The sequence below is a fragment of the Pseudomonas sp. AKS31 genome, from assembly GCF_023634765.1.
GTDB lineage: Bacteria > Pseudomonadota > Gammaproteobacteria > Pseudomonadales > Pseudomonadaceae > Aquipseudomonas.
The window spans coordinates 202544-292224 of the sequence record NZ_JAMLFX010000002.1 but is presented as its reverse complement, the minus strand read 5'-3'; the positions used below and the strand labels follow the sequence as shown (position 1 = coordinate 292224).

The following is an 89681-nucleotide window of genomic DNA, read 5'->3' as shown; positions in this document are numbered from 1 at the left end:
CTCGCGCAGCGGTGGTCTGGCGCTGATGCAAGCGGCGCAAGCGCGGCCCGAGCCGATTCCAGTGTACGCGGAAATGAGTTCGATCAATCCGGTGCTGCTGTTTCCTGCGGCGCTGAGCAATCGCACCCAGGCGTTGGCTGAAGGATTCGTCGCGTCACTGACACTGGGCGCAGGTCAGTTCTGCACCAATCCGGGTTTGGTCATTGCCTTGAAAGGACCGGCGCTGGACAAGTTTATCGCCGCCACTGCCGAGATCATTCAACGAAGCCCGGCGCAGACGATGCTGACACCGGGCATCTTCAGTGCTTACGAATCGGCCGTGAACGCGCTGGCCGAGAATGCCGCTGCGCGCATCACTGGTATCGGCCAGGCCAGCAACGGCCCGAACCAATGTCAGGCCCATGTATTCCTGACCGAGGCCGCCGACTTTCTCGCCGATCAGCACCTGCAAGCCGAAGCGTTCGGTGCGGCAGCGCTGATCGTGCAATGCGGCAGTGAAGCTGAAATTCGCCAGGTGACCGAACATCTGGAGGGCCAATTGACCACGACATTGCATCTGGATGACCAAGACCTGGAACAGGCGCGTACATTGCTGCCGACGCTGGAGCGCAAGGCCGGTCGCTTGCTGGTGAACGGCTGGCCTACCGGGGTCGAGGTGTGTGATGCGATGGTGCATGGCGGGCCTTTCCCGGCCACGTCCGACGCGCGCACAACCTCCGTCGGGACCGCGGCGATCCTGCGTTTCCTGCGCCCGGTGTGCTATCAGGACTTCCCCGACAGCTTGTTGCCTGCCGCGCTGAAACAGGCCAATCCGCTGCAATTGCGGCGTCTGCTCGATGGGCAACGGGAAGCGCAGCGCCATGGCGAATAACGGCTCCCACGACATCGCCGTGGTCGGCGCCGGCATCATCGGTGTCGCCTGCGCACTGCGTCTGGCTCGCCAAGGGTTGCGCGTGGTCGTGATTGATCAGCAGCAACCCGGCCACGGCGCCTCATTCGGCAACGCCGGGCATCTGGCGACCGAGCAGGTGTTTCCAATCGCCGACGCGTCCATCCTCAAGCGTCTGCCGGCCATGTTGATGGACCCGATGGGACCGTTGCGACTGGACTGGAAGTACCTGCTGCGCGCGCTGCCATGGTTCACCCGGTTGTTGCTGAATCTGCGCCCGACGCCTTTTCAGAACACCGTGGCAGGCTTGCGCGCGCTGAATGAAAGCAGTCTGGACGCCTGGCAGCGCTTGCTCGCCGATATCCAGCGGCCGGACTTGCTCAAGATCGATGGCTCGCTACTGGTGTTCGAACGCCCCGAATCGCGTCAGGCCATTCAGGCGTTACAGGCTCGACTGCATCAGCAACAGGTGCCGGTCGATTACTGGCAGGCCGGCGTCATCCGCGAAACCGCGCCGCAACTCAATGAACAGATTCAGGGCGGCCTGTTCTTCCCGCGCACCGGGCACTTCATTGATCCCTATCGCGTGGTGTGTGAACTGGTCGAAGCGGCCAAAGCCAGCGGTGTGAATTTCGTCCAGCAACAGGTCCAGGGTGGCTACGTGCAGGAGCACGGCGTTACGCTGACCACCGGCAATGGCCGTCTGACTGCAAGCCGCGTGCTGATTGCCTGCGGCGCACATTCGGCAAAACTCACCGCCGCCCTCACCGGCAAAAAAGTACCGCTGGACACCGAGCGCGGTTATCACCTGATGCTGCCGCAGGAACACGACCGCCTGCCCTTCCCCGTGACCTCGCTGGAGCGCAAATTCATCATGACGCCGATGTCCGAAGGCTTGCGCCTGGCCGGCACGGTTGAATTCGCCGGACTGGAAAAACCACCGAGCATGCAGCGCGCGTGGCAATTGCACCGGTTGAGTCAGGGCTTGTTTCGCAAGGATCTGAATGCTGAAGCGGCGACGCCGTGGATGGGTTTTCGACCGTCGTTGCCGGATTCGCTGCCGGTGATTGATCAGGTCTGTGAAGGCAAGGTGTTGCTTGCGTTTGGGCATCAGCATCTGGGGCTGACGCAGGCGGCGGTGACGGCGGAGATGGTGGTGCGGATGGCTTGGCCGGCAACGACGAATCAGGCGACTGATTTGACGGCAGATGAACTCTTCAGACTCGATCGTTTCTGAACGGCGGGTGCCGATGCGATTGCGCGTCTGCACTCAAGTGATCGGTTGCAATGCTTCTTTCAGCGCTCCTGACGACATTGCAACTATCCGCTCCGCCGGGGACATCAACCCCTTTTTCATACAACGCAAATATCATCGACCGGAGATTGTTCCCACGGGGGGCAAGGCGACCACGCGTCTAAGAGCTTGTCGATGAACAGGCGGATCTTGGGAGAAAGGTGTCGTTTGCTGGGATAGATGATCCGGATGGGTTCTGCTGCCTCAGCGTATTCTTCGAGCAGTTGAACAAGCTTGCCGCTGCGTAGTTGGTGGCTCACTACATACGACGGCAGTGTCGCAATACCCAAGCCCGCCATCGCGCACTCATGCAGTGCTTCCGCGCTGTCCATCTGTAGCCGCCCACCTTGAGTGAAGGCAACCGCCTGGCCGTCTACTCGAAAATTCCATGGAAGTAATCGTCCCCCGCTGACGAAATGCAGACATTCGTGCGCGGACAACTCTTCGGGAGTTTTTGGCCGTGGATGCTCCGCCAGATAGTGGGGTGAAGCACAGGTGATCATCTGCTGGTACGCCACCGTGCGCGTCAGCAATCGAGAATCCTCTTTGGGCGGGCCAATACGCATTGCCAGGTCAAACCCCTCATCAATGAGGTCTACAAGTCGGTCGGAAAACGTTACGTCGACACTTAGCGAAGGCCATTCCTTCAGACAGCATTCGATGTGAGGGAGAACGTGAAGCCTACCCAGCGCGACCGGCAGACTCATACGCAATCGCCCACTGGGTGTCGAGCGACGAAACGCCAGTGCATCCTCGACATCGTCTAGATCTTGAAGGATGCCAACACAGCGCTCGTAGAGAACCTGACCGTCGTCCGTCAGGCTCAGACTGCGGGTTGTGCGGTTGAGTAACCGCACTTGCAATCGAGCTTCCAGCCTGACAATCGATTTACCCACTGCCGAACGAGTCAGACCTAATTGCTTGGCAGCTGCGGTAAAGCTTCCGGCATTTACAGAACTCACAAAAGCCGCGATGTCGTTCAGGTTATGAATTTCCATACTTCCTCACTCGCTCAACGTTCGGGCGCCACGGCACCCGCTATGGGGAAACCTATTCCCCAATCAAGAGAATAGTATCTCGATTAGCTAATCCAATGCCCTCCTTCAATCGAGATCACTATGAATACGAAAGTAAAAGCAGCCGTTCAAACCTGGGCCAACAGCCTGAGCGATTTGGTACCTGTCCTCAAAGGCATTGATACCACCACGAAAATGAGCGATATCCGCGACTCCTACGCAGGAATGCTCGCGCAAAATCCAGCGCCCACCGGCGTCAGGTTCGAAGCAGTCGACATGGGCGGTGTTCCAGGGACCCTGGTGACACCCGATGAAGTCAGGACCGACGCAGTTGTGATGTACATCCATGGCGGGGCGTACATTGTCGGCCGTCCAGATGGCTACCACGGCATTGGTGGCAACTACGCAAAAATGCTGGGTGCTCGTGTATACATGCCTGACTACCGCCTGGCCCCGGAGCACAAATTCCCCGCATCCATCGACGACACACTGCGCGCCTACGAGTGGTTGCTCGAGCAGAAAATCCCGGCTGAAAAAATCGCGTTTTCCGGCGAGTCGGCTGGCGGCGCAATGGTTGTAAGCGTGATGGTGGCTGCCAAATCCAAAGGGCTCGCGTTACCTGCGGTGGGTTCTTCGATCTCGCCTTGGGCAAACCTCGAACACACCGGCGCCTCTATGAGCAACCGTGAGGGCCTGGATCCGCTGAATTCCAAGCCTGTTCTGGATATTCTTGCCAGAACATTCCTTGGCGAGACACTCGCCAACCATCCTCTGGCATCGCCAGTTTTCGCGGACGTCACTGGACTCCCACCCATTCTGGTACAGATTGGCGAGAACGAGCTGATGCTGAGTGACGCGATGCGGCTTGCCACCCATCTGGCGGACAACCGTGTCAGAGTCAATCTCGAGGTATGGCCTGCCATGTTCCACGCCTGGCACTTCTACTCTGCCATGCTGCCAGAAGGTCAGCAGGCAATGGAGAGCTCAGTACGTTTCATTGAGGCGGGTCTGGCCGAAGCCAATCGCTGAGTAGAAATTCAGACCGCGGGAGCTTTTCAGTTCCCGCAGATCTGCTTTCAACAGAGCACCGACAAGGAAAAACAAGTAAAGAGCGATTGACCGGATATGTTGCCTACCGTACTAGTCGTAAAACGCCTCAACCAACACCCGACTCCCAACAAAGAAACTGTCCGCCACCAAGCGCAACGGCTGCACATCCAGATCACTGGCCTTGTCGCCAATCAGCTGCTGAAAATGTCGATACACCGCCGCGTACTCACCCTCCTCCGACACAGCCTGGCGCACACCGTCAATACTCAACAGCGCACCACCGTTATCCAGGCGCAACACGCCTTCAGCGCAACGAATCTCGATACTCCACAGCTCATCATGCCCATGGTCAAAATCAAACTCCGCGCGTACATCGAGGCGGCGCGGGTCGGACATTTTGATCGACGCGGCAATCGGTGACTGGCAGTTGCTCGGCACGCGCAGTTCCGCGGATTCGACAAACAACGGCAGCGCCAGCAGATGAGTGACGATCGACAAGGCATTGATGCCCGGATCGAACACGCCGAGGCCGCCGGGCTGCCAGATCCAGGTCTGACCGGGGTGCCATTTGCGCACGTCTTCTTTCCAGTCGATCTGCACGCTTTGCAGGGTGCGCGTGGCGAGCCAGTCGCGGGCGGCTTCGATACCGGGTGCGTAGCGGGAGTGCCAGGCAAACAAGGCGCTGACGCCCTGCCCGGCGGCCTGATCGACCAAGGCCAGCGCCTCGCCCAACGTGGCGCACGGCGGCTTTTCCACCAACACGTGTTTGCCGGCGGCCAGCGCTTGCTGCACCAGCGCAAAGCGCCCTTGCGGTGGCGTGCAGAAGGCAATCGCATCCACCGGCGGACCGTTTTCCAGCAATTCATTCAAGGACTGGAAATTCTCCACGCCCGCGCAGGGTTTGCCTTGGGTGGCGACGGAGACCAGGTGAAAAGCGGGATTGGCGAGGATTGCCGGAACGTGTTGATCCTGGGCGATCTTGCCGTAGCCCACCAGACCGAGACGGATTGGTTGCATCAATGACTCCTGTTTTGATTTTGTTGTCGTCAGTGAACCGGGAGATTACCTGCAAAAATCACGAGCGTCTGTCCGCGCAATGTCACAACAACGCACAGAATCAGGCAAGGATTGCACAGGAATGCACTACTGCCCGCAGCGCTGAAACAGAAAGAATGTCACTACGACAAACCGATCGAGGATGTTCCCATGCTTGTACAAGCCTACGGTGCCCACGCGGGTGACAAACCCCTTGAGCCGATGCAGATCAACCGCCGCGCGCCGGCCGCCCATGATGTGCAGATCGATATCGCGTTCTGTGGCATTTGCCATTCAGACCTGCACCAGGTGCGCGCGGAATGGGCCGGCACGCAATTCCCGTGCGTACCTGGGCACGAAATCGTCGGTCGCGTTTCAGCGGTCGGCGCACATGTTGCGGACTACAAGGTCGGTGATCTGGTCGGCGTCGGTTGCATCGTCGACAGTTGCAAACACTGCGCTGACTGCGAAAGCGGCCTGGAAAACTACTGCGACGGCATGATCGGCACCTACAACTTCCCGACCCCGGATGCACCGGGCTGGACGCTGGGCGGCTACTCGCAAAACATCGTTGTGCATGAACGCTACGTCCTGCGCATCCGACATCCCGAAGCGCAACTGGCCGCCGTCGCACCGCTGCTGTGTGCCGGCATCACCACTTACTCGCCGCTGCGCCACTGGAACGCCGGCCCCGGCAAGAAAGTCGGCGTGGTCGGCATCGGTGGCCTTGGCCACATGGGCATCAAACTGGCCCACGCCCTGGGCGCCCATGTTGTTGCGTTCACCACCTCCGAATCCAAACGCGAAGCGGCCAAAGCCTTGGGCGCCGATGAAGTGGTGGTGTCGCGCAATGCCGAAGAAATGGCCGCCCACGCCAAGAGCTTCGACCTGATCCTCAACACCGTCGCCGCGCCGCACGATCTCGATGCGTTCCTCGTACTGCTCAAGCGCGATGGTGCGTTGACCCTGGTCGGTGCGCCGGCCACCTCGCATCCGTCGCCGAACGTATTCAACCTGATCATGAAGCGCCGCACGATTGCCGGTTCGATGATCGGCGGCATCCCTGAAACCCAGGAGATGCTCGACTTCTGCGCCAAGCACGGCATCGTCTCCGACATCGAACTGATCCGCGCCGACCAGATCAACGACGCCTACGAGCGCATGCTCAAGGGTGACGTGAAGTATCGTTTCGTGATCGATAACGCAACGTTGGCCGGCTAAACCTCAGCGCCCATTGGCCATTAAGCGCGGCCAATGGGCCATTGAATTCTGTCGCCGGGATTTGACAGGCCCGGCGTTGCTCGCCAGAGTCGCACCCCTTTGCCTGCCATCAAGGGGTTGCCGTTGAACGAACAGACATTGTCCATGCGCCTCGAGCGCGTGGCTGGCCACGTACCTGCCGGTGCGCGACTGGCCGATATCGGCTCGGATCACGGCTATCTGCCGGTGGCGCTGATGCGCCGTGGCCTGATCACCTCAGCTGTGGCGGGTGAAGTGGCGTCGACGCCGTTCCACGCGGCCTCGCGCACTGTGCGCGAAAATGATCTGCAACAGCACATCAGCGTGCGCCTGGCTGATGGCCTGGCGGCAATCAAAGCCTGCGACCGCATCACCGCCGTCAGCGTCTGCGGCATGGGCGGCGAAACCATCCGCGACATCCTTGACAGCGGCAAGGCTCACCTTAGCGGCCAGGAACGTTTGATCCTGCAACCCAATGGCGGCGAACAGCCGTTGCGCCAGTGGTTGATGGAAAACGGCTACCGCATCCTCAGTGAAGAAGTGCTGCGGGAAAACCGCTTCGACTACGAAATCATCGTCGCCGAACGCGCCGAAGCGGTGAGTTATTCCGATCAGGAACTGTACTTCGGCCCTTTGCATCTGCAGACCCGCAGCCCCGCGTTCCTGACCAAGTGGCAGCACAGACTTCGCCACAAGCAAAACACGCTGAACCATCTCGCCCGCACGCAGCACAACCTGCCCGAGCAAAAACTTCACGACCTTACTCGACAGACCCGCTGGATTAGCGAGCTGCTGGCCTGAGCGCCAGCGTTTGGCGCCGAGATCAGGTGAATCTCTACGCCGCCATTTGATACATCACATCACAAATGATGTACCTCAAGCCCCATTTATCAATTCCTGCCTGCCTCTTAGAGTTCTCTCCAACAGCCGCCCATCATTCCGACGGGCCAGCGCCTGGAGAGTCCTCACATGCCTTTCATCAGCGTACGCATCACCCGTGACGGCGTGACCCGTGAGCAAAAAGCTCAGGTCATCAAGGAAATCACCGAAACGATGGAGCGGGTTCTGCACAAGGATCCGAAACTCACCCACATCGTGATCGAGGAAGTCGACACCGATAACTGGGGTTATGCCGGCATCACCACCACCGAATATCGCCAACAATTGGCGGACTCGCAGTCATGAGCCGGGCCGTGAAAATCGATTTCGTCTCGGACGTCGTTTGCCCTTGGTGTGCTTTGGGCGTCACCGCGCTGGAGCAGGCAATCGAGAATCTGGTGGGCGAAGTCAACGTGGAGCTGACCTACAAACCGTTCGAGCTGAATCCGGACATGCCCGCCGCTGGTGAACACGCCATCGAGCACATGATGCGCAAATACGGACGCACTGCCGAGCAAGTGGCGGACCGCAACGCGATGATCATCGAGCGCGGCGAGCAGATCGGTTTTCACTTCGACCTGGAAAAACGCAGCCATTTCCACAACACCTTCGACGCCCATCGACTGCTGTTCTGGGCCGCCACCCAAGGACGTCAGCGTGAGTTGAAGCAGGCGTTGCTCAAGGCCTACTTCACTGACGGCAAGAACCCGAATGACCACGCCACGCTGGTGACACTGGCAGGCGCAGTCGGGCTCGACAGTCAGCGTGCGCGAGAGGTTCTGGCCAACGCTGAGTTCAGCCAGGCCGTGCGCGAACTGGAACGGTTTTACCAGCAGCGCGGCATCGACTCGGTTCCGGCCATGGTGATCGATGACAAACAAGTCATCCCCGGTTCCCAGTCCATTGCTTATTACGAGCAAGCATTACGTCAGGCAGCGCAGCTTCCGGCTCACGCCTGACCAGCAAAATCCTTTTATTCAACCATTCAGATTGCATGAGGAAACATCATGAGCACGTCCAAAAAAGTTGTTGTGATTACCGGCGCCTCGCAAGGCATTGGCGCAGGCCTGGTCAAAGGTTTCCGCGAGCGCGGCTATCAGGTTGTGGCGACCTCGCGTTCGATCAAACCGTCCACTGACCCGGACATTCTCGCCGTCGCCGGTGACATCGCCGACCCGCAGACCGCCGAGCGCGTGATTCGCGAAGCCGTCGCACGCTTCGGCCGTATCGATACGCTGGTGAACAATGCCGGGATATTCGTCGCCAAGCCTTTCACCGAATACAGCAACGAAGACTACGCACAAGTGGTGGCGACCAACATGAGCGGCTTCTTCCACATCTCGCAACTGGCGATTGCCGAAATGGAAAAAAACGCCAGCGGCCATATCGTCAGCGTCACCACCAGTCTGGTTGATCACGCGATTGACGGCGTTCCATCGGTGCTCGCATCGCTGACCAAGGGTGGCATCAACGCGGCGACCAAATCCCTCGCCATCGAGTACGCCAAGCGCGGCATTCGGGTCAATGCGGTATCGCCCGGCATCATCAAAACGCCGATGCACGGCGAAGAGACGCACGCCGCCCTCGGCAGCCTGCACCCGGTGGGCCACATGGGTGAAATCGACGACATCGTGCAAGCGATCCTTTACCTGGACAGCGCGAACTTCGTCACCGGCGAAATCCTCCATGTCGACGGTGGTCAGAGCGCTGGCCATTGATAAAGCCCTGCTGCGCCGCCGGTGTGTACCGGCGGTGTCGCTTCATGAGATAACCCTGAGCATGGACCGTCAGTCGATTCCCGGTGTACTCACATGAAGCGCCACTTTGATGATTTGCAATTAGGCAGTATCGAACTGTTTTGCCTCGCCGCTGAAGCCGGCAGTTTCACCGCTGCCGCCCAGCTCGCTGGGGTTACACCGGCCGCCGTGAGCCGGTCGATTCTGCGTCTGGAAAAGCGTTTGGGTTCACGCCTGTTTGCCCGCACCACCCGCAGCATTCGCTTGACCGAAGCCGGTAGAAACTTTTTCCTGCAGTGCAGCCAGGCCCTGACCCAACTGGTCGAAGCGCAACAGGAAGTCATGGGCGCACAGACCTCACCGTCCGGTCAGTTGCGCATCAGCCTCCCCACCACTTACGGCCATCACCGCATCCTGCCGCTGCTGCCAAAGTTCCGTGCGCTCTATCCTGACGTGACTGTCGACATCCACTTGGGCAACCGCAATATCGACTTCGTCGGCGAAGGCTACGATCTGGCAATCCGCGTCCGCGCCCAACCGGATTCGACCATGGTTGCGCGCCTGCTGGAAGATGCAAAACTGGTGGTGGTTGCGTCTCCCGAGTACCTGAAAAAGGCTGGCACACCGAAGACGCTGGAAGATCTGCTGCAACACGAATGCATTCAGTTCGAACTGCCCAGCAGCGGGCGGCGGATCTCCTGGCTATTTCAGGAAAACGGCGAGAACCGTGAAGTGATTTCCGACGGCGGCTACTCCTGCTCCGACGATGTTCTGGGTGGCGTCACACTGGCCAAACATGGTGCCGGGGTCTTTCAGACCTATAAATTCATTGTCGAAAAAGAACTGGCCGACGGCAGCCTCGTCGAAGTGCTCCAGCCGTACGCCGGGCGCTCGCGACCTTACACCTTGCTGTACCCGCACGGCCGCTATGTGCCGCAACGGGTGCGGGCGTTTGTCGATTTTCTGCTGCAGTTTCGTGATGAGTGGGCGCAGGCGTAACGCGGCACAAGGGTTAAATCGGTTGAAAGGCGTTCGCCATCAACCGGAAAAGGAGTTGTTCGCGCTGACAGCCGGGCGCTGCTGGAAAATCTACAGGGCCGGCGCCATGCTATGCTTCGAAAGAGAAAACGAGGGGTTCATATGACGGGTTCAGCCCCTGGCGGCGTTGCGAGCGAAGTCCGCAAACTCGCCCAAAAGCATAAGGTTACCGCTGAGCGTGACAGCATGAGCTGCATGGCAGCGACCATTACTCGCCTGGCAGGTGATGCTGTCGAGCTGGATGGCATTGAGCAATTGCTCGTCAATCTCAAGCGTAAAGGTGTACTGAACAAAGCAGAAATCATGGCCCTGCAAGGACGCTACCTTCAAGAAAAAAGGCGTTGCAAGAGGCAGCTTAGCGCATGACTTTCGACCCCTTCGGCGATTTCTAGACTGAAGGTTATCTTCAAAACTCGCTCAAACTGAAAGACCCTCTTGAAGTCAAAGAGTCCGAACACCTCTCCTTCGAAGCCAGTATCGAAGATGCCCTTGCTTATCTCGCCAAGAAAAAAACCATCGACTACAAAGCTGTCCTCAAGACTCACGAAATCCTGTTTTCCGGTTTTTATCCGTGGGCGGGAAAAGACAGAAATGCACTGGTCCCCCACCTCGCAGTTTTCAAAGGCTCGAAAGATGATCCGCATCACACGATATTCGAACGTCCTGACCTGATCAAAAGATCCGTCGAATACGCCTTTGAACTCGCAGCAAATAAAAAACGCTTTCGTCAGCGTCCCGGCGAAGTAATGGGCCAGTTGGCGTCCGCCCACCCGTTTCTGGATGGCAATGGCCGCACAATCCTGCTCATCTACATGGAATTGAGCTATCGGACCCGGTTCGCCATTGACTGGTCAAAAACCAATAAAGACGATTACTTGCGAGCACTTGCCGACGAGATTCGAGATCCTTTCAAAGGCCATCTGGACGATTATCTGACCCCCTTCGTCATCGACATCTCCAGTCGCGATGAATGGCCGGCAATGATTAGCGGGATAAAGGGTCTGGACGGACTCGACAAGGAAGGGATTACGTATAAGAGCCTGGATGATCCTGAGGTCCAGCGACTTTATAAAGCGTATCGAGCAATGCCCCTTGAATGATCAACGCGCTCCTTGGCGTAGCTGTTGAAATCCGGGTTCTGGCTTCACAACAAACAAAAGCCTGCTTTTCAGGGCAGGCTTTTGTCCGGATCGCGCAGGCTTACTTCTGCTGAGCGGTCAGCGCCGAGTAGCTGTTCATCAGGTTGCGGTAGTTGGGGATGCGCTGCGACAACAGATTGCCCAAGCCTTCAATATCGTTGCGCCAGTCGCGGTGCAGTTCACAGGCCACCGAGAACCAGTTCATCATCTGCGCACCGGCCTGGGTCATGCGGCTCCACGCGGCTTGCTGCACGGTGGTGTTGAAGGTGCCGGAAGCGTCGGTTACCACAAACACGTCAAACCCTTCTGCCAGCGCCGACAAGGTCGGGAACGCTACGCACACATCCGTTACCACACCGGCAATGATGATCTGCTTGCGGCCGGTGGCTTTGATCGCCTTCACAAAATCTTCGTTGTCCCAGGCGTTGATCTGGCCTGGACGAGCGATGTACGGCGCGTCCGGGAACATCTCTTTCAGCTCTGGCACCAGCGGGCCGTTCGGGCCTTGTTCGAAACTGGTGGTGAGGATGGTCGGCAGTTCGAAGAACTTGGCCAGATCCGCCAGGGCCAGCACGTTGTTCTTGAACTCGTTTGGCGAGAAGTCCTGCACCAGTGAGATCAGACCGGTCTGGTGGTCAACCAGCAGCACGATGGCGTCGTCTTTGTTGAGGCGGTTGTAGGTTGGAGTGGTCATGATTTGCTTCCCTTTTGAGTTTTTGAAGTTGTTGTTGCGTTCAAGTTGGGTACAGATTACTGACGCACAGGAACGGGATAAATCGGCTGAAAAGCGTTTATCCGTCAACTCAAAAAGGACAATCTCTATCGACCAGAATCGCGCCACCTCGTCCACCGAGCGCGCGCTGTTGAGCAGGAAACTGCGTGCCTCGTGCATCCTGCGTTCGAGCACCAGCTCACTAAGGAGCATGTGCCGAAGCAGCTGCCCTCACCCTAGCCCTCTCCCTCAGGAAAGGGGACCGATTGGGGGATATTGGCGATGAACGCCGAAATGCAATAGCGCCGGTGAATCCAATACCGCCAAGCACTACGAGGTGAACCCGTAATCGACGCGATCTGTCAGGTCAATGCATAACACAAGACACCTCGGTCGGCTCCCTCTCCCTCCGGGCGGTCCGACGTTTCGGGAGGGCCGGGGTGAGGGGCCGCCGTTGCAGCGTCGAACTTGCCCTACAACGTGTAGGAAATGCCGACCTGCACGGTTCTTGGTGCGCCCGGATAGGCGTAAACGTTACCGAACGCGCCCTCCTCATAATCGCGATCAAACAGGTTTCTCAGGTCAAGGTTGAGCCGCACCTTCTCGTTGACCTTATAGAAGCCGAGCAGGTCGACCACGGTGTAGCTGTCCATCGAGAACGCGGTATTGGCGGTTTGCCCGGCACGCTCGTCGACGTACTTGAGTCCAGTGCCCAGGCCCAGGCCTTTCAGTGCACCGTCCTGAAACTCGTAGACGTTGAGCAGGCTGAAGCTGTTTTGCGGAATGTTCATCAGGCGCGTGCCAGAGCGGATCACATTGTCCTTGGTCACCTCAGCATCGACGTAGGCGTAGCCGCCGATCACCCGCCACTCGGGTGTCAGGTTGCCGGCGACGTTCAGGTCGAAACCACGGCTGCGCACTTCTCCGGCGGCGACGTTGAAGGTCGAGTCAACCGGGTCGGTGGTCAGCACATTGCGCTTTTCGATCTGATAGATCGCGGCATCCACGCTCAACTGATGGTCCAGCGCTTCCCACTTGATGCCCATTTCGTAAGACTTGCCTTTCTCCGGTGCGAAGCCTCCGCCCGTGCGGCTCGCGCCGGTGTTGGGCTTGAACGAGCGCGCGGTGTCGGCGTAGATCGCCAGGGTCTCGGTCAGGTCGTAGGTCACGCCGATGCGCGGGGTCACCGCGTTGTCACTGGCCTGCCAGTTTTTGCCGCCCGGCACATAGGTTTCATAGTCGTGCTCGAAGCGCTCGAAACGTGCGCCGGCCAGGACCTTCAAACGCTCGGTCAACGCGACCTGATCCTGTACAAACGCGGCGTAAGTCTTGAGGTTTTCCTTGTCGTGGGTTGGCGTGCGCGTCAGTGCCGGACGCGGCTGACCGTACACCGGATCGAAGATGTCGATCGGGTAGGCGCCGACCGCGCCGCTGGAGCGTTGAATGATCGACTTGTAGTCATAATCTTCATACTCAATACCGGTCAACAAGGTGTGCTGCAAACCACCAGTGCTGAAATGCCCGGTCAGATTGAGCTGCGTGTCCTTGTCGGTCCATTCCAGTTTGCGGTAGTTGAAGTTGCGTCCCAGGGTGCGACCGTCAGCGGCAATGCCGTTGGCCTCGATCGCATTGCCCTGCAGCGAGCCGTCGAGCCACTGGAACCCGCCGCCCAGCGTCCAGTCATCATTGAGCAAATGTTCGAAGCGCAGTTGCGCCATGTTGTTGTCGTTGTGCAATTTGCCGGCGTCTTTCTCGCCGAAGAAGGTATCCCTCGAGGCGGTGCCAATCTGCTTGGCGTAACGCGTCACGCCGCGATCCAGCGGATGATTGTTGCGCATGAAATCACCTTCGAAGATCACCCGGGTGGCATCGCTGGCCTGCCAGGTCAGCACTGGCGTGATGCCGTAGCGCTCGGTCTCGACGTGATCGCGGAAGGTATCACCGCCCTCACCCACCACGTTCAATCGATAGGCCAGGCGTCCCTCTTCATCCAGCGGTCCGGAAGCGTCCAGAGTGCCGCGCTTCATGCCTTGATCGTTCAACTGGCTGCCCAACGTGACCGTACGCTCGGCCAACGGCTGCTTGGACACGACATTGAAGGTACCGCCGGGATCGCCACGGCCATAGAGCATGGTTGCCGGCCCGCGCAACACTTCCAGACGCTCGATGGTGTTGGCGTCGGGCATGTTCGGGTAGCCGCGATTGATCGGGAAACCGTTACGGTAGAACTCGCCGGTGGTGAATCCCCGCACAGTGAACGTCGTCAGTCCCTGGCCGCCGAAGTTGTTCGCCCGGCCCACACCGCCGGCGTAGTCGAGTGCATCTTGCAGGCGCGTGGCGCCGAGGTCTTCGACAGCATCCTTGGTGACGACGCTGATCGATTGCGGTGTTTCATGAATCGAGGTGTCGGTACGGGTAGCACTGGCGGAACGTGTGGCGCGGTAACCCTGCACCGGGCCATCGGCCCGTTCGTAATCCGCTGTACCGACCACGTCGGTCGCCTCCAGCTCTAGCGCTGAAGATGTCGAATCGGCCTGTTCGGCCCATGAGGAAGAAGACAACGCCTGCAGCACGCAAATTGAAAGCAGAGTACGACGCATGAAATGAAAACCTTACGAATAGGCCAGAACGAAGGGTAAAACCGCCAGCAAAACGCGGCGATGGTATACCAAGCGTTTCGTTATTGAAACTTATTCCCATTCGTATATTTGAGCGCTAGGCTCCTGGTGATCATTTCATCCTAAGTGCCGCACAAAGAAACAGTTTCAAACGCGCAAGAGCCTCCGGGTCATCGCCATCGATGTCTGCAGCGATTGCCCGGTACGCTGCAACTTGTTCAGCAAGCTGGCGCCAAGCCACAACTGATACAGGGTTTCCGCCAGATGCCGGGCATCGCCCTCGGGCAGGCTTTTTTCAGCCTGGCCCTGCTCGATGCACAGGGCAATGCGCGCCACCACTTGCTCGGCGCCATCGCGCAAGGTGAGGCGCATCGACTCCGACAAGTCGGCGACTTCGGCGCTGAGTTTCACCACCAGACACTCATCGCCATGGCCCTCGAGGGTGCAGCGGTTCTGCCAGCCCTGCCAGTAATCCATCAACCGCTCGTAGGCGCTCAGGCCTGGTAGCGTCAGGCGCCGCTCCATGTCGGCGAGGTAGTCAACGAAGTAATCCGCCAGCAATGCCTGGCCGTAAAGTTCTTTGGATTTGAAGTAGTGATAGAACGAACCCTTGGGCACACCGGCGGTTTGCAGGATCTCGTTGAGGCCGACACTGGTGAAGCCCTTCTCGGCCATCATCCGGTGGCCGGTGTCGAGCAAATGTTGGCGGGTGTCGTCATAGGTCGGTTTCATGGGGCGCGAATTACCAGGCAATAGACCAGTCGTATTTTCGGAGGAACGGAAGTTTGCCATACCTGTCGATGAAAAACCCCAGGATAAAAAATTACTAGACGACTGGTCTAATTGGAATCTATGCTGCGCCCCGACAACCGTTTTCCGACCGGTGTGGCCGATGCGCGAATGTTTCGCCCAATCGAAGACACCCGACCTAAGCAAGGTGCTCTATGAAAATCTTGATGGTTCTGACTTCCCACGATCAACTCGGCAACACCGGCAAGAAAACCGGCTTCTGGCTGGAAGAGTTCGCCGCGCCCTACTACGCCTTCAAAGACGCCGGCGCCGAGATCACCCTGGTTTCGCCGGCCGGTGGCCAGCCGCCGCTGGACCCGAAAAGCGATGAACCCGATGCCCAGACCGCCGAGACCGATCGCTTCCGCAAGGACCCGGCGGCACAACAGGCACTGGCCAACACCGGTCGTTTGGCCGACGTCAGCGCCGAGGATTTCGATGCCGTGTTTTATCCGGGTGGCCACGGCCCACTGTGGGATCTGGCCGAGGACAAGCACTCGATCGCGCTGATCGAAGCGTTCGACCGCGCCAACAAGCCTCACGGTTTTGTCTGCCATGCGCCGGGTGTGTTGCGTCACGCCCTCACCGCTGACGGCAAACCGCTGGTGCAGCATCGCCAAGTCACCGGTTTCACCAACGCCGAAGAAGCGGCAGTTGGCTTGACGGACGTGGTGCCGTTCCTGATCGAAGACGAGTTCCAGCGCCTCGGCGGTCATTACTCGAAAGTCGCTGACTGGCAGGTTCATGTGGTCGCCGACGGGCAACTGGTCACCGGCCAGAATCCGGCCAGCTCCGCCGCCGTCGCCGAGAAACTGCTGAAGATGCTCGGCTAAACCCTCGCACAACCTCAGAAACGCCGGGTGCGTCCTGCCCGGCGTTATTTTTTCGCTCAACAAATAGACGACTGGTCTAATAAGCCACGAACAAGGTCATCCATGAACCACAGCAGTTTCTTCACCCCCGTCAAACTGGGTCACCACACCCTGAAAAACCGTATCGTCCTGCCGCCCCTGACCCGCCAGCGCAGCACACAACCGGGCAACATCGCCAATGAGTTGATGGCCGAGTATTACCAACAGCGCGCCGGTGCCGGTCTGCTGGTCACCGAAGGCACGCAGATCGAACCGCGTGGCCAGGGTTATGCGTGGACGCCGGGCATTCATACGCCGGAACAAATCGCCGGATGGCGCAAAGTCACTGAGGCCGTGCATGCCGTGGACGGGGTGATTTTCGCCCAGTTGTGGCATGTCGGCCGTGTCTCGCATACCGCTTTGCAGCCCGACGGCGCAGCTCCGGTTTCAGCCTCCGCGGTGGCCACCGACCGCGTCAGCGTGTTTATCGAAACCGCGCCCGGCGCCGGTGAACTGGTCACCCCGTCGGCACCGCGCGCACTGAGCACCGATGAAGTGCAGGAACTGGTGCAGCTGTATATCCAGGCCGCGCGCAACGCCATGGACGCCGGCTTCGACGGCATCGAATTGCATTGCGCCAACGGTTATCTGGTCAACCAGTTCATCTCCGCCCACAGCAACCTGCGCGACGATCAGTACGGCGGCTCGCTGGACAATCGCCTGCGTTTTCTGCGCGAAGTGGTCGCCGGTGTTGCCGAATGCATCGGCAAGGAAAAAGTCGGTGTGCGTTTCGCCCCGCTGTTCACCACTACCGACGAAGCGCGCACGTACTTGGGCATGGTCGAGGAAGACCCGCATACCACTTATATCGAAGCGATCAAAGTACTGCAGGACGTGGGCATCGCCTATCTGTCGATCGCCGAAGCCGATTGGGACAACGCCCCGGCGATGCCGTTGACGTTTCGTCAGGCCGTGCGCGAGACCTTCAGTGGCGCGATCATTTACGCCGGGCGCTACACCGCGGAATCCGGGGCGCAATTGCTCGATTCCGGGCTGGCCGATCTGGTCGCTTTCGGCCGTCCGTTCATGGCCAACCCGGATCTGCCGGCGCGCATTGCCAATGACTGGCCGTTGAATGCACTGAACCCGGCGACGGTGTATGGCGGCAACGCCGAAGGCTATACCGACTACCCCGTTTATCCCGGCTAAATCCTTCCTGACAGCGTAAGGCGCTCCCGCAACAGCGGGAGCGTTCATCAAGCGCGCCTCGCAATCGCTCTGAACTGCGCAATCCCTCCTACAAAAAACCTATACACAGACTACAATCTGTACAACTATCTGGACTTGATACTTAAACGTCCACTCAGCAGCCTGCTGCTCATTACGTTGAATTCGTGAAATGAACAAAACCCGTCGACTGTGCCTGGTGCTGGGTGACCAGCTGTCTTTTGATCTGGCGTCATTGGCCGGTCTGGATAGGGAACACGACTGTGTGCTGATGGTCGAGGTCATGGAAGAAGCCACCCATGTCGCCCATCATCCGCAGAAGATCGCGCTGATTTTCAGCGCCATGCGTCACTTCGCTCAGGCGCTGGAAAGCCAGGGCATCCACGTGCATTACGTGGCCCTCGACGACCCGCAGAACAGCGGCTCGGTGCCCGGCGAGTTGAAGCGCTGGCAAGCTTTGTTGCAGGCCAGCGAGTTGCATGTGACGGAGTGCGGAGACTGGCGCCTGGAGCAATCGCTCAAGGACTGTGGTGTGCCGATCCACTGGCACGCCGACGGCCGCTTCCTGTGCAGCCGCGATGAGTTTCGCGCCTGGGCCGCAGGCAAAAAGCAGTTGCGCATGGAGTTCTTCTACCGCGAGATGCGCCGCAAAAGTCGCCTGTTGCTCAACGGTGACGGCACGCCCGTCGGCGGCGCGTGGAACTTTGACGCCGACAATCGCAAAGCCTTGCCGAAAACCGTCAAAGCGCCCTACCCGGCCGGTTTTACCAACGATGCAATCACCCTCGAAGTCCTCGCCCTGGTCAAACAACGCTTCGCCAGTCACTACGGCAGTCTGGATGATTTCAACTATCCGGTGACACACGCCGATGCCCAGGCGCTCTGGGCGTACTTTCTCGATTACGCCCTGGCCGGGTTCGGCGATTATCAGGACGCCATGGCCAGCGGCGAGCCGTTTCTGTTCCATGCGCGCATCAGCGCGGCGCTGAACATCGGCCTGCTCGACCTGCGCCAGCTCTGCGCTGATGTGGAGTCGGCCTACTGGTCCGGCAGCATCGCGCTGAATGCGGCCGAAGGTTTCATCCGCCAACTGATCGGCTGGCGCGAATATGTCCGTGGCGTTTACTGGCTGCACATGCCCGAGTACGGCGAGGGCAATGCATTTGCCAACCAGCGGCCGCTGCCGGAGTTCTACTGGACCGGCGCAACCAACATGAATTGCATGCGCCAGGCCATCGGCCAAAGCCTCAAACACGCCTACGCGCATCACATCCAGCGCCTGATGGTGACCGGCAATTTCGCCCTGCTCGCTGGCATCGCACCGAAGCAGATCTGTGAGTGGTATCTGGCGATTTACATGGACGCGTTCGATTGGGTCGAGCTGCCCAACACCCTCGGTATGGTCATGCACGCCGATGGCGGTTACCTCGGGTCCAAGCCTTATTGCGCCAGCGGCCAGTACATCAACCGGATGTCCGACTATTGTCGCGACTGTGCTTACTCGGTGCGCGAAACCACGGCTGACAACGCCTGCCCGTTCAACGCCTTGTACTGGCATTTCCTCATGCGCCACGGCGAGCTTTTAAGGAGTAATCAGCGCATGGCCATGATGTACAAAAACCTTGATCGCATGTCGCCAGACAAGCAACAGGCACTGTGGCAACGCGGCCAACACTTGCTCGATGCGCTGGATAACGGCCAATCGTTATGAAAACGCCTGCGCCGCTGGTCCGCGTGCAACTTAAACCGGCCGTCCCGGGTCAATGCCTCACAACGCTTACGAAGCAACCTGGGTGTTCGCTTGAAACACGCCTATTGAACGCAGACCAATAATCCAAGGCATGAGGGGTGGATATCCTGAAACAGCTTACTCGCGAGGAGCTTGAGTCCGAGGTCACGCGCCTGCGCCTGGCCGTCAAGGCGACCTGCGACGCCGTCTGGGACTGGGACCTGACGACCAATCAGATTGCCTGGAACGACGCGCTGCAAGACGCGTACGGCTATGCCCCGGCGGCCATCGACCCGACGATTGACTGGCGCTTTGCGCAGATCCACCAGCAGGATCGCGCACGGGTAGAGACTTCGATTCGCTCGGCAATCGACGGCGCAGGCACGACCTGGAGTGCCGAGTACCGCTTCCGCTGTCAGGATGGTTCCTGGGCCGAAGTGCTTGATCGCGGCCACCTGATTCGCAATGCCGATGGCCAGGCCGAACGCATGATCGGGGCCATGCTCGACCTGACCCGTTCGCGCAGTGCCGAAACCGCACTGCGCCAAAGTGAAGAGCGCTTCAGCACCATTCTGGAAACCATCGAAGCCGCGTTCGCCATCGTCAAAGTCAAATTCGACGCCGACGACCACCCCATCGATTACTACTTTGTCGAGGCCAACCCGGCGTTCGAACGGCAGGCCGGGGTCAACCTGCGGGGCAAATGGGTCACCGAGTTTGCGCCCAACCTGGAAAAATTCTGGTTCGAGACCTACGGCCACGTCGCCAAAACCGGCGAGCCGGCCAACTTCGAAAACTACGCCAACACCTTCGAACGCTGGTTCGATGTGCGCGCCGTTCGCGTCGGCGACCCGGCCGATCGGCAGATCGCGATTTTCTTCAGCGACGTCACCGAGCGCCGCGACGCACAAGAGCGCTTGCGCAACAGCGAGGCGATCGCTCGGGAAAACATCGAACGGGTCCAACTGGCCCTCGCCGCCGGCGCCATTATCGGCACCTGGCACTGGCACTTGCCCACCGATCGCTTCTACGTCGATGAAGCCTTCGCGCGGGTCTTCAACCTCGACCCTGCGCTGGGCCGTGACGGTCTGAGCCTGGAGCAAGTGGTGATGAGCGTGCATCCCGATGACCGCGACGGGCTCACAGCGGCAATCAATGAAGCCATTGCCCGTGGCGGGGCGTATTCGCACCAATATCGAGTGCGCGGCGCGGATGGCAAATTCACCTGGATCGAAGCCAACGGACGCGTCGAATGCGCCGGAGACGGCACGCCTTTGCGCTTTCCCGGTGTGCTGATCGATGTCGAAGAGCGGCGCAATGTCGAAGACGAACGCGACCGGGTCACCGCCGCTTTAAAAGCGCTCAACGACACCTTGGAACAGCGGGTCTCGGCGCGTACCGCAGAACTGATGCAGGCCGAAGAAAAGTTGCGCCAATCGCAGAAAATGGAAGCGGTCGGGCAACTCACTGGCGGTCTGGCCCATGACTTCAACAATCTGCTGGCAGGGATTTGCGCCTCCCTGGAGCTGATGGAAAAACGCATCGCCCAAGGTCGTTTGAAGGACATCGACAAATACATGCTGATCGCCCAGGACGCGGCCAAACGCGCCACCGCCCTGACCCATCGCCTGCTGGCGTTCTCCCGCCGGCAGACCCTCGATCCACGGCCGACCGAAATCAACGCGCTCATTGCCGGCATGACCGAACTGATCCAGCGCACCGTCGGCCCGAGCATTCGCCTGAAGACGGTCGCCGCCGCCGATCTGTGGCCGACGCTGGTCGATGCCAGTCAACTGGAAAACGCCCTGCTCAACCTGTGCATCAACGCCCGCGATGCGATGCCCGATGGCGGCACCATCACCGTCGAAACCGCCAATCGAACCCTCGATGCTGAATCGGCGCGCATCAGGGAGATGCCCGAAGGGCAATACCTGTGCCTGTCGGTCGCCGACACCGGTACCGGCATGAGTGCGGAAGTCATGGCCAAGGCCTTCGACCCGTTTTTCACCACCAAACCGCTGGGCCAGGGCACAGGGCTGGGGCTGTCGATGATCTACGGCTTCACCAAGCAATCCGGCGGGCAGGTGCGGGTGCAATCGACTGTGGGGCAAGGCACCATCATCTGCATTTACCTGCCGCGCTACCGCGGCGAAACGCAGCGCAATCACGACGACGCGCAACGCTCGGCCCCGCTGCAGGCAAAGGCCGGCGAGACCATACTGATTGTCGACGACGAACCCACCGTTCGCACGCTGCTCAAAGACGTGCTGAACGACCTCGGCTACAACCTGCTCGAAGCGAGCGACAGCGTTGAGGGACTGGAAGTGTTGCGCTCCAGCGCGCACATCGATCTGCTGATCACCGATGTCGGCTTGCCGGGCGGCATGAACGGCCGGCAGATGGCCGACGCGGGCCGGGAAATCAGGCCGAAGCTCAAGACCTTGTTCATCACCGGGTACGCGGAAAACTCAGTGCTCGGCAACGGTCAGCTCGGCCCCGGCATGCAGGTGCTGACCAAACCGTTTGCCGTCGACACCCTGGTGTCAAGGGTCGGTGGCCTGCTGTCCATCGACATCGAATGAGGGTCACGCAGCGGATTTCATCAACCGGTTGCGCCCGGCTGTCTTCGCTTGATACAGCGCCTGATCGGCGCACTTGATCAGCGCCTGCACCGGCTCCAACTGCGGGCCACGCGCAGCGGCAATACCGATGCTCAGGCTCACCCGGGCCAACGGACTGCTCGGGTGAGCGATGTTGGCTTGCTGCAAGCGCTCAATCATCAGCTGCGCCACCACGGCCGCCCCATCAATATCGGTGTCGGGCATGATCACCGCGAACTCTTCGCCGCCGTAGCGCGCCACCAGGTCCGACGGTCGCCGCACACACTCATCCAGCACGTGACCGACGGTTTGCAGGCAGGCGTCACCGGCAACGTGCCCGAACGCATCATTGAACCGTTTGAAATAGTCGATATCGATCATCAGCAACGCCAGCGAAGAGCCGTCGCGCTGTGCCCGCCGCGCCTCTGTCGCCAGGGTTTCATCGAAGCAGCGCCGATTAGCCAGCCCCGTCAGCGCATCCTTCATGGCCAACAGTTCCAGTTGCCTATTGGAGCCGAGCAACTGTTGCTGAGCGATGCGCAGTTCTCCTTCCACCTGGGTTCGGCGCCGGATGTCGAGGATCAGGAACCAGCCGATCAGCCCGGTTAGCCCCAGCAGCCCCGCCACCACCACCGCCGACAGCAAAGCCTCGGTTCGCCACGCCGTCAGCGCTTCATGCTTGCCGATGGCGACCGTGGTGATCAGCGGCAACTTTTCACTTTTGCGGAAGGCGTAGAGGCGTTCGACGCCATCCAGGCTGGAGGTATAAGACGCGGTACCCACCGATTGCTCGACCAGGTACTTGGCGTAGAGCAGCGACTTGGAAAAATTGCGGCCCATGTCCTGCTCGCGGAACGGGTAGCGCACCAGCAACGTGCCGTCGGTATAGGACAAGCCGATGGCGCCCTCCTGACCGATGTCGAGTTTGCCGAACAGGCGCAGAAAGTTTTCCACACCCAGGGTCACGGCCACGACCCCGGCGAACTCGCCGCGGTCATCATTGAAACGGCGGCTGACGGTGATCACCCATTCCTGATTGGAACGGCTGCGGATGGGCGGCCCGATAAAGGGGTCGCGGCTCGGATCATCGCGATGATGAATGAAATAGGCCCGATCAATGCTGCTGGCACCCACCGGAATCGGCCGGTTCGACGACATCAGCCAATGACCTTCGCGGTCATAGATGGTGATACCGCTCAGTTGTGGCATCAACGGTTGCTGGCGGTCAATCAGCGCACTCAGGCGCTGGATCTGCGCGGGGCCACTGCCTTCGGTTTCCAGGCGTTCGACCAGCCCGAGCAACAGCAGCGAACTTTGCCGGACAATGCCTTCGGAATAGGTCTCCAGTGCCTGAGTCAGGTTCAACCCGTGCACGTTGACTTCCTCCAGCGCGCGCTCGCGCGAAGACAGCACTTTCCAGATGGTCAGCGACGCCAGAGAGCAGCCGATGACCAGCAGCAAGAGAATGACGAGGTGGGTATCACGCTTCACGAAAGCACCTTATGGAAAGTCCGGTTTCCCGTTCCGGCCGTTACTGATTCAAGGCAATAACAGCAGTCGTATGTCCTCGACCGGCGCAAGGATACAAGCAGTGCGTTGAACGCGCAGCAACCGCGTGACGGAACGTCGTTTTCAGGACTTTGGCGTTGTTTCGCAACGTCGCGGCAGTGGCCTGCAACTTATATTCACGGCCGCAGGTCATTAGGCTTGCTGAGGTTGAATCCATCCGCAGACCTCCAATATTGAAGACACCGCCGTGGCCGCTGACCTCGATCGCCGCAATAACCTGTCCCTGGACAGCCTGAACTTTTTCCTCGCCGACGTGCGCGACGGCCTCGGCCCCTATCTGGCCATCTATCTGTTGGCGGTGCATCACTGGGAACCGGCGAGCATTGGTCTGGTAATGACCATCGCCGGGGTCGCCGCGCTGATCACCCAGACACCCGCCGGCGCCTGGGTCGACAACAGCCGGCGCAAACGTGCGTTGATTGCGATCGCCGCGCTGGTGGTGACCGGAAGCTGCCTGGTGCTGCCGTTCGTGACGTCGTTCACGTGGGTGGCTCTGACCCAAACCTTGAGCGCAATGGCGGCGTCGATATTCGCCCCGGCCATTTGTGCGATTACCCTGGGTATGACCGGGCCACGGGCGTTCACTCGGCGAACCGGGCGCAACGAAACCTTCAATCATGCCGGCAATGCCTGCGCCGCACTGCTGGCCGGTGTGTTCGCCTATCTGTTCGGCCCGGTGGCGGTGTTCTATTTGATGGCGGCCATGGCGTTGGCCAGTGTCATTGCCATCGCTTGCGTTTCTCCAGCAGCCATCGATCATGATCTGGCGCGCGGACTGGACCCCGCCGACGCCAGCCACCGCCAGCCTTCCGGTTTATCGGTGCTGCTGGGCAACCGGTCGCTGTTGCTGTTCGCCATTTGCTGTGCGCTGTTCCACCTCGCCAACGCGGCGATGTTGCCGCTGGTGAGCCAAAAACTCGCGCAAGCCAATTTGCAGATGGCCACTCCGCTGACCTCGGCCTGCATCGTCGCGGCGCAACTGGTGATGGTGCCGGCGGCATTACTGGTCGGGGCGAAAGCCGATTTGTGGGGACGCAAACCGCTGCTGCTGGCCGGATTCCTGATCCTGCCCTTGCGCGGCGTGCTCTACACGCTGTCGGACGATGCCTATTGGCTGGTCGCGGTGCAATTGCTCGACGGCGTCGGCGCGGGTCTGTTCGGCGCGTTGTTTCCGATCATGGTTAAAGACCTCACCCAAGGCACCGGCCACTTCAACATCAGCCTCGGCGCACTGACGACAGCCTTCGGACTCGGCGCGGCACTGAGCAACGGCCTCGCCGGACTCGTTGTGCAGGAGGCCGGTTACAGCGCGGCGTTTCTGACGCTGGCGGGTATTGCGGCGGTGGCGGTTGTGTTGCTTGCGATCGGGGTTCCGGAAACCCAGCGCAGTGGCCGCCAGGTTGAGACCGGGGCGGTCGACGCCAGAACTGAACCCTCAGCGTAATCCATATCCCGTCCCTGACCTCTCATCGCCCTATCGTGTTTGCGCGGCGTTAACAATCCAGATTCAGTGGATCAGGCAAGCAATCCAGAGGAATGCACTTCGGCGCCGAGGCGCTGATCGAGAGAATGTTCGTGCACAGGCTCAGACGAATAAACCCTCAATCGCAAGGACATTCCAGTGAAAGGTTTTTGCTTGGCCTTCGGGCTGCTCTTCAGTACTTTTTCAGCCATGGGAGCCGATATGTCGAACGGCGCAGACAACTTCTACACCAGCGATAAAGTGACCGTGGAAAAGGTCACCTTCAAGAACCAGTACGGAATGAAGGTCGCAGGCAATCTGTTCAGCCTGAAGAACCTTGACCCGCAGTCAAAAAATGCCGCGATCATCGTCGGCCACCCGATGGGCGCAGTGAAAGAGCAAAGCGCCAATCTCTACGCGACCAAAATGGCGGAACAGGGTTTCGTCACGCTGTCGTTCGACTTGTCCTTCTGGGGCGAAAGCGAAGGCCTGCCACGCCAGTCGGTTGCGCCGGACATTTATGCCGAGGACTTCAGCGCGGCGGTGGACTTTCTCGGCACTCGCCCACTGGTCGATCGCGAGCGAATCGGCGTTATCGGTATTTGCGGCAGCGGCAGCTTCGCCATCAGTGCCGCCAAGATCGACCCACGTTTGAAGGCGATTGCCACCGTCAGCATGTACGACATGGGCGCCGCCAACCGTAACGGCCTCAAGCATTCGCTCACGCCCGCGCAACGCCAATCGATCATTGAACAGGCGGCGCAGCAGCGTGACGCGCAGTCCTGGGGCGGCCCGGTCCGCTACACCGGCGGCACACCGCTCAAACTCACCGGTAATGCCGTGGGGGACGAGTTCTACGATTTCTACCGCACCCCGCGTGGCCAGGTCACTCCGGCCGGTGCTTCGCCGCAGACCACCACCATGCCGACGCTGATCAGCAATGTGAAGTTCATGAACTTCTACCCGTTCAATGACATCGAGAGCATCTCCCCGCGCCCGCTGCTGTTCATCGCCGGTGCTCAGGCGCACTCCCGCGAGTTCAGTGAAGACGCGTACCAGCGCGCGGCCGAACCCAAAGAGCTGCTGATCATTCCAGGGGCCGGCCATGTCGACTTGTACGACCGGGTCAACCTGATTCCCTTCGCCAAATTGACCGAGTTCTTCAGCCATAACCTGAAGTAACGCCATCGCAACGCTGCCAGCGCTTTAAAGTGCAGACACGCCAAAAGCCTGCTTTTCAGGGCAGGCTTTTCGTTTGCAGCACGTCGGCTTACTTCTGCTGAGCGGTCAGCGCCGAGTAGCTGTTCATCAGGTTGCGGTAGTTGGGGATGCGCTGCGACAGCAGATTGCCCAAGCCTTCAATATCGTTGCGCCAGTCGCGGTGCAGCTCACAGGCTACCGAGAACCAGTTCATCATCTGCGCACCGGCCTGGGTCATGCGACTCCATGCGGCCTGTTGCACTGTGGTGTTGAAAGTGCCCGAAGCGTCGGTCACCACAAACACCTCAAACCCTTCTGCCAGCGCCGACAAGGTCGGGAACGCTACGCACACATCCGTTACCACACCGGCAATGATGATCTGCTTGCGGCCGGTGGCTTTGATCGCCTTCACAAAATCTTCGTTGTCCCAGGCGTTGATCTGGCCTGGACGAGCGATGTACGGCGCGTCCGGGAACATCTCTTTCAGCTCTGGCACCAGCGGGCCGTTCGGGCCTTGTTCGAAACTGGTGGTGAGGATGGTCGGCAGTTCGAAGAACTTGGCCAGATCCGCCAGGGCCAGCACGTTGTTCTTGAACTCGTTTGGCGAGAAGTCCTGCACCAGAGAGATCAGACCGGTCTGGTGGTCTACCAGCAGCACGATAGCGTCGTCTTTGTTGAGGCGGTTGTAGGTTGGAGTGGTCATGGTGGGCGTCCCTTTTCAATGTTGGAAGTTGTTGTTGCGTTCAAGTTGTGTACAGGTTACTGACGCATCGAAAAGGGATAAATCGGTTGAAACGCGTTTCACCGTCAACCTCAACAGGACAATCGGCGAAGGAGTTTTCCGCGCGGTGACCTTTAAGCCAGTAAAATCAGGGTTATTAGCTAATAACACCTTCATTAAACAGTCGCTCAAACGTTGTACTAGGATAGGATCCAAGTCTGCGGTATTTCGTCGACCAAGGAGATCGTCGACAGTGCGGCAGATGTTTTTGAATTAACGCCTCTCAGGGATGACACGCACATGAATTCACACTTGTTCCCCCACATCGGCAAGGTCATCGCCAGCACCGGCAGCCGGCACTTTCCGCGCATGCTGCATGACCTGATCCTGACGCAACTGGCGGTAGACGCCACGCACATCCGGCAGATGCGTGTCGAACCGGTGAGCCGCGCGTCGAGCCGCAGTGAGCCGGAGCCGCTGAAAGAGCCGGCCCTGCTCGCCGAAACGGTGTTTTCCGAACACAGTGCGGCGGCTCACCATTTACAGAATCCGCCGGCCGCGACCAGCGCGGACGCCTCGCAACTGCACCTGACCCGGCGCAAGGACGGCTACCGCTACGTGATTTCGGTGTACCGCAACGGCGAGTCGCAGCGCTTCTCCGCGCAGGAACGCAGCCTGTTGCAGGACATCTCCCCGGTGCTGCTGCCGATGGTGGAAAAACACATCAACGCCCTGCAACCGGCCACCCTTGAACCGCAAACCCCGTCCGAAGCAGCCGAAGGCAGCGGCCTGGAAACCTTGCGCCTGCGCTTTGACGAGCGCCTGGAGCAACTGGGGCTAAGCCTGTCCAACCGCGAAACCGAAGTCTGCGTCGGCCTGCTCGCCGGCCGCACGGCGCCGGAACTGGCGGAGCAATTGGCGTTGAAGGTCAACACCGTAGAGAGTTATCTGAAACGCGCGGCGATCAAGTTGGGCATCAGCGGGCGGCATTCGTTGATGCGCTGGATGTATTCGCCGTTGGAGGCGTCGGCGTCGAGTGCGGCGTGACAGAGGTGGTTTTTGTGCACGGCTCTGGATCGCTACCCCCTCACCCCAGCCCTCTCCCCCAAGGGGGCGAGGGAGAAAGGGAGCCGATTTTGGTTGAGTTCGAAACCGAGCTCGGCTTGGGAGCCAATCTTCGTGCTGTTCAAAACCTGAGTTCGACTCGGTATCCCACGTCGGCGTATCTCCAGCAAACACTGCAGTCAGTCCCCTCTCCCTCTGGGAGAGGGTTAGGGTGAGGGCAATCCCGCGACGCGCACCAAAGCCTGATTCACCGCCAATTCCCCCAACATCACGACCTGAGCAATGCCCCAACAGATTTGATGAGGGCCGCTTTTAATCCCGCGCCAACGCCTCAATCGGATCAAGCCGCGAAGCATTGCGCGCCGGCACAAAGCCAAACACCACCCCGATCAACGTCGAGCACACCACCGCCGTCAACACCGACGCCAGCGAGAACACCATCTCCCACTCCTTGATAAACACCGAAAACAAATGCCCGATCGCATACGACAGGGAAATGCCGATCGCCCCGCCTAACAGACAGACCATCACCGCCTCCACCAGAAACTGCTGACGAATGTCCGACTGCCGTGCCCCGACCGCCATGCGAATACCGATCTCGCGGGTACGCTCGGTCACCGAAACCAGCATGATGTTCATCACCCCGATACCGCCGACCACCAAAGAAATCACCGCAATCAGCGACAGCAGCAACGCCAGCGAGCGGCTGGTTTTCTGCACGGTCTGCAAGACGCTGTCGAGATTGTTGGTGAAGAAGTCCTTGGTGCCGTGGCGTTGCAGCAGCAGTTGGGTGACGTGCTGTTCCACCACTTTGCTCGGCTGGCCATCCTTCATGCGCACGCTGATGCTGTCCAGATAACGCTGGCCCAACACCCGCCCGGCGGCGGTTTCGTAGGGCACCCAGACGTTAAGGGTCTTGCCCGAGGCAAACAGGCTTTTATCTTCGGCAGCCACGCCGATCACTGTGCACGGCAGGTTGCCGATCAGGATCACCTGACCCAACGGATCGACATCCTGGCCGAACAGACGCTGCCGAGTGTTGTGATCGATAACCACCACCTGCGCCTGCCGCCGCGCATCGCTTTCACTGAACGCAATACCGGCGGCCATTTTGATCCCGCGCACCTTGAAGTACTGATCGCTGACGCCGTTGACCTGGGCGTCGAGGTCGATATTGCGATAACGCAACAACAGGCTGCGGCCGATCATCGGCGTGGCGCTGTCGACGTAATACAGCTGATTCAGCGCAGTGACGTCGGCCGGTGTCAGGGTTTCGATGGCGGCGGCACGTTTGTCACCATAACTGCTGCCCGGATAGACATCGATGGTGTTGCTGCCAATGGCGGCGATGTCCTTGAGCACGTAATTCTTCGCGCCCTCCCCGACCGCCGAAATCGACACCACCGAGGTGATGCCAATGACGATGCCGAGCATGGTCAGCAAGGTGCGCATGCGATGGGAAATCAACGCCAACCACGCCATGGCAAACGCCTCTTTGAACAGCCCGAGACTGGCGACCAGGCGCCGTGAGGCGGTGGCTTTCGGGGCCACTGGTTCTTCGCTGAGCAGGTGCGTGGTGTCGCGTTCGTTGGCACGGTCGCTGAGGATTTCGCCGTCGCTGACTTCGATGATGCGCTCGGCGTTGGCCGCCACTTTCGGATCGTGGGTGACCAGAATCACCGTGTGCCCCGCTGCGTGCAGCTCCAGCAGGATGCGCATCACCTCTTTGCCGCTGGCCGTGTCGAGGGCGCCGGTCGGTTCGTCGGCGAGGATCACTTCGCCGCCGTTCATCAAGGCCCGGGCGATACTTACGCGCTGCTGCTGACCGCCAGAGAGCTGGCTCGGCCGATGCGTTAAATGGCCTTCCAGACCCAGTCGCGCCAACAACTCGCGGGCGCGGGCATGGCGCTGAAGCTGCGGCGTCCCGGCGTAAATCGCCGGCATCTCGACGTTGTGCATCGCGCTCAGATGCGGCAGCAAGTGGTAACGCTGGAAGATGAAACCAAAGTAATCACGACGCAGCTCGGCCAGGGCCTGATTGTCCAGATCGCGGGTTTCCTGGCCGTTGATCCTGTAGCTGCCGGCGGTGGCGTAATCGAGGCAACCGAGGATGTTCATCAAGGTAGATTTGCCGGAGCCGGAAGCGCCGATAATCGCGACCATTTCTCCGGCATTGATCGTCAGGTTGATGTTTTTCAGCGCGAGAAATTCGCGGTCGCCGGCGGTGAAACTGCGGGTGATGCCGGTCAGTTGGAGCAGTGGCTCAGTCATGCTCAGGCCCCCGCCACATTGTTCACCGGATCACCGATCACCACGCGGTCGCCTTCTGCCAGACCGGCGTTGATCTGCACTTTGACGTTGTTGTTGATCCCGGTCTGCACGTTGCGCGACTGCGCGTGGCCCTTGGCGTCGAGTACGCGTACCGGAAAACTGCCATCGGCATTGCGCGGGCCGAGCGCCGCCACCGGCACGGTCAGCACCGACTTGGCGGTGTCGAGGATAATGCGTACCTGCGCGGTCATGGAAATGCGCAAACGATGGTCAGGATTGGGCACCTCGAACAACGCGTTGTAGAACACCGCGCTGCTTTGCTTCGGCGTGCCGGCGGGCGGTGTTTCAAGAAAGTTCTGTGGCGCCGGGTCGGTGCCGCGCAGTTTCGCGTAGTAGCGTTTGTCCTCGCCGAGAATGGTGAAATACACCTCTTGCCCCGGCGCAATGTGAATCACGTCGGCTTCGGACACCTGTGCCTTGACCGTCATGGTGTCCAGATCCGCCAGTTTCAGCAGGACCGGCGCCAGTTGGCTGGCGATCACCGTTTGCCCTTCCTGGGTCACCACGCCCACCACATCACCATCGATCGGCGCGACGATGCGCGTGTACGCCAGATTGACCTTGGCCGTGTCGATCTGGATGTGCGCGCTTTTGATCTGCGCATCCAGCGACATCAGATTGGCCTGCTGCACCTGATAGTTCGACTCAGCGGTTTCGAAGTCCTGCCGCGAGATCGACGCGTCGTCCTGCAAGTTCTTGTAGCGCTCGTAAATTGCTTTGGTCTGCCTGAGCTGGGCCTGGGTGGCGCGTTTTTGCGCTTGCAGGTTTTCCTCGTCGACCTGGGCCTGACGCAGGGTGTTCTGCAACACCAGCGGATCGATTTCCGCCAGCCATTGGCCCTTTTTGACTTTGTCGCCGACCTTGACCTTGAGCGACTTCAATTGCCCCGACACTTGCGCACCGACGTCCACTTGCTTGACGCCTTCGAGCAACCCGGTGGCGAGCACCGCGTTTTCTATATCACTGCGTTCCACCGGGGCGGTCAGGTACTGCGGCGCTTCGGCCGGTGCCTGCACCGCGTAGAACGCCAATCCCGCCACTGCCACCAACGCCAAACCCATACCGACTTTGCGCAACTTCGACTTTTCCATAAATAACCACAAGTCCGTTCAGGGGTGAGCCCGGCCAGCGGCCGGGCTCTGATAGATAAACAACAATCAGGACAGCACTTGGCCGGCCGGCACTTGCAGGCCGTCATGCCACCACGCCGCGAGACTGAAGACGTTGGGCGCCTTGAGAATCGTGAAGTGGTTGCCCGGCCCGTACCACACCGCCAGATCCGTCACCTGGCGCTGCCAGCCTGCGACCATCGCCGCTTGCTCGCGCTGATTGCCCCACGCATCCAGCGTCGGGTCATCGACCAGCGCCAGCCGCACCGGCCCGGTGTAGGCCAGTTGCGGTTGATAGACCGTGCGCAAGGCTGTGGCGAAGGTGCGTACCGGGCCGTGCATGGCCTGCGCTGACGAACGCGCCGACAACACACCGGCGCGCACCATGCCCTCGTGCAACAGGCGCATTTGCGTGCTGTCGTCAGCCTCGGCGAACGCCAGTGGATCGATGCCCAACGACTTGCCGCTGGACAGTTGCAGCGTCTCGATCAAGCGTTCCAGCGCGGCAGTCGTCGTGTAAGGCTTGCCCGCCGTACCGTTGCCACCGGGAGACTCGCTGTCGATCAGGGTCAACGACGCCACCTCACGCCCGGCCGCCTGCAATTGCGCGGCCATGGCATGCGCGACCCATCCCCCGAAAGAGTGGCCGATCAAATGCACCGGACCATGCGGGTAGACCTGCGCGATCGCCTGCAGATAGAACGCGGCAGCGGCCTCGACCTGACTGTGCGGCACACTGCTGCCGTCCAGCCCGCGCGGTTGCAGGCCGATGATCGGCCACTCCGGGCCCAAGGCTTCGGTCAGGTGAATGAACCCGGTGACACTGTCGCCCGCCCCCGGCACGCAGAAGATCGGCGCATGCCCGGCGTGCCCGCTCTGAATGGTCAACAGCGGTTGATAGGCCTCTGGCTCCGGAGCCTGCGCAGCGGCCATGGCCTGACTCAAGGCCTGACCGAGCGCCTGAATATCCGGGGCTTTCATCATGCTGCGGTGATCCCCCGGGACATCGATGCAGCGCAGCAAACCGGTACTGATCGTGTTTTCCCAACCTCGGGTCGGACTCGGCTGCGCCTGCCCCGGCATCAGTGCCTGAGCGCGGAACAAGTGCACCAGCTGACTGGCCGGGCTGACCCGGTAATGCGCCAGCGCCAGGCCATGAGCGGCCTCACGGTCGAAGTAGCTCCAGGCCTGCTCCGCTGTCAGCGCGGCCAGCTCCGGGTCGGGCAATTGCTGTTCGCAGCAGCGCTGGAACAGTTCATCGAACCCGATGAGTTCGACTTCAGCCTCCAGCCTGGCGACGTCAGCCAATGCTGCCTGCCCTTCTGCACCACGCAGCTGCGAACGCGCGCGGCAGTGCTCAAGCAACTGACGCTTGTCGCGATGCTCGCCGCTCCATCGGGTTTTATCCTGACTGGCCGGATGCGGCGCGTAGGTATCGAGCAGGCCGACAAACGCCACCGCCTCATCGAGGCCGAGCAACTGCTGAGCGATTTCATACGCCAGCAAGCCGCCAAACGACCACCCGGCCAGACGATACGGGCCATGCGGTTGTACCGCGCGGATAATCCCGACCATCCGCGTGGCCATGCATTCAAGGGTGCGCAGTTGCGGTTGTCCCAACGGCACACCGGGCAAACCGTAAATCGGAAACTGACCGCCGATGTGCATCGCCAATGCCGGAAAATACACATCCCGGCCGCTGAACTCATGGATCAGGAACAGCGCATCGCCACCCTCGCCCGGTCGCACCACGACCAGTCCTTCCGGCTGTTCGGGCACTGCGCTGCGCTGACTGAGCAGCGCCGCCAGCGACTCGACACTCGGCCGCTGGAACAGCTCGGCCAGCGTCACTGGCTGCCCCGCACGTTGCAGCAGGTTGACCAGACGAATTGCCAACAGCGAATGCCCGCCCAATTCGAAGAAGTTGTCGTGGCGTCCGACCTGCTCGACATTCAGCACTTCAGCCCAGACCCGCGCCAACACGGTTTCGACCTCGCCTTGCGGCGCTTCGTAGTGTCGGCTGAGCACCGCATCGATGCCCGGTGCCGGCAGCGCCTGACGGTCGATCTTGCCGTTGGGACTCAGCGGCAAAACGTCGAGCGCAACAAACGCACCCGGCACCATGTACTCGGGCAATTGTTCGAGGATGAACGCGCGCAGCGTGTCGATAGCCGGTGCAGCGCTGCCCTCGCGCAAAGTGAAATACGCGACCAGACGCTCGTCGCGCATCAGCACCACCACCTCGCGCACCTGCGGGTGCTGGATCAACCGTGCTTCAATTTCACCGAGTTCCAGGCGCAAGCCGTGCAGCTTGACCTGGAAGTCGTTGCGCCCGAGGAATTCGAGGTTGCCGTCAGCGCGGTACCGCACCAGATCGCCGGTACGGTACAAGCGATCACCGGCAACAAACGGACTGTCGATAAAGCGCTCGGCCTGCATCTGCGGCAGTCCCATGTAACCGCGCGCCACGCCGATGCCGCCGATGTGCAACTGGCCAATGACGCCCAGCGGCACCGCTTGGTCGTGCGCATCGAGCACATACAGGCGCGTATTGCAGATCGCTTTGCCGATCGGCAATTCCGACGTTGGCACCGGCATGTGCGGTTCCAGTGTCCACGCCGTGCTGTCGACCGTGGCTTCGGTCGGGCCATACACGTTATGCAGGCGCACCCACGGCAGATGCTGGCGCACAGCAGCGGCCAGCGCCGCCGTGAGTTCGCCGCCACCACAGAAAATATCGGTGAGGCTGGTGCATTCACTGACCTGCTGCAGTTCAACAAACTGCTGCAACAGCGCCGGCACAAACTTGACCACCGTAACCCTTTGCTGACGAATCACCTGCGCCAGATACGCCGGCTCACGGTGACCGCCGGGCCGTGCCAGCACCAGACGCACACCGGCGGTCAGCGGCCAGAAGAATTCCCACACCGAACCATCGAAACTGAACGGTGCTTTTTGCAATAACGCGCCGTCCCGGGTCGGCGGGCAAATCTGCGAACCCCAATGCACCAGATTGCACAGGCCACGGTGTTCGAGCATTACGCCCTTCGGTGTACCGGTCGAGCCCGAGGTGTAGATCATGTACGCCAGATTCGAAGGACTCAGGCCAGACACCTGCGGATCGTTTTCTGACTGGTCGTGCCAGTTGCATTGGTCGAAGTCGATCACTGCCACGTCGCTACCGGCAAACAGCGATCGAGTCGCCGTCTGCACCAGCACCGCCACCGGCGCGCAATCCCTGAGCATAAAGTCCAGGCGCTCCACCGGATAAGCCGGATCCAGCGGCACGTAAGCACCACCGGCCTTGAGAATGCCGAGCAGCCCCACCACCAGATCGAGTCCACGCTCGACGCACAGCGCCACCCGCGCATCCGGCCCCACGCCCTGCTCGCGCAGGTGATGCGCGAGGCGGTTGGCACGGGCATTCAGTTCACGATAGGTCAGGCTGTGTTCGCCCGACTGCACTGCGATGGCGTCCGGCTGACGCTGCACCTGCGCTTCGAACAGGCTCTGGATAGGTTGCTCGACCGGGCAATCAAGCGCCGTCGCGTTGAAATCGTCAAGCACACGCTGCTGCTCATCCGCCGCCAGCAGATTGACCTGCGCCAACACCGCTTGATCATCAATGACCAGCGCCACCAGCAAGCGCTGCAAGTAACCGACAAAACGCCGCACGGTTGATTCGTCGAACAGCGCAGTGGCGTAGCGCAGCGAGCCGCGAACCCCGTGCTCGCTTTCGCCCAGACTCAGCGACAGGTCGAACTTCACAAAATGATTTTCCCCGGCCACGCCTTCCAGCGTGAGACCGTCCAGTGCCAGGGCCGGCGCCACGCTGCTGTCCCAACTCACCAGGGTCTGGAACAACGGTGTGTGGGAAAGGCTGCGCAGCGGCCGGGTGATTTCCACCACGTGTTCAAACGGCAGATCCTGATGCGCCTGCGCGGCCAGCGTCTGCGCTTTGACCCGCGCCAACAACGCTGCCCCCGTCAGATCGCCCGAGGTATCGATGCGCAGCGCCAGGGTGTTGACGAACATGCCGATCAGCCCTTCGATCTCCGCGCGGGTACGGTTGGCCACTGGCGAGCCGATGATCACATCGGACTGTCCGGACAGGCGAGTCAGCAACATCGCCCAGGCGCTCATGATCACCATGTACGGCGTCACGGCGTGACGCTGACACAGCGTCTTGAGACCGGCGCTGGTCTGCTCGTCCAGCACGATCTCGACACTGCCGCCGTGGTGATCCTGTTGCGCCGGACGCGGACGGTCGGTCGGCAGACTCAACAAGGCCGGCGCGCCCGCCAGCGTCTGCTGCCAGTAATCACTCTGGCGCTGCAACACCTCGCCGCTCAGCCAGCGCCGTTGCCATACCGCGTAGTCGGTGTATTGCAAGGCCAGCGGTGGCAGCGGATCGTCCTCGCCACGGCTGAACGCCTGATACAGCGCCATCAGTTCGCGGGTCAGCACGCCCATCGACCAGCCGTCGGAGATGATGTGGTGCATCGTCAGCAACAGCACATGGTGCTCATCGGCCAGTTGCACCAGTCGTCCGCGAATCAACGGACCGTACTGCAGATTGAACGGTCCGCGCGCTTCAGTTTCGATCAGCGCGCGCAAGGTCTCATCGGTCTGCGGCTGTTGCCGCCAGTCTTCCGCAATCAGCGGCAGGCCACTGTCGACAGGGGCAATCAGCACCTGCGCTTGATCGTTCAATTGCGCGAAACGGCTGCGCAGGGTTTCGTGCCGCTCGACGATCCGCGCCAATGCCCGTTGCAGGGCCACGGCGTCAAGTCGACCCCGCAGGTGCAGGCCCAAAGGAATGTTGTAGGCAGTATTGCCGCCGTCCATCTGCGCCAGGAACCACAAGCGCTGCTGGGCGAACGACAACGGCAGCGCCTGATCGCGCGGCGCCGGCAGAATCGCCGGCAAGCTGCTGCGTTCGGCCTGACTTAACACCTCGGCGACCGCCGCCAGTTCCGGGTTGGCAAACAGATCGGCCAGCGCCAGCTCCACGTCCAATTGCTCTCGCACCTGGGACAGCATGCGCATGGCCAGCAATGAATGGCCGCCGAGTTCGAAGAAATTGTCGTGGCGGCCGACCTGTTCGACCTGCAACACCTCGGCCCAGACCTGTGCGAGGCTGATTTCCAGTGAATTGGCCGGCGCCTCGTAGACCCGACTGAGCAGCGTTTCCTGCGTCGGTGCCGGCAGCGCCTTGCGGTCGACCTTGCCGTTGTTGTTCAGTGGTAATACATCGAGTTGCACCCACGCAGAGGGCAGCATGTATTCCGGCAGTCGTGCGTGCAACTGAGCGTGCAGTTCAGCGCTGTCCAAGACGCCATCGTGCGCCGTGTAATACGCCACCAGACGCGTAGCGTCCTGAGCGTCGCGGCGCGCCAGCACCACAGCTTCCCTGATCCCCGGGCAATTCAGCAGACGATTTTCGATTTCCCCCAGCTCGATGCGGAAACCACGAATCTTCACCTGATCGTCGTTGCGACCGATGCAATCGAGTTGTCCCGACGCCAGCCAGCGCGCGAGGTCACCGGTGCGGTAAAGCAACGCGCCCGGCATCTCGCTGAACGGATCGCAGAGGAATTTCTCGGCAGTCAGATCTGGCCGGTTCAGATAACCCAGCGCCACGCCCTGCCCGCCGATGTACAGCTCGCCGGTCACGCCCATCGGCACCGGTTGCTGATACGCATCGAGCACGTAAACCTGCGTGTTAGCGATCGGCCCGCCAATCGGCACGCTCTCGGCGTTTTCCGCCACTTCGCGCACTTCAAAGGTTGTGGCGTAGGTGGTGGTTTCGGTCGGACCGTAGCAGTGCACGATGCGCAATGCCGGGGCCTCGGCCAACAGGCGACGGAACGCCGCTGGATCACCACGTTCACCGCCACACAGCAGAATCCGCAGGCCCTTGAGTGACTGCGGAATCAGTTGCACGTATTGATTGAACAGCGCAGTGGTGACGAACAGGATCGTCGCGCCACTGGCGTTCAGTTCACGGCCGAAGGCATTCGGATCGAGCAAGGTTTGATGGTCGATGATCACCACACGACCGCCATTGAGCAGCGGCCCCCAGATGTCCATGGTGCTCGCATCGAACGCCGGGTTCGAAGCGAAGACCACACGATCCTGTGCATTGAAATCGGCGTAACCGTTGTTGAGCACCAAGCGGCCGATGCCGCGGTGCGGCACCATCACTCCTTTCGGCGTGCCGGTAGAGCCGGAGGTGTACATGATGTACGCCAGCGCCTCGGAAGACTGCACAAGGTTCGGGTTATGCGTCGGCTGGCCGTTGAGGGTCAGCGTGTCCAGATCGATGCGCGGTGCGACGTAGTCGATGACTTCGCTGCTGAGGGTCAGCAGCGCCACCGCCCGGCAATCCTCGACCATGAACGCCTGGCGCTCGCCAGGTGCATTGATGTCCAGCGGCACATAGGCCGCCGCGCATTTGGCAACAGCCAGTTGCGCCACCAGCAACTCCAGCGAACGTGGCAGCAGGATCGCCACGTGGTCACCCGGCTGCACGCCGTGAGCGATCAGGTGATGGGCCAGGCGGTTGGCTTGGGCGTTCAGCTCAAAGTAGCTCAGTGAATGTGCGCCATGCACCGCTGCCACAGCTTTGGGATGCGCCGCAGCCTGCTGTTGGAAAATGCCGTGCACGGTCAGCGTTTGCGGGTAGTCACGCGCAGTGGCGTTGAAGTCGTGCAGCAAGTGCTGAAGCTCGTCCGTCGCCAGCAGCGGCACCTGCTCCAGTACCGTTTGCTCACCGCTGATCATCGCTTCGAGCAGACGCTCGAAGTAGCCGATATAGCGCTTGATCGTCAGCGCATCGAACAGCGCCGTGGCGTAGTTCAGCGAGCCGCGAATCACTCCGTTGACTTCGCCCAGTGTCAGCGTCAGGTCAAACTTGGCGACCTCGCCCGGCCCGGCGACGCCCTCCAGTGTCAGCTCGCCCAGCGCCAGTTGCGGGCCGACGCTGCTGTCCCAGCTCAGCGTGGTCTGGAACAGCGGGCTATGAGCCAGGCTGCGCACCGGCCGGGTGATTTCCACTACCTGCTCGAACGGCAGATCCTGATGCGCCTGCGCCTCAAGTGTCCGCGCCTTGACCCTTGCCAGCAGCGCTTCGACGCTCGGTGCGCCCGAGGTGTCGATGCGCACGGCGAGCGTATTGACGAACATGCCAATCAAGCCTTCGACTTCAGCGCGGCTGCGGTTGGCCACCGGCGCGCCGATCACCACATCGGTTTGCCCGGACAGTCGACTCATCAGCAACGCCCAGGCGCTCATCACGGTCATGAACAGGGTCACGCCGTGACGTTGGCTCAAGGCCTTGAGCGCCGCACTCAAACGCTGGTCCAGCAGCACTTCGACGTTGCCGCCGGTGTAATCCTGTTGGGCCGGTCGCGGGCGATCGGTGGGCAGCGTCAACAAGGCCGGCGCACCTTCGAGGGTTTGCTGCCAGTACTCGCTTTGCCGCTGCAGCACCTCTCCGCTGAGCCAACGCCGTTGCCACACGGCATAGTCGCCGTATTGCAACGTCAGGACTGGCAACGGGTCAGACTGTCCCTGGCTGAAGGCCTGATACAACGCCATCAATTCAGCCGTCAGCACGCCCATCGACCAGCCGTCAGCGACAATGTGGTGCACGGTCAGTAACAGCACATGGTGATCGTCGGCCAAGCGCACCAGTCGCCCACGAATCAGCGAATCATTCTGCAGATCAAACGCTGTCGAGGCTTCCTGCGCCATCAATATTTGCAAGGTGTGCTCGGCCTGCGGCTGTTGGCGCAGATCTTCTACGCGCAGCAGCCAACCGTTATCGACCGGGGCAATCGACACCTGTGCGCTGTCGTCGAGGCGGATGAAACGGCTGCGCAGGGTTTCGTGGCGGGCGACGATCCGCGCCAGCGCCGATTGCAGGGCATCGACGTCGAGGTGGCCGCGCAGGCGCAGGCCGAGAGGAATGTTGTACGCCGAGTTGCCACCCGCCATTTGCGCGAGGAACCACAGACGTTGCTGGGCGAAAGACATCGGCAGCGCCTGATCACGCGGTGCCGGCAAGATCTCCGGTAACGCGCTGCGCCCGGCACGATTCAATACTTCAGCGACTGCGCTCAGTTGCGCATCGGCAAACAGATCACTCAACGCCAGTTCGACGCCGAGGCGCTGACGGATCAGCGAGACCATGCGCATCGCCAACAGCGAATGGCCGCCGAGTTCGAAGAAGTGATCGTGACGGCCGACCTGCTCGACTTGCAGCACCTCGGCCCAGATCTGCGCCAACGCGATTTCCAGCTCGCCTTGGGGCACCGCATATTCGCGGGTCGGCAGCGCGGCCAGATCAGGTTTCGGCAACGCCTTGCGGTCAACCTTGCCATTGGCAGTCAGCGGCAAAGCCTCAAGCCGGACAAACGCGGCCGGCACCATGTAGTCCGGCAACTGCGTCAGCAGCTGTGCGCGCAACTCGCCCAGCTCCAGCGGCTCAGCCCCCGCCTGTTCGGTGAAATAGGCCACCAGGCGCGGCTGGCCGGGTTGGTCCTCGCGGGCCAGCAGCACCGCTTCGTTGACACCGGGAAGCTGATTGAGGCGGGTTTCGATTTCACCGAGTTCAATGCGCATGCCGCGAATTTTTACCTGGTCGTCGTTACGCCCCAGATACTCAAGCGAGCCGTCGTCGCGCCAGCGGGCAAGGTCACCGGTGCGGTACATACGCGCATTCGGCGTGCGGCTGAACGGGTCGTGCAGGAAGCGCTCGGCGGTCAGGTCGGCGCGGTTCAGATAACCCCGGGCCACCCCCGCGCCACCGACGTACAACTCGCCCATCACGCCCATTGGAACCGGCCGTTGCTGCTCATCGAGCAGGTAAACCGCCGCGTTCGCCACCGGTTTGCCGATGTGCAACGCCTCACCGACTTCAATGCGGCCCGACGTGGCGACCACAGTGGCCTCGGTCGGGCCGTAGTTGTTGATCACCGCGAAGCGCTGGTCGCGGCTGAACTGACGCAAGCGATCGCCACCGATCAGCAGGGTGTGCACGGTCGGATGATCAAGGTTTTGACTGAATGCGTACTCAGCGACCGGCGTCGGCAAAAAGCTCACATCCAGAGGTTGCGCGCGCCACCAGTCGAGCAAGCCATCGACGTCTTCCGCGCCGTCGTGAGTGGGTGCCAGAAACACGGTCGCGCCCACACACAGGGCCGGCCAGACTTCCCACGCCATCGCATCGAAGCCAAACCCGGCAAGGCTTGAGGTGTGGCTGCCGGCGCGCAGGTTGAATGCCTCACAGTGCCAGTCGACCAGGTTCGACAGCGTCTGATGCTCGACCATGACCCCTTTGGGCAGGCCGGTCGAACCGGAGGTGTAGATCACGTACGCCAGATGCGCAGCGGTCAGGCCCGGCACCGCAGGGTTGTGCTGCGCCTGCGCCGGCCATGCACACAGGTCGACATCGATCACTGGCACGCTCAACAGCGGCAGTCTCTGGTGCAGATCGCTTTGCGTGAGCACCGCGACCGGTGCGCTGTCGCTGAGCAAATAACGGATCCGCTCGGCGGGATGCGCCGGATCAATCGGCACATAACCAGCGCCTGCCTTGAGGATGGCGACCAGCCCGACCAATGTATCCAGCCCCCGGCGGGCGACGATGGCCACACGGTCGTCGGCTTTCACCCCCATGGCGATCAAGTGATGAGCCAGGGCATTGGCCTGTCGATTGAGCTGCAAGTAAGTCAGTGGCTGCCCGGCAAACACCGCTGCAATAGCCTGCGGACGCTCGGCAACCTGCGACTCGAAGCGCTGGGCAATCGTCAGCCCACGCGGGAAAACGGCCTCGGTCGAATTGAAATCCACCAGCAACTGCTGACGTTCTGTCGCCGGCAGGATCGACAACCGGTCAAACCCCGCGTGCGGCGTGTGCTCCAGCGCATCCAGCAAAGTACTCAACGCCCCCTGCATGTACCCGCAGATACGCTGCGCATCCATGCCAGCCCCGGCCAATACCTTGAGGCGGAAGTCTTCACCGAGATCATCAACGCTGAGGGTCAGGCGATAGTTGGTGTGTTCCTCGGCATCGAGCAGTTGCATGCCCTGCCACGCCGCTTGCACCTCGGCGGATATCGGCCCGACCGGAGCGCTGTGACGATAGTTGAGCAGCGTGCTGAACAGCGGCGTACCCGAGGGCATGGCGCTGCACTGTTGCACCTGCGCCAGTTGCGCATGTTCATGGACCAGCAACTGACTCAGGCGTTCATGGGTAGCCAGCGCCGCCCCTTTGACGCTGTGTGCACGGAGTTCAATGCACAGCGGCAAGGTGTTGATGAACACACCGAGCGCGCGCTCCGACCCTTCACCGCCCTGCAATCTGCCGAGCAACACCGTGCCGAATACGACGGCGTCGCGTCCAGACAATTGCCCCAGCACCTGCGCCCAGGCGAGGTGCATCAAGCTGGCGGCGCTGACACCCAGGCGCCGAGCCTGCTGACGTACGCTGTGGCTCAGTGCGCTTTCCAGGTCCAGTTGCGCCTCTTGTGCGGGGCCGTCGCTGGCCAGATTGTGCCCGTAGGGCAAGGTCGGCTCATCAACAGCGCCGAGCATCTCGCCGAAGAAACTGGCGTGCTCGTGCTCGGTCAGGCCGCAACGGGTGTGCGCCACGTAATTGCGGTACGGCACTGGCTCGCTCAGTTGTCCGGCGTTGCCGAGCAGGAACGCCTGCATCTCGTGCTGCAACACCTCCAGCGCCACGTGATCCATCACCAGGTGATGGAACAGCAGCAACGCCACGATGCGTTGATGGGGCTCATCGCGGCTGTACACCACGCGCATCAGCGGCGCCTCGGTGACGGGCATGCGGTAGTTATCGATGGTGAAGCGGCGCCGCAACTGGCTCAGCGCATCACCCGCTTCGCCGTCCAGCTGCAATGCCTCGCAGCTCAGCGAAGCCTCACGCCAGACCACTTGCACCGGCTCATCCAGCCCCTCCCAGAACAGCGAAGTGCGCAGAATGTCATGGCGTTCGATCACCCGTTGCAGTGCATCGGTGAATACCTGCAAACGCTGTTCGTCAGCAAAGGCAAACTGCGCCTGCAGCACATACGGATCGCCCTGCGCGGCCGACAGGTGATGGAACAGGATGCCGGTCTGCAACGGCGCCAGCGGGTAGATGTCCTGCACGTTGCGCGCACCGCCGGGGACACTCGCGACGATGCGGTCAATCGTCGTTTGGTCCAGCGCCACCAGTGGCAACAAATCAGGCGTGATGCGCGTGCAGTCCGCCGGAACAAGATTCGCCGGCACCGCCGCTTCGGGTTCTCCACCCACTGCCGCTGCGAGCGCGGCCAAGGTCGGCTGGCCGAACAGCACACGAGTATCCGCCGACAGACCGGCCCGACGCATGCGCGCCACCAGATTGACCGCCATCAACGAGTGGCCGCCCAGTTCGAAGAAATGATCAAAGCGCCCTACTCGCTCGACCTTAAGCAGCTCGGCCCAGAGACCGGCTATGACGGTTTCGACTTCACCGATCGGGGCTTCGTACTCGCGGGTCAGTAGCGCCGACTGGTCGGGAGCCGGCAAGGCCTGGCGATCCAGTTTACCGTTGGGACTCAGCGGCAAGGCCTGCACATGCACAAACACGGCAGGCACCATGTAATCCGGCAGATGTGTGAGTAATTGACTGCGTAGCTGATCTGTTTCCAGTAGCTCGCCGCTGTAATACGCCACCAGCCGCTGATCGCCCGGCACGTCTTCACGGGCCAGCACGGCCGCTTCGCGCACACCGTCGACCTGCGCCAGATGCGCCTGAATCTCGCCCAGTTCGATACGCAAACCACGGATCTTGACCTGATCGTCGTTGCGCCCCAGGTACTCGATATTGCCATCGGCGAGATAGCGTACGACGTCGCCGGTGCGGTACATACGCGCGCCAGGCTGATCACTGAACGGATCGTCGAGGAAGCGTTCGGCCGTCAGCTCAGGCCGATTCAGATAACCCCGCGTCACTTGCACGCCACCCAGATACATCTCGCCGACCACACCCAGCGGCGTCGGTTGCTGGTGAGCGTCAAGGATATACACGCGGGTATTGCACAGCGGTTTGCCAATCGGTGGCGCGCCTTGCGGTACCGGCGAATGAGGCTCCAGCGTCCACACGGTGCTGTCGACGGTGGCTTCGGTCGGGCCATAAACGTTGTGCAGGCGCACCTGCGGCAGACGCTCGCGGACGCTGCGCACCAACGCAGCCGTCAGCTCACCGCCGCCACAGAACACATCGGTCAGGCTGCTGCATTCACATACTTCTTCCACTTCAAGGAATTGCTGCAACAGCGCCGGTACGAACTGGATGACATTGACCTGTTGCTCACGAATCAGCTGCACCAGCGCGGCCGGATCGCGGTGGTCGTCCGGGCCTGCGAGGACCAGACGCATGCCGCAACTCAACGGCCAGAACAGCTCCCACACCGAGGCGTCGAAACTGAACGGGGTTTTCTGCAGCAGCGCGGCGCCGGTTGAAAGTGGGCATAGGCTGGCGCTCCAGTGCAGCAGATTGCCCAGGTTGCGGTGCTCGACCATCACGCCTTTCGGCTTGCCGGTGGAGCCGGAGGTGTAAATCACATAGGCCAGATTTGCCGCGCTCAGGCCTGGCACCTGCGGATTGCTCTGCGCAAGGTCTTGCCAGTTGCACTCGTCGAAATCGACCCGCACGCCGGCCCACTTGCCGATCAGCGCACGCGTCGGCGCATGCACCAGCACCGTCACGGGCGCGCTGTCCTCAAGCATGTAGGCCAGACGTTCGGCGGGATAACCCGGATCGAGCGGCACATAAGCGCCGCCGGCCTTGAGAATCGCCAGCAGACCGACCAGCAACTCCGGCCCGCGCTCGACGCAGATCGCCACCCGCGCATCACTGTCCACACCGCACTGGCGCAGGTGATGGGCGAGCTGGTTGGCGCGACGGTTCAACTCGGCGTAACTCAAACGCAACTCACCGGCCACCACGGCATCCGCGTCTGGCGTGCGCAACACCTGCGTCTCGAAGCGGCCATGAACGGTCTGCTCAAGATCGTGGGTGACAGCGGTGGCGTTCAGATCAACCAGCAAGTGCTGACGCTCGTCGTCGGCCAACAACGTCACCTGCTCCAACACCGCTTGATCATTGCTGACCATCGCCTGCAACAGGCACCGGAAGTAGCCGACGTAACGTTGAATGGTCGACTCATCGAACAAGGCAATGGCGTACTCCAGCACACCTCGAATCCCGTCCGGCGCCTCTGCCAGCGTCAGTGACAGATCGAATTTGGCAAAGTGGCTGGGTTCGGCAACGCTTTGCAGCGTCAGCTCGCCGAGACTCAGGCTGGCACCGTGGCCACTGTCCCAACTGAACATGGCCTGGAACAACGGGCTGTGCGCCATGCTTCGCGCAGGCCGGGTGATTTCCACCACCTGTTCGAACGGCAGATCCTGATGCGCCTGGGCTTGCAGTGTTCGCGCTTTGACCTGCGCCAGCAGCGCTTCGCTGCTCAACGCGCCCGAGGTATCGATACGCAGGGCCAGAGTATTGACGAACATGCCGATCAGACCTTCGATCTCGGCCCGCGTGCGATTGGCCACCGGCGAACCGATGATCACTTCGGCTTGCCCGGACAAACGACTCAACAGGCTCGCCCAGGCACCTAGCATAAGCATGTACATGGTCACGCCGTGACGCTGGGCCAAGGCCTTGAGCCCGGCGCTCAGGCGTTCGTCGAGCACCACCTCGACGGTGCTGCCGGCGTAATCCTGCTGTGCCGGGCGCACACGGTCAGTCGGCAGCGTCAACAGCGCCGGAGCGCCCGCCAGCGTCTGCTGCCAGTATTCGCTCTGGCGCTGCAACACCTCGCCACTGAGCCAGCGCCGCTGCCACACCGCGTAATCGCTGTATTGCAGGGTCAGCGGCGGCAGTGGATCCGGCTGGCCATGGCTGAACGCCTGATACAACGCCATCAGTTCACGGGTCAGCACGCCCATCGACCAGCCATCGGAGATGATGTGGTGCAGGGTCAACAACAGCACATGATGATCGTCGGCCAGCCGCACCAGGCGTCCGCGAATCAGCGCGTCATCCTGCAAATCGAACGGCCCGGACGCTTCGCCCTGAATCAGCGCCTGCAAGGCTTGCTCGGGTTGCGAATGTTGGCGCAGGTCTTCGACGCGCAGCAACAGGCCGCTGTCGACCGGGGCAATCAGCACCTGTGCCTGATCATTGAACTGGGCGAAACGGCTGCGCAGGGTTTCATGACGGGCAACGATCCGCGCCAGTGCACGCTGAAGCGCAGCGTCGTCGAGGCGGCCACGCAAACGCAGGGCCACGGGAATGTTGTACGCGGTGTTGGCGCCTTCCATTTGCGCCAGAAACCACAGGCGTTGCTGGGCGAACGACAGCGGCAAGGCGCCGTCACGCGGCACCGGCACAATCTCCGGTTGCGTGCAGCGCCCGGCCGCACTCAGTACCGCCGCGACCGCCGCCAGTTCGGCGTTGGCGAACAGTTCAGTCAGTGCCAGTTCGACGCCGAGCCGTTGCCGCACTTGCGAAACCATGCGCATCGCCAGCAGCGAATGGCCGCCGAGTTCGAAAAAGTGATCCTGACGCCCGACCCGCTCGACCTGCAGCACCTCGGCCCAGATCTGTGCCAGCGCGTTTTCCACCTCGCCTTCGGGCGCCGCGTATTCGCGGGTGAACAACGCCGACAGCTCCGGCGCCGGCAAGGCTTTGCGGTCGACCTTGCCATTGGCGGTCAACGGCAACGCGGCGAGTTTGACGAACGCCACCGGCACCATGTACTCCGGCAAGCGGCTCAATAATTGCGCACGCAGCTCGCCGACCGGCAGCGTTTCGACCTGCGCCTGCTCGGTGAAGTACGCCACCAGACGCGGCTGGCCGGGTTGGTCTTCACGGGCCAGCAGCACGGCTTCCTGAATCCCCGGCAACTGATTGAGGCAGGTTTCGATTTCGCCCAGTTCGATTCGCACGCCACGGATTTTCACCTGATCGTCGTTGCGCCCCAGGTACTCGAGCGTACCGTCTTCGCGCCAGCGTGCGAGGTCACCAGTGCGGTACATGCGCGCGCTCGGCAAACGGCTGAACGGGTCACGCAGAAAGCGCTCGGCAGTCATTTGCGGGCGGTTCAAATAGCCACGGGCGACGCCGGCGCCGCCGACGTAGAGTTCGCCCGCCACGCCCAACGGCACCGGGCGCAGGTGTTCATCGAGCAAGTACACCGTGGCGTTGCTTACCGGTTTACCGATGTGCAACGCGTCGCCGCTGTCGACTCGACCCGATGTTGCGACCACCGTGGCCTCCGTCGGACCATAGTTGTTGATCACGTCGAAATGCTGGTTGCGATTGAACTGGCGCAAGCGGTCGCCGCCGATCAGCAGCGTGCGCAGGGTCGGGTGTTCGAGGTTCTGGCTGAAAGCGTATTCGGCCACCGGCGTCGGCAGAAAACTCACGTCCAGCGGTTGTGCGCACCACCACGCCAGCAGCGCATCGATGTCTTCGTTGCCATCGTGGTTCGGCGCCAGGTGCAAGGTCGCACCTGCGCACAGGGCCGGCCAGACTTCCCAGGCCATCGCGTCGAACCCGAAACCGGCGAGGCTTGAGGTGTGGCGACCGGCACACAGGTCGAAGGCCGTGCAGTGCCAATCGACCAGATTGTTCAGGGTCTGATGCTCGACCATCACGCCTTTGGGCAGGCCGGTGGAGCCGGAGGTGTAGATCACATACGCGAGGTGTGAAGCGGTCAGGCCCGGCACCTGCGGGTCGAAGGTGCAGGTCAGTGGCCAGGTACAACGGTCGAGGTCGATCACCGGTACGTCCAGCGCCGGCAAGCGCGCACGCAGATCGGTTTGGGTGAGGACCAAAACCGGAGTGCTGTCGCTGAGCAGATAGTGCAAGCGCTCGGCAGGGTGCGCCGGATCGACCGGCACGTAAGCGGCGCCGGCCTTGAGAATGGCGACCAGCCCGATCAGCGTATCGAGACCGCGGCGGGCGACGATGGCCACCCGATCATCGGGTTTGACGCCGCGCTCGATCAGATGATGCGCCAGGGCATTGGCGTGACGGTTGAGCTCGGCGTAGGTCAATTGCGCATCGGCAAACACTGCCGCCAGCGCTTCCGGCCGCTGCGCAACTTGAGCTTCAAAGCGTTGTTGCAGGGGCTGGGTCGGCGGGAAATTCATGTGCGTAGCGTTGAAGCCGACCAGCACTTGCTCAAGCTCCACGGCCGGCAGAACCGACAGTTGATTGACCGGCGTTTGCGGCGCCTGCTCGAGTGCCAGCAGCAGGTTTTCGAGTGCACAGTGCATGTAGGCGCAGATCCGCTGCGGGTCGATCTGCGTGCTCGCCAGCAACGTCAGACTGAACGCGTCGCCGAGGTCATCGACGCTCAGGGTCAGCGGATAGTTGGTACGTTCCTCGGAGTGCAGGGTGGCAATGCCCTCCCACGCCGCCAGCGTTTCAGCGCTGGCCGTGGTGACGTTGTGGCTGTGGCGATAATTGAGCAGCGTGCTGAACAGCGGCGTCGGCGCGACCACGTTGCTGCAGCGCTGGGCCAGGGCCAGCGGCGCGTATTCATGGCGCATCAGCGTGGTCAGCCGCGCGTGGGTGGCGTTGACGGCGGCGCGCACATCAGCGCTGTCGACATTCACCCGCAACGGCAAGGTGTTGATGAAAATTCCCAGCGCCCGGTCGACCGCCTCGGCGCCTTGCATGCGCCCCATCAGCACCGTGCCGAACACCACGTGTTGCTTGCCGGTCAACGCGGCCAACACCTGCGCCCAACCGAGGTGAAACAGGCTCGCGGCACTGACCCCGAGCTGGCGTGCCTGGGCGCGCAAACGCTGGCCCAACAGCGGTTCGATCGGCTGGCTCAGTTCGGCAATTTCGCTGCCGTCACCCTGCACATCCTGCAAACCGTACGGCAACGTCGGCTCATCGATGTCGCTGAGCATCTCGCGGAAAAACACCTCATGCTCGGCTTCGCTGACACCCAGCCGCGCCTGTGCCACGTAATTGCGAAACGGCACCGGCCGCCCCAACAACTCGCGCTGCCCGCTGAGGCAGGCGCGCATTTCATGCCGCACCACGTCGAGGGCCGAGTGGTCGAGGGCCATGTGATGGAACAGCAGCGTCGCAATCACCCGTTGCCCGGCGTCATCCCAGGCATGGGCCAGACGCATGAGCGGCGCACGGCTGACTTCGAGGCGAAAGTGTCGGGCGTCGAACCGCTGGTGCAGGTACGCCAGCACGTCGCTGTCGGCGTCAGGGACGATGACCTCTTCCACTGGCAGCTCGGCGCGGCGCCAGACCACCTGCACCGGGGCATCCAGGCCCTGCCAGTGCACAGAGGTGCGGAGGATGTCATGGCGATCGATCACCGTTTGCAACGCTTGCGCGAACGCCTGAAAGCGTTCGCGGCTGGCAAAGGCGAATTGTGACTGCATCACATACGGATCGCCTTCGCCGCCACTGACGTGGTGATAAAGAATGCCTTCCTGCAACGGCGCCAGCGGGTAGATGTCCTGGACATTCGCCGCGCCGCCGGGCACTTGCGCCACGAGGTGGTCGATGCTGGTCTGATCCAGTTCGACCAGGGTCAGCATCGACGGGTTGATCTGCGTGGCGTCGGCTGCGATGCCGTTGGCTGGCACCTCGACCTGACCGGCCTTGGTCGCCGAGTAGTGCCCGGCCTTGATCAGTTCGATCAGCGCCGGTTTGTGTTCGCGTAGCGCAGCCAGCAGCGCCGGATCGCTCAACGCCTGTTTGTTGCCGTTCACCAGCAGCTGATCATCGGTGACCGCCAGTTGGATGTCTTTAGCCTTCAATGTGGCCAACAGTTCGATCACGTTCACAGGACGATCTCCATTCTTTCCGTAATTGCGGCGTAGCCGGCCAGGGTCGGATGTTCGAACAGCGACCTGACATCGGCTTCCATGCCTTCCTGACGCAACCGGCCGATCAGACTGACCGCCAGCAGCGAGTGACCACCCAACTCAAAGAAATGGTCCTGACGCCCTACCCGCTCGACGTTGAGCAGTTCCGCCCAGAGCCGTGCCAGGGTGATTTCGACTTCGCCGACCGGGGCTTCGTATTCGCGGGTTTTCAGCGATTGCTGATCCGGTGCCGGCAAGGCCTTGCGGTCGAGTTTGCCGTTCGGGCTCAGCGGCAAACGATCGAGATGCACGAACACCGCAGGCACCATGTAATCCGGCAAATGCTCGAGCAGTTGACTGCGCAGCAGGTCGATTTCCAGCCGTTCGCCGGTGTAGTACGCGACCAGACGTTTGTCGCCGGGCGCGTCTTCACGGGCCAGCACCACGGCTTCCTGCACACCATGGATCTGGGCCAGGCGCGCCTGAATTTCGCCCAATTCGATGCGCAAGCCACGGATCTTCACCTGATCATCGTTACGCCCCAGGTATTCGATATTGCCGTCCGGCCGATAGCGCGCGACGTCACCGGTGCGGTACATGCGCCCGTGCGGATGAAACGGATCCTCGAGGAAGCGTTCGGCCATCAGTTGCGGCCGGTTCAGATAACCGCGCGCCACCTGCACACCGGCGATGTACAGCTCGCCGATCACGCCTTGCGGCACCGGTTGCTGCTGCGCATCGAGGATGTACATGCGGGTGTTGGCGATCGGTTTGCCGATTGGCGTGTTGTCCGGGGTCTGCTCGATGGAGCCGGCGCAGGCCCACGCGGTTACGTCGACGGCGGCTTCGGTCGGGCCGTACAGGTTATGCAACACGCAACCCGGCAATTGCAGCTTGAAGCGCCGCACCAGACTGCCCGGCAACGCCTCACCGCTGCACATCACCTGCCGCAGGCTATCGCAGCGTGTGGTGTCGCTGTTGGCGAGGAACACATCGAGCATCGACGGCACAAAGTGCAGCGTAGTGATGTGTTCGCGCTCGATCACTTCGCTCAGGTAGTGCGGATCCTTGTGCCCGCCGGGCTGCGCCATGACCAGGCGCGCGCCGGTCATCAGCGGCCAGAAGAATTCCCACACCGACACGTCGAAACTGAACGGGGTTTTCTGCAGCACCGAATCGGCAGCGTTCAGGCGATAGGCGTCCTGCATCCATAGCAAACGGTTGACCACCCCGGTGTGTTCGTTGACCACGCCTTTCGGCTGGCCGGTCGAGCCGGAGGTGTAGATCACGTAGGCGCTGTGTTGTGGCGTCAGCGCCGGGATTTGTGGATTGTCGGCAGACAACGATTGCCAAGTGTCCTGGTCAAGATCGACCACGGGTGCGGCGATGTCCCCCAGCAACGCGCGAGTCGCCCCGTGCACCAGCACCACGGCCGGCGCACTGTCCTCGAGCATGTAAGCGAGGCGCTCCGACGGATAGGCCGGGTCCAGCGGCACATACGCGGCACCGGCCTTGTTGATCGCCAGCAGGCCGATGACCATTTCCAGGCTGCGTTCGACGCAGATCGCCACCCGCGCATCCACCTGCACGCCAAGGCTGATCAAATGCCCGGCCAAACGGTTGGCGCGCTCGTTCAGCTGCGTGTAGCTCAATGCCTGATCACCGGCGACAACGGCCACAGCCTGCGGCGTGCGCTGCACCTGCGCTTCGAACAGGCCGTGCAGCGTTTGCTGCAAGTCGTAATCGACGGCGGTGTCGTTGAGGCCGAACAGCAACGCCTGCCGCTCCTCGTCCGCCAACACCGTCAGGCGATTCAACGCTTGCTGAGGTGTTTGCTCCAACGCTTCAACCAGCGCGATCAGCGCGTTGTGCATGTACTGGCCGAGGCGTGCCGCACCAATGCGCGACGGTGTCATCACTGTCAGTTGGAAGCCGCTGCCCAGATCGTCGACGTTGAGGGTCAACGGGTAATTGGTGCGCTCCTCGCCGGCCAGGGATTCGATGCCCTGCCAGGCCTCACGCTTGGTCTTTTGCTGAGCTTCGCTGTCGCTATGACGGTAATTGAGCATTGCGCTGAACAGTGGTGACGGCGCCGCGACACCGCTGCAACGCTGGGCCAATGCCAGCGACGCATGTTCGTGAGCCAACAACGCACTGAGTCGCGCATGGGTCGCCTTGACCCCGGCGCGCACGGTGGTTTCGTCGACATCCACGCGCAATGGCAAGGTGTTGATGAACATGCCCAGACCGCGATCCGCGCCCGCGCCGCCCTGCATGCGACCCAACAGCACCGTACCGAACACCACCCGCTCCTGACCCGACGTTGCCGCCAGCACCTGTGCCCAAGCGAGATGGAACAGGCTGGCGACGCTGACGCCGAGCAACCGCGCCTGACTGCGCAAACGCTGCGCCACCAAGGCCGGCAGTGGCTGGCAGACTTCCTCGATGTCATTGCCGTCGCCGTGCACATCCTGCAGGCCAAACGGCAGTGTCGGTTCGTCAATGTCGCCGAGCATCTCGCGGAAGAACACTTCGTGCTCCTGTTCGCTGACGCCAAGACGAGTCTGCGCAACATAATTGCGGTATGGCACCGCTGCCTCCGGCAACTGCTCACCGCCCTGCAAAATCGCCTGCATTTCTTCACTGACCACCGCCATCGCGGTGTGGTCCATGGCGATGTGGTGGAACAACAGCATGGCAACCACGCGTTGATTGGCCGGATCGAGGGCATACACCAGACGCAGCAGTGGTGCCTGATCCAGGTCCAGACGCCAGTGCCGTGCGTCGAAGCGCCCACGCAACTGATCGATGGCCTCACCCTGCGCAGGCTCCAGCGCCACAGCCTGAACCGGCAGCTCGGCACGGCGCCAAACCACCTGCACTGGCGTCGTCAAGCCTTGCCAGACCACGGAAGTGCGCAAGATGTCGTGGCGCGTCATGACCTGACGCAACGCCGCCGCGAACCCTTGCAATCGCTCGAGGCTGTCGAACGCCAGACACGATTGCAGCAGGTACGGATCGCCCTGCGCGGCGCTGAGGTGGTGATACAGAATCCCTTCCTGCAACGGCGCCAACGGATAAATGTCCTGCACGTTGGCCGCGCCACCCGGCACCGTGGCGACGATACGCTCGATGCTGGCCTGATCCAGTTGCACCAGCGGCAGCATGTCCGGGGTGATGTGCGTGCAGTTGACCGCAATAATGTTCTCCGGCACGACGACCTCGCGGCCGCTGCCCACCGCCGCCGCCAGCGCGGCCAGCGTCGGTTGACTGAACAGCACACGCACATCGGTGCTCAGATCGGCCTGACGCATGCGTTCGATCAGCGTCACCGCCAGCAAGGAATGCCCGCCCAGTTCGAAGAAGTTGTCGTGACGGCCGACCTGTTCGACCTTGAGGACGTCCGACCAGATCTGTGCCAGCTCGACTTCCACCGAACCTTGCGGCGCGGCGTATTCGCGGCTCAGCCACGCCGTTTGATCCGGCTCCGGCAGGGCCTTGCGGTCGAGTTTGCCGTTGGCGGTCAGCGGCAGTGCTGGCAGGCACACGTAAGCGGCGGGCACCAGGGCTTGCGGCAACTGCGCTTGCAGATGACGGCGCAAATCCTCGATCTCGACGCTCAGACGTTCGGTAAACCACGCCAGCAACTGCCCGTCGCGCACCAGCACCACGCAATCCTGCACAGCCTCGTGAGCGCTCAACGCCGCTTCGATTTCACCCGGTTCGATACGCACGCCGCGCAGCTTGACCTGATCATCGTTACGCCCCAGGTATTCGATGTTGCCGTCGGCAAGCCAGCGTGCGAGGTCGCCGGTGCGGTACATGCGCGCCAGCGGTGCGTCGCTGAACGGGTCGTCGAGGAAGCGTTCGGCGCTCAGCTCGGGGCGATGCAGATAACCGCGCGCCACACCGGCACCACCGACATACAACTCAGCGGCGACGCCGACCGGCACTGGACGCTGCTGGTCGTCGAGCAGGTAAATCTTCGCGTTGGCCATCGGCCGACCGATATGCAGCACCTGCCCGACCTCCACCGCGCCGCAGGTGGCAACCACCGTGGCTTCGGTCGGGCCGTAGTTATTGATCACCGCGAAGGTCTGTTCACGCGGGAACTGCCGCAGTTTGTCACCACCGATCAACAGCGTGCGCAAGGTCGGGTGGCCGAGGTCGCGACTGAAGGCGTATTCGGCGACCGGCGTCGGCAGGAAACTCACCTGCAACGGCTGCGCACGCCACCACGCCAGCAACTCATCCAGATGCTCGTTGCTCACCGTTTGCGGCGGCAGATGCAGGGTCGCGCCGACACACAGCGCCGGCCAGACTTCCCACGCCATCGCATCGAAACCGAAGCCGGCGACACTCGCCGTGTGGCTGCCGGCGTGCAGGTCAAAAGCGCGGTTGTGCCAGTGCACGAGGTTTTCCAGCGTCGCGTGTTCGACCATCACGCCTTTCGGCTGGCCGGTAGAACCCGAGGTGTAGATCACATAGGCCAGATGCGCCGGGGTCAGCGTCGGTACTCGCGGATTGCTGTCCGGCAGCTGCGCCCAGTCACGGCTATCGAGATCGATCACCGGCACGGCACCGAGACAATCACGCGTCGAGGCCTCGGCCAGAACCGCCAACGGAGCGCTGTCCGCAAGCAGGTAAGCAATGCGCTCCGCCGGGTACGCCGGGTCGACCGGCACATAAGCGGCGCCCGACTTGAGGATCGCCAGCAGCGCCACCAGCATCTGCGGACTGCGCCGCACGCACACGGCGATGCGGTCGTCAGGCTGCACGCCAAGGCTGAGCAGATGGTAGGCCAGACGGTTGGCGCGTTGATTGAGCTGGCCGTAGGTCAACGCTTGCCCGCCCTGCACCACGGCCAGCGCATCCGCGCGTTGCGCCGCTTGAGTCTCGACCAGCGCATGAAGGGTTGCGCCACGGGGAAACGCGACAGCACTCCGGTTGAAATCCACCAGCAGTCGCGTCTGCTCCGGCAGCGACAGAATCGGCAGCTGATTGAGTGGCGTCCGGGGCTGCTGCTCCAGCGCTTGCACCAGATGTTCCAGTGCGGTGTGCATGTAGTTGCAGATCCGCTGTGCACCGATCTCGGCGAGCGCCAGCACGTCCAGGGCAAAACCGTCGCCCAGATCATCCACCGACAGGGTCAGCGGATAATTGCTGCGCTCCTCGCCGCCGAGCATGCGCACGCCTTGCCAGATCCCCTGGCCGTCGCGCGGCTGCTGTTCAGCAGCGCTGTGCCGGTAATTGAGCAAGGCGCTGAACAGCGGCGCGGAACCCGACATGCCGCTGCAGCGTTGAGCCAGCGCCAGCGACGCGTGTTCATGAGCGAGCAGCGCCGTCAGCCGTGCGTGAGTGGTTTTCACCCCGGCGCGCACGCTTTCAGCGAGATCGACCCGCAGCGGCAGAGTATTGATGAACACGCCCAACGTGCGGTCAGCGCCCTCGCCACCCTGCATGCGCCCCATCAACACGGTGCCGAAGACCACGTCGCGACGCCCGGAGACCACGCCCAGCACCTGCGCCCAGGCCATGTGCATCAGGCTCGCCGGGCTGACGCCCAACTGCCGCGCCTGTTCGCGCAGACGTAGATTGAGCGCGGCATCGAGCGGTTGCAGCGCTTCTTCGATGCCGCGCCCATCGCCCTGAACATCCTGCAGACCGAAGGGCAAGGTCGGCTCGTCGATATCGCCGAGCATGTCGCGGAAGAACGCTTCATGTTCCTGCTCATCGGCGCCCAGGCAGGCCTGCGCCACGTAATTGCGATACGGCATCGGCGGCGTCAGCGTGTCGAGTTGTTCGAACATCAACGCGTGCATTTCCCGACCGATCACGTCCATGGCGGTGTGGTCGAGAATCGAGTGATGGAACAGCACGATGGCGACCACTTGCTGGTGCAACGGATCCTCGGCGTAGACCATGCGGATCAGCGGCGCAGCGCTCAGGTCGAGGCGGTAATGCCGTGCGTCGAAACGCGCGTGCAACTGCTCAAGCATGTCGCCGTCCTGCGGATCCGGCAGCACTTGCTGCACAACCATCTGCGCCACGCGCCAGACCACCTGATGCGGGCTGGGCAAACCTTCCCAGACCACACTGGTGCGCAGAATGTCGTGACGGGCGATGACCTGCTGCAAGTGCTCGGCGAAGCTGTGCAAACGTTCAAGGCTGTCGAAGGCCAGACGCGATTGCAGCAGGTACGGATCGCCCTGTTTGGCACTGAGGTGGTGATAAAGAATGCCTTCCTGCAACGGTGCCAGCGGATAAATGTCCTGCACGTTGGCCGCACCGCCCGGCACCGTCGCGACGATACGCTCGATACTGGCCTGATCCAGCGTGGTCAGGGTCAGCATGTCCGGAGTGATGTGCGTGCAATCGGCCGCAATCAGATTGGCCGGCACTGCGATTTCCCGGCCACTGCCCAAGGCTCGCGCCAGTGCGGCCAGACTCGGCTGGTTGAACAGCACGCGCACATCGGCGCTCAGACCGGCCTGACGCATGCGCTCGATCAGGCTCACCGCCAACAGCGAATGGCCGCCGAGTTCGAAGAAATTGTCGTGACGGCCGATCTGCTCGATGTTGAGGACGTCGGCCCAGATCTGCGCCAACGCTGTTTCGACCGGACCTTGTGGCGCTTCATATTCACGGCTGAGCCACGCATCCTGATCCGGTTCGGGCAAGGCCTTGCGGTCGAGTTTGCCGTGGGCGGTCAGCGGCAAGCTGTCCAGGCGCACATAAGCCGCAGGCACCAAAGTATCCGGCAGTCGCGCTTGCAGATGCTGGTGCAAATCGCCGATCTCGACGGATTCGATGGTGGTAAACCAGGCGACCAGACGTCCATCACGCACCAACACCACGCATTCGCGCACCGCGTCGTGAGCGCTCAGCGCTGCTTCGATTTCGCCGAGTTCAATGCGCACGCCGCGCAGTTTCACCTGATCGTCGTTGCGGCCCAGGTATTCGATATTGCCGTCCGCGAGCCAACGCGCGAGGTCGCCGGTGCGGTACATCCGTGCGTGGGGCTCGTCGCTGAACGGGTCGTCGAGAAAGTGCGCAGCGGTCAGTTCCGGGCGATTCAGATAACCGCGCGCAACCCCGGCGCCGCCGACATACAACTCGCCTTGCACGCCAGTCGGCACAGGTTGTTGCTGACGGTCGAGCAGATAAATCCGGGCATTGGCGATCGGCCGGCCGATGTGCAGAACTTGCCCAGTCTCGACGCGCCCGGACGTCGCCACCACCGTGGCTTCGGTCGGGCCGTAGTTATTGATCACGTCAAACGCCTGATCACGCGGCAACTGGCGCAACTTGTCGCCACCGATCAGCAATGTGCGCAGGGTCGGATGACCCAGTTCACGGCTGAAGGCGTATTCCGCCACCGGGGTCGGCAGGAAACTCACCTGCAACGGCTGCCCACGCCACCACTCGAGCATTTCATCGAGATGTTCATTGCCGATCGCGGGCGGTGGCAGATGCACGGTCGCGCCGACGCACAGCGCCGGCCAGACTTCCCAGGCCATGGCATCGAAACCGCAACCGGCGACGCTGGCGGTGTGGCTGCCGGCCTGCAGATCGAAAGCTTCGGCATGCCAGTGCACGAGGTTTTCCAGGGTGCGGTGCTCGACCATCACGCCTTTCGGTTGCCCGGTGGAACCGGAGGTGTAAATCACGTAGGCCAGATTCGCCGGGGTCAGCCTGGACAGTGTGGGGTTGCTGTCAGGCAAGTGCTGCCAGTCGCCGGCATCCAGATCGATGACGGGGACAACGCCGAGCAGGTCGCGTGTCGAAGCCTGCGCCAATACCGCGATCGGATCGCTGTCGTGCAACAGGTAGGCGATGCGCTCTGCCGGGTAATCCGGATCGATCGGCACGTAACCGGCACCGGCCTTGAGAATCGCCAGCAGCGCAACGAGCATGTCCGGGCCACGACGCAGGCACAGCGCAACACGGTCGTCGACCTGCACGCCGAGGCCGAGCAAGTGATGGGCCAGGCGATTGGCGCGCTGATTCAGTTCGCCATAGCTGAGCTGTTGCTCGCCCTGCACCACCGCCAGCGCCTCGGGCTGCGCGGCCACTTGCGCTTCGAACAGGCGCGGCACGGTCTGCGCCGGCGGGTATTCACGACCGCTGATGTTGAAGCCGACCAGCACCCGTTGCCGCTCGCTCGGCGAGACAATCGACAGCTGCTGCAACGCTGCCTTCGGCGTGTACTCCAGCGCCGTGACCAGACTGTGCAACGCGGTTTGCAAGAAATCGCAGACCCGCGCGCCATCCACCTGTGGCACGGCTTGCACACTCAAGCGGAAACCTTCGCCGAGATCGTCGACGCTGACCACCAACGGATAATTGCTGCGCTCGCGGGAGCTGAGAATCTGCACGCCGTCCCACGCTACGGCGGCCGACTCCGGCGCACTGTGGCGATAATTGAGCAAGGTGCTGAACAGCGCCTGCGCACCACCGACACCACTGCAACGCTGGGCCAGTGCCAGCGAGGCTTGCTCGTGGCCGAGCAACTGCGCCAGCCGCGCATGGGTGCCTCGCACGCCGCTCTCTACCGAATCCGCGCCGACACTGACGCGCAGCGGCAAGGTGTTGATGAACATGCCCAGCGCCCGGTCTGCGCCTTCGCCGCCCTGCATGCGCCCGAGCAATACCGTGCCGAACACCACGTCCTGCTGGCCGGACACCTGCGCCAGCACCTGAGCCCAGGCCTGATGCACCAGACTGGCGACGCTGACACCGAGCCGCCGCGCCTGCTCACGCAGACGTTGACCGAGGCCGGCATCAAGTTCGCAATGACTGTCGAGAATGTCGCTGCCGTCGCCGTGCACGTCCTGCAGACCGAAGGCCACGGTCGGCTCGTCGATATCGCCAAGCATCTCGCGGAAAAACGCCTCATGGGCCTGTTCATCAACGCCGAGCCGCGCCTGCGCGACAAAGTGGCGGTATTGCACCGGCGGCGGCAGATCCTCGCTGCGGCCAAGCATGACGTCGTTCATTTCCGCGACCAGCACGTCCAGTGCGGTGTGGTCGAGGACGATATGGTGCATCAGGAGAATGCCGATCCAGCGGTTGTGCGGCTGATCTTCGGTGTAGACAAAGCGCATCAGCGGCGCGCGATTGAGGTCCAGGCGATAGTGGCGCGGATCGAAACGCGCCTGCATCTGTTCCAGCACATCGCCATCGAGTTCGTCGGCATCGACACGTTCCAGCGCCAGCGGCGCCTCGCGCCAGACCACTTGCACCGCCTCTTCCAACCCTTCCCAGACGATGCCGGTGCGCAGGATGTCATGACGTTTGATCACACCGTTCAAGGCTCGAACGAACGCTTTGATCTGCGCCAGACCGTCGAAGGCGAATTGCGCCTGCAACACATACGGATCACCGTCAGCGGTGGCCAGATGGTGATAGAGAATCCCCGCCTGCAACGGCGCCAGGCCATAGATGTCCTGCACGTTGGCGATGCCGCCCGGCACGCTGGCAACAACGCGGCCGATTGCGGCTTGATCGAGACGGGCCAGCGGCAGCATGGCCGGGGTGATGCGCGTGCAACCCGGCTCGATCAGGTTGTCTGGAACGACGATGCCGCGTTCGCTGCTCAGGGTCGCTGCCAGCGCTGCCACGCTCGGCTGACCGAACAGCACGCGCACATCACAGTGCAGATCCTGTTGGCGCATGCGTTCGATCAGCTTCACCGCCAGCAGCGAATGACCGCCGAGTTCGAAGAAATTGTCGTGGCGACCGACCTGCTCGACACCGAGCAACGTCTGCCAGAGACCGGCGATCAGATTTTCCACGGCACCGACCGGCGCTTCGAAACCGCGCCGGGCAAACGCTTCGCTGTCCGGCGCCGGCAAGGCTTTGCGGTCGAGTTTGCCGTTGGCGGTCAGCGGGAAAGTCTCGAGACGCACGAAGGCGCTCGGCACCATGTACTCAGCCAGCGAAACCAGCAGTTGATCGCGCAACTGTGCCACATCCGGCGCGGCGCCTTCGTCGGCCAGCCAGTACGCGACCAGCCGCTGATCACCGGGGCTGTCCTCACGGGCGATCACCACGGCTTCACGCACGCCTGCGCAACCAGACAAGCGCGCTTCGATCTCGCCCAGCTCAATGCGGAAACCGCGAATCTTCACTTGGTCGTCGTTGCGTCCCAGGTATTCGAGGCTGCCATCGGCGGCCCAGCGCGCAAGGTCACCGGTTTTATACAAACACGCCTGGGCGTTTTCGCTGAACGGATCATTGATAAAACGCTCGGCAGTCAGTGCTTCGCGATTCAGATAACCGCGCGCCACACCCGCGCCACCGACGTACAACTCGCCAATCACACCGACGGGAACCGGTTCACGCTGCGCATCGAGGACATACAGCTGCAGGTCGGGAATGCGCACGCCAATCGGGCTGACGCCGAGCAACTGCGCGTCGGCGGCTTGCAGCGGTCGATAGGTCACGTGCACGGTGGTTTCGGTGATGCCGTACATGTTCACCAGCCGCGTTCCGGCATTGCCGACCCGCGCATACCAAGGCTTGAGCAAGCCCGGCTCCAGCGCTTCGCCGCCGAAGATCACTTCCCGCAACGAGTGTTGAAGCTGACTGCGGCCCTGAGCGGCGATCAGTTGGCGGAACGCGCTCGGCGTCTGGTTGAGCACAGTCACGCCGGTCTGGCAAAGCAATGCATAGCAGTCGTCCGGCGAGCGGCTGACGGCTTGCGGGATCAGCAGCAATTGTCCGCCGAACGCCAGAGCGGCCCAGATTTCCCAGACCGAAAAGTCGAAGGCGAAGGAATGGAACAGCACCCCGATGTCTTGCTGGTTGAACTGGAACCAATCGTGGGTGGAGGAGAACAGCCGTGCCACGTTGCGGTGTTCGACCATCACGCCTTTGGGCAGACCGGTGGAGCCGGAGGTGTAGATCACGTACGCCAGATGCGCCGGGCTCAGCTCGGGGATCTGCGGATTGCTATCGAGTTCGGCCTTGAGGTGAGCGCTGTCGAGATCGATCTGCGGCACATTCAGATGGGTCACGCGATCACGCGTCGCCGCCTGCATCAGCAGCGCTGCCGGGGCGCTGTCCTGCAAGGTGAAGCTGATTCTGTCGAGCGGATAGGTCGGATCGATCGGCACGTAACCGGCACCTGCCTTGAGTACACCGAGCAGGCCGATGAGCATTTGCGGGCCACGCTCGACGCAGATCGCCACGCGGTCGTCAGGGCGAATGTTCAGCGCCAGCAAATGGTGGGCGACCTGATTGGCGCGACGATTGAGTTCGCCGTAACTGAGGGTTTGTCCGTCGAATATCAGCGCTGTGGCGTCAGGCCTCACTTGGGCATGGGCTTCGAATTGCTGGTGGATCAGCGGGGTTTCCGGGAACTGTGCCAGCGGCGAATTGACGCCGTATAGCAGGTGTTCGCGTTCGCTAGCCGGGAGGATGCGCACCGTTTGCAGCGGCACATCGGCGCCGGTTTGCAGGGCCGCGAGCAGACTCTCCAGCGCCGTGTTCAGGTACGCGGCCATGCGCTCGGCCCCCAGCGCTGCATCCGCCAGCGCGGTGATGCGCAAATCGGCGCCGAGGTCATCGATGTTGATGGTCAGCGGATAGTTGGTGCGCTCGCGGGCACCCAGCACCTGCACGCCGGGGGCAATGTCGACCACTTCCGCCACTTCCTCAACGCTGCTGTGTCGGTAGTTCAGAATCGCGCTGAACAGTGGCGTCGGCACCGCAACGGCGCTGCAGCGTTGCGCCAGGGCTAGCGAGGCCTGCTCGTGCGCCAGCAACGCAGTCAGGCGTTGATGGGTCGCACGCACGCCGGCGCGCACGCTTTGCTCGCCGACATCAACGCGCAGCGGCAAGGTGTTGATGAACATGCCCAACGCTTGCTCGCCGCCCTCGCCCGTGTCCATCCGCCCCAGCAGCACAGTGCCGAACACCACCGCCGTGCGCCCGGACAATTGCCCGAGCACCCGCGCCAGGGCCAGATGCGTCAGGCTCGCCACGCTGACGCCGAGCTGCCGCGCCTGCTCACGCAACTGCAGGCTCAGGTGGCTGTCGAGCAGCAACGCGGCTTCTTCGATGGCGTGGCCTTCGCCCTGCACATCCTGCAAGCCACACGGCAGCGTCGGCTCATCGATGTCGGCGAGCATGTCGCGGAAAAACGCTTCATGTGCCTGCTCATTGCCGGCATTGCGTGCCCTGGCCAAGTGATCGCGATACGGCACGGCCGCAGGCACTTGCGCGGCCTGCCCGAGCAGGCAGGCTTGAACTTCCCGGCGCAGCACATCCAGTGCGACGTGATCCATGATCATGTGATGAAACAGCAACAGCGCGACTACGCGGCCCTGCGCCGGATCCTGCGCATACACCAGGCGCAGCAACGGTGCCTGCTGCATATCGAGACGGAAGTGCTGCGGGTCGTGGCGTGCGAGCAGTTGCGTGAGCACGTCGGCGCCCCTGTCGACGGGGACTTCCTCACACACCAGCGGCGCCTCGCGCCAGACCACTTGCAGCGCTTCGTCGAGGTATTCCCAGACAAACGAAGTACGCAGGATGTCGTGACGTTTTACCACCCAGCGCAGCGCGTCGGCGAAGGCGTCCAGCCGTTCCTGACTGTCGAAGACGAAACGCGCCTGCGAAATATAAGGATCGCCGGCAACCGCCGAGAGGTGGTGATAGAGCATGCCCTCCTGCAACGCGGACAGCGGATAGATGTCCTGCACGTTGGCGGCGCCACCGGGCACCGTGGCGACGATGCGGTCAAGGGTGTCCTGACTCAGCTTCACCAGCGGCAGCATGTCCGGGGTGATGCGAAAGGCCGGGCTCAGCCAGTCACCGCCGTGTTGGGCGACCAGCTCCAGCAGTTGCGCCTTGTGCGCCGCGAGGCTGTCCCACAACGCGTCATCCAGCGCGTCGTCGCCGCCCAGAATGACCAGGTCTTCATCTTCCTGTTGAAGGCGGATCGCATGGGTGGAAATGGCAGCCATCAGTTCGCTGAAATGCATGAGGTAACCTGCTGTAAATACGGAAAAAAAGAGCGCGCAGCAGCGAGTCCGTGCACGCGGCGCGCAGCCTGGAAAAACTAAAACATCGGGGCGTGGGTGTCTGACATGGGAAGCGGGGACAAGCTGCCGTGCCCGCTGTTCGTCTCTGTAGGAGCTGCCGAAGGCTGCGATCTTTTGATTTTGCTTTTAAAAACAAGATCAACAGATCGCAGCCTTCGGCAGCTCCTACAGGGATTGTGGTCGCCGTCAGAGCCGGCGTTTACGGTTGAGGCTCGGGATGGTGGTCTGGGCGATTTCGACCCGCTTGGCCTGCCGCGAGGTCTGTGCAGCCAGCGCGGCCAGCGTCGGCTGGCTGAACAGCGTGCGCGCGTCGACATGCAGGCCGGCCAGACGCATGCGCGCCACCAGACTGACCGCCAACAGCGAATGCCCGCCCAGCTCGAAGAAGTTGTCGTGCCGGCCCACCTGCTCGACTTTGAGCACCTGCGCCCAGATCTGCGCCAAGGCCGTTTCCACGTCGCCTTCCGGGGCCTCGTAAGGACGGCTGAGCAGCGCCTCCGCTCCCGGCTCCGGCAAGGCCTTGCGGTCGATTTTGTCGTTAGGTGTCAACGGCAATGCGGCCAGCATCACGTAGGCACCGGGCACCATGAATTCCGGCAACTGCGCCAGTACATGCGCTCGCAAGGCCTCAAGCGTCGGTGCAGTCAGCCCGGTACGCAGGGTGTAATACGCCACCAGTCGCTCATCGCGCACCACCACCACCACCACCGCCTCGCGGATGGCCGGGTGTTCCACCAGGCGCGCTTCGATCTCGCCCAGCTCAAGGCGTACCCCGCGCAGCTTGACCTGAAAGTCATTGCGCCCGAGGAAAACAAGATTGCCATCAGCGCCGTAACGCACCAGATCACCGGTGCGATACAAGCGATCACCGGCCACGAACGGACTGTCGATAAAGCGCTCGGCTTGCAGTTCCGGCAATCCGAGATACCCGCGCGCCACCCCCACTCCGCCAATGTGCAAATGCCCACTGACGCCAAACGGCACTGGCTGATCAAACGCATCGAGGACGTACAGCCGCGTGTTGCTCAAGGCCTTGCCGATCGGCACCACGCTCTGCGGCACCGGCGCGCCGGGTTCCAGGGTCCAGCCGCAGCTGTCGACCGTGGTTTCGGTTGGCCCGTAGACGTTATGCAGGCGCACCCACGGCAGGCGTTCGCGCACTTGCCGGGCCAAGGCGACGGTCAGTTCGCCGCCGCCGTTGAGCACGTCGGTGAGGCTGGTGCACTGACTGACATCGTCCTGTTCAATGAACTGCTGCAACAACGCCGGCACGAACTTGACCACGGTTATGTGCTGCTCGCGGATCACTTGCGTGACATACGCCGAATCGCGGTTGCCATCGGCCCGCGCCAGCACCAGGCGCATGCCCGAGCATAGCGGCCAGAAGATCTCCCACACCGAACTGTCGAAACTGTACGGCGCCTTTTGCAGCAACGCCCCATGCTCGGTGGGCGGCGCAAGCTGCGAGCCCCAATGCACCATGTTGCAGGCGCTGCGGTGCTCGATCATCACGCCCTTCGGCGTGCCGGTGGAGCCGGAGGTGTAGATCATGTAAGCCAGGTTCGTCGCGCCGAGGCCCGGCACCTGCGGATTGTCGTGCGGCTGGTCCTGCCAGGTACCGAGGTCGAGATCGATCAGCGGCACACCGGGTTCGCCAAGCAGATCACGCGTCGCGCCATGCACCAGCAGCGCGACCGGCGTGCTGTCTTGCAACATGTAGTTCAGGCGTTGCAGCGGATAATCCGGATCGAGCGGCACATAAGCACCGCCAGCCTTGAGAATGCCCAGCAGACCGATCACCAGCTCAGGCCCGCGCTCGACGCAGATCGCGACTCGCGAATCCGGCTTTACACCAAGCCCGCGCAGATGATGGGCCAAGCGGTTGGCCTGCTCGTTCAACTCGCGATAGCTCAGGCGCTGTTCGGCAAACTGCACGGCGATGGCATTCGGTTTGCGCCGCACCTGCTGTTCGAACAGCGCCTGCAGTGGCTGCTCCATCGGGCAGTCGACGGCGCTGGCGTTGAACTCGATCAACAGCCGTTGCAGTTCTTCTTGCGGCAACAGCGGCAGGCGATTCACCGGCTGCTGCGGCTCGGTTTCCAGCGCCGCGACCAAGCCTTTCAGGGCTGATTGCACATAAGTGCAAATTCGCTGCGCGCCGATGCTCGACAGGGTTCGGGTAGTCAAGCGCAAACCCGTGCCGAGGTCATCAACACTCAGGGTAAACGGGTAATTGGTACGTTCCTCGTTGGCCAGGGTCTCGATGCCCTGCCAGGTTTGCCGGGAGGTTGTTTGCTCGGCGTCATCGCTGTGCCGGTAGTTGAGCAAGGCGCTGAACAGCGGCGCTGGCGCAGCAACGCCGCTGCAACGCTGGGCCAGCGCCAATGACGCGTGTTCATGAGCCAGCAACGCAGTCAGGCGCGCATGAGTGGACTTCACCGCTGCGCACGCGCCCTCGCCGACATCGACCCGCAGCGGCAAGGTGTTGATGAATACCCCCAGCGCCCGGTCGGCACCGGCGCCACCCTGCATGCGCCCCATCAGCACGGTGCCGAATACCACACTTTGCTGCGCCGAGGTCACAGCCAATACTTGCGCCCAGGCGAGGTGAATCAGGCTGGCGATGCTCACGCCCGCCACACGCGCCTGCTGCTGCAGGCGCTGATACAGATCGCTCGTCAGCGCCTGTTCGGCCTCTTCGATGTTGCTGCCGTCGCCCTGGACGTTCTGCAAAGCGAACGGCAAGGTCGGCTCGTCGATGTCGGCGAGCATCTGCCGGAAGAACGCTTCATGCTCCTGCTCGCTGACGCCCAGGCGCGTCTGCGCCACATAGTTGCGGTACGGCACCGGTGCTGCCAGCGGTTCGCCGTGCCCGGACAGGCTGGCGTGAATTTCTTCGCGCATCGCCTCCAGCGCAATGTGATCCATCGCCAAATGATGAAACAGCAAGATGCCCACCACGCGGCCATGAGCGGGGTCAGGGGCATACATCAGGCGCAGCAGCGGTGCCTGACTGACATCCAGGCGATAGCGCCGCGCATCGAAGCGCGCGTGCAATTGATCGAGGATCGCGCCGTGAGCAGGATCCAGTTCGACCGCTTGCACCGGCAGAATCGCCTCGCGCCACACCACCTGCACTGGCGCCGTCAGCCCTTCCCAGACCACCGCCGTACGCAAAATATCGTGCCGCGCCATGACCTGACGCAGCGCCACGGCGAAGGCCTCGACCCGGTCGAGGCTGTCGAACGCCAGCAGTGATTGCAGCAGATACGGATCGCCCTGCGCAGCGGTGATGTGGTGATAGAGAATGCCTTCCTGCAACGGCGCCAACGGGTAGATGTCCTGCACATTGGCAGCGCCGCCGGGCACGGACGCGACGATACGCTCGATCATCGTTTGATCCAGTTGCACCAGCGGCAACAGGTCGGGAGTGATGTGCGTGCAATCGACCGGGATGCGATTGGCCGGCACTTCGACTTCGCGGCCGCTGCCCTCCGCTGCCGCCAACGCGGCCAGTGTCGGTTGGCTGAACAGCACGCGAACATCGCTGTTCATGCCGATCTGGCGCATGCGCTCGATCAGGCCCACGGCCAGCAAGGAATGGCCGCCCAGTTCAAAGAAATGGTCGTGGCGCCCTACCCGCTCAACCTGCAAAACCTCGGCCCAGATCTGCGCCAGGGCGATTTCGACGTCACCTTGTGGCGCCTCGTACTGCCGACGAATCAGCGCTTCCGGCCCCGGTGCCGGCAAGGCATGGCGATCGAGCTTGCCGTTGGCGGTCAGCGGCAACGTCGCCAGGCGGATGTAGGCAGCCGGCAGCATGGCGGCTGGCAAACGCGAGGTCATGTGCGCGTGCAGTTGCAGGATGTCCAGCGTTTCACGCTCGGTGAACCACGCCAACAGTTGGCCGTCGCGCACCAGCACCACGGCTTCCTGCACCGCATCATGGCTGGCCAGTGCCGCTTCGATTTCGCCCAGTTCGACGCGCACACCACGGACTTTCACCTGATCATCATTGCGACCGATGTACTCAAGATTGCCGTCAGCACGCCAACGGGCAAGGTCGCCGGTGCGGTACATGCGCGCATCCGGCTGCGCACTGAACGGGTCGTCGAGAAAGCGTTCGGCGGTCAATTCCGGGCGATTCAGATAGCCCCGAGCGACCCCGGCGCCACCGACATACAACTCGCCGATGATGCCGATCGGCACCGGGCGCTGCTGATCATCGAGCAGGTAAGCCGTGGCATTGCTCACAGGTTTGCCGATGTGCAACGCCTGCCCCGGGGTGATCAGCCCCGAAGTGGCGACCACCGTGGCTTCGGTCGGGCCATAGTTGTTGACCACCGCAAAAGACTGCGCGCGGTTGAACTGGCGCAGACGATCACCGCCGATCAGTAAGGTGCGCAAGGTCGGGTGATCGAGTTGTTTGCTGAAGGCGTATTCGGCGACCGGCGTAGGCAGGAAACTGACGTCCAGCGGCTGTGCCTGCCACCAGGCGAGCAACGCATCGATGTCTTCATTGCCTTCGCTTGCGGGCGAAAAATGCACCGTCGCCCCGGCACACAACGCCGGCCACACCTCCCACGCCATCGCGTCAAACCCGAACCCGGCGAGGCTCGACGTGTGCTGCCCGTGGCCAAGCCCAAACGCCGCACAATGCCAGTCGACCAGATTGCCCAACGTGCGGTGCTCGACCATCACGCCTTTGGGCAACCCGGTGGAGCCGGAGGTGTAAATCACATAAGCGAGGTGGCAGGTGTTCAACTCCGCCACGTCGGGATCGTTCACGTTGTCGAGCGACCACTCGCACCGATCCAGTTCGACCACCGGCAGCGCCGTGGCGGACAAACGATCACGCAGATCGCTTTGCGTCAGCAGCGCCACCGGCGCACTGTCGCTGAGCAGATAACTCAGGCGCTCGGGCGGATGTGCCGGGTCAATCGGCACATAAGCGGCGCCCGCCTTGAGAATCGCCAGCAGCCCGACCAACGTTTCCAGCCCCCGGCGGGCAACGATCGCCACACGATCATCAGGGCGCACGCCGAGGCCGATCAGATGGTGGGCCAGCGCGTTGGCTTGCCGGTTCAGCTCGGCATAACTCAGGGTTCGTCCCTGATACGTCGCGACCACGGCGTCCGGTTGTTCGTCTACTCGCGATTCGAAGCGCTGATGAATCAGTTGGCCTTGCGGATAATTGACCCGGGTGTCGTTCCACTCATTGAGCAGGGCCAGCTCTGCCGGGCTATTAAGGTTGAAATCGGCGATCGCCAGTGCCGGGCGCTCCAGGCCTTGCTGCAGAATCAGCGACAAGCGCTCGGTCAACGCCGTGATCTCGTCAGCGGTGAAATAGGCCGGCGAGTACACCAAATGCAACCAGGCCTTGTCGGTGTAACGGTTACTGCGCAGGTGAATGGCCAGCGGTGTCGCCTCGTGCTGGTTGGAGACCTTGACCGAGTGCCCCGACGCCTCACCGTAACGGTAGTCATAGTCATCCTGCTCGTAGGACACCGACAACTCGAACAGTTGCGCACGGTCTTCACGCAACAGGCCCAGCGCGCGGTTCATCTCGCTCAGCGGGTAGCGTTGATGGCGGAAATCCTGCTTCAGGTCAGCGCCGATCGCCTTGATCAATTCAGCGAACGACAACGCTCGGCCAAAGCCCATGCGCATTGCACTGACCTGGGTGAACAACCCCAACGTACCTTTGAAGCGGGCACCGCAGCGATTGAGAATCGGCAAGCCAACCACCCACTCGTCACGTTGCCCGCTGCGACTGAAATACACATGCAGTGCGGCCAGCAACACGTGAAAGGCCGAACCGCCGAGTTGCCGCGCGCAGTCCTTCATGCGCTGGTGCAGCACGGCTGGAAAAGCCTCGACGTGGATGCGACTTGGCGCTGTTTCAGCGTTGTGGGATTCGCGATGGCGGGGAATCAACAAGGGCTCAGGCAGGCTACGGTACTTGTCCAGCCAGTAGTGTTGATCGACTTCATAGCGGAGTGACTGATGGTAGCGCGCGTCATCTTCGATAAAGCCGACATACGACGGCGCCGCCACACGCGGGGGCTCGCCACGGCACAACGCGCTGTAGATGTCGCCCACCGACTTGAACAGCAGCGCGAATGCCCAGCCGTCGATGATCAAGTGATGGGCCTGCGCCGCCAGCCAGTGACGCTGCTGATCGAGGCGAATCAGGCTGAAGCGGAACAACGCGTGTCCGCTCAACACAAAGGCCTGCGCCATCTGCGCTGCAACCAGCGTCCGGGCCGCTGCCTGTGAATCGGGTTGTCCGCTGAGATCATGCAGCGGCATGGCCACCGGCAGTGACTGCGCAAACCCTTGCAACGGCAGCCCGTCGTGACCCACTTCTGCGAGCAGCACAATGCGCAAGGCATCATTCGCCGCCACCAGGGACTCAAGCGCCGAATGCAGCAATGCCGGATCCAGCGGCCCGCTCAGTTCGACGTAACCGCCAATGTTGTACAGCGGCGAATCTCCGCGGCTCAGTTGATCCAGCCAGATATCCCGTTGGGCGGCAGTCAGCGCAAAAGTCTCGACAGGCACGGACACATCGTCCGCCACGTTGGCAGAAGTAGACTGCATAAGATCCATCTCATGAAATTTTGCCGGTATTCAAGCATCGGCCCCGCCACCGACATGACACGTGAAACCCGGACAACCACGACGCTCCTATGCGCCTGTCTGACATTGCGGGGGTGTTTATCGCAGGCAATGCCTAAAAGTTCGGAGAGGAAATACTGAAAAGCTTGTAGGAAAAAAACCACACTCCAGCGCCGCCATTTGCCCGGCTGCTGAACGTCAGACGTCAGCAACCCGTGGATTTCCGGGGCGTTGGCGTGACCAGTCAGTCACGGATGCGTACTCACCTGTGTTCGACTCCGTCAGAACCCCGGCGCCAATATTCAGAAATAGTGGCACTTTGTGTCCCTGTTTTCCCCTACAGACGTAGGACAAATCCATGGGCTTAAATTCCGCTCCAGATCGTGTTCAAGGAGAAACGACGGCGTGGGCGGCTTTTGCATAGACGGCAGACGATTCAGTGAGGGTTCTGAACCAGGGATGACAAGGATATGAATCTGACCGGCAGTATTCGCAATATGGAAAACCCGCATTTCTATTGGCAACTGGGTGAGTTGATTGCCAGCACCGGCGATGATCACTTCGCCACGAACATGTTCCAGTTGGTCGACACCCTGGTGCCGGTCAACCGCGTGGACCTGAGTGAATGGACGCTGGACGAACGTCAGGCCAGCGTGGTCGATATCAAGCCTCTGGGCAGCGCCGGTCTGACTCAGACCTGTGCCCCACCCGACCTGCTGGAAAGCCCCGACGATCATCCGCTGTTGCAGAAGATGATCGAGATGAACGACTCATTGCTGATTCAACTGAGAGCCTCACTCCAGCCTCGCCATCCGCAACACAGCGCCCATCAATGCAATCTGGTTTCGCGCACGTCCAACCGTCGTTGCGTGATTTCGTTTTACCGACCGCATACCCAACGGGTGTTTTCCCTGCCGGAGTTATCGTTTCTCAAGAGCCTGTCCGACACCCTGCTGCCGCTGATTGAACGTCACGCGCAGATCAGTCGGCAAATCCTCGCCCGACAACCGCGCCAGCCGTTGGCCGAACTGGATCAGGCGCCACTGGCGCAGGTGTTCGATGAGCGCTTGGCATTGAGCGACATCGCCTTGTCGGTGCGCGAGAAAGAAGTCTGCCTGGGCCTGCTGACCGGCAGCACCGTGCCGCAAATGGCGGAAAAGCTGCGGGTCAAGAACAGCTCGATCGAGACGTACCTGAAACGCGCCACGGCCAAACTCGGGGTCAGTGGTCGCCATGGTCTGGCGAAATGGATGGCCGGGGCCTGAGCACAACGCTCTTTATATGCATGAGGCAGTTCGATGTTGACGTTGCGACTTTCCCTGCTGTCCATCGCGGTGCTGATGGGCGGTTGTTCATTGATTCCCGAATATCAGCGCCCCGCTTCCCCCTCCGCCGCGCAGTATCCGACAGCGACACAGGCTGCAACGAGCAGCGATGACTGGCGCACGCTGTTCAATGACCCGGCGCTGCAACAGCTGATCGACAGCGCCCTGATCAACAACCGCGACCTGCGCGTGGCCGCACTCAATGTCGAAGCCTTCCAGGCGCAATACCGCATTCAGCGCGCCGACCTGCTGCCGGCGGTGTCGGCCAATGCCAATGAACTGCGCCAGCGCATGCCGCCGAGCGTGACCCAAGGCAAAGCGCTGATCAATTCGACGTACTCGGTCAACCTCGGCATCAGCGCTTATGAGCTGGACTTCTTCGGCCGCGTGCGCAGCCTCAGCGAGGAAGCCTTGCAGACCTGGCTCTCGACTGAAGAGGCACGGCGCAGTGCCGAGCTGAGTCTGGTGGCCAACGTCGCCAACGCCTACCTGACCTGGCGCGCCGATCAGGAACTGCTGGAACTGACTCGCGACACTCTTGCCGCCGATGAACGGAGCCTGTACTTGACCACCCGCAACCGTGAGGCCGGCAAATCGTCGGCGCTGGAGCAGGCACAGGCGAAGACCAGCGTCGACAGTTCCCGGGCCAATCTGGCGCGCTATCAGCGTCAAGTCGCTCAGGACTTGAACAGCCTGACCTTGCTGGTTGGCGCGCCGGTGCCCGAGTCGCTGCCCGCGCGCCCACTGGCCAGCGATCTGGTCCGGCAACTGCCCGCCGGGCTGCCGTCGGATCTGCTGCAACGGCGTCCGGACATCCTTCAGGCGGAGTACAAACTCAAAGCCGCCAACGCCAATATCGGCGCGGCGCGGGCGGCGTTTTTCCCCAGTGTCAGCCTGACGGCGAATGCCGGCACGTCGAGTCGCGATCTGTCCGGACTGTTCGGCGGCGGCTCTGGCGCCTGGACCTTTCAGCCGCAGATCAACCTGCCGATTTTCAACGCCGGCAGCCTGCGCGCCAGCCTGGATTATTCGAAATTACAGAAAGATGTCGCGGTGGCCGAATACGAAAAGTCGATCCAGACCGCGTTTCAGGAAGTTGCCGACGGCCTCGCCGCGCGTAGCACCTATCAGCAGCAATTGCAGGCGCAGCGCGATCTCGTCGCGGCCACGCAGACGTATTACAACCTGGCGCAGAACCGCTATCAGAATGGCGTCGACAGCAGCCTGACGTTCCTCGATGCGCAACGTTCGCTGTTCAGTTCGCAGCAAGGCCTGATCACCGATCGCCTCGCGCAACTGGTCGCCGAGGTCAACCTTTACACCGCGCTGGGCGGGGGCTGGAGCGCCGCTGAATCACGCGTGCAGTAAGCTGTGGTCACTTTTTCTTACACCTTTTGTCGCTCGATCCTGCGCCGTGCGGCGATCCGTGGCCGGCGCCTGCCTTCAGTTTGGTATCATGCGCCGCTTTTACGGTTAACCCCCCGCCAGTCCTGCTGACTGACGGGCTGCAAAAGGCGGTATTAGATGACGGCTTTGTTGACTCGCCGCAAGGTGCTTGCGGGAATGGGCGTGCTCGGGCTAGGCCTGCTCGCCGGCTGCGACACCCGTGGCCAACTGTCGTACAAGTACGGCAAGGATCTGAGTAACAAGATCATGGGGCGCACCTTCAAACTGAAGAACACCGATGGCGAAACCATGACGCTGTCGAGCTTTCGCGGCATGATGCCGATGGTCTTCTTCGGCTTCACCCAGTGCCCGGCAGTCTGCCCGACCACCCTCGCCCGCGCGGCGAAAATCAAGAAGCTGATGGGCGCCGATGGTGATCGCTTGCAGGTGATCTTCATCACCCTCGATCCCGAGCGCGACACCCCGCAAATCCTCGACGCCTACATGAAAGCCTTCGACCCGACGTTCGTTGCGCTGTACGGCACGCTCGAGGAAACCGCGGCCACGGCCAAGGAATTCGACGTGTTCTACGAGAAAGTCCCGGCCGGCGACACCTATACCATCTCGCACACTGCCACCAGTTACGTTTACGACTCCAACGGCGGCTTGCGCCTGGGTCTGTCCACCTCGCTTTCGGCAGAACAATGCACGGAAGATTTGCTTACTGTTATGGAGGTTTGCTGATGCAACCTGTGCTGAACCACATCAAACGCGCTGTCATCGGTCTGTCTCTGCTGGGCCTGGCGTTCCAGGCGACCGCAGCGACCAAGGTCGACGACGCCTGGGTCCGTGCCACCGTGCCGACCCAGTCCGCCAGCGGCGCGTTCATGACCCTCACCGCCGACAGCGACAGCAAGTTGCTCAGCGTCGCGACGCCAGCGGCCAAAGACGTGCAGATCCACGAAATGACCATGAAAAACGACGTCATGAGCATGGGCCCGGTGAAGTTCGTCGAGCTGCCGGCCGGCAAAGCCGTCAAGCTTGATCCGAACGGCTATCACGTGATGCTGATGGGCCTGAACGGCCAGCTCAAGGAAGGCGAAACTGTGCCGCTGACCCTGACCGTGGAAAACGCCAAGGGCGAGAAAGAAACCATCGAGGTCAAAGCGCCGGTTCGCTCGCTGACCAACATGGAAGGTCACGATCACAGCAAGATGCATTGATCTGACTGAGCGATAACAAAAAAAGGGGGGCCTGATCGATGATCAGGCCCCCCTTTTTTGTATTTGATCTGCGCCGTATTAACGCTTGCGGGCCAATGCGTTGCGCACGCTTTCCCGTGACATCCCCGAGCCGGAACGGGGCACGGTTTCAACGACGGCTGCCTTGGCCAACGGTTTCTTGCGCTTTGCCACCTGACGCCAGCGGTAACCAACATATCCGCCTGCCGCCACAATCCCCAGCCAACCGAAAACCAGACTGACGAAGAACCACAGCCCGAGGGTGATCCACACAGTCTTCGAGGTGAATAACTTCAAGTTGTCATCGGCAGGTACCGGTTCGTCCGGCTCGACCGGTGTCTGCTGCGCCACCGGTATTTTCTGCACTCCATCCAGATCAAAGCGCAAAGCGAAGTCCGCCCCCGGCACCGCAACGTCTAGCTGATTGCCTTCAGCACGATGCACCCGAATTTCGCCATCGACCAGCGACATGGAACTGAAACTGATCTGGGTTTCACAGTGAATCTCGCCGTTGACCAGGGTCACGACCGTTCGTTGCGGGTCATTGGGAGTGTCGCGCATGTCGATTCCTTGAGCGTTCCACGTCTGACGACGTGCGAAGGGAAAATCCGTTGGGGTCGAATGCTACTGAGTGGCTGTTACGCTGTCCAGAAACAACCCACGGTGTTCCGGCCCTCGACAAGGCGTACTCAACTCCCCGCGCCACCATGCGCCTCTTCAAAGAAGTAGTCCTTCCAGCTGTTGGCCTTGTTCTTCTGCACACCCAACTCCTGCAACTTCTCGGCATAGATAAACGTACGCTGCGGCACCACGGTGAAGTCGATTTCCGGGTCTTTGACGATTTGCTCGACCAGGGCCAGCGGCAACTTCGATTGCTCGACCCGAATATAAGCCTGAGCCGCCGCCGGTTTGTCGGCCTTGATGATTTTCTCGGCTTCGGCCAACGCGTCGTAGAACGCCTTGTAGGTTTTCGGGTTTTCGTCGTGGAATTTTTCTGTGGTGTAGAGCACGTTGAACGTCGCCTGCCCGCCGAGCACGTCATAGGAACTCAGCACTTTGTGCACGTTGGGGTTCTGCAGCGCCTGGTACTGGAACGGCGGGCTGGAGAAGTGCGAGTTGATCTCTGAGCCGCCGGCTATCAGCGCCGCCGTCGCATCGGGGTGCGGCAGGCTGACTGAAATGTCGTCGAATTTCTTGTACTGCGCGTCACCGAACTCTTTGGCGGTTTCAATCTGCAAGGTGCGCGACTGGAAGCCGACACCGGCGGCCGGCACGGCGATCCGGTCCTTGTCGGTGAAGTCCTTGAGCGTTTTGATGTTCGGGTTGTTGGTCAGCAAATAGTTGGGCATCGAACCCAGTGCGGCGATGGCTTTGACGTTCTGTTTGCCTTTGGTGCGATCCCACACGGTGAGCATCGGCGGCACACCGGCGGACACCACATCGAGCGATCCGGTGAGCAACGCTTCGTTCATCGCCGTGGCGCCGGAGATGCTGTTCCAGTCGACCTTGATGTCGAGGCCCTGCTCCTTACCGTGTTTTTCGATGAGATTCTGGTCGCGCACCACATCGAGAATCAGGTAACCGATGCCGAATTGCTGGGCGATGCTGATCTTGCCTTCGGCCTGAGCGCCGGTGCTGAACATCGCACTCGCCACCAGGGAAGCGGCCAACAGAGTCAGTGCGGAACGTTTGAACGGTGTGGCCATGACAACCTCGCAGCATGGGGGTGTTGTGCTGAAAGGCCTGACTTTATAGATATAAAAAACATAAATTAAATATCTTTATTGCATATCGATAGCACGGGTTGTTGAGCGAAAGGAGGCTGCGATCTTTTGATTCCAGGTTCCGGTAACAAGATCAAAAGATCGCAGCGTGCCGCATCTCCTACATTGGAATCCGGTGGCGGCTCGACGGGTTAAACAGCCTGAAACAATAAATCCACCTGCCTCAATATCGTCGATTGCCGTGCCACGCGAAGGCCGGTCAGGCCTGCAGGCACTCCATCACCTTCAGAGGCGACCGCGCCAGCACATCAGTTGCACGTGGAAAGGGGCGATCAGACAGCCCACCCTTGGTATCATCGCCCACACTTTTATGACGATTTAATGGCTGGAAGGTCTTTTTTTGTGAGCGCTCTTTTTAACCGGTTGCGGCAGCCGCATGCCCGCCTCTTTTCGCTGATTGTTCTGGTGCTGGTGGTGCCGGTGGGCCTGCGTGCGGCGCTGGGCTGGTCGGCACCGTTGGGCTATCTGTCGGACCTGGCCATTGGCAGCCTGTTGGTGGTGTTGCTGCATCGTCGGGCGTGGTGGCTGGCCTTGCCGGTGCTGCTGTTCTGGGGATTGCTGGCGGTGGCGACCGCTGAACTGGTCAGCGCGGTCGGTCGTCTGCCGACACCTTCCGACATTCATTACCTGATCGATCCGCAGTTCGTGGAGAACTCCACGGGTGGCGGTCTGGCCCATCCGGCATTGGGCATCACTTTGCTGCTGGCCCTGCTGTTCTGGCTGCTGACCCGGTTTGCCAACCGCGACCTGCCGCGTCCGCCCCTGCCCCTCGCGGCCTGGGGCGCGCCGTTGGTGTTGTTCGCCGCGCACTGGGGCGCGCAGAACCTGTGGCCGAGCGAAGCCGATCCGTGGCGCCAGTACAACCTGCCGCACCAGTTGCTGGCCAGCGAGGCCGCCGACCTGCAGATTCAGGCCGAGGAATGGCTGGACGGTGATGTCGAAGAACCTGCGCCAGCCATGGCCGGGCTCACCGACGTCGACCTCAACGGGCAAAAACTGCTGGCCGCACCGGGTCAAGCGCGCAACGTGCTGATCATCGCCCTCGAAGGCATTCCCGGCGCCTATATCCGCGCCAACCGCGAGGCCATCGGCAGCCACTATCAGGAAGACCTGATGCCCAACCTCAGCCGCTGGGCCGAGCGCGGCATGAACACCCCGGATTACGTGCTGCACACGCACCAGACCATTCGCGGTCTGTACGCGATGCTCTGCGGCGATTACGACAAACTCAACAACGGCACGCCCAAAGGCGTGGAAATGCTCACCCTCAACGAGCGCAATCAGGCCTGCCTGCCGGCGCAACTGCGCGAACACGGCTTCAGCACTCACTATCTGCAGGGTGCCGGGCTGCGCTTCATGGCCAAAGACAAGATCATGCCGCACATTGGTTTCGATGCGACGCACGGTCTGGAATGGTTCAGCAACAGCAACTATCTGGAATTCCCGTGGGGCAAAGATGACAAGGCGTTTTTCGAAGGTGCGCTGGACTATGTCGGGCAACTGAACAAGCAGAAGCAGCCATGGATGCTGACGCTGCTGACCGTCGGCACCCATCAGCCCTACTCCGCGCCCGAGGAATATCTGGAGCGCTACGAAACGCCGAAACAGGCCGCCGTCGGTTATCTCGACGATGCGCTGGAGCAGTTTCTCAACGGTCTTGAACGTCAGGGCATTCTGAAAGACACGCTGGTGGTGATCACATCGGACGAATCCCACGGCATCGACGGCGTGCGCCTGGCCTCGTCGTGGGGCTTCAATCTGACCCTGGCGCCGGAGCATGAACAACTGCCACGGCTGAACAAAGGCGTGTATGGCCACGTCGATCTGAGCACTTCCATCCTCGACTATTTCGACTTGCCGGTCCCCTCAGCGCTGAGCGGTCGTTCGCTGTTTCGCGACTACGACAGCGGCCGCGAAATCATGTCGTTCACCAACGGCAAGCTGCGTTATCACAACGGTCAGGGGATCTTCTCCGAGTGCGACATGCCGCGCCGTTGCCGCTTTTACGAAAGCGCCGGTTTCATCGCCGAAAGCGCCACGTACAAAGGCAACTACAGCGGTCACCCGGCCCGACAAATCGCCGCTCGCGCCAACGCCCTCGACCTGTCGCTGCTGCGCACGCCGCTCAATCACCGCTATCAATTCGGCAGCACCAACGTCATCCCGCTGCAAGCGCAGATCAAGGATGACTGGGCCGACAACCTGATCGGCGCACAGTACTTGGAGATGCCCAAAGGCTCGCACACCCGCGTGCGCCTGACCGTACGCTCGGTCGATCCGCAACAAGCGGCGTACATTCAGCTCAAGGCCAAGGAGTTTGAACAGGACGTGCAGATCGGTCTGCCCCAAGAGATGATCGCGACCGCCGAGCAGCCGCTGGAAATGAACTTCAGTTTCGACAACCCGCAAGAGCGCAAAGCGTTTTCTTTCCATTTGCTGGGGTATGGATTGGGTGCGGTTGAAGTGACGGACTTCAGTGTGATTACTGAATTGCCGGGGCAAGAGGATACTTTGGATGAATCCCCGCAGATTGATGAAGAGCAAGCCAGTTGATCATTTTTTTTCTTGAAAGAACTCATATAAAAACGGGGTACCAGATGACGATACCCCGCACATTCCTAACTAAGCTCTCGTAACATAGAACCCGCCTTCCATTGTTATGCCATCCCCGAGTTTGAGATCAATAACTCCGTGAATGACATTGTGATCCTCACTTAATGTATAAATCGCGAAGCCTTGGAAGGACACATAATGAACGCCGCCAGACTTAACCTGCCAATGCTTATAGGGCAACTCTAGCCTATGAGGTCCAGCACCCACTACAGAACGGGGAAAGTCCATCCACGCATTGTTTTCGGAATCAGCAACCGAGAGAATAGAATAAGTGTCTCCGGCGACCTCAAAATCCACATCGGCAGTCGCATAAACCAGCCCATTACTTACCTTCGCATAAATAAACCCCCCAGCATTTCCTTTGGTTTCCAACAACGACTTCATACGTGCCTCAATCTGATTACGGTCCATATATTCTCCTTAACGCACTTTTCATAGTTAATTTTTCGCTTGGAACGCAGTTAGCTTAGGCAGGCACGTTCCGTATTGGCCACTGTCATAAATGACAGTTTTTTATATCAATAAGAAATAAAAAAGCACCGCTCGATAACATTTTGTTAACACACGAAAGACTTTACCTATCAGCCTCCAACAGTCGGCCTATTAGCTGACTCTCCAAGTCGGGTCTAGCCTTACTAGTCCGAAGTCGGCACGAGCCGGCCGTAGCAGACCTGATAAGGACCCGAACATGGCAAACGAATCGAAATGCCCGTTCAACCACGCCGCCGGTGGTGGTACGACGAACCGTGACTGGTGGCCGAATCAACTCAACCTGAAAATCCTCAGCCAGCATTCGCCCAAGTCCGACCCGCTGGGCAAGGATTTCGACTACGCCAAAGCCTTCAAGAGCCTGGACTTTCAAGCCCTGAAACAAGACCTCAATGCGCTGATGACCGACTCCCAGGACTGGTGGCCGGCCGACTTCGGCCATTACGGCCCCCTCTTCATCCGTATGGCCTGGCACAGCGCCGGCACCTATCGCACCGCTGATGGCCGTGGTGGCGCCGGCTCCGGTCAGCAACGTTTTGCGCCGCTGAACAGCTGGCCGGACAACGTCAGCCTCGACAAGGCCCGACGCCTGCTGTGGCCGATCAAGCAGAAATATGGCCGCAACATTTCCTGGGCCGACCTGATTGTTCTTACCGGTAACGTCGCGCTGGAATCCATGGGTTTCAAAACCTTCGGTTTCTCCGGTGGCCGTCCCGACGTCTGGGAACCGGATGAGGATGTTTACTGGGGTTCGGAGAACGAATGGCTGGGCGGCGACAGCCGTTACGGCAAGAGCAAGGAACCCATGCAGGAACCGGGTGACGGCACGCTGGTTGCCGAGCCGGATCTGCACGGCAAAGAAGAGAGCCGCACCGATCAGGGCGAACGCAATCTGGAAAACCCGCTCGCCGCCGTGCAAATGGGCCTGATCTACGTGAACCCCGAAGGCCCGGAAGGCAATCCGGATCCGGTCGCTTCGGCCCATGACATCCGCGAGACCTTTGGCCGCATGGCCATGAACGATGAAGAAACCGTCGCGTTGATCGCGGGCGGTCACGCCTTCGGTAAAACCCACGGTGCCGGTCCTGCCGATAACGTCGGCCCTGAGCCGGAAGCGGCCGGCCTGGAAGAACAGGGCCTCGGCTGGCGCAACGCGTTCGGCACCGGTAAGGGTGCCGACACCATCACCAGCGGTCTGGAAGTGACCTGGACCACCACACCGACCAAGTGGAGCAACAACTACCTGGAGAACCTGTTCGGCTTCGAGTGGGAACTGACCAAAAGCCCCGCTGGGGCGCATCAGTGGATTCCGAAAAACGGCGCCGGTGCCGGCACCGTTCCCCACGCCCATGATCCGAACAAGAAACTCTCGCCCACCATGCTTACCTCTGACCTGGCGCTGCGTTTCGATCCAGCCTACGAGCAGATCTCCCGGCGCTTCCTCGCCAATCCGGATCAGTTGGCCGACGCCTTCGCCCGCGCCTGGTACAAACTCATTCACCGCGACATGGGCCCGCTGTCGCGCTACCTCGGCCCGGAACTGCCAAACGAAGAACTGCTGTGGCAGGATCCGATTCCCGCTGTCACTCACCCGCTGATCGACGACAGCGACGCGGCCGCGCTGAAAGGCAAAATCCTTGCGTCGGGGCTTTCGGTGTCGCAACTGGTCTCGACCGCATGGGCCGCTGCCTCGACATTCCGCGGTTCAGACAAGCGCGGCGGCGCCAATGGCGGTCGTCTGCGTCTGGCCCCGCAAAAGTTCTGGCAGGCCAACCAGCCTGAGCAACTGGCCAAAGTGCTGCAAACCCTTGAGGGCATTCAGAACGACTTCAACAGCCGCGCTGCTGGCAAGAAAGTTTCGCTGGCGGACTTGATCGTATTGGCCGGGAATGCCGGGGTCGAACAGGCGGCGAAAAACGCCGGCCATTCGGTCACGGTGCCGTTCACACCGGGACGCACGGATGCAACTCAGGAGCAAACCGACGTCGACTCCTTTGGCTTCCTTGAGCCGATTGCCGATGGTTTCCGCAACTACAGCAAAGGCAAATACACCGTTTCGGCCGAAGCACTTCTGATCGACAAGGCACAACTGCTGACCCTCACCGCGCCGGAAATGACTGTGCTGCTCGGTGGTTTGCGGGTGTTGAACACCAACGTCGGGCAGAGCCGGCATGGCGTGTTCACTTCGCAGACGGAAGCACTGACCAATGACTTCTTCACCAACCTGCTGGACATGGGGGTGGAGTGGAAGCCGACTTCAAGGGATGCGGATGAGTTTGAGGGACGTGACCGTAAAACCGGCAGCGTGAAGTGGACGGCAACGCGGGTTGATCTGGTGTTCGGCTCGAATGCGCAACTGCGGGCATTGGCTGAGGTGTATGCCAGTTCGGATGCGAAGGAGCAGTTTGTGAAGGACTTTGTCGCGGCGTGGACGAAGGTGACGAATCTGGATCGATTTGATTTGAAGTAATTTTTCGGGAATTGAAAACGCCGCATTGTTTCAATGCGGCGTTTTTTGTGTGTACGGCTTGGGTTTTATGGTGATGCGTAAACCCTACCCCCTCACCCCAGCCCTCTCCCCCAAGGGGGCGAGGGGGAAAGGGAGCAGATCTTCGTGCTATCCAAAACCTGAGTTCGAATCCAGACTTTCAGATGTGAAACTCGTACATTCACCTCGGTCAGTGCCCTCTCCCACTATGAAAGAGGGAAAGGGAGCAGATCGGGGGCCGTTCAAAGCCTGAGTTCGACTCCGGACTTTCAGGTCGGCGTATAGCGCAAAGACACCTCGGTCAGTCCCCTCTCCCACTGGGAGAGGGTTAGGGTGAGGGGCCCATCAAGCCAGGCTCTTGCTCACCACCTCATACACATCACTCGACAACTGCCCCGACGCCAGAATCCGCTCCAGCTCGCCCTTCATCAACGCCTGACGAGCGCTGTCGTATTTGCGCCAGCGAGTCAGCGGCGCCAATTGGCGCGAAGCGATCTGCGGGTTGAAGCCGTTCAGTTCGATCACCAGATCGGCGAGGAAGCGATAACCCGAGCCATCGGCCGCGTGGAAGTTGATCAGGTTCTGCCCGGCAAACGCGCCGACCAGCGCACGCACCTTGTTCGGGTTCTTGATATTGAACGCCGGGTGTTGCATCAGCGCTTTCACGCGCTGCAGACCGCCCGGCAAAGTGCTGCCGGCCTGCACGCTGAACCACTGATCCATGACCAGCGGGTTGTCCTTGAAGTGCTCGGCGAAACTGGCCAGGGCCAAGGCTTTCTGCTCTTCGAACGGCGAGTTGACCAATACCGCCAGCGCGGTCAGGCGCTCGGTCATGTTGTCGGCCGTTTCGAACTGCTCCAGCGCCGCCGCCAGTACTTCCGGCTTGCCGCTGAGCATCAGGTACGACAGCGCAATATTCTGCAACGCACGACGGGCGAAGTGCTCGGCTTCGGCCACGTACGGGGTTTTCTTCGACAGGTCACGGTTGGCCTGATAACGCAGCCACAGTGCCTCGAACAAACCTTCGGCCAATTGCTGGCGAGCGAACTCACGGGCGATATGGATCGCGTCGACGTCCGCCACTTCGCTGATTTCAGTGAGATACGCCTCACCCGGCAGCGAGAGCATTTCGGCGACCATGGCCTGATCCAGCGACTCGTCCGACAGCACCGTACGCAGCGCCGACACCAGACGCGGATCGAGTTTCAGGCTCTCGCCTTTCTGCTGCTGGCCGATCAGCTCTTGCAGCACTTGCACCGACAGTTGCTGACCGGCATCCCAGCGGTTGAAGCCGTCGCTGTCGTGCTGCATCAGGAACATCAACTGATCGCGGTTGTACGGGAAGGTCAGTTTCACCGGCGCGGAGAAACCGCGCAGCAGCGAGGGCAGCGGCTGCTCGGCGATGTCGACGAAGGTGAAGGTCTGCTCGGCTTCGGTGACCGAGATCACCCGAGTGGTGCCTTGCGCCGACGCTTCGCCAGCCAGACGCAGGGCAATCTCGTTGCCTTTGCTGTCCAAAAGGCCGAGTTCGACCGGAATCACGAACGGCAGTTTTTCAACTTTGTCCGGGGTTTCCGGGCAGCTTTGGCGGAAAGTCAGCCTGTAGGTTTTCGCCGCGGCGTCGTAAGACTCGCTCACTGCCAGACGCGGCGTACCGGCCTGGCTGTACCAGCGCTTGAACTGGGTCAGGTCGACGCCGTTGGCATCTTCCATCGCCTTGATGAAATCGTCGCAGGTCACCGCTTGGCCGTCATGACGTTCGAAGTACAGATCGCTGCCCTTGCGGAAGCCTTCGGCGCCAAGCAAGGTGTGGATCATGCCGACCACTTCCGAGCCCTTTTCGTACACGGTCAGGGTGTAGAAGTTGGAGATTTCGATAAAGCTGTCCGGGCGCACCGCGTGAGCCATCGGGCCGGCGTCTTCGGCGAACTGGTGGGTCCGCAGATACGCAACGTCCTGAATGCGCTTGACCGTGGCGGAGTTCATGTCGGCAGAGAAGCCGGAATCACGGAACACGGTGAAGCCTTCTTTCAGCGACAGCTGGAACCAGTCGCGGCAGGTCACACGGTTGCCCGACCAGTTGTGGAAATATTCGTGGGCGACGATTGCTTCAACACGCTGGTGCGCGGCGTCGGTGGCGGTTTCGGCACGGGCCAGCACGGCGCTGGAGTTGAAAATGTTGAGGCCCTTGTTCTCCATCGCGCCCATGTTGAAATCATTGACGGCGACGATCATGAAGATGTCCAGATCGTACTCGCGACCGTAAACCTCTTCGTCCCAGCGCATCGACTTCTTCAGGCTGTTCATCGCGTGCTGGCACTTGTCGATGTTTTCCGGCTCGACATAAATACGCAGCGCAACGTTACGGTCGGTCATGGTGGTGAAGCTGTCTTCGACGCACCACAAATCACCGGCCACCAGCGCGAACAGGTACGCCGGTTTCATGAACGGGTCTTCCCACGTCGCCCAGTGCCGGCCGTCTTCACCAGGGCCCGAGGCAATCGGGTTGCCGTTGGAGAGCAATACCGGATAGCTGTGCTGTTCGGCGACCACGGTGGTGGTGAACTTGCTCATCACGTCCGGGCGGTCGAGGTAATAAGTGATCTTGCGGAAACCTTCAGCCTCGCACTGGGTGCAGAACATCGTGCCGGACTTGTACAGGCCTTCCAGAGCGGTGTTGGTTTCCGGGTGGATCCTGACGCTGGTGTCGACCGTGAAGGTTTCGCTGGCCGGTTGCAGGGTCAGGTGGTTTTCGGTGAGCTGGTATTGGCCGTCAGACAGTTCCTGATCGGCCAGCGTCACCGAGAGCAATTCCAGCTGCTGGCCATCGAGCACCAGCGGCGGCAGGCCCGGGCCACGCGCCGGGTTGCGGCGCATCACCAACTGCGCGTGCACCAGGCTGTGATCCTCGAACAACTCGAAGGTCAGGTGTGTTTCGTCGATCAGGTACTCGGGCGCCTGATAGTCCTTCAGGTAAATCATCTTCGGTTGTTCGGTGCGCATGCTGGTGTCCTTATTGATGCACGGCGAGCTGATAAGCCGTGTACTTGCGAATGTTGATCACGCCGGTGTCGAAGATCAGGTACTGGCCCTTGATCCCCAGCAGCGTGCCTTCGGCAATCGGGTTCTTGTCCAGGTTGAAGCTGACGATTTTGGCCGGGTATTGCTCGACCGGATAGCGGATTTCCAGCGGTTCGACATCGGCAATGGTCTGAATGGCCTGCAGGCCGAATCGCTGCTGCAGGCCTTGCAGCCCTTCAGCACAGCTCTCGAACAGTTGAGCGCGCACTTGTGCCAGATCGACCGCCGCCGCATCGCCCTTGAGCAGCGCGCGCCAGTTGGTTTTGTCGGCCACCTGACTGCGGAACAGGTCTTCGACGAAACCGGACTGCTGCCGCGTGGCAACGCGCATGATCGGCAACGCCTGACTGGCGCCCTGATCGAGCCAACGGGTCGGCAATTGCGTAGCACGGGTGATGCCAACCTTGATCCCCGACGAGTTGGCCAGGTAAACCACGTGGTCGGTCATGCAGAATTTCTCGCCCCACTCGGGCTCGCGGCAGGTGCCGGCCTCATAGTGGCAGCGCTCCGGGCTCATGATGCAGATGTCGCACTGCGCCAGTTTGGTCATGCACGGGTAGCAGTAACCCTGACTGAAACTGGTTTTGGTCTTGCGCCCGCAATGGGTGCAGTGGATCGCCCCCAGGTACTCCAGACGCACCGTGCTGCCGATCAACGGGTTGACCGGCACCTCGACGTCATCCAGACGAAACGCGTATTGCACGTTCGGCCCGTCCAGGCGCGCCGACATTTTGCTGATTGCACCGCGGCCAATCTCGATCAATGGATGGCATCCGACTTGAACAGGATGTTCGGCACTTCGATCGACTTCGATGCACATTCCTGCGGGCCCATGTAACCGGTGCGCTGGTCTTCAGGCAGGTTCTGGATTTCCCAGGCGATCATCGCCTGCAACGACAGCTCGCGCTGTTCGGCGGTGAGTTTGCCACCGTCGGACCATTTGCCGATTTCCACGGCCAGTTTCAGGCTCTCGTAAATGTCCGGGGTAATGTTGTTGATCATGTCGTTAAAAGAGGACATCAGGGTCTCCGTGCTCTTTATCTACTGAAATTTCAGGCGGCCAGTTTACGGCGGTTATACAAACCGCCCAACAAACCGGTGAAGCATCCGATGAGTAACCCGCCGACGTGGGCGGCGTTGGCAATTTCGCCGAAACCGATCATCGAGATCAGCCCGGACATGCACACCAGCAACCACACCAGCATCATCACCAGCACGCCACGCGGCAGGCGATAGGCCGGGTTCGGCGCCAGCAGCTGGAAGATCCAGCAATGCCCGAGCAAGCCGTAAAGTACGCCGGACAGGCCGCCGAACAAGGTCGGGCCGCTCCAGGCAAATTGCGCGTAGTTGGACACCAGGCTGAACAGCAGCGTCAGGCCGATCAGGTTGATGCTGCCCTGGCGCGACTCGATGCGCCGCCCCAGTTCCCAGTACCACATGCCGTTCATGGCCAGATGGAGGATGCCGAAGTGGATCAGCATCGGTGTGACCAGACGCCACCACTGCCCCGCCGCCAGACTGTCCGCCAACGGCGTGAAATGAATGTATTCGCCGACCACCTGAAAATCGAGGAAGGTCAGCCAGCGCAGCGTTTGCAGGTTTTCACCCAGATAGGTCAGCCCGCCAACGATCAGGCACAGCAGCAGGATGAACCCGGTGGCCTTGGCGTATTTCAGCTGTTCGGCAAAACCCGGACGCTTGAAGGTCTGCGCCACCGGGATATCCAGGGTTTGCTCGGGATCGCCCGCCGGAAAGCGTTCGTACAACGAACGTACGTCTTCGCTTATTTCCGCCGGCGCCCATAACACCTGTTCGCCCGCCTCTTCACTGACCCGGTGCGGCACCTGCATGCGTTGCAGCAGCGTGACAAAACCGCTCAAGTCCACCGCCAGGGGCAGACGCAATACCGCTACCGCACTCATTGCAGCACCTCCGGTCGCTCGACATCGACCCAGACAAATTTATGCGGATCCAGACGTGTTTCCTGATCCAGACGATAGGCGACCAGTTTGCCGTAAAGCACCGCGCTGTAATCCAGGCAGGCGAGATTCGGACGGATCGGCGCCGGTTTGCCACTGCGCCAGTAATGGCCGACGAACAGCAATGGCTCGTCGACGCCGTAGCGCAGCAGGTTGTTTTTTTCGCTGGACGTCAGCGGTGTCTGCGCGACCGGCTCTGGCAGTGCATCAGGCTGGAAGACGATGTCGCCGTAGGTTTTCGGGTCATCTTCCCAGAACTTGGTGCGGAAGAACGAACGCACCAGACCGTCGCCGCTGGTCATGGTCAAACCGTGCGGCAGGCGCATGTCGGTGCCGCGCAGCAAGCGATCGAACACGGTGCAGGCGAAGCTGTCCGGCACGGCCGAGGCCTGCAGGAAGTGTTCGTCGATGCAACCGTTGGGGAACAGCGCGCGCAACGGCTCGATCAGGCCAGCATCCCAACAGGCATGCACGACGCGGAAGCGTCCGGCATCGACAAACAGCGGCAGCTCGTAGAACCAGCGCTGGAAATCGTGCCAGTCGCCGGGATGGTCTTCGAACTGGGTCAGGGTTTCGTGAAGCAGGCGCGCGTGGCGCGGCGTGTGTTCGCGAACGAACTGCTTGCCGCTGCCCGGCGGCGCCGGGGTGCTCCAGCCCAATGCGTTGAATTCGTGGTTGCCCATGATGCACAAGGCCTGACCGGCCTCGACCATGTCATGGACAATGTGCAGCGCCTCGCGGATGCGCGGGCCACGGTCGATGATGTCGCCGACAAACACGGCCATGCGCGATGGATGCCGCCAGACCCCGCCCTGCTTGTGATAACCGAGACGGTCCAGCAAGTGTTCGAGGGTCAAGGCGCATCCGTGCACGTCACCAATCAGGTCATAACTGCGCGCGGGATCGAGCATCAGTCGCCTCCACCGCCCAACTTGCTGCCCCAGCCGAGCTTGGTCCGGCAGACTTCGTAGTAGTTGTGATCGAGCGGATGAATCAGCCGCAGCTTCTGGGCTTTTTTGCTGACGGTGATGGTGTCACCCGGCGCGCAGGTGAAATGGTTCTGCCCGTCGCAGGAGACTTGCGGGTAAATCTGCATGTTTTTCGACACGACGATTTTCAGCTCACTGTTGCCATCGACCACAATTGGCCGGCTCGACAACATATGGGGGTACATCGGCACGATCACAATGGCATCGAGCTTGGGATGCATGATCGGTCCGCCGGCTGACAGTGCGTACGCGGTGGAACCGGTTGGCGTGGCGACGATCAGGCCGTCGGCCTTCTGGCTGCAGACAAACTGGCCGTCGATGTACAGCTCGAACTCGATCATCCGCGTCGATTTGCCCGGGTGCAGCACCACATCGTTGAGCGCGTCGCCCTGACCAATGGCCTCGGCGTGCCGGCGCACTTCGGCTTGCAGCAGGAAGCGGTTTTCCACCAGATAGTGGCCGTCGAGCACCTTGGCGACTTCGACTTCCAGCTCGTCCGGGCGAATGTCGGTGAGGAAACCGAGGCTGCCACGGTTGATCCCCAGCACCGGAATATTGTGTTTGGCCAGCGCCCGCGCGGCGCCGAGCAGGCTGCCATCACCGCCGACGACGATGACCATGTCGCAGACTTCACCGAGCATCTTGCGCGACGAGGTTTGCAGGCCGTGGCCCGGCAGGACTTCGGCGATGGTGTCTTCGAGGATCACATGCAGGTGACGATCGAGCAGAAAGCGTTTCAGTCGGCGGACGGTATCCAGCACCTGGGAACTGCCCAGGCGACCGATGATGCCGATATTACGAAATTGCTCCATGGGACCTCTGCGGACAATCGAAAACGCGAAAACCACGATTATGGGCGAAAGCGCCGGTTAGACAAAATCCTTTCAGCCTCAAGGGTGTGCTCAGGTTTCAGGCTATGCTCGCAAGATGATCCTGTTTCCCGATTTGCTTCAGCTGCCCCACCAATTACGCCACCCGGAAGTGCGGGATCTGGCGTGGGTGATCCTCGCCCCGCCGATGCTCGCCACCACACCGTGGCCGCAGCGTCATCCGCTGGCCGGCAGCGACTGGGTGCATGACCCGCAGCGACTGGAACACTGGTTGCGCGAGCTCGACCGCGACAGTTATGGCTTGTTGCACTGGCTGTCGCAGGCTCGCACCCGGCGTCTGGGCCTGTATTACGAGCGTCTTTGGCAGTTCGCCGTAGAGCATGCGCCGGGCATCGAACTGATTGCGGCCAACCTGCCGATCCGTCGTGAGGGACATACCCTCGGCGAGCTGGACATGCTGCTGCGTGACCGCGACGGCGTGCATCACCTGGAACTGGCGATCAAGCTTTACCTCGGCCCGCAACATGGCGACGGTCGTGATCCGGCGCAGTGGCTGGGGCCGGGCTGTCATGATCGACTGGATCGCAAACTGGCGCATCTGGCCGAGCATCAACTGCCGATCTCGGCGCGCCCGGAGAGCCGCGAAGTGCTGGCGGCGCTGGATATCGAGGTGTTCAGTGCGCAGCTGTGGCTCGGTGGCTATTTGCTGTACCCGTGGCCGGGACAGGCTGAATCACCGAGCGGTGCGCATCCGCAACATTTGCGCGGCAGTTGGTTGCATCAGAAGGATTGGCCGGCATTCGTCGCGCAACGTCCGGCAGGACGCTGGCAACCCCTGCCCCGCCACGCCTGGCTGGCGCCGGCGCATTATCCGGCGGATCAGACGTGGAGCGTCGAGCATTTGCAGAGTTGGCTGGAGGATCTGGAACCGCTGGCCCCGGCGCAATTGATGGTGCGCCTGATCGAGAATGCGCGCGGGGAATGGGAAGAGGCGGAGCGGTTGTTTCTGGTGTCGGACCTTTGGCCGAATGTACCCGGCCAGGCCTGATTTTTTTGTGTCGCCTGTACCGGCCCCATCGCTGGCAAGCCAGCTCCCACAGGTTTTGTGGTGTGGCCCAGATAGTGAACACACCACAAAGCTAATGGGAGCTGGCTTTGTGGTGTGGCTCAGGTAGTGAACACACAGAAAATCCCTGTGGGAGCTGGCTTGCCAGCGATTGGGGCCGACTGGGTCTAGAAGGAAAGCCGCACCGCCAAAGCCGCCAACGTCACCAACAACACCGGCACCGTCAGCACAATCCCGACCCGGAAGTAATACCCCCAGCCAATGTGAATGCCTTTGCGCTCCAGCACATGCAGCCACAACAACGTGGCCAGGCTGCCAATCGGCGTAATCTTCGGCCCCAGGTCACTGCCAATCACGTTGGCATAAATCATCGCTTCCTTGACCACTCCGCTGGCCTGACTGGCATCAATCGACAACAAACCAATCAACACCGTCGGCAAGTTGTTCATGATCGATGACAGCAACGCCGTCAGCACACCGGTGCCCATTGCCGCGCCCCAGACGCCATGACCGGCGAAGACATCCAGCCAACCGGCCAGATACCCGGTCAGCCCGGCATTGCGCAGGCCATACACCACCAGATACATGCCCAACGAGAAAATCACGATCTGCCACGGCGCTTCTTTCATCACCTTGCGCGTGGAAATCTTGTGGCCACGGGCGGCGATGCCCAGTAACAGCGCGGCGCACACGGCGGAAATCGCACTGATCGGAATGCCCAGCGGCTCCAGCGCAAAACAACCGATCAGCAGAATCACCAGCACTGCCCAACCGGCATAGAACGTGGCTTTATCGTGGATCGCGGTTTCGGGATGCTCGAGTTGCTCAGGGTCGTACGCCGATGGAATGTCGCGACGGAAAAACCACAGCAACATGCCCAGCGTCGCCGCCACACTGACGAAGTTCACCGGCACCATCACTGCTGCGTAGCGGTTGAAGCCGATGTGAAAGAAGTCCGCCGAGACGATGTTGACCAGGTTCGACACCACCAAAGGCAAACTTGCGGTGTCGGCAATAAAACCCGCGCCCATGACGAACGCCAAGGTCGCCGCCGGTGAAAACCGTAGCGCCAGCAACATCGAAATCACGATCGGCGTGAGGATCAACGCTGCACCGTCATTGGCAAACAACGCTGACACCAGCGCGCCGAGCAGCACCATAAAAGCAAACAGCTTGCGCCCACTGCCCCGCCCCCAACGTGCCACATGCAACGCGGCCCAGTTGAAGAACCCGGCCTCGTCGAGCAGCAGGCTGATGATGATCAGCGCGACAAAGGTACCGGTGGCATTCCAGATGATCTGCCAGACCAGCGGGATATCGCTCAGGTGCACAACGCCGAAGATCAGCGCCAGCACGGCGCCCAGCGTCGCACTCCAGCCGACGCCGAGGCCTTTCGGTTGCCAGATGACAAGGGTAATGGTCAGCAGGAAAATCAGTGACGCAGCGAGCATCCGCAACAGCCTTCAAAGAGTGAGGTAAAAAGGCCACGACGAGTGCCGAGCCAGAAATATAACCTGTGGGAGCGA

At 61.3% G+C, this 89681-nt stretch carries 47 protein-coding genes; 25 read left to right on the top strand and 22 right to left on the bottom strand.

The features are described from left to right. Positions 1-871 (top strand): aldehyde dehydrogenase family protein (locus M9827_RS07285; RefSeq protein WP_250604658.1); only part of this gene is annotated, 871 nt, incomplete at its 5' end. Continuing rightward, positions 861-2126, top strand: coding sequence for an NAD(P)/FAD-dependent oxidoreductase (locus tag M9827_RS07280; protein WP_250605458.1), 1266 nt, complete (start codon positions 861-863; stop codon positions 2124-2126). The genes M9827_RS07285 and M9827_RS07280, both read left to right, overlap by 11 nt. A 116-nt stretch (positions 2127-2242) precedes the next feature. Here the strand turns inward: M9827_RS07280 and M9827_RS07275 are convergent, their stop codons facing one another. Next, entirely contained in the window at positions 2243-3181 is a 939-nt protein-coding gene (locus M9827_RS07275) for a LysR family transcriptional regulator (protein WP_250604656.1), read from the bottom strand. Between the two features lie 120 nt (positions 3182-3301). On the opposite strand from M9827_RS07275, the gene M9827_RS07270 reads away from it, so the two are divergent. After that, entirely contained in the window at positions 3302-4228 is a 927-nt protein-coding gene (locus M9827_RS07270) for an alpha/beta hydrolase (protein ID WP_191622703.1), read from the top strand. Positions 4229-4339: 111 nt separating this feature from the next. Here M9827_RS07270 and M9827_RS07265 read toward each other — a convergent pair whose 3' ends face one another. Continuing rightward, positions 4340-5266: a Gfo/Idh/MocA family protein gene (locus tag M9827_RS07265; protein WP_250604654.1), complete on the bottom strand. Its 927-nt coding sequence runs from the start codon at positions 5264-5266 to the stop codon at positions 4340-4342. Between the two features lie 189 nt (positions 5267-5455). Between M9827_RS07265 and M9827_RS07260 the strand changes: the two genes are divergently transcribed. The 8 genes from M9827_RS07260 (at position 5456) to M9827_RS07225 (ending at position 11276) form a co-directional block, all read left to right on the top strand. After that, complete coding sequence (locus tag M9827_RS07260; protein WP_250604652.1) at positions 5456-6505, top strand: NAD(P)-dependent alcohol dehydrogenase; 1050 nt, start codon at positions 5456-5458, stop codon at positions 6503-6505. A gap of 123 nt (positions 6506-6628) precedes the next feature. Then, the gene (locus M9827_RS07255; RefSeq protein WP_284676798.1) at positions 6629-7324 is read left to right on the top strand and encodes a tRNA (adenine(22)-N(1))-methyltransferase; all 696 of its coding nucleotides are present in this window, start codon (positions 6629-6631) and stop codon (positions 7322-7324) included. Positions 7325-7492: 168 nt separating this feature from the next. Further along, a complete protein-coding gene (locus M9827_RS07250) occupies positions 7493-7708 on the top strand; it encodes a tautomerase family protein (protein WP_007916028.1) in 216 nt (71 codons plus the stop codon). Continuing rightward, a complete protein-coding gene (locus tag M9827_RS07245; protein WP_250604648.1) occupies positions 7705-8361 on the top strand; it encodes a DsbA family oxidoreductase in 657 nt (218 codons plus the stop codon). The genes M9827_RS07250 and M9827_RS07245 overlap by 4 nt, the downstream gene beginning before the upstream one ends. A 48-nt stretch (positions 8362-8409) precedes the next feature. Beyond that, positions 8410-9120: an SDR family NAD(P)-dependent oxidoreductase gene (locus M9827_RS07240; RefSeq protein WP_250604646.1), complete on the top strand. Its 711-nt coding sequence runs from the start codon at positions 8410-8412 to the stop codon at positions 9118-9120. Between the two features lie 93 nt (positions 9121-9213). Then, positions 9214-10137 (top strand): LysR family transcriptional regulator, encoded by a 924-nt coding sequence (locus M9827_RS07235; protein WP_250604644.1) that lies wholly within the window; start codon positions 9214-9216, stop codon positions 10135-10137. Between the two features lie 141 nt (positions 10138-10278). Beyond that, positions 10279-10542, top strand: a complete 264-nt coding sequence (locus tag M9827_RS07230; protein WP_250604642.1) for a hypothetical protein — start codon at positions 10279-10281, stop codon at positions 10540-10542. Positions 10543-10598: 56 nt separating this feature from the next. Next, positions 10599-11276, top strand: a complete 678-nt coding sequence (locus M9827_RS07225) for a Fic family protein (protein ID WP_250605457.1) — start codon at positions 10599-10601, stop codon at positions 11274-11276. Positions 11277-11376: 100 nt separating this feature from the next. Here the strand turns inward: M9827_RS07225 and ycaC (M9827_RS07220) are convergent, their stop codons facing one another. The 3 genes from ycaC (M9827_RS07220) to curR form a co-directional block, all read right to left on the bottom strand. After that, positions 11377-12009 carry an isochorismate family cysteine hydrolase YcaC gene (gene ycaC, locus M9827_RS07220; RefSeq protein WP_007916011.1) on the bottom strand — a complete coding sequence of 211 codons (633 nt, stop codon included), beginning with the start codon at positions 12007-12009 and terminating at the stop codon, positions 11377-11379. A 491-nt stretch (positions 12010-12500) separates the two neighbouring features. Then, positions 12501-14627 (bottom strand): TonB-dependent siderophore receptor, encoded by a 2127-nt coding sequence (locus M9827_RS07215; RefSeq protein WP_250604640.1) that lies wholly within the window; start codon positions 14625-14627, stop codon positions 12501-12503. A 165-nt stretch (positions 14628-14792) separates the two neighbouring features. After that, complete coding sequence (curR, locus tag M9827_RS07210; protein WP_250604638.1) at positions 14793-15377, bottom strand: TetR family transcriptional repressor CurR; 585 nt, start codon at positions 15375-15377, stop codon at positions 14793-14795. A 212-nt stretch (positions 15378-15589) separates the two neighbouring features. Here curR and M9827_RS07205 point away from each other — a divergent pair, with 212 nt between their 5' ends. The 4 genes from M9827_RS07205 (at position 15590) to M9827_RS07190 (ending at position 21823) form a co-directional block, all read left to right on the top strand. Next, the gene (locus M9827_RS07205) at positions 15590-16267 is read left to right on the top strand and encodes a type 1 glutamine amidotransferase domain-containing protein (protein ID WP_250604636.1); all 678 of its coding nucleotides are present in this window, start codon (positions 15590-15592) and stop codon (positions 16265-16267) included. Between the two features lie 102 nt (positions 16268-16369). Next, a complete protein-coding gene (locus M9827_RS07200) occupies positions 16370-17494 on the top strand; it encodes an alkene reductase (RefSeq protein WP_250604634.1) in 1125 nt (374 codons plus the stop codon). 190 nt (positions 17495-17684) lie between these two features. Beyond that, positions 17685-19223 carry a cryptochrome/photolyase family protein gene (locus tag M9827_RS07195; protein WP_250604632.1) on the top strand — a complete coding sequence of 513 codons (1539 nt, stop codon included), beginning with the start codon at positions 17685-17687 and terminating at the stop codon, positions 19221-19223. A 137-nt stretch (positions 19224-19360) separates the two neighbouring features. Continuing rightward, entirely contained in the window at positions 19361-21823 is a 2463-nt protein-coding gene (locus M9827_RS07190; RefSeq protein WP_250604630.1) for a PAS domain-containing protein, read from the top strand. Positions 21824-21826: 3 nt separating this feature from the next. On the opposite strand, the gene M9827_RS07185 is transcribed toward M9827_RS07190, so the two are convergent. Continuing rightward, positions 21827-23332, bottom strand: coding sequence for a GGDEF domain-containing protein (locus M9827_RS07185; protein WP_250604628.1), 1506 nt, complete (start codon positions 23330-23332; stop codon positions 21827-21829). Between the two features lie 265 nt (positions 23333-23597). Between M9827_RS07185 and M9827_RS07180 the strand changes: the two genes are divergently transcribed. Both M9827_RS07180 and M9827_RS07175 read left to right on the top strand, forming a co-directional pair. Further along, positions 23598-24854 carry an MFS transporter gene (locus tag M9827_RS07180; RefSeq protein ID WP_250604626.1) on the top strand — a complete coding sequence of 419 codons (1257 nt, stop codon included), beginning with the start codon at positions 23598-23600 and terminating at the stop codon, positions 24852-24854. Positions 24855-25031: 177 nt separating this feature from the next. Continuing rightward, positions 25032-26054, top strand: coding sequence for an alpha/beta hydrolase (locus tag M9827_RS07175; RefSeq protein ID WP_250604624.1), 1023 nt, complete (start codon positions 25032-25034; stop codon positions 26052-26054). An 88-nt stretch (positions 26055-26142) separates the two neighbouring features. Here M9827_RS07175 and ycaC (M9827_RS07170) read toward each other — a convergent pair whose 3' ends face one another. After that, positions 26143-26775 carry an isochorismate family cysteine hydrolase YcaC gene (gene ycaC, locus M9827_RS07170; RefSeq protein WP_007915995.1) on the bottom strand — a complete coding sequence of 211 codons (633 nt, stop codon included), beginning with the start codon at positions 26773-26775 and terminating at the stop codon, positions 26143-26145. Positions 26776-27093: 318 nt separating this feature from the next. Here ycaC (M9827_RS07170) and M9827_RS07165 point away from each other — a divergent pair, with 318 nt between their 5' ends. Next, the gene (locus M9827_RS07165; RefSeq protein ID WP_250604622.1) at positions 27094-27840 is read left to right on the top strand and encodes a response regulator transcription factor; all 747 of its coding nucleotides are present in this window, start codon (positions 27094-27096) and stop codon (positions 27838-27840) included. Between the two features lie 330 nt (positions 27841-28170). On the opposite strand, the gene M9827_RS07160 is transcribed toward M9827_RS07165, so the two are convergent. The 5 genes from M9827_RS07160 to M9827_RS07140 all read right to left on the bottom strand — a co-directional run bounded on the left by M9827_RS07160 (position 28171) and on the right by M9827_RS07140 (position 68866). Beyond that, complete coding sequence (locus M9827_RS07160; protein ID WP_250604620.1) at positions 28171-30129, bottom strand: MacB family efflux pump subunit; 1959 nt, start codon at positions 30127-30129, stop codon at positions 28171-28173. Between the two features lie 2 nt (positions 30130-30131). Continuing rightward, positions 30132-31280 (bottom strand): macrolide transporter subunit MacA, encoded by a 1149-nt coding sequence (gene macA / locus M9827_RS07155; RefSeq protein WP_250604617.1) that lies wholly within the window; start codon positions 31278-31280, stop codon positions 30132-30134. A gap of 66 nt (positions 31281-31346) precedes the next feature. Next, positions 31347-49190 carry a non-ribosomal peptide synthase/polyketide synthase gene (locus M9827_RS07150; RefSeq protein ID WP_250604615.1) on the bottom strand — a complete coding sequence of 5948 codons (17844 nt, stop codon included), beginning with the start codon at positions 49188-49190 and terminating at the stop codon, positions 31347-31349. After that, positions 49187-62203: a non-ribosomal peptide synthetase gene (locus tag M9827_RS07145; protein WP_250604613.1), complete on the bottom strand. Its 13017-nt coding sequence runs from the start codon at positions 62201-62203 to the stop codon at positions 49187-49189. Before M9827_RS07145 ends, M9827_RS07150 begins: the two co-directional genes overlap by 4 nt. 246 nt (positions 62204-62449) lie before the next feature. Then, positions 62450-68866 (bottom strand): non-ribosomal peptide synthetase, encoded by a 6417-nt coding sequence (locus M9827_RS07140; RefSeq protein WP_250604611.1) that lies wholly within the window; start codon positions 68864-68866, stop codon positions 62450-62452. Positions 68867-69354: 488 nt separating this feature from the next. On the opposite strand from M9827_RS07140, the gene M9827_RS07135 reads away from it, so the two are divergent. The 4 genes from M9827_RS07135 (at position 69355) to M9827_RS07120 (ending at position 72818) form a co-directional block, all read left to right on the top strand. Then, a complete protein-coding gene (locus M9827_RS07135; RefSeq protein ID WP_250604609.1) occupies positions 69355-70149 on the top strand; it encodes a helix-turn-helix transcriptional regulator in 795 nt (264 codons plus the stop codon). Between the two features lie 33 nt (positions 70150-70182). Beyond that, a complete protein-coding gene (locus tag M9827_RS07130) occupies positions 70183-71577 on the top strand; it encodes an efflux transporter outer membrane subunit (protein ID WP_250604607.1) in 1395 nt (464 codons plus the stop codon). A 156-nt stretch (positions 71578-71733) separates the two neighbouring features. Beyond that, positions 71734-72339 (top strand): SCO family protein, encoded by a 606-nt coding sequence (locus M9827_RS07125; protein WP_250604605.1) that lies wholly within the window; start codon positions 71734-71736, stop codon positions 72337-72339. After that, positions 72339-72818 (top strand): copper chaperone PCu(A)C, encoded by a 480-nt coding sequence (locus M9827_RS07120; protein ID WP_250604603.1) that lies wholly within the window; start codon positions 72339-72341, stop codon positions 72816-72818. The genes M9827_RS07125 and M9827_RS07120 overlap by 1 nt, the downstream gene beginning before the upstream one ends. A 78-nt stretch (positions 72819-72896) precedes the next feature. Here the strand turns inward: M9827_RS07120 and M9827_RS07115 are convergent, their stop codons facing one another. Continuing rightward, positions 72897-73397, bottom strand: coding sequence for a hypothetical protein (locus tag M9827_RS07115; protein ID WP_250604601.1), 501 nt, complete (start codon positions 73395-73397; stop codon positions 72897-72899). 128 nt (positions 73398-73525) lie between these two features. Continuing rightward, entirely contained in the window at positions 73526-74542 is a 1017-nt protein-coding gene (locus tag M9827_RS07110; RefSeq protein WP_250604599.1) for an ABC transporter substrate-binding protein, read from the bottom strand. Positions 74543-74962: 420 nt separating this feature from the next. On the opposite strand from M9827_RS07110, the gene M9827_RS07105 reads away from it, so the two are divergent. After that, the gene (locus tag M9827_RS07105; protein WP_250604597.1) at positions 74963-77173 is read left to right on the top strand and encodes an LTA synthase family protein; all 2211 of its coding nucleotides are present in this window, start codon (positions 74963-74965) and stop codon (positions 77171-77173) included. Positions 77174-77242: 69 nt separating this feature from the next. Here M9827_RS07105 and M9827_RS07100 read toward each other — a convergent pair whose 3' ends face one another. Further along, on the bottom strand, positions 77243-77644 hold the full coding sequence (locus M9827_RS07100) for a hypothetical protein (protein ID WP_250604595.1): 402 nt from the start codon (positions 77642-77644) through the stop codon (positions 77243-77245). 277 nt (positions 77645-77921) lie between these two features. Between M9827_RS07100 and katG the strand changes: the two genes are divergently transcribed. Beyond that, entirely contained in the window at positions 77922-80192 is a 2271-nt protein-coding gene (gene katG / locus M9827_RS07095) for a catalase/peroxidase HPI (protein ID WP_250604593.1), read from the top strand. 363 nt (positions 80193-80555) lie between these two features. Here the strand turns inward: katG and pepN are convergent, their stop codons facing one another. From pepN to M9827_RS07065, 6 genes are read right to left on the bottom strand one after another with little or no spacing between them, the layout of a single operon-like run. Next, positions 80556-83213 (bottom strand): aminopeptidase N, encoded by a 2658-nt coding sequence (gene pepN, locus M9827_RS07090; protein WP_250604591.1) that lies wholly within the window; start codon positions 83211-83213, stop codon positions 80556-80558. A gap of 10 nt (positions 83214-83223) precedes the next feature. Further along, the gene (locus tag M9827_RS07085) at positions 83224-84054 is read right to left on the bottom strand and encodes a DUF2797 domain-containing protein (RefSeq protein ID WP_250604589.1); all 831 of its coding nucleotides are present in this window, start codon (positions 84052-84054) and stop codon (positions 83224-83226) included. Beyond that, complete coding sequence (locus M9827_RS07080) at positions 84051-84311, bottom strand: YeaC family protein (RefSeq protein WP_007919229.1); 261 nt, start codon at positions 84309-84311, stop codon at positions 84051-84053. Before M9827_RS07080 ends, M9827_RS07085 begins: the two co-directional genes overlap by 4 nt. A gap of 32 nt (positions 84312-84343) precedes the next feature. Beyond that, positions 84344-85213: a rhomboid family intramembrane serine protease gene (locus M9827_RS07075; protein WP_250604587.1), complete on the bottom strand. Its 870-nt coding sequence runs from the start codon at positions 85211-85213 to the stop codon at positions 84344-84346. After that, positions 85210-86181 carry a metallophosphoesterase gene (locus M9827_RS07070; protein WP_242207308.1) on the bottom strand — a complete coding sequence of 324 codons (972 nt, stop codon included), beginning with the start codon at positions 86179-86181 and terminating at the stop codon, positions 85210-85212. Before M9827_RS07070 ends, M9827_RS07075 begins: the two co-directional genes overlap by 4 nt. After that, entirely contained in the window at positions 86181-87071 is an 891-nt protein-coding gene (locus M9827_RS07065) for an NAD(+) kinase (RefSeq protein WP_003224174.1), read from the bottom strand. Before M9827_RS07065 ends, M9827_RS07070 begins: the two co-directional genes overlap by 1 nt. Positions 87072-87186: 115 nt before the next feature. Between M9827_RS07065 and M9827_RS07060 the strand changes: the two genes are divergently transcribed. Continuing rightward, entirely contained in the window at positions 87187-88137 is a 951-nt protein-coding gene (locus M9827_RS07060) for a DUF1853 family protein (protein WP_250604585.1), read from the top strand. Positions 88138-88322: 185 nt separating this feature from the next. Here the strand turns inward: M9827_RS07060 and M9827_RS07055 are convergent, their stop codons facing one another. Continuing rightward, on the bottom strand, positions 88323-89606 hold the full coding sequence (locus M9827_RS07055) for an arsenic transporter (protein ID WP_250604583.1): 1284 nt from the start codon (positions 89604-89606) through the stop codon (positions 88323-88325). Between the last annotated feature and the right edge of the window lie 75 nt (positions 89607-89681).

Coding starts and splice junctions, on each gene's coding strand:
- M9827_RS07135 (WP_250604609.1), top strand. CDS start 69,355: ATGAATCTGACCGGCAGTATTCGCAATATGGAAAACCCGCATTTCTAT.
- ycaC (WP_007916011.1), bottom strand. CDS start 12,009: ATGACCACTCCAACCTACAACCGCCTCAACAAAGACGACGCCATCGTG.
- M9827_RS07160 (WP_250604620.1), bottom strand. CDS start 30,129: ATGACTGAGCCACTGCTCCAACTGACCGGCATCACCCGCAGTTTCACC.
- M9827_RS07070 (WP_242207308.1), bottom strand. CDS start 86,181: ATGCTCGATCCCGCGCGCAGTTATGACCTGATTGGTGACGTGCACGGA.
- M9827_RS07240 (WP_250604646.1), top strand. CDS start 8,410: ATGAGCACGTCCAAAAAAGTTGTTGTGATTACCGGCGCCTCGCAAGGC.
- M9827_RS07115 (WP_250604601.1), bottom strand. CDS start 73,397: ATGCGCGACACTCCCAATGACCCGCAACGAACGGTCGTGACCCTGGTC.
- M9827_RS07055 (WP_250604583.1), bottom strand. CDS start 89,606: ATGCTCGCTGCGTCACTGATTTTCCTGCTGACCATTACCCTTGTCATC.
- M9827_RS07205 (WP_250604636.1), top strand. CDS start 15,590: ATGAAAATCTTGATGGTTCTGACTTCCCACGATCAACTCGGCAACACC.
- M9827_RS07275 (WP_250604656.1), bottom strand. CDS start 3,181: ATGGAAATTCATAACCTGAACGACATCGCGGCTTTTGTGAGTTCTGTA.
- M9827_RS07130 (WP_250604607.1), top strand. CDS start 70,183: ATGTTGACGTTGCGACTTTCCCTGCTGTCCATCGCGGTGCTGATGGGC.
- M9827_RS07065 (WP_003224174.1), bottom strand. CDS start 87,071: ATGGAGCAATTTCGTAATATCGGCATCATCGGTCGCCTGGGCAGTTCC.
- M9827_RS07235 (WP_250604644.1), top strand. CDS start 9,214: ATGAAGCGCCACTTTGATGATTTGCAATTAGGCAGTATCGAACTGTTT.
- M9827_RS07200 (WP_250604634.1), top strand. CDS start 16,370: ATGAACCACAGCAGTTTCTTCACCCCCGTCAAACTGGGTCACCACACC.
- M9827_RS07230 (WP_250604642.1), top strand. CDS start 10,279: ATGACGGGTTCAGCCCCTGGCGGCGTTGCGAGCGAAGTCCGCAAACTC.
- M9827_RS07260 (WP_250604652.1), top strand. CDS start 5,456: ATGCTTGTACAAGCCTACGGTGCCCACGCGGGTGACAAACCCCTTGAG.
- M9827_RS07265 (WP_250604654.1), bottom strand. CDS start 5,266: ATGCAACCAATCCGTCTCGGTCTGGTGGGCTACGGCAAGATCGCCCAG.
- M9827_RS07165 (WP_250604622.1), top strand. CDS start 27,094: ATGAATTCACACTTGTTCCCCCACATCGGCAAGGTCATCGCCAGCACC.
- katG (WP_250604593.1), top strand. CDS start 77,922: ATGGCAAACGAATCGAAATGCCCGTTCAACCACGCCGCCGGTGGTGGT.
- M9827_RS07140 (WP_250604611.1), bottom strand. CDS start 68,866: ATGCAGTCTACTTCTGCCAACGTGGCGGACGATGTGTCCGTGCCTGTC.
- M9827_RS07250 (WP_007916028.1), top strand. CDS start 7,493: ATGCCTTTCATCAGCGTACGCATCACCCGTGACGGCGTGACCCGTGAG.
- M9827_RS07080 (WP_007919229.1), bottom strand. CDS start 84,311: ATGTCCTCTTTTAACGACATGATCAACAACATTACCCCGGACATTTAC.
- pepN (WP_250604591.1), bottom strand. CDS start 83,213: ATGCGCACCGAACAACCGAAGATGATTTACCTGAAGGACTATCAGGCG.
- M9827_RS07100 (WP_250604595.1), bottom strand. CDS start 77,644: ATGGACCGTAATCAGATTGAGGCACGTATGAAGTCGTTGTTGGAAACC.
- macA (WP_250604617.1), bottom strand. CDS start 31,280: ATGGAAAAGTCGAAGTTGCGCAAAGTCGGTATGGGTTTGGCGTTGGTG.
- M9827_RS07145 (WP_250604613.1), bottom strand. CDS start 62,203: ATGCATTTCAGCGAACTGATGGCTGCCATTTCCACCCATGCGATCCGC.
- M9827_RS07125 (WP_250604605.1), top strand. CDS start 71,734: ATGACGGCTTTGTTGACTCGCCGCAAGGTGCTTGCGGGAATGGGCGTG.
- M9827_RS07245 (WP_250604648.1), top strand. CDS start 7,705: ATGAGCCGGGCCGTGAAAATCGATTTCGTCTCGGACGTCGTTTGCCCT.
- M9827_RS07075 (WP_250604587.1), bottom strand. CDS start 85,213: ATGAGTGCGGTAGCGGTATTGCGTCTGCCCCTGGCGGTGGACTTGAGC.
- M9827_RS07270 (WP_191622703.1), top strand. CDS start 3,302: ATGAATACGAAAGTAAAAGCAGCCGTTCAAACCTGGGCCAACAGCCTG.
- M9827_RS07280 (WP_250605458.1), top strand. CDS start 861: ATGGCGAATAACGGCTCCCACGACATCGCCGTGGTCGGCGCCGGCATC.
- M9827_RS07195 (WP_250604632.1), top strand. CDS start 17,685: ATGAACAAAACCCGTCGACTGTGCCTGGTGCTGGGTGACCAGCTGTCT.
- ycaC (WP_007915995.1), bottom strand. CDS start 26,775: ATGACCACTCCAACCTACAACCGCCTCAACAAAGACGACGCTATCGTG.
- M9827_RS07110 (WP_250604599.1), bottom strand. CDS start 74,542: ATGGCCACACCGTTCAAACGTTCCGCACTGACTCTGTTGGCCGCTTCC.
- M9827_RS07120 (WP_250604603.1), top strand. CDS start 72,339: ATGCAACCTGTGCTGAACCACATCAAACGCGCTGTCATCGGTCTGTCT.
- curR (WP_250604638.1), bottom strand. CDS start 15,377: ATGAAACCGACCTATGACGACACCCGCCAACATTTGCTCGACACCGGC.
- M9827_RS07215 (WP_250604640.1), bottom strand. CDS start 14,627: ATGCGTCGTACTCTGCTTTCAATTTGCGTGCTGCAGGCGTTGTCTTCT.
- M9827_RS07060 (WP_250604585.1), top strand. CDS start 87,187: ATGATCCTGTTTCCCGATTTGCTTCAGCTGCCCCACCAATTACGCCAC.